The following is a 102558-nucleotide window of genomic DNA, read 5'->3' on the forward strand; positions in this document are numbered from 1 at the left end:
CCGCACGGACACTGGAAGACCACCACCTTCGTTGCCGGCTTGCGCAACACCGGCATGCTCGCCCCCATGGTGCTCGACAGCCCGATCAATGGCTGCGCCTTCCAGGCCTATGTCGACCAGGTCCTCGTGCCGGAGCTGCGACCTGGGGACCTCGTCGTCATGGACAACCTTGGCAGCCACAAGGGCGCGGGCGTCAGGGCCTCCATCGAGGCTGCAGGCGCGAGCCTGCTCTACCTCCCGCCCTACAGTCCCGACTTCAACCCCATCGAGAACGCCTTCTCAAAGCTCAAGGCGCTGCTCCGCAAAGCCGCCGAGCGCACCGTCGATGGCGTCTGGAACACCATCGGTCGGCTCATCCCAAGCTTCACCCCAGCCGAGTGCACCAACTACTTCGCCGCAGCCGGGTATGACCCAGACTGATGGGAAAACGCTCTAGCCCATTTCGATCGCTCTCGTCGTAGCGCCTGCCAACGCCAGATAAGCGCCATGCCGGATCATCTCCATCTCACCCGCGCCGCGGCGATCAAGCACCTCGCCCAGGCTGTCCAGGGCACAGGCCGCGCCTACGCCGAAGGGCGGAACACTGATCGGGGGTCGGGAGCTGAGCCCAGCACCACGGTCCTCTCCCCCTATCTGCGCCGTCGCCTCCTATTGGAGGAGGAGGTGATCGATGCCGCCCTGACCGTTCACGGGGTGCAAGGGGCGGGCAAGTTTGTCGAGGAGGTCTTCTGGCGCTCCTACTTCAAGGGGCACCTGGAGACGCATTCCTCGGTCTGGACGGACTACCTCCGACTGGTCGAGGAAAGCCGGATCCGGCTGGCCACCCAATCTGGCATGCGACGGGTCTACGAGGACGCGGTGGCCGGGCGCACCGGCATAGACGGGTTCGACCACTGGGGGCGTGAGCTCGTCGAGAACGGCTGGCTGCACAACCACGCCCGGATGTGGTTCGCCTCGATCTGGATCTTCACGCTGCGCCTTCCCTGGGCGTTGGGGGCCGAGTTCTTCATGCGCCATCTGCTCGACGGCGACCCGGCCAGCAACACCCTGTCCTGGCGCTGGGTGGCCGGGCTGCAAACCCGCGGCAAGAACTACGTGGCGCGGGCCGAGAACATCCGGCGCTACACCGAGGGGCGCTTCTCGCCGGAAGCCCTGGACGAGAACCCGGTGCCCATAGAGGAGGAGGTGCTGCACCGGACCGTGCCGCTGCCGGCTCCCGACCCGCTGCCGAGTGGCGAGGTGGCCCTGCTGCTACACCTCGACGACCTCCAGCCTGAAACTCTGCCGCTGGGCGACGCGCGGGTCACGAAGGTGGGCGGGCTGCTGGTGCATGCACCCGGTGTCGTCGGGGCCGTGCGCCGCGCCGACGAAGCGGCGATGGCCGACGCCCTGGCCCGGGCTGCCGCGCATTTCGGATGCCCGGTCGGGAAAGCGACGGAGGGCTGGAACGACGGCCTGCCAGTGATCACCGCCTGGGCGCCCGTAGGTCCTTCAGCAGGATCGCTTCCGCGAAACTGCGCGCGCGTGCGTCGGCAATGGGACGACCTCGTCTGGCCACACGCCACACGCGGCTACTTCCAGGTTCGGAAGGCCATCCCAGCCATCCTCGAGCGGCGAGCCACGGCCTGAACGGCACCGGGATCGCGGAAGGCTAGTGGCCCGGTCTGACGTAATGAGCGAGATCATTGATGGGCGGGCACCTGGCCTGTTGAGGGAGAGCAAGCATGGGGACACGGGGAGGACGCGCGAGGAGCATCGGTGTTGGTTCCACGAGCGCGACGGCCATGGATGACGATCCCCGCCCGCGCGGGAAGCGCGGCACGGCCACGGGCAGGACGCTCAATGCTGCGAACCTCGAGGCACTCGGCACCGCCCGGCTTGCGGAACTACTCATGGCGATCAGCAAGGGCAATGCCGCCGCGCAGCGGCAGCTCCGCCTGGCCTTGGCGGGTAGCAGCGGCACCGAGGAAACGGCTCGCGCCGTTACCAAGCAGCTCGTCCGCATCGGGCGAGCAAAAACGTGGCTGGACTGGCAGAAGATCAAGCCGCTCCTGGCCGAGTTGGAAGTCCAGCGCCGCGCCATCCTCGACGTGGTCGCCCCCGTAAATCCTGCCGAGGCCTTCGAGCTCCTCTGGCGCTTGGTCGGATGCGGTGAAGGCGTACTCGCGCGCTCCGACGACGGCAGCGGCCGCCTGATCGATGCCTTTCGAACCGCGGCCCGGGACCTCGGCCCCCTCGCGCAACGGGCCGGCCTACCGCCCGAGGCACTCGCCAACCGTACCTTCCAGGCTCTGGCCGGTGACGAACACGGTGTATGGGACGAGCTCATCCCCACTCTGGCCTCTCAACTGGGCACGACTGGGCTGCAGCTCGTCAGGGACGCCGTGCAGGCGTGGCGGGCGGAGCCGGCAACGCCATCGCCAGCCAGCAAGCCGCAAGTGGTTGCCTGGTCAGGTTCCGGCCCGATCCACGCTGGTGAGGCTCAGTCCCGTCTCCGGAAGCGGACGGCCAGCCTCATGCTGCAGAGGATCGCGGACGCGCTCGGCGATGTGGACGGCTTCATCCAGCAGTTCGATGCCCCTTCGCGCACGATACCGGCCATCGCGGCCGCCATTGCGCGGCGGCTACTCGGTGCCGGACGCTTGCCCGAGGCATGGGCGGCACTGGAAGGTGTCGACGCCCGGAATCGCAAGCACGCGCCCGTCGAATGGGAGGAGGCGCGCGTCGACGTGCTCGAGGCGCTCGGGCGATCTGACGAGGCGCAGACCTTCCGGTGGGCGTGCTTCGCCGCGACACTCAACGCCACCCATCTTCGCGCCTACCTTCGCAAGCTGCCGGGCTTCGAGGATGTCGAGGCGGAGGAGAGGGCGCTGGATCATGCGCTGACCTTCAAGGATGTCCACCGTTCGCTGGAGTTCCTCGTATCCTGGCCCGACCTGCGGCGGGCCAGCGAATTGGTCCTCGGCCGGGCGCCGGCCTTGGACGGCGACCTCTACGAACTGCTGTCACCGGCTGCCGACGCGCTTGAAGGGAGATACCCGCTCGCCGCGACACTGCTGCGTCGGGCCATCATCGGCTTCACGCTCAGTGCGTCACGCTCGTCCCGCTACAAGCACGCGGCGCGGCACTTCCGCAGTTGCCGGGACACAGCGGTGTATGTGGAGAACTTTGGATCCGTACCCGATCATTCGGCTTACGAGCGGGCGCTCCGGACCACCCACGGCCGCAAGTTCGGGTTCTGGCAAGAGGTCGACAAGCTGGCCTAATCTCGCGGACGGGCTGGGGCGGTCCTATGTGGACTCTCGTCACTCCAACAACGAAGCCTCCGACTGTGCTGGATATGAGCCATCAGCAAGAAGGCCACCCTATCGATCGCGAATGGCGCCGCGATCAACACATGGCGGTGCGGCTGAGCCAGCATGAAGCAGCTGCTCTCCTGTGAGACGTCACATCCCGCTGCCGCCACTAGAGCTTCCTGGTCCGGAGCCAGGTGCGGATGACCTGGGTAAGTTCTGCCTTGCGCTCCAGCGGCAGCCAGTGCCCGGCGGGCAGGCCCGTCACGGTAAGGTCCGAGCAGGCTGCGCGCATCGGATCGCCCTGGCGGTTGCCGAGGATGGTGCAGACCTGGTCGAAGTCGCCGTTGACGAACAACACCGGCGGCGACAGGCGGCCGCCATTGGGTGACGTGCGGGCATAGGCGATGCCCGCGTCGTCGTTGAGGTACCACGCGCAGGAGGGACGGAAGCCGTGGGCCTCGAACGACTGCACCAGCACATCGAAATCCGCCGGCGGCCAGAGGGCCGGGTCGGGTCGGGTCGGCGGGGCGCGGTGCGCGGCGCCGAAGCGCCCGCCCTTGCGCGTGACCACCGCGAACGGCGCAACCTTGCCCAGGGCAGCTGGGTCGCCTGACCGGAAGATCGACGCCAGCGATGCCGCCTTGTCCGCGTCGAGGTCGGCCACCGCCGTTTCGAAATAGGACGTTTAGTACCGGTAGTAGTCCCACTGGCCGTCCGGGTACTGGTCAGCCGGATAGATCGCCCGGTCCACCAGCGGGACGAGCGTGCGCAGGGCGTGCCCGTCGGGCTGGTACGCCAGCGAGGTCAGCACGACGCCGCGGCTGCGCCCGGGCTCATGCGCGACCAACCCACCGACCACGACACAGCCCCAGTCGTGGCCGACCCAGATCGCAGGTCTGCCGCCGAGGTGGTCGTGGAGCTCCACCATGTCCGCGACGGACGCCTCGATGGTGTAGGCTGCGTCGGCACCAGGCGCGGCGGAGCCGCCGAAGCCCCGCAGATCAGGGGCGACGCAGCGCCAGCCCTCGGCGGCGAACGCGACCATCTGGGCACGCCACATCAGGCCGATACTTGGCCAGCCGTGGACAAAGATCATCAACGGCCCGTCTGCCGGCCCACATTCGATGTAATGCGTTGTGTGACGAGCCGTACTGAGGCAGCGTGAAACGAGCGCGGGTTGAAGTGGGTCTGCCATGCTCAGATGCTCCGATTGAATCCAGGACGACCGCGACCGCAAGTATTGTCTCCAGCCGCTCGCGCACTATTCGCTCGCGCCGTCCACGGCGAGGGCCGAGGTGCAGAACTTACCATCTTGGCCGCTATCCGAGTGTTCTCTTGAAGAAGCCAAGCATTTCCTTCCAGCCACGTTCGGCAGCCGCCTCGTCGTAGACGGGGAAGTCAGGCTTCATCCAGCCATGTGCTGCGGGGTAGGTCTCGGCGCGATAGCGCACCTGCGCCGCGTCCAGCGCGCGCTCGAACCGTTCGGCCATCGCGGGCGGATAGCTGCCGTCGTTCTCAGCAGCGGCGACGTACAGCTCGGCCTCCAACTGGGGCGCGTAGCGATGCGGGCTATCGCTTGCATCGGTCGCGAGGTTGCCGCCGTGGAAGCTGGCGACCGCGGCGAAACGGTCCGACCAGGTGCCCGCCGCCGCGATCGCCATGCCACCACCCATGCAGAAGCCGACCGCGCCGAACTTGCGGCCCTGCACTTCGCCACGCGTATCGAGATCGGCGAGGAACGCCCGCGTATCCTCAGCGGCCTTCGCGTTGCTCGTCGTCGCCATCAGCGGGCCGAGAACGGCGCGGAAGTCGCCGGCCAGCACCTCCTTGGGTTCCAACGGGCCATAGGCGCCGAAGCGATAGAACAGGTCGGGCAGCAGCACGACATAGCCGGCCTTCGAAAGCCGCTCGGCCATGGCGAGCTCGACCGGCCGGATACCGCCCGCATCCATGTAGAAGATGATCGCCGGGGCGTGGCGGCTGGCATCGGGCGTGAACAGGTGCGCGGGGCATTCGCCGTCGGTGGTGGCGATGGTGATCTGCTCGTGCGGCATGAAGATCCTTGCAGCCTGCGGAGATTGGCCGGAACCTGGGGTTCCGGCCCGGAGCATCTACTGGAGATGCCCCGCAGGTGAGGTGAATTCTTGCCGGGTGGCGGTGGCCTGGCCTGCAGCCATTCCCCACCCCCTCGCACAAACGGCGCGGCGCTCATGCGCTAATCTCTGAGGTCAGCAAACACCACCGCCTGGCGCCACCCGGCGGGGCTCGTCGCCATGCCCTGCCGGAACGTGTCGGCCAGCGCCTCCGCCATCCACGCCGCCTCCAGGCCTCCGAGATCCACCGCGCCCAGCCCCATCTCCGCCGCCAGCGCGGCCACCACCGCCTTTGCCTCGGCATCGTCGCCGGCGAGGAACACCTGCGCCCTCGATGCCCGGACCCGCCCGGGCTCCTCCCGCAGCAGCCGCATCACGACGGTGTTGAACCCCTTCACCACGCGCGCCCGCGGCGCCGCCGCCTCCGCCGCTCGGGCCGGGTCGCGCGACCCGAAGGCCACCTCGTGCCCCGCCCTCGCCCAGATGGTCCCGAGCGTCCGCCCGACCGGCCCGGTGCCCACGATCCCGATGCGCATCATCGCTCTCCCTCTCTCGATGTCGGGGAAGGTTACGACGCCGAGCCCCGCGGGGCAGGACAGACTGTGTTGCGACTCCTCCAACCCGATGTATCGAATGCCGCGTGGACACCCTGCGCGCCGCCGTCGTCATCCTCCGGGTCGCCGAGGCCGGCTCCTTCGCCGGGGCCGCCCGCCTCCTCGGCGTCACCCCGGCCGCCGTCGCCCGCCTCGTCGGCCGCTTCGAGGTCGGGCACGGCGCGCGGCTGTTCCGGCGCACCACCCGGACCCTCTCCCTCACGCCGGACGGCGAGCGCTTCCTCGCCGAGATCCGCGGGTCGGCCCTCGCCCTCGCCGCGGCGGCTGGCCGCCTCGGCGCACCGCTCGGGGTGGCAGGCACCATGCGCGTCACCGCCGCCGCCTCCCTCGCCCCTCCCCTGCTGCAAGCCCTGACCCCTCTCCTGGAGCGTCACCCGGCGCTCCGCGTGGAGCTCGCTCTGGACGACCACTTCGCCGACCTCGGCGGCGGCCGGTGGGATCTCGCGGTGCGGATCGCGCCCCGGATCGCCGATGCCGGCCTTCTCGCCCGGCGCCTCGCACCCCTACCGCTCGTCACCCTCGCCGCCCCCGCCTACCTCGCCCGGCACGGCGTGCCCGGGACGCCGGACGAGCTCGCGCAGCACCGGCTGATCGGCCTGCGGCTCCCGGCGACGGGGCGGATGATGCCCTGGCTGTTCCGCGGGCCCGGCGGCACGCGGCGCCTCCAGCCCGAGGTCGCGCTCGTTGTGGACAGTTCGGACGCGCTGCGCGCCGCGGCGGTGCTCGGAGCCGGGATTACGCAGGCCGGCGCGGAGGGGACGGCGGCGCTCCTCGCATCCGGCAGTCTCGTTGCCGTGCTTGGCTCCCATGCGCCCCCACCCTGGGCCGTGTGGATGCTGCGCGCACCGGGGCCCGCCGGACCGGCCCTGTCCGCGGTCATGGAGGCCTTCGTGACGGCATTCCGGCCGAGCGCCGCCGATGTCCGGTGATCATCCCGGCGGGTCCTGCACAACCCATGAGGTCCCGGGAGGCGCCGGTGTCCGGTCGCACCCCACACAGCGCTCGCGCGCCGGCTGGGGCAACTACGTCGCCGCCCGGGTTCGTGCGGTGAGCTTGTTTCCATCCGGGTCGCGAAGGTAGGCGACGAAGGCCCCGTTCGGGCGCTCCGTGGGCGGGCTCTCGATGGCGGTGCCGCCGTGCGTGGTGCCGGCCTCATGCCAGGCGAGAACGTGGTCCCGGCTCGCGGCGGCAATGCCGATCGTCCTGCCATTGGCCGCGGTCGCCGGCTGGCCGTTGATCGGCGTCGTGATCATCAGAAGCCCTCCCTCGTGCGCGTAGATCAGCCTGCCCCTGGCATCCATCTCGCCGGGCCCGCCTCCCAGCGCGGCGAAGGTGGCGTCGTAGAAGTCCCTGGACCGCTCGAGGTCGTTGCTGCCGATCATGACGTGGGTGAACATGCTTGTTGTCCAAGAGTGGCGGTAAGGGATAGCAGATGTCCGCTCGCGGGCATTGGACCGGTTTGCACAACTCGTTTCCGGCTTGGCCGAAGAGCTACCGCCGCGGTCGACCCTGAGCGGAGATTCAGGCGGACATCGCCTGCCAGTTCTGAACAGTCGGACGCTCCCACATCCTCGCGTACCACGACACGAGCGCATCGCAGTCGACGGGCACCTGCACCTTCAGCATGGCTGCGAAGATCATGCCGCCGATGAGCGTGATGTCGGCCATCGAGAAATACTCGCCAGCGACGAAAGACTGCCCCCGCAGGACGCCATCGAAGTAGCGCATTCCTCTCACGGCCTTGTCGCGCTGGTAGAGACCCCATTCCGGGTTCTGGTAGACTTCGACATGGGGGCCGAGACCGGGCGTCGCATGGTGAAAGTAGATGCTGATTGCATCAAGCACCTCCAACTCGGCGCGCCGGCTCATCATGTGAATCACGCCCTTCTCACGGGGTCTCCTGCCCGTCAGCGTCGGCGGGCCGTTGAGAGTGTCGAGGTACTCGGTGATGGCCGTGCACTCTGCGATCAACGTCCCGTCGTCGAGTTCAAGAACGGGTAACGTGCCTGAGTAGTTCTTGGCGCGAAACTCCGCCGTCTTGTGCTCCCCCTTCCTCAGATTCACGGACACGAACTGGGCCTGGGATTGCAGGTTCTTCTCGGCCAGGGCGATGCGGACGCGCGCCGGGTAAGGACCATTGTGCCAGTCGTAAATTCTGAGCGTCATGGCCTCACTTGCCTGCTTCTCGGCCTGATCGCAGGGATCAGCTGCCGGTATCGAGGCGTTATGAACGGCCGGGCAGGTGGGAAGCGCAAGAGCTTCCATCCACTCCAAGCGGCTATATATCAATTGAGCAGCAACTTCCGCTTCCTGCAAGGCCGCCTTGTGAAGCGAACGGCTGGATTGGACGCAACGCGGCAGTCCGCTTAGTTGAACCCTCTTTTCCCCGGCGCAGCCACCAGGCCCCGGCCTGTGATCAGGAAGCGCGCCCTTAAGCGCGCCCGTCCGTCCAGGTCCGAGCCGACGCTGGGAGTTCCCCCGATCCCGAGGGGCTCCCGATGACCCATCTCCATCCTGCAGCCTCCGGTAGGCTGCGCGAGCGCTTCGTCGCCGACATGACCGTGCGCGGACTCACTGAGAAGACCCGCAGGAACTATCACCGCACCGTCTAGAGATTTGCCGCCTTCCTGGAATGCTCGCCCGGTACGGCTACGGCCGAGGACATCCGCCGATTCCAGATCCGGCAGTCCGAGTAGGGCCTGCAGGCACCGTTGGGCTCAGGCCAGAGCTACGGTCTCGTTGTCCTTCTCCGAACCGAGCCGGAACCGGTATCGCCGTGCCCCGTCGATGACGCCCGCCATTCGCTCCGGCGCTGGAGGCGCACCGCCCGACACCGTTACCGACTCCCCAATCTTGCGAAGAACCGCCCCATTCCTGCTAGAGCAGGCCGGGCTGCTGGAGGTGCGTCGCGTGACGACGGACTGGGCCGTGCCGGAGGCGCTTGCCGGTCGCTGTCCTGCGGCGCAGGTCGAGCCAGATGCCATCCTCGGCGGAACTGGCTTATGCCTAGGGGCGGGTAGGTGCCCTCAGCGACCGGCCGCTTCCTGGATGAGCCCGGCGACCGCCCGAGGATGGGAGATCAGGACGACATGGCTGGACCGGAGCTTCACGGTCCGGGCGCCCATGGCGTCCCATTTTCCCCCGCTGCGAGGCGGGTGGCCGCGACCGTAGACTTACCCGAGGACATGCCACGGCTTGATTGATCGATCAGTCGCCATGTAATCTAAGGAGCAATGACGAGCCGAGGCTTTTCGCTCGGCAGCCTAGCCGTTCCTGCCAGGTCCGTCCCTGGGCCGGCCGAGCTGCCGGGTCATGAGGAGGCAGCGATCAGCACACAGGACGTAATTTTGAATGCAGCCGAGAAGATCTTCGGCGAGCACGGCTTCGACGGCGCCAGCATGCGCGAGATTGCCCAGTGCGCCGGCGTCGCCCAGGCGCTGCTGCACTACCACTTCCGCAACAAGGAGGCGTTGTACGAGGCTGTCTTCGAGCGCAGGGCGACCACCATCCGCGGCGTGCGCCGACAGCGCCTCGATGAGCTCTTCTCGAGCGGTCGCGCCGTCGCGATCGAGGAGGTGCTCGAAACCCTCTTCATGTCGCTGGAGGACCTCCTGGGCGAGCAGCGCGGCAACCTGCGGTACTACGTGCAGATGCTGGCCGAGGTGACCGTCTCGCCCGATGAGCGCTCAAGCAGAATTATGAAGCAGTTCTACGATCCGTCCGCGGAGCATTTCATCGCTGCTTTCCGCCGAGTGCTTCCGGACCTTTCCACGGAAGGCGCGGTCTGGGCCTATCTCTTTGCGATCGGCGCACGGATGCAGGCGCACTCACCGAGCGACCGGGCGGGGCGCCTCGGCGCCGGTTCCGATCCCGGGACAGCTTACCGCCTCCTAGTGCCGTTCGTGGCAGCCGGGATCCGAACCACCTGCGCGCTTTCCGCCCTGCCTGATAGCCAGACGAGGGCCGCCCCGCCCCGCCCCGCCGGCCGCCGCCAAGTCCGCTCACCCGGGTAGTTCCGGGCGCCTCGGTCCTAACAAATCGTCCTTGGCGGCCATGCGGGCAATCGCCCGCCGGGCCGCGCCGGAAATGAAATAGTCCAGCTCCCGGGCCTAACCCTCTCACGATTTTCGAGTTGACTGATCAGTCAGTCAGCAGATAGGTGTTGGCAAAGACACGGCGGGAGGGAACATGCGGCGCTACATCGATATCTCCATGTCGATCGAGAACGGGGTTCCGTCCGATCCGCCGGGCTACGAGTTCAAGGTCGACTATGTCAGCCACGCCGACACGGTTCCGATGCTGCAGGGCCGCTACCCAGGCCTACAGGCGGAGGAGCTGATCGGCGGCGAGGCTTTCGCGCTGGAGAGCGTGCACCTTTCGACCCATAACGGCACCCATGTGGACGCGCCCTGGCACTACGCCTCCACCATGTCCGACGGCAGGCCTAGCCGGACCATCGACGAGATGCCGCTGGACTGGTTCATGCGCCCGGCCGTCAGGCTGGATTTCCGCGGGTTCGAGGACGGCTACATCGTCACTCCCAGCGACATCGACCGCGAGCTGGACCGGATCGGCTATACGTTGCGCCCCTACGACATCGTCGTCGTGAACACCTCAGCAGGGGCGCGCTTCGGCACGCCTGCATACCCGCAGAGCGGCTGCGGCATCGGTCGTGAAGCGACGCTTCACCTTACCGAAAAAGGGGTGCGTGTCGTTGGCACCGATGCCTGGAGCTGGGATGCGCCCTTCCGCTACGTGGCCGAGCGGTACGCGCGGGACCGCGACGCCTCCATCATCTGGGAGGGCCACAAGGCCGGGCGAGAGGCGGAGTACTGCCAGATCGAGAAGTTGCGGCACCTCGACCAGCTTCCGCCCCACGGGTTCCAGATCGCCTGCTTCCCCGTGAAGATCCACGCTGCCTCGGCTGGCTGGACCCGGGCCGTGGCCATCCTCGATGACGACAACGGTTGAGGGCGCAAGCCATGAGCATGACCCATATCGAGCGCGCGGCGACTACCTACGACAGCTACCGCGACCGCTTCCGCACGATCGCGATGACCCGCGAGGACGGCATCCTGGAGATGCGCTTCCACACGGATGGCGGCCCCCTGCAATGGAGCCTCCTCGCGCATAATGAGTTCGAAAGCGCCTTCCTGGAGGTGGGACGCGACCGCGGCAACGAGGTGGTCATCATGACTGGCACGGGCGACGAGTTCTGCGGCCCTGCCATCAAGCCGGGCAGCCATCCCAACCGAAACACGATGACGCCGGAGACCTACGACCCGATCTTCTGGGAGAGCAAGCAGCTTCTGCCGCACCTGCTCTCGATCGAGGTGCCGGTCATCGCGGCGATCAACGGGCCGGCCGTGCGCCACGCCGAGATCCCGCTCCTCTCGGACGTGGTGCTGGCCGCGGACGACACCTACTTCCAGGATACGGCGCATTTCCCGGGCGGCATGGTCCCCGGCGACGGGATGCACATCGTCATGCCGCTGCTGATGGGCGCCAACCGCGGCCGCTACTTCCTCCTGACCGGCCAGAAGATCGACGCACCGGAAGCCCAGCGCATCGGCCTCGTTAACGAGGTGATGCCGCGCGCGGCGCTGCTGGACCGCGCGCGCGAGCTGGCGCGCGAGTTCCTCAAGCAGCCGCGGATCGTCCGCCGCTACACCCGCACAGTGATGACGGAGGACCTGAAGGGCCGAATGCACGGCCTTCTGGCCTACGGCCTTGCCCTTGAGGGCATGGCGCGGATGAAGTCGTAGAGGCGGTGCCGTGATCCTCACCCGCCGCATGGCCCTCGCGGGCGCCGCCGGCCTGGCAGGTGGCCTTGCGCCCCGCGCCGGGTCGGCGGAGGAGATGGCGGGGTTCCCCTCCCGCACCGCCTTCATCGTCGTACCTTTTCCGCCCGGCGGCGGGACCGACGTGTTCGGACGCCTCCTTGCCATGCACTTCGGCGCGGCGTGGCGGCAGAACGTGGTGGTGGAAAACCGTAGCGGCGCCGGCGGCCGTATCGGCACGCAGGCAGTCCAGCGCGCGCCGGCGGATGGTCACACCCTCCTCATTGGGACGACAGGGACGCTGCTGGCCATGGCCGGTCCTGGCGGTGACCGTCCCTTCGTGTCCCGGGACGAGCTCACGCCGATCACGCTCATCACAGCGCCGGGCTACGTCGTCACGGTCGCACCTTCCCTCGGGGTGCGCACGGTGGCGGAGCTGATCTCCGAAGGGCGGCGCCGTCCCGGCGGCCTTGCTTTCGGCAGTTCCGGCGCGGGGGCGGTAAGCCATCTCGCGGGCGAGCTCTTCGCCGCCATGGCCGGCATCCAGACGCTGCACGTGCCTTATCGCGGCACCGGCCCGGCGGTGGCGGACCTGCAGGGTGGGCGGATCCAGGTGATGTTCGCACCGCCGCAGACGGTGGCGGGCCCGGTGGCCGCAGGGCAGCTTCGCAACATCGCCATCACGTCGGAGCGGCGTTCCGCGCTGACACCGGACCTGCCAACGGTGGCCGAGTCCGGCCTGCCGGGCTACGCCGCCGTGGGATGGTTCGGGCTTTTCGGCCCGCGCGGCATGCCTGGCGCCGTCGCCTCCCGCATCCACAGGGACGCGGCCCGCGCGCTGGAGCGGCCGGAGAACCGGGAGCGCCTGGCGGCACTCGGTGCGGAGCCCGAGCCAATGGAACCGGACGCCTTCGCCAGCCACGTGGACGGCGATATCGCGCGCTGGCAGCGCCTTGTCCGGGAGCGCCGGATCCAACTCGAGTGAACCGCTGCCGGCCGTTCGTCGGCAGGCGCTGCAGCAACCTACCCGCGAATGGCCGGCACGCACCGGCCCGGGGCCATGCAGGGAGGATTCAGGATTATGTCCGCGATGATGTCCGCGCCAATGGCTCCGACCCGCCGAGCGCTCCTGGGCGCCGCAAGCCACGCTCTCGCGGCGCCTGCAATGGCGCAGGGTGGCTGGCGACCCCGCCGGCCGGTCCGGATCATCGTCCCCTTCGCGCCGGGCGGCTCGACGGACATCGTGGCGCGGCAGCTCGCAGGGCGCGTGGGCAATGCACTCGGCCAGCCCCTCGTCGTGGAGAACAGGCCGGGCGGCAACGGCATCATCGGCACCCAGGCGCTGCTAGCAGCCCCCCCGGACGGCCATGCCCTCATCATGGGCACAGCCGATACCCACACCATCCCGGCCATCGCCAACCCGCGCCTGCCCTATGACCTCGCCGCCTTCGTCCCGGTTACCGCTGTTGCCGGCACGGTCGCCGCGCTGGTGACCCGGATGGGGCTCGGCGCGACGGATGTCGCCAGGCTGGCCGCACTGGCCCGCCGGGCATCCCCAACGCTCACCTACGCCTCCTACGGCATCGGCAGCGTCTCCCATGTTGCGGGCGAGATGTTCGGGGCGGCGATCGGGGCGGAGATGACCCATGTCCCCTATCAGGGCTCGGGTCCCGCGGTGATCGCGCTGACGGCGGATCAGGTGGACCTGGCGCTGCTGCCGATGGCGGCGGTGCATCCGCAGCGCGAGCGGCTGCGGGTCCTCGCCGTCGCCTCGGCGGAGCGCTTCGGCATGACGCCCGGGCTGCCGACCCTGACGGAGTCCGGGGTGCCCGTGGTGGCGGTGGGCTGGATCGGCCTCCTTGCCGCGCCGCGCACGCCGCGCGAGGTGGCCGACAGCCTGCACGCGGCGATGCACGAGGCCCTGAGTGCGGAGGACGTGGGGCATAGGCTCAGCACCTCCGGCTTCAGTCCCATGGACTACGGCCCCGACCGGTTTGCCGGGTTCCTGCGCGCGGAGACGGAGCGCCTGACACCGGCCGTGCGGGCCGCCGGCATCACGGCCGACGGCTGACCCTTTTCGGAACGACACCAACAACAAGGACATCGAGGAACGTCATGACCGGAATGCCATACGCCAGCCGCGGCCCGGTGCGCCGCGCCCTCCTCGGCGCCGCCGCGCTCGCCCTTGCGGCCCCCGCCCTGGCGCAGGGATCCTGGCGACCCCGACGGCCGGTTCGGATCATCGTGCCGTTCTCGCCCGGTGGCGCCACCGACATCCTGGCGCGGCAGATCGCCCAGAAGGTGGGGAACGGGCTCGGCCAGCCGTTCATCGTCGAGAACCGGCCCGGCGGCAACGGCGTGGTGGGCACGCAGGTGCTACTGACCTCGCCGCCCGACGGCCACAACCTCATCATGGCCTCCGCCGATACGCACACCGTGCTGCCGTTCGCCAACCCGCGCGTGCCCTATGACGTGTCGACCTTCGTCCCGGTGAACGGCGCCGCCTATACCGTGTTCGGCCTCGTCGCGCGGTCGGGCCTGCCGGCGGCCGATGTCGGCGAGGTGGTCGCGCTGGCAAAGCGGGCCTCGCCGCCGCTTACCTACGCCTCCTACGGAATAGCTTCCACCTCCCACGTGGCGGGAGAGATGTTCAAGATGCTGGCCGGGGTGGACATGACGCATGTCCCCTACCAGGGCTCGGGTCCCGCCACGATGGCCGTCGCCGCCGGTGAGGTGGATGTCGGCCTGGTTCCGATCGCCATCGCCCACCCGCAGCGCGACCGGTTGCGGCTGCTCGGCGTCGCGACCGGGGAGCGCTTCGCCATGGTGCCGGATCTGCCGACGCTGGCCGAGCAGGGCGTGCGGCTCGTGGCGGATGCCTGGATCGGCCTGCTGGCTGCCCCGGGCACCCCGCGGGAGATCGCCGAAACCATCAACGCCGCCGTTTCCGAGGTGCTGGGCACGCCCGAGATGCGGGCCTCGCTCCAGGCCACGGGCTTCAGCGTCATGTCGCTCGGGCCGGACCGTTTCGCTGCCTTCCTGGCGGAGGAGTCCGGGCGCTGGGGCAGCGCCGTCCGCGCCGCGCACATCTCCATCGCGGGCTAGCGCGGATGGACACCGACAGGGAGGCGGCGGGGGGCTGGGTCGGACGCTCCGTCCCCCGGCTCGATGGCGGGCGCTTCGTCGCGGGGGAGGTGCGCTACGCCGCCGATCTCATTCCTCCTGATGCGCTCCATGTCGCGCTCGTCCGCTCGCCCCATGCCCGCGCGCGCATCCTCGCGGTGGAAGCGAAGGAGGCGCGCGGCATGGAGGGCGTGGTGGCGGTGGTGGACGGCGTCCAGGCGGAGTCGCTCGCTGCGCCGATGCCGATGGTCCTTCCCTTCCCCGGCCCGGGGGCGGGGCGCCCGATCCTCGGGCGGGCGCTCGCTGCCGGCCTCGTCAGCTTCGCCGGCCAGCCTGTGGCTGCCGTAGTGGCCGAGAGCCCGCATGCGGCCGATGCGGCGGCCCGGCGCGTCATCGTGCGCTACGAAGCGCTGGAGACCGTGCAGGACACCGAGGCCGCCCTCGCCGAGGGGGCGCCGGTCGTGCACGAGGGCTGGACGTCGAACCTGGTCGCCACGGACCATGTGCGGGCGGGCGAGACCGCGGCGGTGCTGCGCGGGGCGCCACATGTCGTGCGCGGGGAGCTGCACCTCCGTCCCTCCACCGCGGCGCCCATGGAGCCCCTCTGCTATATCGGCGACTGGGAATCCCGCACCGGGCGCCTGACGCTGACCGGCACCTTCCAGAACCCGCATGCGAGCCGCTGGCTGGTTGCGACGGCCCTCGGGCTCCGGGAATCCGATCTGCGCGTGGTCGCGCCGGCCATGGGCGGCACCTTCGGTTACAAGATGTCCGGGCACACGGAGGAGGCGCTGGTGGGCCTTCTCTCGCGCCTGCTCGGCCGTCCCGTTGCCTATGTCGAGAGCCGGCGCGACTGCTTCCTCGGCCATTGCCGCGAGCAGCACCACCGCTTCGAGATCGGGGCCGACGAGGAGGGCCGGATTCTCGCATTCCGCGACACCTTTGTCGCCGATGTCGGCACGATAGGGCCCGGGAACGGCTGGACCATGCCGCTCGTCGCCGCGACGGTTTTCCCCACTCTCTACGACGTCCCGAATGTCGAGGTCTCCTGCACCCTCGTTGCCACGAACAAGGCGCCATGGCAGCCGGTGCGCGGCTACGGCAAGGAGGTCGCCAACCTTGTCATGGAGCGCGCGGTGGACATGCTGGCAGCCCAGCTTCACCTTGATCCCGCCGAGCTGCGAGCGCGCAACCTTCTGCGCCGCGCGGACCTGCCACGCCGCCTGCCCTCCGGCCTCAACCTCGACAGCGGCGATTATCCGGAGGCGCTGACGAGGCTGAAGACGCTGTTCGGCTACGATGCCTGGCGTGCGCGCCAGGCGGCGGCGGCCGATGGCCGGCGCATCGGCATCGGCATCGGCTGCGAGCTGACGCCGGAGGGCGGCGCACGCCCAGGGGCTTTCCCGAGCGGGTTCGAGACGGCGAGCATCCGCATGTCGCCCACCGGCGACGTGCAGGTCGCGGTGGGCGTCACATCCCCGGGCAGCGGTAACGAGACCGGGATCGCGCAGCTCGTCGGCGAGGTGCTGGGCCTGACGCCTGCGGCAATCCGGGTGGTGCAGGGCGACACCGACGCCGTGCCGGTCGGCACCGGCAATGCCAGCAGCCGCGCCATCCTCTACGGTGGCGCCGCGGCACATCTCGCGGCAGTGGATCTCCGCGCCAAGCTCGCGGCCTGTGCGGCGAACCTGCTGCAGACGCCGGCCGGTGAGATCACCTTCGCGGAGGGGAGGGCATGCGCGCCGGGCGGTGCCAGCGTCACCCTTGCGGCGCTGGCGCTCGGGGCACACACCCATCCCTTCACCGTGGCCGATGGCGTGGAACTGCCGCTGGAGGCCACCCGGTCCTACCGCGCGCGGAACATCCGCGTGACGCCCGACGCGAACGGGCGCATCGCGACCTACTCCTCCTTTCCCTATTCCATGCATGCCGTGGCGGTCGAGCTGGACCGCGGCACGGGGCGGGTGACGGTGCTGGACGTCGCGGCGGTGCACGACTGCGGCGTGATGATCAACCCGGCCCTCGTTACGGGGCAGCTCAAGGGCGCGATCGTCATGGGCCTGGGCGCCGCGCTCTGGGAGGAGCTGACGCAGGACGGGGAGGGCCGGCTGGTGAGCGACCGGTTCAAGACCTACCTCCTGCCGCGCGCGACGGACCTGCCGACCATCCGCGTCGACCACATGGCGACACCGAGCCCGTTCCACCCGCTTGGGATGAAAGGCGCGGGGGAGTCCGGCCTGGGCGGCGCGCTGGCGGCCGCGACCAACGCGGTCGCCGATGCGCTCGGCGCCCTGTCACCGGGCCTGACCACCGTGCCGGCGACGCCGCCCCGGTTGATGGCGCTCCTTGCCAGGGGAGCTGCGCGGTGATCGGCGCCCGCTTCCGCTTCAAGCGCCCCGAGACGCTGGAGGAGGCGCTGGATCTCCTCGCCGGTGCCGGTGGGCTGGGCCGGGTGATCGGCGGCGGCTCCGTGCTCGTGCCCGCCCTGGTGGCGGGGCAGGACGCGCCGGCCCTCGTGGTGGATATCGGGCGGCTCGGACTAGGGAGCGTGCGCGAGGAGGGCAGCGACGTGGTTATCGGAGCCGCTGCAACGTATGCGACACTGCTCGCGAGCGAGGTGGTGCGCCGGCGGTTGCCGTTGCTGGCGGCCATGCTGCGCGAGGTGACCGGCGGCCCCGGGCTGTGGAACCTCGCCACGCCAGGCGGTGCCGCCTGCTACGCCAACCCTGCCTCCGACGTGCCCGGCTGTCTTGTCGCCCTCGGCGCGGCCTTCCGCTTGGCCTCAAGACGAGGGGAGCGGTTGGTCGCGGCCGAGAACTTCTTCCGTGGCGCCTTCGAGACAGAGCGGTTGCCTGACGAGATGCTCACCGCCCTCGTACTGCCGGCGCCGGAGCCAGGGCGGCACGCCTATTACAAGCTGAAGCATGCTGGGAGCTCCTGGCCCATTGTCACGGCCTCCTGCCTTTCCATAAATGGGGGAATACGCCTCTGCCTTGGTGGAGCCGCTCCGGTGCCTCTGCTCTTGGACTGGCCCACGCCGTCCACCACCGAGGCCGTCGCGGCCATGGCCGAGCAGGCACAGGCCGCCATTGCCACGGAATGGACCGATGAACTGGCCGGCCCAGGCTATCGTCGGGCCGTCGTCCCGGTCGTCGCCGCGCGCGCAATCCGCGCCGTACTGGAAGAGAGGACATCATGAGCGAGGCGGTGACCCTCCGCTGCAACGTGAACGGCAGCGACGTGGATCGCGAGGTGGACGCGCGCCTGCTTCTGGTGGAGTTCGTTCGCGATGTGCTCGGGCTGAAGGCTACACGCGTGGGCTGCCATACCGGTGACTGCGGCGCGTGCACGCTTCTCCTGGACGGCGCCGTGGTAAAGTCGTGCTTGGTCCTTGCCCTCTCGGCTGAGGAGCGAGCGGTGGTTACCATCGAGGGCTCAAACAACTTGGCCGAGATCCAAGCCGCGTTTGTGGCCGAGAACGGCTTCCAGTGCGGCTACTGCACCACGGGTATGATTCTCACGGCCGCTGAACTCCTCAACAAGAGCCCGCATCCGAGCGACATGGAAATCCGGCACGCGCTTGTAGGGAATCTCTGCCGCTGCACGGGTTACGACGCCATCATCGCAGCCATTCACCGCGCGGCAGAGCGTCGGGGATCAGTGGGGTACGCCGTCGGTAGCCGGCAGTAAGCCATGTATCGCCAGGACGCAGACTAGTGCCTGGCGACAAGTGCCACATGGATGCGATGCTCATCGCATTCGCGGGAAGCAGCACATTAGTAGGCGTGTGGTGGATCATGAGGGCAACGTGCCCACGTTTCTTGGGCCTTGTTGCATGAACCTTGCAGGTAGGCCTGCATGAGCAAGGCACTGGCACAAGGCGGACGCCCGAAGGCAGGCTACCAGACGCGGAGCTGGCGGGAGTACGGTCGGGGGCTGATCTCCCGCGGGAATCTGACGGTGTGGATCTCGCCGGACCTAGCCTGGCACGGCGCCGAGGGGTCGGGAGAGCGCGGTCGGCCGGAGGTCTTTTCACGGATGCGGCGATCCAGGCGGTGCTGACGCTGAAGGTGTTGTGAGCCGCCCCCGTTGCGGGCGGCCCAGGGCATGACGGGGAACCTGATCCGACTGGCTGGGCTGGATTGGCGCACATCTCACTACAGCACCCTCTCCCGGCGAGAGAAGGACCGCACCGTCACCCCTCCCTACCATCCCGCAGGGCAGGCCGCTGCACCTCGTGATCGACAGCACTGGGTTGGTGGTGCTCGGCGAGGGCGAGCCCTGAAAGGTAGGCACGACCGGCGGGCCGAGCGCAACGAGAACCTCCGTGCCATCAAGCGCCTCGGCTGACAGCTCTGGAAGAGGTGGAGCGGATATCACCGGCGCAGCCTGGCTGAGACGGCCATGTCACGTCCAAAACACCTGGGCGAGCGTCTCTCGGCACGTGATCCCGCTCGTCAGGTCGCCGAAGTTCAGATTCGCTGCGCTATGCTCAACACCTTCAACGCCCTTAGTATGCCCGACACCGTCACCCGCGTCTAATCAGGACATCGAAGACCTAGCCGCGCCCTCAAGCCGATTTCCACAACAGAGTTCCCGCAAACGGCCGGTGAATCACTTACGATTTTGAACGGAGAAAATTCAGTCCTGTGAGTTCACGATCGATGTCGATCGGTCCAGATGCTAGCCGATGGCACATGCAACACTGATAGTCACATGCAGTGGCGGCACCCACTTCGATCGCGACCATTACGTCCACGTTCACCTACCCTTGGTGCTTGCCTGCTGGCAGCGGCACGGGCTGGAGAGCGCCTCCGCCTTCTTCCCGCGTGACGCCAACGCGGCGGATGTTTCCGTGGGCATTTACCGGTTCCGCGACGAGGACGCGCTGCACGCGGCGCTCGCATCGGCCGAGATGGAGACCGTGATGGCCGACGTTCCCCGCTTCACGGATGCAACCGTGTCCCGGAGCATGGGCACTCCCCTCTGATCGCCCCGGGCTTTGCCTGGGCGGAGCCGAGTGAGCACGGCACTCGCCGACCAACTTCTTCTTCCCCAATCTGAGGGCAAGCGCGATGACATTCTCTGGTCGCAAGGTATTTGTCGTCGGCGGCAGCCGCGGCATCGGCGCAGCGATCGTGCGGCGCTTCGCCGCTGCCGGCGCAACGGTGGTATTCACCTATGCCGCCTCGGTCGGCGCGGCCGACCATCTCGTCGCCGAGACCGGTGCACAGGCGCTCCAGGTCGATGCAGGGGCGCGCGACGAACTAATCGCGGCAGTCCGTGACGCCGGCCCGATCGACATCTTTGTCTACAACGCCGGTCTGCTGGTGTTCGGCGACCCGCTGACGCTCAATGCCGACGATGTCGACCGCATGATCGACGTCAATGTGCGGGGTGCCTATTTCGGTAGCGTGGAGGCGTCACGCCTCATGCCGGAAGGCGGGCGCATCCTCGTCATTGGATCCGACACCGCCGACAGCATGCCGTTCCCCGGGCTCGCCGCATATGTGCTGACTAAAGCGGCGATGCAGGGTATGGCCCGCGGCTTGGCACGCGACCTGGGGCCGCGAAACATCACGATCAACGTGATCCAGCCGGGCCCTACCGATACCGACATGAACCCGGCCGATGGTCCGCGCGCAGCCGGCATGCTCGGGCCCATGGCTATCAAGCGCTACGGCACCGCCGACGAGGTCGCCGGCCTGGCGCTCTACCTCGCCGGAGCGCAGGCACGCGGCATCACGGGCGCCATGCATACGATCGACGGCGGCTTCGCCGCTTGACTTTCGGCATTCACCCGGGCGGTCAGGCAGAGAATGTGGACATGGATGACGGCATCAGCTTCCGTGTCCCCCATCAGGCATGACCGACATCTGCGTCGACAAGGGCACAGGATCCCAAAGGAGCGACCGGCGAGACGCGTGGGGCGATCTTGGATTCTCTCGGCCAATACTGTTCATTTCTGAGCCGCACCTCGTGCGGCCTCATTCGCGAGGTGGTCCGATAAGGTTGCGATAAACGCACGAAGACGTTGAAGACCCCGTAAATCCCGGTGGTATCCCATCCAGATGTCTCGCGCTGGCGGCGGCGTCGGCAGTTCCAGTCTGCGGATGCCCGAGATCTGATTGCCGACGACGCGGGGCAGGACGGCAATACCGACGCCTTGCCTGCACATGCGCCCCTGGACGTTGCGGTTGTTCGATTGCAGGACCGGCTTTGCGTTAGGGAAACTCTCGACGAGCCACGCGATGTCAGGGAAGTGGCGCTTGGATGGGGTGATCAGCCGGAAACCAGTTCCATCGCCATATTTGGGATCAGGCGCCTCCTCGGCGATGTAGACGCCGTATTCGAGCCTGAAAAGCCGACGCTGAACGACATCGGCAGTCTCGAATGGAACGGTACGAAATGCGACATCGGCTTCCCGCTGGGCGAGGCTGAACCGGCGCGTGCCGGTGAGGATTTCGACGTCGACATTGGGGTACGCGTTTGCGAAGTCCGCCAGGATGGGAGGCAGGACATAGGCCCCAAACCAGTCCGTTGTTGAAATGCGCAGACTGCCTTCGAGATTCCGCTCCTGTCCCGCAAGCCGGCGCTCCATGGCCAGCGCGCCTTCTTCCATTTGCTCGGCCAGCGCGACGATCCCGTGGCCCTCATCGGTCAGGACAAAACCGTCCGCTGTGCGCTGGAAGAGCGTGTGACCCATCGCCTGCTCAAGTGCGCGGAGACGCCTTCCAACGGTCGGATGACTCGTCTGAAGAGAGCGCGCGGCGCCGCCGAGTGTGCCGCTTCGCGCAACAGCAAGAAAGATTCTGACGTCACTCCAATCCATCGCGACCACCCAAACAGATCTGAACGGTGAGGATACAGTTATGTCTGTTGGAGAACAAATCTGAGCACCTATTCTCCCGCACATCGTTAGGAAGCGCGAGTGACCGTGACTGAACCCAAGGGCGGCTCCTCAGGACTGAGCAGAGTGACCTTCCGGATCAGGGCAGAACACGGCGGCCTGCGCCTCACTCCGAAATGAGAACTTCGATGATGATCACGATGCTGGTGACCTATGCGGGCGATGAGCAGGCGCTATTGGACCGCGACCTCCTCGTCATCGCCACCAGCCAATTCGACGAGGCGGGTCTCGGCCTGGCGATCTCCCGGCAGCCCGCGTCCGATCCCGCGCACAGCTCTCATCCGAGCAGCAGGAAATAGAACATGCAGATCGGATTTATCGGCCTCGGCAGCATGGGCTCAGCGATGGCCGTGAACTTGGTGAAGGCTGGCCATGACGTCCGAGCCTGGAACCGGAGCAAGGTCGCCCACAAAAGCGTTCCCGGAGTGACGCTGGTCAAACACGCGGCGGATGCATTCGAGGGTGATGCCGTCTTCACGATGCTGTCCGACGACCCTGCCATTCGCGAAGTGATCCTCGATGCCGGCTTACTCGCAAGCGCGCGACGAGGGCTGATCCACGTTGTCACATCCACGATCTCGGTGGCCTTCGGGCGCGAACTGGATCTGCTGCACGAAGAGGCTGGCCTTGGCTATGTGTCCGCACCGGTTCTCGGCAGACCCAACGTAGCGGCGCTTGGCCAGCTCAACATGTTGGCGGCCGGGAAGGCCGACGCAGTTGCCGCGATCGAGCCGCTGCTCGCCCCCCTCAGCAAGGAGGTCTGGAAGTTGGGGGACAACCCCGCTCGGGCCAACGCGGCAAAGCTCGCCTGCAACATGATGACCGCCATGGCCATCGAGGCAATGGCCGAGGGTGTGGTGCTGACCGAGAGCGTCGGCCTCGACCGTGCGGACTTCTTTGATCTTATCCTGGGCACCCTATTCTCTGGCCGCGTTTATGAGAGCTACAGCGCGCAAATCACGGAGCAATCATTCGAGCCCGGCTTCAAAGCCAGGCTTGCGCTCAAGGACATGCTTCTGGCGACCCAGGCCGGCGAGGAGATTGGACGCAGGCTACCGATGCTTGAGTCTGTTCGCGAGGGCCTCAGCAAAGCTGTCTCGGCAGGCTTAGGGGAGAAGGACTGGTCGATCATGGCCGATATGACGGTCCGCGGCGGCGACCGCGTGGCGTCGCCCAGAAGCGTTTCGGAGAAGAAGGCATGAAGACCTGGCTCATCACAGGCTCCTCAAGCGGATTCGGCCAGCGACTCGCGCTCGCTGCAGTACGGCGGGGCAATCAGGTCATCGCGACAGCCCGCAACGTCAAGGCGATCGAGGCAATGGCTGAGCCTTTCGTCGGGCGGATGATTACCCTGCCACTCGATGTGACCGACGCCGCAACAGCCAAGGCTGCGGTGGCGAGGGCCGTCGAGGCATTCGGCGGGTTTGACGTGCTCGTGAACAATGCGGGCTACGGACTGTACGGCGCGATTGAGGAAGGCACGCCCGAGGAATATCGGCCGATGTTTGAGGTAAACGTCTTCGGTCTGATCGAAACTACCAGAGCCGCCCTGCCCGTCCTGCGACGTTCGGGCGGAACGATCGTTAACATGTCTTCCGGCGCCGGCATCGCGGGCGGCGGCGGAGGAGGATATTACAACGCCGCCAAGTTTGCCGTGGAAGGGATTTCCGAGGCCCTCTCCGGTGAACTGGAGCCGTTCGGCATTCGCGTGCTGATCGTCGAGCCTGGGCCGTTCCGCACCGATTTCCTTGGCCGTTCGATGACGTTGGCGGCCAATGAAATGCCGGAGTATGCCGCGAGTTCGCGGAAGCGCTATCGCGAAACCAACAACGGCAACCAGGCGGGCGATCCTGAGAAGGCGGTCGCGGTCATCCTGCGAGCAGTCGACGCCGATGATGCCCCGCTTCATCTGCCGCTTGGCCCGGTAGCTCACGCGATCGCCGAGCGGAAGCTGGCTGCCTTCCGCAGCGATATCGACGCCTGGCGTAGCGTCTCGACCGCCACCGATTTCGATCAGCCCTGAGCGCTGGCCGCAAGCTCTGTCTCAACGTCAACAATCGACTGGAAGGCGACCATGACCGCAACTTTGAAGGGGTTCTCCCAGCAGCTGGTGCCGGTGAATGGCATCAAGATTAACGCTGCCACGGGAGGCTCAGGCCCGCCGATCCTTCTGCTTCACGGCTGGCCGGAAACTTGGTGGGAATGGCACCATGTGATGCCGCTGCTGGCCGAGCATTTCAGCGTGGTGGCGATCGACATGCGCGGTGCGGGATTTTCCGACTGCCCACTGGACGGCTATGACAAGGCGACGATGGCGCGTGACGCGCACGAGGTTATGGTCGCCCTTGGGCATGAACGCTACGCCGTGTGTGGGCATGATATCGGTGGAATGGTCGCCTTGCCGCAGGCCGCCATCTATCGCGAGGCTGTTACCCACCTGGCCGTCCTCGACGTTCCGCTTCCCGGTTGGACCGGATGGGAGGCGACGACCGCAAGGCTCTGGCACTTCAGCTTCCATATGAACCGGGATCTGCCCGAGCGCCTGATCCATGGTCGTGAATACGACTACGTTTCGACCTTCATGGCAGAACGGTTCTACGATCACAGCACCTTCGATCCGGCGGACATCGAGATCTACGCCAAGGCAATGGCTCTTCCGGGCCGCACGCGGGGCGGCATGGAATGGTATCGCACCCTCTCGGCCGATCACGCGGCTGCGCTCGAGTACAAGAAGCAGCCGCTCGGTATACCCGTCCTTGGCCTGGGTGGGGACCAGCGCTTCGGCGCGCAGATGGTGCCGATGCTCAGGGAGTTCGCCGCTAATGTGACAGGTGGCCCGATAGCGCGGTGCAGTCACTATGTCGCGGACGAGCGGCCGGATGAAGTCGCGGCCGCTCTGATCACATTCCTCAAGGTCAATTGAAATCCTGCGCCTGCGCCGTCTTGGGCCGGGCGGATCAACAACTTCAGAATGGAGACTATCATGACCGCACCCGTCGTCCGCGGCGTCAATCATGTCGGCATCACGGTGCCCGACATCGAAGCAGCGAAATCGTTCCTGGTGGAAGCTTTCGGCGGTCAGGTGATCTACCAGTCCTTCGGACCGCAAGATCCGCCGCGGCAGGGGCCCGAATTTGAGCGAGCCGTCGGCGCTTTCCCCGGGACCGTTGTGCGTGGGCAAGCGATGGTCAAGATCGGAACCGGACCCGATATCGAGCTGTTCGAAATGCACGGCCCCGAGCAAGCCCAACCGGTCCGGGCGAGCGACTTCGGCATCACGCATTTCGGTATTTACACCGACGACATCGACGCATCGGTTGAGCGCTTCGAAAGAGCTGGCGGCACTCCCCTCACCGCGCCACGTGCCATCCCCTATGCAACCGAGAAAGGCTCTGGAAATAAGGTCTGCTATTGCCGCATGCCCTGGGGCACGACGGTGGAGTTCATCACCACGCCGGACCGAATGGCCTATCATGACCAGACGAACCTGCGCAGGTGGCAGGACGAGGACTGAGCAGGGCGCGAAGAGGGATCCGCATTGCTCAAGTTGCGGTGACGCTGACGCGGTATGCACCGGCCCTTGCCCTGGCGACGGCTCCGGCTGTGCCGCGTTCACCGTGATCCCACGGGGCCCGAAGCCCGCGCCAGCCCGTGCGCCATCCCCAACATTGCCGACTTCGTCGTTGAGTGGACCACGATGCCGGGGTGCCCGAGGTGGCCCCCAACATTGGAGCCGATCACGGCGATCCGTCAGCCCTGGGGTATCCGGTGGGGCGCGTGGACGCTGATGCGGATGGTCCGGTCCCCCTCATCCGCATCCTGATTGAGCGGATTGCGGAGGATCGGTACGCCCGCGTTCGCCCCCCGCAGGTCTAGTGCCCCACTCTCCCGCAACCGACCGGCCACGGCGTCCTGGTCCGCGCTGTCCGACATCTCCGTCCTCGCGCCCGTTGCCCCTCTCCGGCCGCTCCACAATAGCCGCCCAGGGCGTTGTTGCGTATTTCTTGCTGGTAGCTCTGCATGAGCAAGGCACCGGCACAGGGCGGACGGCCAAAGACGCGCTACCGGACGCGGAGCTGGCGCGAGTACGACAAGGGTCTGATCTCGTGCGGCAACCTGACCGTGTGGGTTTCGCCCGAGCTTGCTTGGCACGCCGCTAAGGGGACGGGCAGGCGGGGTCGGCCGCCGGTCTTCACGGATGCGGCGATCCAGACGGTGCTCACCCTGAAGATCCTGCATCACCTGCCGCTGCGGGTAGCCCAGGGCATGGCGGGGAGCCTGATCCGGATAGCGGGGCTGAGCTGGCGTGTGCCGCATTACAGCACCCTCTCGCGGCGTCAGAAGGACCTGGTGGTCACGATCCCCTCTCGCCCGCGTGGCGGGCCACTGCACCTCGTCATCGACAGTACCGGGCTCAAGGTGCTGGGCGAGGGCGAGTGGAAGGTGAGGAAGCACGGGGCCGACAAGCGCCGGGTCTGGCGCAAGGTGCACCTCGTCATCGACGCCGACAGCCATGAGGTGCGGGCCGTGGAGATGACCGACCACTGGCACGGCGACGGTGAGATCGTACCAGGGCTGCTGGGCCAGATGCCGAAGGCCGGGCGGATCGACACCATCAGCGGTGACGGGGCTTACGACACCCGCGGCGTCTATGAGGCGTCCGCCTCTCGCAAGGCGGCCATGATCGTGCCACCGCGCCGCAACGGCAAGCCATGGAAGGTGATGACAACCGGCGCTGAGGCTCGCAACGTGAGCTTGCGTGCCATCAAGCGTCTTGGCCGACGGCTCTGGAAGACTTGGAGTGGCTACCGCCGACGCAGCCTCGCCGGGACGGCCATGTCGCGTCTCAAGCGCCTCGGTGAGCGCCTCGCGGCCCGCGACCCCGCCCGTCAGGTCGCCGAAGTCCAGATCCGCTGCGCCATCCTCAACACCTTCAACGCCCTTGGTATGCCCGATACCGACGCTCGCGCCTGATCAGAACATTAGAAAACAATCCACGCCCTTGCACTGATTTACGCAACTGTGAGTGTACGGTTGTGGCCTGGAGGGCCTGACCCTTTATGCAATTGACCCGGTGTCATGGCGTTGATGTGTCGGCCCTCCAGGCTGCACCTGCCGGTCGAGCGGCTCGTGACTTCATAGGAGCTCCTGGGCACCCATCCCGTCACAATTCTGTCCGCCCGCTCGGCTGTCAGGCCCTCTGTTCGGCCTGGAGCCTCACACCATGAGCGACACTGTATCTGACGCCGACATCATCATCGGCGTCGACACCCACAAGTCCACGCATGCCGCGGTCGCGATCAGCGGGCTTGGTGTCCACCTCGGCAGCCTGTCCATCCCCGCCAGTAGCCGCGGCTATGAGGCTCTGCTCGACTGGGCACGATCCCTCGGCCCGGTCCGCGCCTTTGGCATCGAGGGTACTGGATCCTACGGTGCTGGCCTGTCCCGGTTCCTGAACGACCACGGTCACCCCGTCCTCGAGGTCAACCGCCCCAGCCGTCAACTCCGGTACCAGAGAGGCAAGGACGACACCCTCGACGCCGAGAGTGCCGCCCGCAGCGTTTTGGCTGGCCAGGTCACGGCACGGCCGAAGTCCGGGACGAGCACGGTCGAGATGATCCGTCATCTCAAGGTGGCCCGCGACGCTGCCGTCAAGGCGCGGAGCCAAGCCATGCAGGCGCTCAAGGCCATCATCGTCAGCGCGCCCTCGGCACTGCGCGAGGGGCTCGACCGCCTGCACGGCAAGATGGCGCTGCTCCGGCATCTCGCCGCCCTGCGCCCAGGCCCTCTCACCTCGACGATGGCCTCCGCCAAGGCCAGCTTGCGGGCGATCGCTCGCCGCTGGCTGGCCCTCGATGCCGAAGTCCGGGACCATGATGCCAGCCTCGGGCAGCTGACCCAGAGCCTCGCACCCGCGCTGCTGCAGGCGCACGGCATGGGCACGGGCACCGCGGCCGAAATGCTCATCCTCGTCGGCGACAACCCCGAGCGCATCCACTCGAAGCGGCCCTGGCCAAGCTCTGCGGCGCCTGCCCGGTCCCAGCATCCAGTGGGAAGACAAGCCGCCACCGCCTGAACCGAGGGGGCAACCGCCAGGCGAATGCAGCCCTCTACCGCGTGGTCATCGTCCGCATGCGGGCCCACCAGCCCACCCTTGACTACGTCCGGCGCCGCACCGCCGAGGGGAAAAGTAAGCCGGAGATCATCCGCTGCCTCAAGCGCTACGTGGCACGCGAGATTTTTGGGTACCTCTGCCGCCCGGCCCATCCACCCCAGACAGCTACAGCGACCCCTTGACCGCTATAGGAGCTTCAGCGCCTTTTGTTTCCCAAATGAGCAACCGGGACATTTGTATCCCGGCCGGTCTCGCTTGCCGTGCCCTTTGCAGCTCAAGTCCCGAGGTCTGGTCGATGGTGTGCATGGCCCCGGGCACGAAAGTCGCCTTGGCCTCCACTAACAGAGCTACTATCCCGACGATATCCTCCGATCGCTCCGCGTCGGGCCGGAACCGGCCTCAGCGTTCGTTGCCAAGGTTTTGGCCGTTCAGGGCCAACGGCCAGAACCTTGGCGCCGTTCCGGAGCGTTGAAGCGAGGACTGGGGCGCTCATGGGCGGATGAGTGCGACCTGGGTCCGGAGATGACGCAGGAGATCCTGGGCTGCCGGAGAGAGGCGCCTTCCCCGCCTGGTCACAAGATGAGCTTCCGATCCCTCCAGGAACGGCTCGCCCGCCTCCAGCGCCACAAGCCTGCCCTCTCGCAACTCCTGGTTCACCGCGAATTCGGTCGTGATGATCACACCGTCCCACTCCTCCGCGAACCGCAGTAAGGCGCGCGACGAATTCGTGGTCAGCCGGGGGACAAGCCGCACGCGGTGGCGATGCTCGGCCGAGAGCAGGACCTGCCGAACCCCGTAGCTGCTCGGAAGCAGGCCGAGCGCGTGATGCCGCAGGTCCTCCACCTCGATCGGCCGTCCCAGTCGACGCAGTGGATGGGCGGGGTTCACGATGATCCGCATCGCGTGCCGGCGCGAGGCGTGGGACTGCAGCTTGGGCTCCGGTGACAAGTTGTAGAGCAGTGCCATCTGCACCGTGTCGTCGAGAAGCCGCGCCACGAGGTGGTCCGTGCTGCCCACCTGCACGTCCAGGCGGAGATCCGGATGCGCCAGGGCGAAGGCGCGGAGCGGCGGGCTCATGACCGCCCCCAGGAAGCCTTCTCCCATCCCCACCGAGACCTGCCCTCCACGCGCCTCCGTCAGCTCCTGTAGCTGCGCGATGACGCCGTCCAGCCTTGCCCGCTGGTCGGTGAAGTAACTGTCCAGGAGGTCCCCAGCCTCGGTTGGCCGGACACCGCGACCGTGCCGCTCCAGCAGCGCGATGCCGAGATCGGCTTCCATCTTTGCGATCTGCCGGCTGAGCGCGGAGGGGCTGACCCCGAGCCGCTCCGCCCCGCCCCGGACTGATCCCGCCGATGCCGCCTCGTGCAGGTAGAGCAGCCTTCGCTGGTCCAACCCTGCGATTCGATTGGCGAGGGAGAGGCGCTGCTTCTCGGAGAGGATGCTGCGGCGCGCGCCGGTCATGGGAGTCGGCTCATGCGGACCAGGGCCGTTGCCTGTTTGGCAACACTTAAGCCGAAATTCGGCACGCTGTCCCGTCTCCAATCTGACACAGTTTCAGCCGGAGGCCGGCCGGGGATGGCCGCCGCAGGAGCACCCGATGACCGACGAGCCCACCGTCCTCTACGAGGTGCAGGACAAGGTCTGCACGATCACGCTGAACCGCCCGCGCGTGCTGAACGCGATCAGCCGCGCCATGAAGACGGAGTTCGTGGAGGCCTTCGACCGGGCGGAGGCCGACCCGGAGGTGAGCGTGATCCTACTGCGCGGTGCGGGCCGCGCCTTCTGCGCCGGGGTGGACCTGAAGGAGGCGGCGGCCAACCCGTGGGAGAACAGCGTCACGGGCTGGCGCTGGCACCTCACCTCGCTGCTGGCGATGTGCCTGCGGATGTGGAACTCCTCCAAGCCCGTCATCGCCGCCGTGCGCGGCCACGCACTGGGCTCGGGCTGCGACCTGGCCCTGTCCGCAGACCTCACCGTCGCCGCCTCGGACGCGAACTTCGGGGAGCCGGAAATCCGCGGCATCTCCGGCCCGCCGGGGCTGATGATGCCCTGGGTGGTGGGCCTGAAGCGCGCGAAGGAGCTGCTGCTGTTCGGCGACAGCGTGAACGCGGAGCAGGCGGAGCGCTACGGCATGTGCACGCGGGTCTTCCCGGTCGAGACCTTCGACGAGGAGGTGGACCGTTACGCGCGCCGTTTGGCCGCCATCCCCGCCGTCGCGCTCTCGCTCAACAAGCGCTCCATCAACAAGACCTTCGAGATGATGGGGCTGCGTAACGCGCTGGACTTCAACACGGAGATGATGATCTCCACCAACATGTCCAAGCCCGCCGAGCAGCGCGAGGCGCGGCGCGCGCAGATCGCGGCCGGCGGGTTGAAGCAGATGCTGGCGAAGCGGGACGAAGGCCTTGCCTGACGCCGCCTTCCCACCCCCGGTCGCCGACCTCTCCGCCTTCCTGGAGCCCGCATCCGTCGCCATTATCGGCGCCTCGGGCGACCCGGGAAAGATCGGCGCGCGCCCGCTGCGGTACCTTCGCAAATTCGGCTTCGCCGGCGCCATCTACCCCGTGAACCCGCGGGGGGGTGAGATCGATGGGCTGGCCTGCCACCAGGACATGGCCGACATCCCCGGCCCGGTGGACCTCGCCATCGTCGTCACCGCCGCCGAGCACGTCATGGCCGCGCTCCGCGCCTGCGCCTTGAAGGGCGTGCGCGGCGCCGTGGTGATCAGCGCGGGCTTCGGCGAGACGGGCGAGGCGGGGCGCGCGGCGGAGGCCGAGATGGCGAGCTTCGCCGCGCGAGGGATGCGCGTGCTCGGCCCCAACAACCAGGGCACGGTGAACCTCATCACCGGCGCCGTGATGGGGTTCAACCCGCTGCTGGAATGGGTGGAGCGCTTCCGCCCCGGCCGGATCGGGCTGGTGAGCCAGAGCTCTGGCATTGGCTTCGGCCTGCTCGGGCTGGGGCTGGAGCGCGGCATGGGCTTCGCGCACCTCGTCACCACCGGGAACGAGGCCGACCTCTCCTTCGCGGACAGCGCACTGGCCCTGCTGGAACGGGAGGAGGTGCGCGTGGTCGCGGGCGCCCTGGAGGGGGTGAAGGACGTCGCCGCTCTGCGCCGCCTCGCCGAGCGCTCCCATGCGCTGGGCAAGCCGGTGGTGGTGATGAAGGGCGCGACCAGCCGGGCCGGGGGCCGGGCCGCCGCCTCCCATACCGGGTCGCTGGCCGGCGGCGGCGCGGTCTTCTCCGGCTTCTGCCGCCAGCACGGGCTGGTGGAGGCGCCGGGGATGGACGAGCTGCTGGACCTCGCCCAGGCCTTCTCCGGCCCGCGCCTCCCGCGCCCCGGCCGCCGCGTGGCCATCGCCACGGGCACGGGCGGCACGGCGGTGCTGATGGCGGACGCGCTGGAGCGGGCGGGCTTCGAGATGCCCGGCCCCTCGGCGGAGACGGAGGCAGCGCTGCGGCGGACCCTGCCGGCCATCGCGAGCTTCGGCAACCCGATCGATATGACCACCGCGAATCTCGGCAACCGCAGCCTTTTCCTGGAGACGGCGCGCATCCTCGGCGCGGATGGCGGCTACGACTCCCTAGTCACCGTCGTCGGCCCGGCGGTGACGAAGAGTGGCGTGGACTACGCCCGGCAGATCGTCGCGGCCGCCGAGGACGTGCCCGCTATGTTCGTCTCCTGGACCGCGCCGGACGGCGAGGGGCAAGCGATGCTGCGCGAGGCCGGCATCCCCGTCGTGCCCTCCCCGCAGCGCCTGGCACCGCTGATGGCCTTGGCCGCCGCGCGCGCGGCCTTCGGGGACCGTGGCCCCGCCGCCCGCCCCGCGCTGCCCGGGCGGGAGGTGCGGCTGGAGAAGGCCCGCGCCATCCTGGCCGGGGCGCGCGGCCTGCAACTGGCCGAACACCAAGCCAAGGCCCTCTGCGCGCTCTGGGACCTGCCGGTGACGCGGGAGGTCCTGGCCCCCGATGCACCGGCCGCGGTCGCCGCGGCGGAACGGCTCGGCTACCCCGTGGCCCTGAAGCTGCAATCCGCGGAGATCGGGCACAAGACCGAGATCGGCGGCGTCCTGCTGAACCTGGCCGACGCCACCGCGGTTGCGGAGGGCACCGCCCGGCTGATGGAGGCCGCGCGCCGGCACGCGCCGGGCGCGGTGATCGACGGCGTCCTCGTGCAGGAGATGGTGCGCGGCGCCGGGGAGGCGATCGTGGGGGTGGTGGACGATCCCTCGCTCGGCCCCGCCGTCATGGCGGGCCCGGGCGGCATCCTGGCCGAGATCGTGGAGGACGTTGCCTTCCGCCTCGTCCCCTTCGACGCGGCCGAGGCGGCCCGGCTGCGCGAGGAAACCCGGCTCTCCCGCATGGTCGGCGGCGTTCGCGGCGGCCCGGCCTGGGACGCGGAGGCGCTCGATGCCCTGCTCGCCCGCGTCTCCGTGATGGCGGACGAGCTGCGGGACCTGGTGAGCGAGATCGACCTGAACCCCGTGATCATCCGCCCGCAGGGCGAGGGCGCGGTCATCGTCGACGCCCTGCTGGTCAGGAAGAGCTGAGGCGCGACGCGCGCGAGGGCCGGACCGGCGGAAAGCCGGCCGGGAGACGGGGAACGGAGTGCACGGCCGACATGAAAGGACAGTCCTATGATCGTCTCCCGCCGTAGCACCCTCCTCGCCGCGCCGGCGCTGCTGGCGCCCCTGGCCGCCCGCGCCCAGGGGCCCTACCCGGACCGGCCGATCCGCTTCATCATCCCCTTCGCCGCGGGCGGCGGCACCTCCGTCATCGCGCGCATCGTGACGGAGCCGATGGCGGCGAACCTCGGCAAGAGCTTCGTCATCGACAACCGACCTGGCGCCGGCGGTAACGTGGCGGCCGAGGTCGTCGCCAAGTCCCCGCCGGACGGCTACACGCTGTTCTACGGCTCGCTCGGCATCCTCGCGATCAACCCCTCCCTCTACCGCGCCGTGCCCTTCGACCCGATCCGCGACTTCGCGCCGATCTCGCGCATGACGACGGCGCCGAACGTGCTGGTGGTCCACCCCGACGTACCGGCCACTAACCTGCAGGAATTCCTGGCGCTGGCCCGCGCGAAGCCAGGGGGGATCAACTACGGCTCCGGCGGCAGCGGCACCACCACGCACCTGTCCGGCGAAATGCTGAAGGCGATGACGGGGGTGGAGATCACCCATGTGCCCTACCGCGGCGACGGCCCGGCCGTGGTGGACCTACTGGCGAACCGCGTGCAGTGCATGTTCGGCAACCTGAACGGCATGGCCGCCCTGATCCGCCAGAACCAGGTGCGCCCCATCGCCATCACCAGCCTCGGCCGCTGGCCCGCCACGCCGGGCATCCCGACCTTCGACGAGCAGGGGGTGAAGGGTTACGAGATCTCCGGCTGGAGCGGCATGGTGGCGCCAGCCGGGACTCCGCCCGCCATCATTGGGCGGCTGCGCGATTCCATGGTGGCGGCGCTGAAGGTGCCGGCCACGCGGGCGCGGCTGGAGGAGCTCGGCCTGGAGCCCATCGGCGACACGCCCGAGGAGTTCGCCGCCGTGCTGCGGCAGGACCTGGCGAAGTGGCGCGAGGTGGTCCGCGCCTCCGGCGCCACGGCCGATTGAACACCGATCAAAGGAGCCGCCCAGGATGATCGAGACAGGACTGACGCACGAGATGACGGTCGCGGTAACGGAGGGGCTCACCGCGGAGCACTACGGCAATCCCGGCTTTCCCGTCCTCGCCACGCCCGCGCTCTGCGGGCTGGCGGAGCGCTGCTGCATCGCGGCGCTGGCCCTGCATCTGGAGCCCGGCCAGGGCTCGGTGGGCACCTACCTCGCCATCGAGCACCTGGCGGCCACGCCGCCGGGCTTCACCGTCACCCTGCGTTGCACTCTTATGTCGGTGGAGCGCAGCGCCCTAGAATTCTCCGTGGAGGCGACGGACGGCATGGACACCATCGCGCGCATCACGCACCGCCGCGCGGTGGTGGGAATCGAGCGGTTCCGCCAGCGGGTGGAGGCCAAGGCGGCGCAGGCCGCGGCCTGACCGCCGGCCCGGCCTCCATCCCCTTCCGGTAAGGACTCCATGATGCATCGGCGCCACCTGGTCACCCTGCCGCTCCTCGCGGCCTCCGGCGCCGCGCGGGCGCAGGCCTGGCCCGCCCGCCCGATCACCGTGGTGGTTCCCTACCTGGCCGGCGGCCCCTCCGATGTCTTCGGGCGGGTGGTGGCCGCGCCGATGCTCCAGCGCCTCGGCCAGCCCGGCGTGGTGGAGAACCGCGCGGGCGCGAATGGCGGGATCGCCGCCGGCCTCGTCGCGCGGGCGGCGGCGGACGGGCACACGCTGCTTGTCGTCGCGGGCGGCATCATGACCATCAACCCGCTGCTAACGCCGAACCTGAGCTACGACCCGGTGCGGGACTTCGCCCCGGTCACCATCGGCATCCGCGCGCCGAACGTGCTGGTCGTGCCGGCCACATTGCCCGCCACAAGCCTGGACGCCTTCCTCGATGCCGCGAAGTCGGGCGGCGTGACCTACGGCACGCCCGGCATCGGCTCCTCCGAGCACCTGACCATGGCCATGCTGGCCCAGCGCGCCGGGGTGGAGATGACCCATGTCCCCTATCCCGGCGTCGCCCAGACGATCACGGACCTGCTGGGCGGCACGCTGCAATCCGGCTTCCTCGGCCTCGGCGCGACGCTGGCCCATATCCGCGCCGGGCGGCTCCGCCCGCTGGCGGTCTCCTCCGCCGAGCGCAGCCCCGCGCTGCCCGAGGTGCCGGCGGCGGCGGAACGCTACCCGGGCTTCCTGGCCCATAGCTGGCAGGGGCTGGTGGCGCCCCGCGCCACGCCGGAGCCCGTGCTGGAGCGGCTGCACGCCCTGACGGCCGAGGCCCTCGCCGCCCCCGAGGCCTGGGCGCGACTGGAGGCGCTGGGCTTCACGGTCGTGGCCAGCGGCCGGGCCGAGATGGCGGAGGTGGTCGCAGGCGAGACGGAGCGCTGGCGCGGGGTGATCCGGGACGCCCGGATCACCCTGGGCTGACCACGACAGGAGGAAAAGGCATGACCCATCCGCTTCGCATCGGGATCTGGGCGCTGGTGCACGGCAACCGCGCCGCGCTGAACGACCCGGAGGAGCCCTACGACGCCTCCTGGCGGCGCAACCGCGGGCTGGTGCTGGAGGCGGAATCGCTGGGCTACGACTGCGTGCTGGTGGCGCAGCACACGATGAACCCGCACCGCACGGATCTCGGCCAGCTGGAGGCCTGGACCGCCTCCGCCGCGCTCGCGGCGGAGACGCGCCGGATCGAGATCATCGCGGCCATCAAGCCCATGCTCTACCACCCCGTCGTACTCGCGAAGATGGCGCTGCAGATCGAGGAGATCAGCGGCGGGCGCTTCGCCATCAACCTCGTCAATGCCTGGAACCGCAAGGAGATCGAGGATGCCGGCCTGATCTTCCGCGAGCACGACGAGCGCTACGCCTACGGCGCCGAGTGGCTGGCGGTGGTGGAGCGCCTGATGCGCGGCGAGGAGGTGCAGCACCAGGGCCGCTACTTCCAGGTGAAGGACTACATCCTGCGCCCCGCCGCGCGCGGGCGGGCGCGGCCGCGCATCTATGTCGGCGGCGAATCCCCGCCGGCGCGGGACCTGGTGGCGGCCCAGGCCGATGTCTGGTTCATCAACGGCCAGCCGCTGGAGGACGTGCGGGCGCTGATCGCCGACGTCCGCGCCCGGCCCCGGTCCGGTGACCCCGTGCGCTTCGGCCTCTCCACCTTCGTCATCGCGCGGGACACGGAGGAGGAGGCGCAGGCGGAATACCAGCGGCTGCTGGGGCTCGCCGCGCAGGACGCGGAGATCAAGGCCTACGTGAAGGCCAATACCGATCCCGCCGTGGCCATGCGCAAGACCCAGGCGAAATTCCAGAGCGTCGGCACCAATGGCGGCACCGCCGCCGGCACGGTGGGCAGCTACGCCCAGGTGGCGGAGCGGCTCGCGGCCTTCCACGCGGCGGGGATCGACACGCTCCTCACCCAGTTCCAGCCCTTCGAGCGGGAGATGCGGCGCTTCGCGGAGAACGTCATGCCACGCCTCGCCCATCTGCGCGCTGCCTGAGGAGGACCCCGATGGACCATCGCCGCCGCGCCCTCCTCACCGCCGCCCTGGCCGCCCCCTTCCTTCCGGGGGCCGCGCGGGCCCAGGCCGATTGGCCGAGCCGGCCGATCCGCCTGATCGTGCCCTTCCCGCCCGGCGGCGCCTCGGACCTGCTCGGGCGGCTGATGGCGGAGGGGCTGACGGCCCGGCTGCGCCAGTCCGTGGTGGTGGAGAACCGCGGCGGCGCGGGCGGGTTGACGGCCGCCGAGTACGCCGCCAAGCAGCCCGGTGACGGCTACACCCTCCTGCTCGGCACCCAGCCCACGCAGGTCTTCAACAAGTACCTCTACGCCCACCTCTCCTACGACCCCGACCGCGACTTCACCCCCGTCAGCACCGTCGCCGCCGTGGCCTACGTGCTGGTGGTGAACCCGAACGTCCCGGCGAAGGACCTGCCGGAGCTGATCGCCTATGCCCGCGCCCATCCCGGCCGGCTGAACTACGGCTCCTCCGGCACGGGCGGCGGCATGCACCTGGCCACCCACCTCTTCGCGGAGCGCGCGGGCGGCAACATGGTCCACGTGCCCTATCGCGGCGCCGCCCCGGCCGTGACGGCCCTCGTGCAGGGCGAGGTGCAGCTGATGGTGGACCTGGTCCCGAACAGCCTGCCGCTGGTCCGCTCCGGCGCGCTGAAGGCCTTCGCCGTCGGCCTGCCGGAGCCGTCGCCGCTGCTGCCCGGCGTGCCCACCTTTAGAGAGTTCGGCATCACGGATTTCGACGTTCCCTCCTGGTTCATCCTCGTCGCCTCGGGACAGGTGCCGCCGGCGGTGGAGGAGCGGTTGCGCGCAGCGGCCGAGGCCACCGTGGCCGACCCGGCCTTCGCCGCGCGGCTGGAGGCGGTCTCAGCCCTGCCCCTGGCGGTCTCCGGCCCCGCGCTCCGGGCCTTCCTGGCCGAGCAGAGCGCGCGGTGGGAGCCCATCATCCGCAGCGCGAATGTGAGGCTCGACTGACAGGGCTGGGCGGGATGACTGGGCCCTCCTCTGCACGGCGGACTTCATGGCCGAGCCCGGCACCTTCATGCAGCCGATCGAGGCGGGTACCTTCCGTCACTCAACCGACATCACGATGCGCAGGATGCTCCGGACGAGCATCGCGCCCGTACTCCTCACGTGGCTGGTCGCAGGTCGAGCAGCACGGTCGGGATCAATTCCGAAACCGTGGGGTGGATGGGCACCGCCCAGCGCAGCGTGTCGAAGGGCTGATCGGCATTCATCATGTCCAGGATGCCGTGGATCGCCTCGTCCCCGCCGGTGCCCAGGATCGCTGCCCCCAGGATGCGCCGCGTGTCCGCATCGGCGATGACCTTCATGAAGCCTTGCGTCTCGGCCTTCTCGACGGCGCGGCCGACGCGGGTCATGGCGCGCTTCGCGTGGAGCAGCCGGCGGCCGCTCCGCGCCGCCTCTGCTTCCGTCATCCCGATCCGCCCGAGCGGAGGATCGATGTAGAGCGCGTAGCCGGTCAGCCGATGGGTGACACGGCGGTCCTCTCCGTCGAGCAGGTTGGCGGCGACGATCTCGAAGTCGTTGTAGGCCGTGTGGGTGAAAGCCCCTCGCCCGTTGCAGTCGCCGAGCGCGTAGACACCCGGCACGTTCGTCTGCAGACGGTCGTCGACCGCGATGTAGCCGCGGGCATCGACATCGATGCCGGCCGCATCGAGCCCCAGATCGTCCGTGTTGGGCCGCCGCCCGACGGCCATGAGCACGTGGCTGCCGATGGCCGGCGCGCTGTTCCCATCGCAATGCACCGACACGGAGATCTCGTCGCCGTTTCGGGCGAAGCCGATGCAGTCCGCTCCGGTGCGGACGGTGATGCCTTCGCGCTCCAGGATCGCCCGGACCTCCGCCGAGACATCCGGGTCCTCGCGCGCGATCAGCCGATCCGACCGCTCGACGATCGTGACCTCCGCGCCGAAGCGGCGGTACATCTGGGCGAATTCGAGGCCGATGTAGCTGCCGCCGACGACGACGAGGTGGCGCGGCAGGACCTCCAGGGCCACCATGTCGGTGTTGGTGAGCACCGGCACGTCGCCCAGGCCCGGCATGTCCGGCACGACGGCGCGGCCGCCGACATTGATGAAGATGCGCGGCGCGGTCAGTTGCTCGCCGGCAACCTCCACGGTGTTCGGCCCGGCAAAGCGGGCGTGGCCACGGATGAGTTCGACCCGCGCCATCCCGGCGAGCCAGGCCTCGTTGCCCGCCCGCGAGTCCAGGATCACCTTCCTGGCACGCGCCGCCACGGCCGGCATGTCGATCTGGATCGGCCCTTCGACGGCGAACCCGTAGTCTCCGCCACGCCGCGCCGTGTGGACGGCATAAGCGCTGGCGACCAGCGTCTTGGTGGGCTTGCATCCGGTGTTGACGCAGGTGCCACCGACCAGATGGCGCTCGATGATCGCCACCCTCATGCCGGCATCGTTCAGCCTCCCGGCGAGCGACGGGCCCGCCTGGCCCGCGCCGATGATGATCGCGTCGAAGGCGCGCGCGCTCATCGACAGGTGCCCGGTGCGGTAGGCGCGGTGGTGCGGCAAGGCATCATGGCGGGTCCAATCCGTTCAGGCATGCGGCCGGAGGTCGTCCGGCCTGGAAAGATGCGCTGCCACCCGGGGATGGAGCGGCAGCGCGGTTGTGGCGGCCTGACGGGGCTGGCGCAGCGGGCCGGGCGTGCTGCCCGGGACCTCCTGGTCCCTCACGTCACCCGGCGGCGCGAAGTCCGCCCCGGCGGGCATCGCCCACCGTCAGCCAGAGAGCCGATACGAGGAAGTAGAAGGCGCCGAAGGCCGCGTAGGGGGCCACCGTGGCGATGCCCACCGGTTCCGGACCACCGGCCATTCGAACGAAGAACAACCCGGCCAGGGCGGACTGGGCGCCGCTCAGGATCATCGCCCATTGGGCACCATAGGACCTCCACCGGCGGAGGGCCGTGGCGAGCTGCAGCAATCCGGCGAAGCCGGCCCAGATGCCGAACACCACGATGACGCTGTTCATGCTGACGCCGAGCGCGACGGCCACGGCAGCGGCCGTGATGGTGCTGACGATGACGTTCAGCAGATGCGTCCTGTTGCTGCCGAGACCACCATTACGCTGGGCATCGATCAGGTTGGCGACGGCGTCCCATGCCGGATAGCCGACCAGCATGATGGCCGCCAGCTGCGGCGCGCGTGTCGCGACGCTGAAGGCCGCCGCGACCCAAGCCGCCGAGAAGGCGAAGCGGGCGAAATAGTAGCGCTTGAGCCACCCCGAGGCGGGTGGAGCAGGATGGTTCATCAATTGGGTGGGCATATCCAGCCTCCGGTCTGCACGCCAACCTACTAGAAGGTAGACAAGCCGGCGTCAATGCTTTCCCTGTGCCATCGGTTCTGCTCTTGCCGGCGACTGCTTCCATAGCCTGGCGCTCAACATGGCATCCCGTGCCATGCACGTGGTAGGGACGCGCGGCCTCGTGGGAGGAGAGGTCGGGCGCGGCAGCGTCGTCCGCGATCCCGGCCACGTCGATGCTGCATCCTTCCGGATCAGGGGAAGCGAAGGCGGTGCTGTCGATCTCGCCCGCGACGTCATGCCCCTGCCGGGTCTGACCAGTCGCTTCGAGAGGGCGGCTCAACTCGTCCCAAGAGCGCCGGACGGCGCGCTCACTCCTCCAGCAGCCAGACCGAGAAGAGCCCCTCTGCATCCGTCCAGGTTGCGGCTGCCCGCCAGCCCGCCGCCCCGACCAGCTCCCGCAGGCGCTCCGGGCGGTACTTGTGGCTGCTCTCGGTGTGGATGCTCTCGCCCGCGGCGAAGCGGAACACGCGCCCGGCCAGCCGAACGGATTGTGCCGTTCGCGAGACGAGGTGCATCTCGATGCGCTCCTCCACGGCGTCCCACCGGGCCTCGTGCCGGAAGGCGCCGAGGTCGAAATCGGCGCCGGCCTCGCGGTTCAGCCGCGCCAGCAGGTTCAGGTCGAACGCGGCCGTCACGCCGGCGGCGTCGTCATAGGCCGCCTGCAGCACCGGGATGCTCTTCACCAGGTCCGCGCCTAGCAGCAGGCGCCCACCCGGACGCAGCGTGGCGCGGGCGCGGCGCAGGAAGGCCACCGCCTCCTCCGCCTCGAAGTTGCCGATCGTCGAGCCCGGGAAGAAGCCGAGATGCGTCGCGCTGCCCTCCGCCCGCCCGGCGAGATCGAAGGGCCGGGTGAAATCCGCGACCACGGGCCGGACAGGAAGCCCGGGGCAGGCCGCCCGCACCCGCGCCGCCGCCGCCTCCAGCCATTCCGGCGCGATGTCCACGGGCAGGTAGGCCGCGGGCGCCCGGAGCGCCCGCAGCAGCTGCACCGCCTTGACGCCGTCGCCCGGCCCGAACTCGACCACGGCCGCGCCCGGCCCGACCGCCCGGGCGATGTCGGGGCCGGACTCCTCCAGGATCCGCATCTCCGTGCGGGTCGGGTAGTACTCCGGCAGGCGGGTGATCGCCTCGAACAGGCGCGCGCCCTCGGCGTCGTAGAGCCACTTGCAGGGCAGCGTCTTGCGGGGCGCCGAGAGGCCCGCGACGGCGTCGGCGACCAGGGCGGCCCGCTGCAGCTCGGCGGGATCGCGGGAGATGGCGCCGCTCACGCCGCGTCCTCCGCCAGGCGGAGCCCGCTTAACTGCCAGCGCGCCCCGGGCGGGAAGAAGTTGCGGTAGCTGGCGCGCGCATGGCCCGGCGGCGTCGCCGCGGAGCCGCCGCGCAGCACCATCTGGTTGATCATGAACTTGCCGTTGTACTCGCCCACCGCGCCCGCCCAGGGGCGGAAGCCCGGATAGGGGCGATAGGCGCTGCCCGTCCACTGCCAGGCCATGCCCTCGGCATCGCGGAAGCCGGGAAGGGCCGCGGCGGCCTCCCATTCCTGCTCCGTCGGCAGGCGCCGCCCGGCCCAGCGCGCGAAGGCGTCGGCCTCGTACCAGGAGACATGGCGCACGGGCCGTGCGGGATCGAGCGGGCGGAGGCCGCCCGGGCCGAACTCCGTCCAGCCCCCGTCCCGGCTCTCCCAGTGCAGCGGCGCCTCCCAGCCCTCGGCCTGCCGCGCGGCCCAGCCGTCGCTCATCCACAGCAGCGGGTCGCCGTAGCCGCCGTCCTCCATGAAGGCCAGCCACTCGCCGTTGGTCACCAGCCCGCTGGCGATGCGGTAGGGGGCCAGCCAGGTCGCGTGGCGCGGCGTCTCGTTGTCGAAGGCGAAGCCCCGCCCGTCATGGCCGACCTCCACCAGACCCGCCGTCCCCTCCAGCATCGTCACGGGCTCCGAGGCGGCCGGCTCCCGCCAGCCGGGATCGCAGGCCGGGCGGAGCGGGTTGAGGCTGAGGGCGTGCAGGATATCCGTCAGCAGCAGCTCCTGGTGCTGCTCCTCGTGCTGCAGCCCGAGCACGACGAGTTCCGCCGCCTCCGCCGGAGGGTTCCGCAGCAGGGCGGCCATCGCCTCATCCACGGCGGCCCGATACTCGGCGATGTCCTCGCAGGAAGGGCGCGTCAGCATCCCCCGCCGCGGCCGGGCGTGGCGCGGGCCGGCGACCTCGTAATAGGAGTTGAAGAGGAAGGCGTACTCCTCCCGCACCGGGCGGTACCCCGGCAGGTAGGGCCGGAGCAGGAAGGTCTCGAAGAACCAGGTGGTGTGGGCCCGGTGCCACTTGGTCGGGCTGGCATCCGGCATGGACTGCACGACCTGGTCCTCGGGCGAGAGCGGGGCGGCCAGGGCCTCCGTCCGGGACCGCACGGCGCGGTACCGCGCGAGGAGGTCCTGCGCCAGGGCGCCCGCCGGGCCGGCGCCCGCGAGGCCGGGTTGGATCACGTTCATGCGTCATTCACCCTCTGCGCGCCGCGCCGATATCCGGACGATAAGCGCGCCGGCCCGCGTTCACAGCCACCATGCGCGCCTGCCAGCCATGTCCGATCAGCCGCCGTACCAACAGGCCGAGCACCGATCCAATCAGCCGTGCGGTGCCGCCTTCCCGCACCACCCGGCGCGCAATTGGTCCTGCGGGCCGACACCGGCGGCAGGGCGCTTCGGCCGCCGGCGGGTCCGGAAAGCGGGACGCCGCGCGGGCGCACCGGACCGGTGGCGGTCATGCGGACGCCCTCAACGGGCGGCCGCGTCAAGGATCAGCCCGGCGATCTCCTGGGGATGAGAGATCAGGGCCAAATGGCTCGCCCGGACTTCTACCGTGCGGGCCGCCATGCGGGCTGCCATGTAGCGTTGCAGGTCCGGGTTGATGGTCCTGTCCTCCGTTGAGACGGCGTAGAAGCTGGGCCTGGATCGCCACGCGGCCTGGCTGGGACGCCCGGTCAGGAGTGCTCTCCGGAAGGGCTGCTGCACCGCGTAGAGCACGCGAGCCTGTTCCGCCGGCAGGTCGCCGGCGAAGTCCCGCAGGAAAGCTTCCTCGGTGAGCCGGCCCTCATCCCCATCATAGACGATTCCCGCCGATGCGGGCGGGGCAGGGAAGCGGGCGGCCAGGGCCGCATAGTCCTCGCCGGCATCTGCCGCCCGGGCCGCCACGTAGACGAGCGCCAAGACCTTCGGGTGCGTGCCAGCCTCCGTCACGATGGTGCCGCCGAAGGAGTGTCCGGCCAGCACCGTCGGTCCGTCCTGCCGGTCCAGGACCTTGCGGCAGGCAGCGACGGCTTCCTCCAGCGTCGTCAGGGGGTTCTGGACGGAGGTCACCTCGAGGCCCCTTGCCTGAAGGAGCGGAATGACCTCCGACCAACTCGACCCATCGGCAAACAGGCCGTGCACGAGAACGACGTTCTTCGCCGGCTGCGACGAAGCCGTTCCCTGAGCTCTCGTCTCCCCCGGGAGAACCGTTGCTGTGACGCCTGCTAAGAAGAAGCGCGCAAGGGACCTTCTGTTCATCACGACGCCATTCTCCTAAATGGGGGTTCCTCGGGCCGTGCAGTCAGGTCACGGCGCCAGGTCCGTCGGGATGGTTGCCGGCGCATCTCAGGGCGGGGCGACGGTCCGCAGGACGGCGCTCCGCGCTGATATGTCTCCTGAGCATAGGGCATCACCCGTTGAATTTCGACGCGGTGAGGAGTGGAGACGAGCCGGACCGAGCCTCCTGGCCGAGGTCGCGATCCAAGCTTGCAACCGGGCCGACTCCGCCTATAACAACCTACCAGAAGGTAGGTAAGGCGGGTGCGATCGTGAGCGAGACGGCGGGCAAGCTGGTCGGCGGTGCCGCCCAGCTGATCATGCGGGGGGGATACAACGGGTTCAGCTATGCCGACCTCGCGGAGCGCTTCGCTATCCGCAAGGCCAGCATCCACCACCACTTCCCCTCGAAGGTCGATCTCGTGGTCGCCGTGGTGGAGCGGGGACGCACGGCCATCCAGGCGCAGATCGCCGCGCTCGAGGCCGGCTCGCCCGTGGCGATGGACCAGTTGCTCATGTACACGGACTATTGGAGGAGGTGCATCAAGGACCAGACGGCGCCCTTCTGCCTTGCCGCTGTCCTGGCCGCAGAGCTTCCCAGCCTGCCATCCGAGGTCGCGCTCGCCGTCCGCGGGCATTTTACCGACCTCGCGAGATGGCTGGAGCGGGTTCTGTCGCTCGGCGTGAAGCAGGGTACGATGCGGCTCGAAGCATCCCCCGCGCTCGAGGCGGAGGCCTTCATGGCCGCGGTCTACGGGGCAATGCTCGCCGCGCGCGCCTTTGACGATCCTGGGCGTTTCGACACCATCGTCGAGAGCTCTATCCAGCGTATCCGCGCCTGAGACCCTGCCGGCCACCGTGGGGAGAACACCATGTCGCAGAAGGTCATCGGCCTCATCGGCGGGATGAGCTGGGAAAGCTCGGCTGAGTACTACCGGATCATCCACCAGGCCGTGCGTGCCCGGCTCGGCGGCCTTCACTCGGCCCGATGCCTGATATGGTCCTTCGATTTCGGAGAGATCGAGGCGCTGCAGCACGCCGGCCGGTGGGATGACGCGACCACCGAGATGATCGACGCCGCCTCGCGCCTGGAGCGGGGCGGGGCGGATTTTGTGGTGATTTGCACAAACACGATGCACCGCCTGGCGGAGCAGGTCGAGGCGGCCATTGGCGTGCCGCTGCTGCACATCGCCGACCCGACGGCGGAGCGCATCCGGTCGGCCGGGCTGCGGCGGGTGGCGCTGATCGGCACGGCCTTCACTATGGAACAAGAGTTCTACAAGGGACGGCTCGCCGACCGGCATGGGCTGCAGGTGCAGGTGCTGGTGCTGGTGCTGGTGCCCAGTGACGAGGATCGCGCCCTCGTGCACCGGGTGATTTACGAGGAACTGGTCCAGGGGCGCGTCGAGGCTGCCTCGCGGCAGGCCTATCGTGAGGTGATCGCGCGCTTGGTGGAGCGCGGCGCCGAGGCGGTAATCCTGGGCTGCACGGAGATCATGCTGCTGGTGCGGCCGGAGGACAGCAGCGTTCCCCTTTTCGACACCACGACCATTCATGCCGAAGCCGCTGTGGACTCGGCCCTGTCGGGCTAAAGGGGTTGTTCGGGATGCTGGTAGCGCAGTGGATTCACCGCGTCGCACGCACCTCGCGCTCCCGCATGGCGATGTCATGTCTGGACAACTATGAATTGGCCGGCGTTGTTCACCATTAGGATCCGCTGAACCAGTTGTAGCCCTGATCCTCCCAGTAGCCGTCGGGATTGTCGTTGGTCACGGTGATGGCCGCGATGTGCTTGGGGTTCTTAAAGCCGAGCTTCGTGGGGACGCGCAGCTTTAGGGGGAACCCGTTGGCCACCGGCAGGGGCGATCCGGCGAAGTCCAGCGCCAGGATGGTCTGCGGATGCAGCGCCGTCGCCATGTCCAGGCTGCTGGTGTAGCGGTCGGCGCACTTGAACCCGACATAGCGCGCCCTGGTGTCCGCGCCGATCCGTTCCAGAAAGTGGCGGAACGGCACGCCGCCCCACTGGCCGATGGCGCTCCACCCCTCGATGCAGATATGGCGCGTGATCTGGCTCACCTGCGGCAGCGCGCGCAGCCGTGCGAGCGGCCAGGGCGAGCGGTCCTGCACCAACCCCGATACCTCCAGTGCGTAGTCGCTTGCGTCCACCTCCGGCGCGTCGTCCAGCGGGTAGAAGGCGTTGAAGGGGAACGGATCGGTGATGTCGGCCTCAGTGTATTCCGGCGCCAAGCGATGGGGGTTGAACAGCGCCGCCTGCACCTTGTCGTTCCAGCGCGACATGGCCCAGAGCACCTTGTCCACCAGGTCCCCGTCCTGCAGGTTGCAGCCGGTGAGCATGGTCAGCGATCCGAGCGACAGGCCGCCGCGCAGCAGCATCCGGCGGTCCAGCCGGCGCAGGGCGGGGCCGTGGTCACGAAGGTCGGGACGGTTCTTCATGGGGCCTCCTCGGGCAGCGCGCCGCCGGTGATCATGCCCGGCAAGGTGCGGGGAACCAGCGCCACCATGACCAGGTGCAGAAGGGTGAAGCCGACGATCCCCGCCATGGCCAGGAAATGGACCCGCCGCGCGGCCTCGTAGCCACCCAGCAGCCCGGCCAGCCCGTGCAGCTGCACCGGCTTCCACAGCGCCAAGCCAGAGGCGAGGATCAGGATGCCCAGCAGCAGCACGCCGACATAGGTCGCCCGCTGCACGGCATTGTAGGTTCCTGCCCGATGCGCCAAGCGCAGGCGGAGGGCGGCGACGATGTCGGCCAGCATCTCGCGAGGCCGCAAGGGCAGCAGCCGCCGGCGGAAGTGCCCGCCGAGAGCGCCGTAGAGCCCGTAGACAAGGCCGTTGCCGACCAGCAGCCACATGACGGCCAGGTGCCAGGCGATGCTGCCGCCGAGCCAGCCGCCCAGCGTCGCCCATTGCGGAAAGCGGAAGCCGAAGAGAGGCGACGCGTTGTAGATGCCCCAGCCGCTCATGATCATGCAGACCATAGCGAAGGCGTTGATCCAGTGGGTGATCCGCACCAGCAGCGGATGTCGCATTCGGCGATCTCCTTCGGCCCGGCCACGGAGGGGCCAGGACCGAACAGGTCCGTTCTTCGTGTGGAGGAGGCGGGTTGCCCCCCGGGTTGCCGGGTTGTCCGGCAACCCGGGGGTGACGCCGATCACATCGGCGGCGTCAGGCCGTCCTTGCCGACCAGGATGGTGGCGGCGGTCACCGCGCCGCCGACATCGCGCTGGCCGTTCACCACGATCTTTGCGCCCGGCTTCAGCGCGGCACGGTCCGCAGGCTCGACGCTGACGATGGGCACGTCGTCCGGGATCACGATGCGCTTCTCGCCGCTGCCGTAGTTCACCACCATGGTCCGGCCGCTAGTGCCGACGAGGCTGCCGACCGTCCCGTTCGTCATGCTGCTGCCCTCACCCAGATCCCAGGCGAAGTGGCCCTGGCCGGTGCCGCGCATCTCCGGCGGGAAGACGGAGACCTCCAGCGCCCTGAGGGAGCCGTCCGGCTGCGGTGCGGTGGCCGCGGTGCCGATGTAGCTGTTGGGCTGGATGTCCTCGATCTTCGCGGCCACGACCAGCGCCACGCGCAGCTGCGGCGACAGCGCGACGGTCACGTGGGCGCCAGCGCGGGTGGTCATGGTGATGCCCGTCTCCGTCACGCCCTCGAGCGTGCCGCGCAGCCGGGCCGGACCGGCGGCCGCGCGGGGGGAGCTCTGCGCCTGGGCGGTGGCACCGGCCAGCGCGCCGCCGACCAGCATGGCGCAGGCCGCCGCCATCAGCATCCGTCGTTGCATAGATCTATCCTCGATCAGTGTGTCGCCGGGCCCATGCACGCCGCCGCGAGCACTTTATTCCCACTTTCTTCCGACGCACCGCCGGAATAAGAAGGCAGCCCCTGCGTTGATGCGGCCATGAGGGGTTTGCCACACCGGATGTCGACGCTGGCCGAGATCGAAGCCCAAGTGCCGGCGCTGCGGCGCTACGCTTGGAGCCTCGTGCGCCACGACCAGGATGCCGATGACCTCGTACAGGACTGCCTTGTCCGCGCCCTGGCTAGTCTTCCCGAGATCGAGGGCAACGGGATCACACCGCTCCGTCCCTGGCTGTTCACCATCCTGCACAACTTGGCGGTGAGCCGCTGGCGGAGCCTTCGTCGGCGCGGTCAGACAGTGGAGCCCGAGAGCGCCAACCTGACCGTGGCCCCCAGCCAGGAATGGACGAGTTCCGCGCGCGAGATGGTGGACGCGCTCGCGCGGCTGCCGCCCGACCAGCGCCAGGTGCTGATGCTGGTGAGCGTGGAAGGGTTCGAGTACCGCGAGGCGGCCGGCATCCTGGGTATCCCCATGGGAACCGTCATGTCGCGGCTGAGCCGCGCGCGGGATGCCCTGCGCGCGCAGATGGAAGGACGCAGGCGCCTGGCGCTGCGGCTGGTGCAATGACAGAGTCTTCGATCCCGGACGAGATGCTGCACGCCTATGTCGATGACCGCCTTGATGCCGGGCAGCGCGCCAAGATGGAGCGCCGGCTGGCGGCCGACCCCGAGCTGCGCCGGCGCGTGAACGACTGGCAGGCCCAGGATGCCGTGCTGCGCGACGCCCTGTCCTTCAAGCTACGGGAGCCGGTTCCGCCATCGCTGAGTGTCGCTGCCCTGGCCGAAGCGCGGATGCGAACGACCACGCGCCCCGTCGCGCGCTGGCGTATGGCCGCCGGCTTTGTGCTGGCACTCGGGCTGGGCGCCGCCGGCGGCTGGTTCGGCCATCGGATGATGCCGTTCGACGAGATCGCGCTGCTGGGGATGGAATCCGCCTCAGCCTATCGCGTTTTCGCCAACGACCCGGCACGCGCCATCGAGGTCAGCTCGTCCAACAGGGCTGAAATGGCAGCTTGGATGACCCAGAAGCTGGGCCGGCGCGTGGTACTGCCCGACCTGTCGTCGGTGGGTTACAGCCTGCTGGGCGGGCGGGTTCTGTCGACCCTGTCCGGGGCCGCAGCAATGCTGATCTACGAGAGCGCGGGCGGCGATCGGCTGACCGTCTATGTCCGCCCGATGGGAATCGGGCGCGAGGCGGAGATGCAGCTGCTCGACGTGAAGGCGCTGGAAGGCTACGGCTGGATCAACCGGCAGATCGGCTACAGCGTGATGTCCGACGGTGATCGCGAGCTGCTGCGGCCCGTGGCGCACCTCATCCGGGATGAATTGAAGCTGTGATTGGCCGCATGCCGAGGGGAGCAGGTCATCTCAAATCCCTTCCCGCGAGGAACCGGTCGACAGCGGCGTGGTGCTCTGGGGTCTAATGCTCGATGGCCTGGAGCGCAGCTTTCAGGTCCAGGCTGCTCCTCAGGTCCGATCCCTCGCTCCGGCGCAGGAGACGCTTGCAGAACCGGAGAGCAGGTTCGGGGTGCCCGGCGATCTCCTCGACGATCTTGAGGGCGCGGGCCATCAGCCGGTCGGCTACCAGGACTTCCGACACCAGGCCGTCTTCCAGGGCCTGGCCCGCGTTGAACACCCTGGCCGTGAAGCTGATCTCGGCGGCGCGCGACGTCCCGACCACCCGGGGGAGCTGAGGGGGGCGATGCCGAGCCGGGCTTTCGGTTGCGGAGGCCGGCTTGGCCGGCCCGCTGTCTCAAGGGCGTCTTAACCCGGCGGGACCCCTCCATGAATGTCCGCCTCCCACTCACCCCACGCTAGCTGCCGGTCTGGAAGGTTAGTGCCGCACCTTACCCACACCGAGCGTCGCAATCAGCAGGCCACCGCTGATGTTCAGTGTGGCCAGGGCTCGGTCGCCTTCAAGCTTGCCGTTTGATGGCGGTGCACTTGACCTCGACCAGCAGGCTTGGCCGTGCCAGCTCCGAGACGCCGATCACTGTCCAGGCACATGTGCCGCGCGGGAAGACGCGATCCTTCACGGCGCGGAAGATATCGAAGTGTTGGCCGAGGCTGACATGGTACGTTGTCATATCCACCACGTCCTCGAAGCTGCAGCCAGCTTCCTCAAGCACCAGCCTTAAATTCTTTCAGCAGGCGATGAACTGCGCTTCGGGGTCTGCTATGACGTTCAGATGCTCGTCCCTGCCAACCTGTCCGGCGCAGAAGATGAAGGCTCCGACCTGAACGGCAGGCACGTAGCCCGCGGTCTTGACGATGCATTCCATCTGCCGGGGAACGATAAGCGTGCGGTCGGTCATGCGGGCTGCCTTTATCCTACCTGCTCCAACTAGTCAGCTTCCCATCGACAGCTATGGCACTCGACTCCACCCCGAGCGACGGAAGTCTGCTATCCACCCAACACGGGTAAAGGCTGCCCAGGCAATCACGTCCGCTCTCGAGAACGCGACCACGCCACGCGAAGTGCCGAGATGAGCGCTTAGCGGAAGTCCGCTTGGCTAAACCCTATTTTCCCCGGCGCAGCCACAAGGACGCGGCCTGTGATCAGGAAGCGCGCCGTAAGGCGCGCCGTTCCGTCAAGCGTCCACCCAGGAGATTGACCCTACCTACTCCCCACCAGAGCGGCGACCGGCAGAGCCGCCGGGTGGCGCCGAGCTCGGATGCGGGATGGACATCACCGACGAGGACGTTGCCTCGAAGTGCCTAGCGAAAACAGGGCATGTTTGCCGACCCGCCACCTCTCTGACTGACTTTGTTGCCCAGGCACGTCTACGACTGGTTTACCGTGAAAAACATGGACAGTATCCTGAGCGCGCTCGACGAGGCGATCGTCGTCGCGGTCCGGCAGTCCGTGCGCGACCTGCGGGCCTAGCCGCTCCAGGATCAGGCGCACGGACGCAAGGACAGGACGTTCATCCACGTCTTCCGGCTCCGCAGCGGGAGGGTCATTCGCTTCCACATCCAAGACAACATTCCGCGGGATGTCGATGATGCGGCCATACCGATCTCCTGACTTACGGCACGGGCTTGACCACTCGGGTCACCCAGGCAGATGACCGCTGCGCCCGCCACCCTTCCCATCCGGCCCGGCGAACCCGTGCGCGGCACTCACCGTCGCCGCGGTGGCCGAGAGGTTGTGCAGCGTCTCCGACTTGCTCCCATCGCGATAGGCAAGACCAAGCACGGCCCGCAGCCCGCTCCCCGCCAGGACGAGGTAGCGCACAGCGTCGGGACGTAGGTGCTGCATGCAGGCCGGCACGACCGCCACACCCATCCCGGCCGCGACGAAGTTAATAGCGGCTGTCAGCTCCGGCGCGTCCTGCCCGATCCGTGGCGAGAAGCCGAGCCGCATGCACTCCGAGACGATCTGGTCCGAGAGGCCGGAACCGCCCCGGCGCGGGTAGAGAATGAAGGAATCGTCCCGCAGGGCCTCCAGGCGGACGGAGCGACGCCTCACCGCGGGATGGCCGGAGGGCACCGCGGCCACCATCGGCTCTTCCAGCAGCCAGCGCACCTCGACCACCGGGTCCGGAGCGAGCGGAGGACGGACGAAGGCGGCGTCGAGGTCATCCGCCTTCAGGGCCGCGGTGAGCAGCGCGGTGCGCCGCTCCACCAGGCCGATCTCCACCTCGGGCCACCTCGCCCGGTAGGTCTTCAGAACTTCCGTGACAAAGGGGCTGAAAGAGGCGGAAGCAGTGAAGCCGACGCGCAGCTTGCCGATCTCGCCGCGCTCCGCCCGACGGGCCAGCACGGCCGCCCGTTCGGCGCGGTGGAGGATGGCGCGGGCCTCCTCGAGGAACACGGTCCCGGCAGCCGTGAGCTCGATGCGCCGACCCACGCGATGGAAGAGCCGGACGTCCAGCTCAGCTTCCAGCGACTTGATCTGCTGCGTGAGCGGCGGCTGGGCAATCCCGAGAAGGGCTGCGGCGCGGGTGACGTTCAGCTCCTCCGCCACCGCGCGGAAGTAACGGAGGTGCCTGAGTTCCATTCCATATCCTGCGCGTATGGGTTTCGGACGAGCAATATATTGGACCGGCAGTACGGCATCCTCCTAGCCTCATCGGCATCGAATGCCTGCCGAGGAGACGTCGCCCATGAGCGGAGAACCGCCTGTCCTGCTCCAGCACGCCACGCGCGACCTGGCGCGCTTCGCTGCCGGGCTGCGCTACGAGGACCTGCCACCCGAGGTGGTGGAGCGCGCTAAGCTGTGCCTGCTCGACGGGCTCGGCGTCTGCCTGCATGGCGCGCTGCTGCCCTGGACGCGCATGGTGCAGGAGGTCGTGGAGGCCGAGGGCGGAGTTCCCGCGGCGTCCCTGTGGGGGACCGGGCTGCGGGGCTCGCTCTCCCAGGCGGTGCTCGTAAACAGCACGGCCGGGCACGGCTTCGAGATGGACGACATCCACAAGGAGTCCATCCTCCACCCGAACTCGCTCACGACACCGATCGCGCTGGGCTGGGCCGAGGCGGAGGGCGCCGTCAGCGGGCGCGAGCTGCTCGCGGCCATCGTCGCGGGCTACGAGGTCGGGACCCGCGTCGGCAACGCCGCCACCATGGCGCTGTTCCTGGACGGCTTCCATCCCCAGGGCACCAGCGGAACCTTCGTGGCGGCCGCGACCGCGGGGCGGCTGCGCGGGCTGGACGCAGGGCGGATGCAGCACGCCCTTGGGATCGCGGGCTCCATGGCGGCGGGCCTCATGGCCGCGCAGGAAGGGGCCATGGTGAAGCGCCTCCACGCTGGCCGGGCCGCACAGTCTGGGGTGCTCGCGGCCGCGCTGGCGGCGCGCGGCTTCACCGGCATCACCGAGATTCTGGAGGCGGGCTACGGCGGCTATCTTAGCTCCTTCTCCAGCCGCCCCGTGCCGGAGAAGCTGACGGCGGGCCTCGGCGAGAGTTGGGAGACGCTTAACGTCGGCTTCAAGATGTACCCGACCGTTACCAGCATCCACACCGCCCTGGACGCGCTGCGCCAGCTGATGTCGGCCCACGGCTTCCCGCACGGGGACATCGTCCGCGTGGATGTCGGCATGGGGCACATGACCTACGTGCACACGGCCTGGCCCTATCGCCCGGCCGGCATCACGGCCGCCCAGATGAACCTGTCCTTCGGGCTGGCCGTGACCGCCCTCGGCGGCACCGTCACGGCGGGTGACTTCACGGAGGAGCGGCTGCGCGACCCCGGGCTGCTGGACTTCATCACCCGGGTGCACCCCCACGAGGATTCGGGGATTGAGGCCATGGGGGCACCCTTCCGGCACGCCTGCCGGATGACGGTAACCCTGCGGGACGGCACGACCCACAGCCACGAGGAGCTGAACCGGCGCGGCAGCCCGGAGAACCCGGTGAGTTTCGCGGAGATTGAGGCGAAGTTCCGGGGCAACGTGTCGGGCATCCTGAGTGACCGTGAGGCGGACCAGGTCGTCCGCCACGTCAGCAACTTCGAGAGGCTGACGGATTGCGGGGAGCTGCTGGCCATCCTCTCCGCGGACCGGCGCTCCTTCGCGCTCACCGAGGAGGTGCGCTGATGTCCGTCACCCGTCGCCACCTGATGCGCGGCGTGACCACCGTGCCGCTGCTCGCGCGGGGCGCCACGGCCCAGCCCCAGGCCGTCACCATGGTCGTGCCCTACGCCCCCGGGGGCGGCACCGACATCGTCGGGCGCAGCTTCGCGCAGCTCTTCTCGCGGGAGCTGGACCGCACCGTGGTGGTGGAGAACCGCAGCGGCGCGGCCGGGCACATCGGCACCACCTCCGTCGCGCGGGCCCGGCCGGACGGCAACACGCTTCTCTACGCCGTCAGCACCCATATCGTGGTCAACCCGCACCTGCAACGCGGGGCCGGGACGGAACTCGTGGCCGCGATGGTGCCGGTCGTGCAGGCCACGTCCTACCAGTACGTGCTCGCCGCCGATCCCGACCTCGGCGTCTCCAGCGTGGCGGAGCTGGTCGCCCTGGCCAAGTCGAGGGCTGCCGGCAGCATGGCCTATTCGTCAGCGGGTGTCGGCAGCAACAACCACCTGGCGGCGGTCGTCTTCTGCGATGCCGCCGGCATTCAGATGGAGCACGTGCCCTACCGCGGCAGCCTGCCGGCCCTGCTGGACGTGGTGGCGCACCGCGTGGCGCTGATCTTCAGCTCGCCGGCCCCGGCCATCCCCCTGGTGAGGGAGGGAAAGCTGCGGGCCCTGGCCGTGACGGGAGACCACCGCATGGACGCGCTGCCGGAGGTGCCCACGCTGTCCGAGGCGGGCCTGACCGGCGTGACCATCACCGGCTGGCACGGCGTCTTCGCCCCCGGCGGCACCCCGGCCGAGCTGATGGGCCAGTACGGGGCGGCAGCGCGGCGGGCGGTGGCGACGGAGGAGTTCCGGAGGCGCATCGCCCTGGAGGGGATGGAGCCAGCCCCGGACCGGCCCATCGGGGCGTTCGCGGCCTCGGTGCGGGAGGAGACGGCGTACTGGGGCCGCAAGCTCGCGGAGATGCGGATCCGGATGGAGTAGAGCCGCCAACGATCCCTTCTTGCGCCCGGGCCGCGGCTCCGGCGCGGTCGGCCCGGCCCGGCCATGTCCCGTTCGGGGCGGGCGGGCCCGATGCCCCGGGACTGCGCCCGCTTGCTTTGCGCCGCGCGTCAGAAGGTGATCCGCGTATCCGCCACGATCTGGCGGATGAGCGCGCGTTCGCGCTCCAGCTGCGCGCCGAAGGCGGCGCGGTTCATGCTGCCGGGCTCGCTGCCGATGCGGCGCAGGGCATCGCCGGTCTGCGGGTCCTCCAGCGCGGTGCGAAGGGCCTGCTCCAGGCGTTCCAGCACCGGCTCCGGCGTTCCGCTGCGCGCGAAGAGGGCGTTCCATCCGGCGAGGTCGACGTCGGGGTAGCCGGAGGAGGCGATCGGCGGGACCTGGGGCAGCAGGGGGCTTCGCCCCCGGCTGGTCAGACCGATGGCCCGCGCCTTCCCCGTCGGCAGCAGGGGTTCCAGCGAGGAGGCGCTGATGACCGCCGCCTCCAGGTTGCCCGCGAGCAGGTCCGCGGCGGCTTCCGCCCCACCGCGATAGGTCACGTGCTCCATGGTGATCCCGGCCGCGTGGCCGAGCAGCGCGCCCGCGAGGTGGCCGATGCTGCCGACCCCGGGCGAGCCGTAGCTGATCGGCTTCCCTCGCCCGTAGCGCACGAAGCCCGCAAGGTCCCCGGCGGGGAGGGACGCGGTCACCGCCAGCACATAGGGCTGCGTGGTGGCGAGCCCGACCGGCGCAAAGGCGCGCTCGTGGTCGAAGGGCAGGTTCGGGATGGCCAGCGGGACGATCAGGAAGGATGCGGCGTCGAAGAGCAGCGTGTAGCCATCGGCGGGCGCATTGGCGACGAGCCCGGCTCCGATGGAGCCGCCCGCACCGCTGCGGTTCTCAATGACGACCGGCTGGCCCAGGGCCGCGGCGAGGCGCGGCTGGATCAGGCGGGCCACCGTGTCCGTCTGGCCCCCTGGCGCATAGGGCACGATGACGCGGAGCGGGCGCGTCGGCCATGAGGCGTGGGGGCGCTCCGTCTGGGCGTGCGCGATCAGGGGCGTGCTGGCAGCCGCCAGCACCAGCCCTCGCCTGGTAGGCATTTGGACCTTCCTCTTTCTCTCGTTGGCTGTGTGAAGCGCGACGGCAGGTGGCCCCCTCACCCGCCGTGCCGGTCAGGGCAGGTCCAGGACGGGCTTGCCGACGACCCGGCGCTCCTCCAGCGCCGCATGGGCCTCCTCGACGTTCTCGAGCGAGTACCGCCCGGCGATCTCGATGGAGAGGTCTCCCTCTTGCAGGCCGCCGAAGATCTCGGCCGCCCTGCGCCGGATCGTCGGCCCGTCCGGCAGGTGATCCGCCAGACGCGGCCGTGTCAGGAACAGCGACCCGGCTTCGCCGAGCTCGATGGGATCAAGGTCCCGCACCGGCCCGCCGACCGCCCCGAAGTTCACGACCAACCCGCGCTTGCGGGCGGCGCGGAAGCTGTCGCGCAGCGTCGGCTTCCCGATCGGGTCGAAGACGACGTCCACCCCCTGGCCGCCGGTCAGGTCCCGGACGGCATCGGCGAAGCGACCCTCGTCGTAGAGCAGGGCCGCCGCAGCCCCCCGCTGGCGCGCGACCTCCGCCTTCGCCTTCGTGCTCGTCGTGGCGTAGACAGTGGCGCCCATGCGTGTGCCGAGCTGGACCAGGAGCTGCCCGATCCCGCCGGAGGCGGAGTGGACGAGGCAGGTCATGCCCGGGCCCAGCCGCCCGACATCGTCCGCGAGGTAGTGCGCGGTCAGGCCGTGGAACATGGCGGCGGCGGCACGGTCGAGCGGCAGGGCGTCCGGCACCGGCACGACGCGCCAGGCCGGGACCACGGCGTATTCCGCGTAGCTGCCCCAGGTGAGGCAGTAGGCGACGCGGTTTCCGATCCCGAGCCCACTTACGTCCGGCCCGAGTGCTTCCACATGGCCCGCGCCCTCTATGCCGAGGGTGGTCGGGACCGAGACCGGGTAGGTCCGGGATTCCGCGTACTTCCCCTGCCGGGTGTGCACGTCCATGAAGTTGATGCCGGAATGGCGGAGGCGGATGAGCACCTCGCCCGGGCCGGGCGTTGGCACCGGGATGTCGCGGCGGAGGATGACCTCCGGCCCGCCGTAGCGGTCGATCTGGATGGCTCTCACGGCTTCCTCCGGGGCACCGGCGCTGTCGGGCGCGGGGCCGCGCTCACAATGTCAGGCCGCATCGCCGTAGCGACGGTCCTGCTCGTCGAACCAGGGCTTGCGGACCAGGGCCTGCCGCTCGGCAAAGCTCGCCGTCAGGCCGCTCGCCTCGTCCAGCCGCCCGTCCCGTTGCAGGGCCTCCAGCGCTACCCTCATGCCCTGAACCGCACCTTGCAGCGCCACGTTGGCGTAGAGCAGCAACCCGAAGCCCATTTCCGCCGCCTCGGCCTGGCCGACCATCGGCGTCATTCCGCCGACGACGAGGTTCAGCATCTGCGGCCGGGGGAGAAGGCGGGGGATGCGGCGCAGCTCGTCATCACCTGTCGGCGCCTCGACAAAGAGGATGTCGGCGCCGGCCTCGGCGTACAGGCCGGCGCGGTCAATCGCGGCCTCGAAGCCCTCGACCGCGATGGCATCGGTGCGGGCCACGATCAGGACGCCGTCGCGGCGCCCATCGGCCGCCGCGCGGATCTTCCCGGACATCTCCCCGGCCGATACCAGCGCCTTGCCAGCGAAGTGGCCGCAGCGCTTGGGGCTCAGCTGGTCCTCGATCTGGATCGCGCTCGCTCCGGCGCGTTCCAGGAGGCGGACGGCGTGGCCGACGTTCAGCGCGTTGCCGAAGCCGGTGTCCGCGTCCACGACCACCGGCAGTTCGGTCGCCTCGCGGATCGCCAGCAGGTGCTGGGCGAGCTGAGTCAGGTCCATGAAGCCGAGGTCGGGCAGGCCCAGGAAGGTGTTCGTCAGCCCCGCCCCGGTGAGGTAGGCCGCCTCGAAGCCCAGTGTCTCGACCACCCGTGCCGTGAGGGCGTTCGCGACCCCGGGCGTGAGCACGGCGCGCCGCTCGGCGAGAAGCTGGATCAGGCGGCTGACGTGGGAGGCGGGCAAGGGCTGCGTTCCGTAACGGGAGCCCCAAGATCGCCGCGGCGGGCACCTCCCGTCCAACATCTTGATCGTCTGAAACCGATACGTTGTACTTATCGGATGGAACTTCGTCACCTCCGCTACTTCTGCGCCGTCGCTGAGGACGGCCACATGACGCGAGCGGCAGAGAGGGTCGGTATCGCCCAGCCCGCCCTCAGCCAGCAGATACGCGGCCTCGAGGAGGAGCTCGGCGTGCAGCTCTTCGACCGCATCGGTCGCGGCCTCGTCCTCAACGAGGCCGGCCGCCTGTTCCTGGACGAGGCGCACGACTTGCTACGCCGGGTGGAGCGGGCCGCCACGACGGCGCGGGAAGCGGGCCGGGGGGAAGTCGGGCGCCTCCGGGTCGGGTTCACCGCCTCCACCTGCTTCAACCCGGCCGTTACCCGCGTGCTGAAGAGCTTCTGTGAGGCCTGGCCGCGGGTGGAACTGGTGTTGGAGGAGGGCCGCTCCAGCCTGCTCCAGGCCGCGCTGGAGGGGGGACGGCTGGACGCGGCCTTTCTAAGGCCGCCCCTGAGCTCGACGGACAACCTCGACTTCGTCCTTGTCGCGACCGAACCGATGGTGGTGGCTCTGCCGGCCGGGCACCGGCTGGACGGGCGCAGGAGCCTCGCCCTTGAGGAGCTTCGCGATGAGGCCTTCATCCTCTACCCCCGCGCAACCGGGCCAGGACTTTCGGAGAACGTTGTCGCGGCCTGTCAGAAGGCCGGGTTCGCGCCCCGCGTCGCCCAGCAGACACCCCAGCTCGCGACCACCGTGAACCTTGTCGCGGCCGCGATGGGCATCGCGATCGTGCCGGACTGCATGCGCCAGCTTCGTCCGAACAGCGTTCGCTACGTGCCGCTCCGGGACGGGTCGCTGCAGGCAGAGTTCGGCCTTGCCTGGAAGCGGCAGGACCAGTCGAGAGCGGTCCATCACCTGATCCGCACGGCATCGCCGTCTTCCTGAGAGCGTCCCGGAAGGAGGCTGATGGTTTGCGGACCATCGCGGATGCGGAACGCTGCCCCGCACATTTATCGCCTCACCTTCCCTCCACCTCAGAAGCCGCAGGGGGTCAGGGATCGGCGGACGCGCGGTCAGCCGTTGGCCGCTGGAGCACGCCGGCGAGGATGCTTTCCGCTGGGGTGCTGACTCCCCCCATCCAGCCAGTACTTGTGCAGCTCGTGCAGGTAGCGTTCGACCACCTGCAGCGCCTCTTCGGAGTCCCTACGGCGAAGACATTCCAGGAGTGCACGGCGGGCGCGGATCACCCGGTCGTCGGAGACGGATCCGATCCGCGTCACCCAGTCCCGCAACATGCCGACCAAGGCATCTGCCAGCGCGACAAGGACGCGGTTTCCGCTTGCCTCGGCCAAGAGGTGGTAGAACTGGATCATCAGCTCGGACCGCTGACCCGGATCATCCTTCAGGGCCTCGGCACGATCGACATTCGCCTCCATGGCGGCGAGGTCTGCCTCGGTACAGGCGGGCAGCGCCTCCTGTAGCAGCATGATCGTCACCGCGCGGATCGCGTTGGTGAGATCCGCCACGGAGAAGTCCGTCAGGGCGAGAGGACCCATCCGTTGATCGCCGGAGGCCTGCTCGCCGCGCTCCGCCACGAATGATCCGCCGCGCGCTCCCTTCCGGAGGCTCAGGGTACCCGTGATCTCCAGCATCCGCAGGGCCTCGCGAAGCGTGTTGCGGCTGACCTCGAGCTGGGCCGCCAGGATACGCTCCGCAGGCAGCTTGTCGCCGGGCTGAAGCGCGCCGTCGGCAATCATCCGCTGGATCTGGCTGGTGATCTCCTCGATGGCCCGGCGCGGACGGGCCGGCGAGAAGCGGGGGCCCTTCCGCTCCTCGGGCTGGGGCGATGGGCGCTGAAGATGGGTCATCACGCGGTCCTCATGACCTTCGTCTGGCAAGGCGCGGCGCGGCGATCAAGGGCCAAGGGGCACATGGCGCTTGACCCTGCTGAACTCGGAGACTAATGGTCCTACCAATGAACAGGAGGACAGCGTGCAGGACGGGTTCAAACCTGGTGCCGGTACGGTGGTGGTAACGGGGGCCGCCAGCGGAATCGGCCGCGCGATCGCCCGGCGGCTCTCCTTGGCCGGTGCGCCGCGCACTGTTCTCCTGGACCGCGACGGGGCCGGGGCGGCGCGTGCCGCTGAGGCGATCGGCCCCCATGCGCGGGCTATGGGAGTGGATGTCCGCGATCCAGCGGCCATCGAGGCGGCGGTCACGCGCATCGAGGAGGAGGACGGGCCGATCTCGCTCTGGTGCTCCAACGCGGGCGTCCACCGCGGGCAGGGCCTGGGCAACGCGAGCGACTGGGACGCCTCGCTCGCCGTCAACCTGCACGCCCACCTGCATTCGGCCCGCGCCGTCCTGCCCCGCATGGCCCGGCGGGGAACCGGCCATTTCGTCATCACCGCCTCCGCCGCCGGCCTGCTGACAGATCCGCGCTGCGCGCCCTATTCGGTCAGCAAGCACGCGGCCGTCGCCCTGGCCGAGTGGCTCGCCATCGCCCATGGGGATGACGGTGTAACCGTCGCCTGCCTCTGCCCGGAGGGCGTGCGCACCGCCATGACGGCCGCGGACAGCGCGGTCCTGGGCGCCGAGGTCCTGGAGCCCGAGGCGGTGGCCGGCTCGCTGCTGGAAGGCCTTGCCGAGGGCCGCTTCCTAATCCTCCCCCACACCCGGACCGCCGAGTACGAGCGCCGCCGCGCAGCGGACCGGGACCGCTGGATCGCTGGGATGCGCCGCGCGCGCCGGCGCGCCGCGAGCGCAGCTCCTCTTTACGCCGCAGGATGACCCCGATGGCCCTGGACCTAGCCGAACTCTCCTATCCCATGCAGCGGAGCTGTCCCTTCCACCCGCCGGAGGCTTACGCGCCGCTGCGGGAGAACCAGCCCTTCGCTCGGGTGCGGCTCTGGGACGGCTCCCACCCCTACCTGCTGACCCGGTATGAGGACATCCGGGCGGTGCTGGCCGAGCCGCGCTTCTCCTGCGAGCCCGTGCGGGAGGGATTCCCGCACGTCTATGAGGGCCGGATGGTGGCCGACAAGGCCGACCGTTCCTTCCTGCGCCTGGACAATCCGGAGCACGACCGGCTCCGCCGCATGGTGACGAAGGAGTTCACTGTGAAGAAGGTGCAGGCGCTGCGCCCCTACATCCAGGCCACGGTGGACCGGCTGATCGACAACTACGCCGCCATGCCGCAGGGCAGCGACTTCGTCGAGCACTTTGCCGCACCGCTGCCGACCGACATCATCACGTTGCTGCTCGGCATTCCCTACGAGGATCATGAGATCTTCCACCGGGCGACGCGGATCCAATTCGGGTCGAGATCCACCCCGGCAGAGGTACGGGAATCCCTGGCCGAGCTGTTCGGCTACCTGGATGCCCTGATCACCCGCAAGGAGGCCGAGCCGGCGGACGATGTCGTCTCCCGCCTCGTGCACGACCAGTACCGGCCCGGTCACATCGACCGGATCACCCTCATCAACATCGTCCGCCTCCTGCTCAGCGCCGGACACCAGACCACCCAGAACATGACCGCACTGGGCGTGCTGACGCTGCTGCAGCACCCGGACCAGCTCGCCCTCATCCGTGCGGACGCCTCCCTCATCCCGGGGGCGGTGGAGGAGCTGCTGCGCTTCTCCAGCATCCTCCACACCGGTGCCCGCCGCGTGGCGCTGGAGGACATCGACGTGAACGGCCATCTCGTTCGGGCGGGAGAGGGGGTGATCTGCTCCATCCCGGCCGCCAACCGTGACGGGGAGCTCTTCCCCGATCCCGACCGCTTCGACGTGACCCGCGATGCCGGCCCGCACGTCGCCTTCGGCTTCGGCGTGCACCAGTGCCTGGGGCAGGTGCTCGCGCGGGCGGAGCTGCAGATCGTCTACGAGACGCTTTTCCGCCGGCTGCCGGAGCTACGCCTGGCCGTGCCGTTCGAGAGCCTGCGCTTCCGGCACGACATGTTCGTCTACGGTGTGCACGAGCTGCCGCTGGCCTGGTGAGGAGGGAACCATGCGCGTCACCATCGACAAGAGCCGCTGCATCGCCGCGGGCCAGTGCGTCCTCAACGCCCCCTTCGTCTTCGACCAGGGCGAAGAGGACGGGATCGTCATCCTGCTGAAGGAGAACCCGGCGCCGGAGCAGGAGGAGCACACGCGGCGCGCGGCGCGGCTCTGCCCCGCCGAGGCGATCAAGCTCCACGACTGAGGCCGCGCGAAGAGCGGTCCGAGAGAGCGGCAAGGGAGGACGGCGTGGAAACTGGGGTGATGGAGCGGGCGGCGGAGCGGCCGGCCGCGGCGGGGGGGCTGGCGCTCGCCGGCATCAAGGTGCTCGACCTGACGCAGTGGGAGGCCGGGTCGGTCGCGGCGCAGACCCTCGCCTTCCTGGGCGCGGACGTGATGAAGATTGAGCGGCCGAAGGGGGGCGACCCCGCGCGCATCGCCTCCGCGGATTCGGCGGACGCGGATTCGCTCTACTTCCTGGTGCTGAACGCCAACAAGCGCGGCGTGACGCTGGATCTCGGGAAGCCCGAGGGGAAGGAGCTGCTTCGGCGCCTGATCGAGCGGAGCGACGTGCTGCTGGAGAACTTCGCCCCCGGCACCATCGAGCGGCTCGGCTTCGGCTACGAGGCGGTGAGCGCCATCAACCCGCGTATCGTCTACGGCTCCGTCCGCGGCTTCAGTGACGAGAGCGAGTACCGGGATTTCCGCTGCTTCGACGCGATCGCGCAGAGCATGGGCGGCGCCGTCTCCATCAGCGGGGAGCCGGGCGGCGGCCCCGTGAAGCCGGGGCCGACCTTCGCCGACACCGGCACGGCGATGCACCTGGCGGTCGGCATCGTGGCGGCGCTGCACCAGCGCCACGCCACGGGGCGCGGGCAGCACGTGAAGGTGGCGATGCAGGAGGTGGTGGTGAACTTCTGCCGCATGGGCTTCGCCCGGCAGCAGATCACGGGCCGCGCCGCGGAGCGCGTGGGCAACGGCTCCCCCAGCTCCTCCTCCGCGCCGTCCGGCATCTTTGCCTGCGCGGGCGGCGGGCCGAACGACCACTGCTTCATCTACACGGCACGCGACTCCATTACGGGCAACCGCCAGTGGAACACGCTGCTCCGGGTGATCGGACGGGAGGAGCTGATCGGCGACCCCCGCTACGACGAGCCGCAGAAGCGCTTCGCCCGCCAGGAGGAGGTGGACGCGATCATCGCGCCCTGGATGCTCCGGCACGACAAGCGGGAGGCGATGGCGCTGCTGAACGGCGCCGGAGTCCCGGCCGGTGCCGTGATGGACACCTCCGACCTCATCGACGAGCCCTCCTTCCGCGCCACCGGCATGCTGACCGCCGTGCAGCACCCGAAGCGCGGGGAGATCGTGCTGCCGGGCTGGCCGGTGAGGATGAGCGAATCTCCGACGCCGCCGACGACCTGCCCGCCCCTGCTGGGCGAGCACACGGAGGTCGTTCTCGGCGAGATGCTGGACCTGCCGCCGGAGGAGATGCGGCGGCTGAAGGCGGAGGGCGTGATCTGATGGATGGCGCGGACACCATCGACCTGTCCCGCGAGGGCCCGGTCGCCGTCATCACCCTGAACCGCCCGCAGGTGCGGAACGCGATCGACCTGGCCGCGGCCCATCGCCTCGCGGCGGCCGTGGACGCGGTGGAGGCGGACCCGGCGATTCGCATCGCGATCATCACCGGTGCGGGCGAGGTGGCCTTCAGCGCGGGGGCCGACCTGCGGGCCCGGGCGCGCGGCGAGGGACGCGCGGTGATCGCGCCGCACGGCTTCGCGGGCTTCGTGCGCCGCCCCCGCCGCAAGCCCTTCATCGCCGCGGTAAACGGCTTCGCGGTGGGCGGGGGGCTGGAAATCGCCCTTGCCTGCGAGCTGGTGGTGGCCGCGCCGCATGCGAGCTTCTCCCTGCCGGAGCCCATGCGCGGGCTGATTGCCGGCGGCGACTGCCTGCCCCTGGCCTTCCGCCGCCTGCCGCCCGCCCTGGCCTGGGAGGTGGCGCTGGCGGGGCGGCGCCTGATGGCCGAGGAGGCCCTGGCGGCGGGCATGGTCAACCGCGTCGCGCCGGACGTGCTGGGCACCGCGCGGGAGATGGCGCGCGCCGTGATGGCGGGCGCCCCGCGCGCGATCGAGGGCACAATCGCGCTGGCGCGGCGGCTAATGGCCGCGGCCCCGCCCGACTACGACGCGCTGGCGGAGCGGACGCAGGCCACCCTGATGGCGACCGCCGATGCGGCGGAGGCGGCGCGCGCCTTCGCGGAGAAGCGCGCGCCAGTCTGGGCTGACGCGTAAGGGGAGAGCGGCATGACGCGCGTGGTGATCGTCGGGGCGTCCGTCGCCGGGGTGGGTGTGGCCAATGAGCTGCGGCGCCTCGGCCATGCGGGCGAGGTCCTGCTGGTCGATGGCCAGGACCACCTGCCCTACGACCGTCCGCCCCTCTCCAAGGCGGTGCTGCTGGGCGAGGAGGCGGATGCAGGCCTGCCCTTCCACGAGGCCGCGCACTACGCCGGGATCGGCGTCGAGCTGGTGCTGGGCCGGGCTGCCGTGTCGCTGGACGCCGCCACGCGGACCATCACCCTGGCCGACGGGACGCGGCTGCGGGGCGATGCGGTCGTCATCGCCTCCGGCGCGCGGGCCCGGCACTTTCCCGCGGGGCTTGCCGAGGGCCCGGTCTGGACCATCCGCGACCTAGCCGACGCCCACGCGCTGCGGCGCCAGCTTCGCCCGGGGATGCGGCTGGCCGTCGTCGGCGGCGGCTTCGTGGGCGCGGAGGTCGCGTCCAGCGCGCGCAAGCTGGGCCTGGAGGTGACGATCTTTGAGGCCGCGCCGCTGCCCTTCCTGCGTATCCTCGGCCCCGCGGTGGCGACGGAGCTGGCGGCGCTGCACGAAGGGGCGGGCGTGGCCCTCCGCTGCGGGGTCACGGTGGATCGCATCTCCCGGCACGGGGCGGCGCAGCACCTGCACCTCTCGGACGGGGGAACCGAGGAGGCGGACCTCGTCGTGGCAGGGCTGGGTTGCCTGCCGAACGTCGAGTGGCTGGAGGGATCGGGCGTGCCCCTTCTCAACGGCATCCTCTGCGACGCCTCTGGCCGGACGGGGCTGGACGGCATCTTTGCGGCCGGTGACGCGGCGGCCTGGTTCAGCCCTCTCGCGGGCCGGCACGAGAGGCACGAGCACTGGACGGCGGCGCGGGAGCAGGCGCGGATCGTCGCCGCCGGTATCGCGGGCACGGAGGCGACCGCCTGGGAGGCCTTCGCGCCCTACTTCTGGTCCGACCTGCACGGGCGCCGGGTCCAGGTGCTGGGCGACACGGCGGGGGCCGAGGAGGTCCTCTTCGCGCACCGCGACGAGGCGCGCGGCGCCTTTCTGGCCGAGTACCGGCACGGGGGGCGCCTGGTCGGCGTGGTCGGCTGCAATGCGGGGGCGCGGACCATGCGCTACCTCGCGCGGCTCGCCCCTTCCGCGACCGTGGCGGCCTGAGAGGCGCGCCGCTATGCCCGCCTACATGGTCGCCGAGGTGGAGTTCATCCCCGGCCCCGCGCTGGACCGCTACCGCGCTCTCGCCGGCGCCGCCATCGCTGCGCATGGCGGCACCTTCCTCGTGCGAGGGCAGGAGAAGGCGCTGACGGAGGGCGAGCACCGCTTCCGCCGCGTCATCATCGTCGCCTTTCCCTCGCTGGATGCGGCGGAGCGCTGGTACCGATCGGCGGAGTACGCCGAGGCGCTGCGCGCGAGCGGGGAGGCGATGCACCGCACGCTCTACCTCGTCGATGGCGTGCCGCCGTGAGCTGAGGCGGCGCGGAACACGACCGGTGGGCAACGACCTGCCGGCGAATGGGGACGTCCAGGGAGGAAGAAGCATGTTCAAGTGGATCGCCGCGGCCATCGGGGTACTCGGTGCCTGGGCCGCCCAGGCGCAGCCTCCGGGCCAGGACTGGCCCAACCGGACCATCCGCGTGATCTCTCCCTATGCGCCTGGCGGCGCGGCGGACGCCACCGCGCGGCTGGCAGGGCAGGAACTGCAGCGCATCCTCGGCCAGACCGTGGTGGTGGAGAACCGCTCTGGCGCCAGCGGCACGATCGGAGGGGAGGTGGTGCGGCAGGCGGCGCCGGACGGCTACACGCTGCTCGCCTCGCCCAGTTCGCATATCCTGGCGCGCCACGTGCTGCGCGCCGCGCCCTACGACCCCCAGGCGGATTTCACCCCGGTCGCGCGGTTCGCAGAGGGGCCGATGCTGGTGCTGGTGAACCCAGCCATGCCGGCGGGCACCATCGCGGAGGCGCTGCCGCTCGTGCGGGCGAACCCCTCCCGCTTCACCTTCGGCCTGGGCGGGCTGGGTGCCGCGAGCCACCTGGCGGTGCTGCAGTTCCTGCGGCAGGCCGGGGTGGACCTCGCCATGGTGGCCTATCGTGGCTCGGCGCCGGCGCTGACCGACCTTGTCTCCGGCAACATCCAACTCATGATCGATCCCGGCGGCTTCCCGCTGGTGCAGGACGGCCGTCTGAAGGCGCTGGCGATCACGGGCTCCCGCCGTCATCCCCTCCTGCCGGGCGTGCCCACCGCCGCCGAGAGCGGCATGCCGGGGCTGGAGATGGTGGGGTGGTACGGGCTGTGGGGTCCGAAGGACCTGCCCGTGCCGATCGTAGCGAGGCTGAACGCGGCCATGGTGCAGGCCGTCCAGCAGCCGGCCGTGGTGCAGCGCCTCTACGCGCTGGGCCTCGTGCCGGCCTCCAGCACGCCGGCGGCCCTCGTCCAGTACATCCAGGAGGATCTGGCGCGCAGTGCCACCCTCCTGCAGGAGGCGCACTACCAGCCCGAGTGAGCGGCGAGGCGGCCTAGCGGAAGGGGTGGAGCGCCAGCCCTTCCGCGCCGACATTGAGCGCGAGGACCTGCCCGCGCCCCGACGCCGTGACGATCAGCACGCCTCCCATGAAGCAGAGGTTCGTCGTCATCGTGCCCTCGCCCAGCTCGATGCGGCGGAGAGGCGCGCCGGAGGGATCGAACACCTCCACCCCACCGGAACCCGGCGTGCAGGCCCAGATGTTCCCTTCCACATCGATGGCGAGCCCATCCGGCCTTGCCTTTGCGGTGGTGCAGAGAACGCCATTGGAGGAGGGGATGCCCGCTGGGCCGAGCGAGAGGCGCTCGATCGCGCGGTCATGCGTGCAGGCCAGGTAGAGATGGGCGCCAGTGGCGTCGAAGGCCAGGCCGTTTGGGAAGTGGCGGCCCTCGATCATCACCTCGCATCGTCCGGTCTCCGGGTCGCACGCGACGACGCGGCCCTCGACCGGCTCGTGCAGCGCCCGGTCGGTCAGGGGGTCCGTGACCCAGAGGCGGCCATCGGGACCGAAGGCGAGGTCGTTGGGCGCCTCGAAGGGATAGTCGAAGGCGTATTCCACGCGACCGTCGCGGATCCGCTGCACGCCGGGCCGCGCGGCCCCCGAGGCCCCGAAAATGCCGCCGTTCTGCGCGACGTAGAGCGCATCCCCGGACCAGGCCAGCCCGTTCGGCCCGCCGCCCGTCGCATGGCTTTCCAGCAGGCGGCCGGAGGCATCGAGAACGTGGACAAGGCCCGCGCTGATGGAGGCGATTGCCAGGCGCCCATCCGGGTGCACCGCCGGTCCCTCGATGAAGCCGAGGCCCTCCGCCAGGAGGCGGGGCTGCAGGTCCACGCTCAGCCCTCCTCCGTGCGGTGCAGCCCCAAGGCCTGCAGCACGGGGATGTCGTTCACCTGGAAGAGGATGGCGGGCTCGGCACCGTCATTCGCGTGGCTATGCAGGGCCCAGGGCGGCAGGGCAATGAAGTCGCCAGCACCCCATTCGAAGACCTGCCCTTCCACCCGCATCCGTCCCGCGCCGCGCACGGCGTGGTAGACGACGCTGCCGGTGTGCCGATGCGCCCGCGTGCGCGCCCCGGGGCGCAGCATCTGCAGCGCGGTGCCGAGCGTCGGCAGGGCGGGGCCGCCCGTCAGCGGGTTCTGGTACTCGAGGATGACGTCGTCGAAGGGATCGGGATCCAGCCCCGCCGCCCCCTCCAGCGCCGCCAGCGCACGGTCCCACGAATAGGCGAGGATCGGGCTGGCACGGCCCGCATGGCCCGCGCCCGGCGGCCGCATGATGCCGCTGCCGAACTGGCGGAAGGACCGGTCCTGCACGCGGGAGACGGGCTGGCGCGGCGCCTCCGACCCCTCGAAGGAGACCGCGTGCAGCGTGCGGACGAGGGAGATGTCCAGCACGTCCAGCCAGACCATGGGCCGGTCGCCCTTGTTCTCGTGGTCGTGCCAGGTGCCGCTGGGGGTGAGGACGAGGTCGCCCTCGTTCATCTCGTAGAGTTCGCCATCCACCACCGTGTCCGAGCCGCGCCCCCTCATGATGAAGCGCAGGGCCGTGGCCGCGTGGCGGTGGGCGGTCGCGACCTCGCCGGGCAGGATGTACTGGATGGAGGCCCAGAAGGTCGGGGTGGTGCCGTAGGGCAGGCCGGGATTGGCCAGCCGCAGCGTGCGCCGCTGCCCGCCCGCCTCCAGCTTCAGGCTGGCGCCGATCTTCTCCAGCAGGGCGGCCAGTTCCTCCGCCCGCCAGTGCCAGGGAACCATGCTGCTGCTGGGTGTGCGGGTGAAGAGCGGCGGGTCGCCCGGCTGGGCAACGGCGATGTTGTGCGCCGCCAGCTCCGCGGCCAGCTCCGCGCGGGCCCTCGCATCCGTCATGACGGCCTCGGCCATGCGGGTCCTCCCTTGTCGCCGCGCAGGATCGGCCCGGCTTTACCGAGGAGGTGGGCCGCGCGGACCGCCCCTGTCCAATACGAAATCCACGCCCTTTCCATACGAACGAGACGTAGTGCTTTTCCCGGAACACCGGGTGCAAGGTATTGCCGAAGCCGCCACGAAAAGGGCCGGCACGGAGGAGACGGGCATGCCGAGACAGGGGGCGCCGCGTGACCTGGCTGGCCGGGAGGCGGGGGCCCAGAGGGCCGTGCGGGCACCGGGGCGTGAGAGCTACCCGGCCGTGTTCATGCGCGGTGGCACCAGCCGCGCCCTGTTCTTCCACCGGCGCGACCTGCCGACGGGGAACCCCGGCGACGACACGGCAGATTGGGACCGCATCTTCTGCGCCGCGCTCGGCACGCCGGACCCGAACGGGCGCCAGCTGGACGGCATGGGCGGTGGCATCTCCTCGCTCTCCAAGATCGCGGTGATCGGCCCGCCGAGCCGGGCGGATGCCGACGTGGACTACACCTTCGCGCAGGTGGCGATCGGCGAGCGCTTGGTCGGCTACCGCGGCAATTGCGGCAACATCTCCTCCGCCGTCGGCCCCTTTGCGGTGGAGGAAGGGCTCGTCCCCGCCCCCGCGGACGGTGAGGCGGTGGTCCGCATCCACAACACCAACACCGGCAAGATCATCGAGAGCCGCTTCGCGATGCGGGACGGCCTGCCTGAGGAGGCGGGCGGGATGGAGCTTCAGGGCGTCGGGGCGGGCGCACCGATCCGCCTGGCCTTCCGTGATCCCGGCGGCGCGGCGACCGGGCGGCTGCTGCCCACCGGGCGCGCGGTGGAGGGGCTGGATATCGAGGGCCTGGGCAGGGTCGAGGTCTCGCTGGTGGATGCCGCCAATCCCGTCGTCTTCGTCGGTGCCGCCTCCATCGGGCTGCGCGGGGATGAGACCCCGGGCGAGCTGGACGCCTGGCCCGGCCGGCCGCTCTTCGAGGCGATCCGCGTGCGGGCCGCCGTGGCCATGGGCCTGGCGGGCGAGGAGGAGGCGCGGCAGAGCCTGAAGAACCTGCCGCTCGTCTCCCTCGTTGCCGCCCCGCGCGGGACGGTCGCGGCCGTCGCCACGCGGATGATCTCCTCCGGCCAGCCGCACAAGGCGACGCCGCTGACAGGCGCCATGTGCCTGGCCATCGCCGCGCGCCTGCCCGGCAGCGTGGTGCAGCGGGCCCTGCGCCCGGGTGCGGTGGAGGAGGGCGACTTCGTCGTCGAGCACGCCTCCGGAACCCTCGCGGTCGCCGCAGTGGTGGAGCAGGGCGAGGTGGGACCGGTGGCGCGAGAGGCCGTGGTGTACCGCACCGCGCGCCGGCTGATGGAAGGGCGGGTCTACCTCCGCTCCTGAGACAGACTCGCTGGAAGAACGACGCCTCGAGGAGGCGCATGGAGGATGGATCCAATGCTCATCGAACAGGGTGGAGACGGTGCAGCGGCCGCGCCGCCGTCGCCGGAGCGGCTGGCGGCCGCCGCGAGCCTGCCGGAACTCTACGGGCTGCTGGAGCCCCTTTCCGTCGGGCCGGGCTGGGCCAAGCCGACACCGTCGATCTGGCCCTCGCCGAAGGAGACCTTCCGGCCGGCGCACTGGGACTATGCGCGCGCGAAGGCGGCGCTCGACGCCGCCGGGCATTTGGTGGACACGAAGCTGGCCGAGCGGCGCAACCTCATCCTCGCCAACCCGGTCGAGGGCAACACCTACGCCACCGCGCGCACCCTGGTGGCCGCCTATCAGATGATCCTGCCGGGCGAGCAGGCGCGCTCGCACCGCCACACGCCGAATGCGCTACGCCTCATCGTGGATGCGGAGCCCGGCACCTACACGGTGGTGGATGGTGAGCGCCTGCCCATGCTGCCCGGCGACGTGCTGCTGACGCCGAACTGGCGCTGGCACGGCCACGGCAACGACAGCACCGCCCCTGCCTACTGGATCGACGTGCTGGACGCGCCGTTGGTGCAGCTGCTGGAGCCCATGTTCCTGGAGCACCACCCGGAGGTGTACGAGCCGGTGCGCGCGAACGCCGAGGCCTCGCCCATGTGGTTTCCCTGGGCCGAGACGCAGAGGCGCCTGGATGCGGCCGCGCCGACGCCGGAGGGCCCCTGGGGCACGGCCGTGGCCCTCGGCGATCCGGCCATGGAGACGATCGGGCTGGCCATGATCCGCCTCTCGCCCGGCATCGCCACCGCTCCCCACCGCACGACCGCCAACAATGTCTTCGCCGTGGTCCAGGGGGAGGGCGAGAGCAGCGTGGACGGGGAGAGCATCCCCTGGCGCCGCGGCGATGTCTTCGTGGTGCCGGCCTGGAGGCCCCAGTCGCACAGGTCGGATGATGGTGCCGTCCTGCTGCGCGTCACCGACGAGCCCGCCATGGCGCGGCTTGGCTTCCTTCGTGAGACGGCCGGTCAAGGAGAGATCGCATGAAACTCGCCGTCTTTGACGACAACCGGCTGGCGGTCGTGGAGGGGGACAGCCTCTACGACGTGACGGACGCCGTCCCGAGCCATGGGGCCGCCTGGCCGCCCGTGTTCATGCAGCACGTCATCTCCGATTGGGCCGCAACGGCGCCCCGCCTCTCGGAGGCGCGCCAGGGCGCCCCGGCCATCCCGCGGGGCTCGGTGACGCTGCGCTCGCCCATCCCCTTCACCGGCAACATCGTCGCGGCACCCGCCAACTACACCAAGCACGTGGGCGAGCTGGGCGATCGCGGCGTCACCGCGAAGGGGAACTCCGCCCGCGACGTGGGCTTCTTCCTGAAGGCCACCTCCTCCCTCTCCGGCGCGGACGAACCCATCGTGCTGCCGGTGAACTCCGGCCGGCGCTTCGACCACGAGACGGAGCTGGGCGTCATCATCGGCCGCACCTGCCGGAACGTCCGGCGCGATCAGGCCCTGGACTACGTCTTCGGTTATGCCTGCCTGATCGACCTGAGCATGCGCATCGAACCCGGCCGGCCGGCGGAGGAGCGCTGCACGCGCAAGTCCTTCGACAGCTTCACCCCGCTCGGCCCCTGGATCGTCACTGCGGACGAGGTGCCCGACCCGCAATCCCTCTTCAACCGCCTCTGGGTCAACGGCGAGCTGCGGCAGGAGGCGAACACGAGCGAGATGACGGTCGGCGTCGCCGAGTTGATCGAGCTGATCTCCTCCGTGATGACGCTGCGCCCGGGCGACGTGATCGCCTCCGGTACGCCGCAGGGCGTAGGGCCGGTGGTGCCCGGGGACCAGGTGACGATCGAGATCGAGCGCGTGGGCCGCATGACGCTGAACGTGGTCGCCGCGGCCGAGGCCGCGCCGCGCATCTTCTAGGGGAAGGAAACGACATGCGCAGAAGAGCGCTTCTCGCCGCACCGGTGCTGGCGTTCGCGGCGCGGGCCGCGCGGGCACAGTCCTGGCCCGCGCGTCCGGTCCGGGTCATCATCCCCTTCCCGCCGGGCGGGGGCATCGACATCCTGGTCCGCGCCGTCGGGGCGGAGCTGTCGTCGCGCTGGGGACAGCCCGTGGTGGTGGAGAGCCGCGCCGGCGCCTCCGGCATCATCGGCGCCGAGGCCGCGGCGCGCTCCGCGCCCGATGGCTACACATTGCTGGGCACGGTGAACCAGACCTTCACCACCAACCGCTTCCTCTTCCGCACGCTGCCCTACGACCCGGACAAGGGCTTCACCCCGGTCAGCCTGATGGTGCAGAGCGACCACATGCTGCTGGCCCATCCCTCGGTGGAGGCCGACGACGTGGCCGGGCTGATCCGCCTGGCGAAAGGCAAGCCCGGCAGCCTGACCTACGGCTCCTTCGGCAGCGGAACCCAGCCGCAGCTCGTCTACGAGGCGATGAACCAGCATGAGAAGCTGGACATCCTGCACGTGCCCTACAACGGCATCGCGCCCCTCATGCTCGCCACAACGCGCGGCGAGGTGATGCTGGCCACGGGCAGCGCGAGCGTGGCCGGGGAGCTGATCCGCACGGGGAAGATCAAGGCCCTGGGCACCGCCGGCAGCCGGCGCATCGGCCAGTTCCCGCAGGTGCCGACGACGGGCGAGCAGGGCTTTCCCTACATCCGTGCCTCCATCTGGTACGGCCTCTTCGCCCCGGCCGGGACGCCGGACGAGGTGGTGCAGCGGATCGGGAACGACGTGCGCGAGGTCCTCAACACGCCGGCCTTCACCCAGGCGCAGGTGACCAACCGCGGCCTGGACTTGGTGGCGAGCGACGGCCCCGCGCTGGCGCGCGAGATCCGGGACGAGACCGCCTCCGTCGGCGAGATCATCCGTGCGGCGCGGATCGAGCCGCAATGAGCAGTCCAGGACAGGAGGGAGCGGTGATGGACGGGACGCAGCAGGTGCTCGTAGTGGGGGGCGGCCCGGTGGGGCTGGCCCTGGCGGGCGAGCTGGGCTGGCGTGGCATCCGCTGCACGCTGATCGAGAAGGGCGACGGGCGCGTCGTCCAGCCGAAGATGGACTTCGTCGGCGTCCGGACGATGGAATTCTGCCGTCGCTGGGGCATCGTGCCCTGGGTCCACGAAGCAGGCTACAACCGCGCCTATCCGCAGGACTGCGCCTGGGTCTCCTCCCTCAACGGCTACGAGTTCGGGCGGGAGGTCTTCGCGCCCCTGAAGGACGAACCGAGGTTGCCGCAGAGCACCTACTCCCGCGGCGAGCGCTGCCCGCAGAACTTCTTCGATCCCGTTCTCTCCCGCTTCGCGAGCAGCTTCCCCACGGTGGCGATCCGGCGCGAGACCGAGCTGCTGGGCTTCGAGGATGACGGCACCCGCGTGACCGCCCGGCTCAAGGATCTTCGCAGCGGGGCCGAGGACACAGTCGAGGCCGCATACCTCGTCGGCTGCGACGGCGGGGCCAGCACGGTCCGGGAAGCGCTGGGCATCCCCATGCAGGGCTCGCCCGTCCTCACCTACACGACGAACTGCATCTTCCGCTGCGAGAAGCTGGAGGCACTGCACGACAAGAAGCCGGGCTACCGCTTCATCTTCATCGGGCCCGAGGGGACCTGGGCCACGATGGTGGCCATCAACGGCCGCGATCAGTGGCGCTTCTCCCTCGTCGGGGACGACACGCGGCGCCAGCCGGACGAGGCGGAGATGCGGGCTGCCATCGTCAAGGCCGTGGGGCGGGAATTCAACTTCGAGATCCTCTCCATCATGCCCTGGGTCCGCCGGCAGCTCGTGGCCGACGAGTACGGCAAGGGCCGCGTCTTCATCGCCGGCGATGCGGCGCACCTCACCTCGCCCACGGGGGGGTTCGGGATGAACATGGGCATCCAAGACTCCGTAGATCTCGGCTGGAAGCTGGAAGCCGTGCTGAAGGGCTGGGGTGGTCCCGAGCTACTGCAGTCCTACGAGGTGGAACGACGGCCTGTAGCCATTCGCAACGTCAACGAGGCAACGGGTAATCTCAAGCGCATGCTCGCCCCGCGCGACGCAAAGCCTTCCCCTGCTGTATTCGAGCCGGGGCCTGAGGGCGACCATGCCCGCAAGGAGTTCGGCGACCGCTACACGGAAATGATGAAGCGGGAGTGGTACACCCCTGGCATCCATCTCGGCTTCGTCTACGAGGGCTCACCGATTATCGTTCCCGATGGCACGCCGCCCCCGCCGGATGAGGTCAGCACCTATACCCAGACCGCCCGGCCCGGGTCGCGCGCCCCGCATGTCTGGCTGGCCGAGGACAGGTCCACGCTGGACCTGTTCGGGCGCGGCTTCGTTCTGCTGGTCTTCGGAGAGGGCGACGCGCCGGCCCTGGCCGAGGCCGCGGAGGAGGTGGGCCTGCCTCTGAATGTCCACCACATCGACCACCGGGGGGCAGCGGAGCTATATGCCCGCCGCTTCGTGCTGGTGCGGCCCGACGGGCATGTGGCCTGGCGGTCCGACCGAGCGCCGGACGCCTCGGAGGCGGCGCGGATCGTCTCCGTGGCGCGGGGCTGCGGGGCCGGGGCCATGCGACAGGCCGCGGCCTAGGCCGGGGACTGGCCGTGCTCGTCCAGCCGCGCCTCCTCGCTGAGCGCGGCGACGAGCACGGGCAGGAGCGGCGAGGCATCGCCTCGCCGCCAGGCGATGCTGGTGACCATCCGGGCGCTGACTGCACGGAGCGGCCGGAAGGCGACGTGCGGCGGCTGGAGGGCGGTGACGGAGGCCGGCACGATAGCCACGCCGATGCCGGCCGCTACCAGTCCGATAAGGGTGTGCATGTCCTTCACTTCCTGGACGATCTGCGGCGTGCGACCCGTTTGGAGGAACACGTCAGCGATCCGCGCGGCATAGTCGGAGCCGGGGCGCTGGGTGACCACGATGAAGGGCTGCGGAAGCAGGATCTCGGGATCGAGCACCTGCTCGTTCACAAGCGGATTGTCCGCCGGTAGCGCCACAACGAAGGGCTCCTCCTGTATGACCCGGATCTCCAACTCGGGGTCGGTCACGGAACCCCGGAGCACGCCGACATCAATCTCCTCCGCCGTGAGGGCGTGCACCTGCTGCGCGACGGTCATCTCCTCGACCCGCACCGTGATTCCGGGATGGGTCTGGGCCAGGCGGCGGAGCACTCGGGGGATGAGCGCGTAGATGGTGGCGTAGACCGCGCCGATACCGATCACGCCCTGGCGGCCATCCCGGATAGCACGGACCTCGTCCGCCGCGCGGGCCGCCTGCTGCAGGATGTGCCGGGCGTGACGAACCATGGCCTCGCCCGCTGGAGTGAGTGAGACACGGCGCTTGTCGCGCAGGAACAGGGATGTGCCTAGCTCCTCCTCCAAGGCGCGGATCTGAGCGCTGAGGGGTGGCTGGGCAATTCCGACCCGAAGCGCGGCACGCGTAAAGTTAAGCTCCTCCGCCACGGCCAGGAAATAGCGGAGCTGTCGGAAGTCCAAGGCGCTGTCCCTCCTGTTTTCGAAGCCGGACTGACAGATTGGGTTGCCGGCGAGGGCAGGTAACGCGGGATAAGTTATGTTGTGGCCGCGCGAACTCGTCCAGGCATTACGGTGGTAAGCAACGCTCAGGCTGGCGCTGGTGTTGATTTGGTCCGGAATTGACATCTGCGGATGTCCGCTCTGCCGCAAATGCCGTCGGCCTATCCTAGGCGCTCGGCCACCTTCCCACGATCCGGCCCCTCGACACCCCTCCCGCACTTGCTAAGCTGGTAGGCACCACCTCGGGGGCGCGCCGCCTACCCCTGATGGGCTGGAGCACCACGATATGACCGATGCAAGCCGCCTGGCCGCCTTCGACGCCGTGCCGGTAATCGACATCGCCTCGGCGGAGGATCCGGCGCAGCGGCCCGCGCTGGCCCGCCGCATGACCCGCGCGGCGGAGGAGGTCGGGTTCATCTATATCACCGGCCACGCCAACAGCCCGCAGCAGCTCGACGCCGTGTTCGACCAGGGCCGCGCCTTCTTCGACCTGCCGGACGATGAGAAGCGTCGGGTGGACCTACGCAAGTCGCCCCATTTCCGCGGCTATCTCGGGCTGCTGGAGCGGGGGAACGACCCGACCTTCAAGGGCAACTATCTGGAGGCCTTCCACGTCGCCCAAGACCTGCCGCCGGACCACCCGGACGTGGGCGCCAGGATGCCGCTGCGCGGTCCCAACCTCTGGCCCGCCGAACCGGTGGGGTTCCGCCAGGTGGTCTACAGCTACTTTCTGAACACCTACGGCGTAGGCATCACGCTGCTGGAGCTGTTCGCCGAGGGAATGGGGCTGCCGACGGACTTCTTCACCCGCCACTACGCGCGCAGCATCGCCCAGCTGCGCCTGCTGCGCTACCCGCAGCAGGACGACCCATCTGTGGAGCTGCTGGCCCGCGCGCACCGCGACACCGGCGTGATCACCCTGCTCTACCAGGACGACACGGGCGGGCTGGAGGTGGAGAACAAGGCCGGCGAGTGGATCGCTGCGCCGCCGATGCGGGGCGCCTACATCATCAACATCGGGAACACGCTGCAGTTCTGGAGCGGCGGACGCCTGACCTCCACCAACCACCGCGTCCGCAACCGGGGCAGCGGGGCGCCGCGCTATTCCCTGCCCTTCTTCATGACGCCGGACTACGACACGGCGGTGCGGGCCATCGGGACGGAAGGGGACGCGGACGCGCCCAGCTTCCATGTCGGCGACCAGATGCTGCGGACCTATCGCCGGATCTGGCCCTCGGTGGCCTGATCCTCAGCCCAGCACGGCGGAGAGAAAGTTCCGCGTCCTCTCCTCCTGCGGGCTGGTCAGGAGCGCCTGGGATGGGCCGCTCTCCACCACGCGGCCGGCATCCATGAAGACGATGCGGTTGCCCACCTCCCGGGCGAAACCCAGTTCATGCGTAACCACCAGCATAGTGCTGCCGCTGCGCGCCAGGTCGCGCATGGCGCCCAGCACCTCGCCCACCAGTTCCGGGTCCAGGGCCGATGTCGGCTCGTCAAAGAGCATCAGCTCCGGCCGCATCGCCAGCGCCCGCGCGATGGCCACGCGCTGCTGCTGCCCGCCCGAGAGCGCCGCCGGGTAGTAGTCCTGCCGATTGAACAGGCCCACGCGGTCCAGCAGGCGCCGCGCTTCGGCCACCGCCTCGGCTCGCGGGCGGCGCAGGGCGCGGATCGGGCCCTCGATGACGTTCTCCAGCGCCGTCATGTGCGGAAACAGGTTGAAGCGCTGGAACACCATGCCCGTGCTGCGGCGCTGGCGGGCGATCTCCCGCTCCGGCAGCGGGTGCAGGCGGCCTCCGGCCTCGCGGAAGCCCAGCAACTCGCCGCCGATCCAGAGGCCGCCGGCATCGTAGCGCTCCAGCTGGTTCACGCAGCGCAGGAAGGTGGTCTTGCCGGAGCCGGAAGGGCCGATGAGGCAGACCACCTCACCCCGCGCCACCTCCAGCGTCACGTCCTCCAGCGCCCGGTGGGTGCCGAAGGACTTGCCGACCCTCCAGGCCCGGAGGAGCGGGGGCGCGCTCAACGCCGCCCCGCCGGGCGCGCCACGCCGCGGGAGACGCGCCGCTCCAGCAGCATCTGGCCGAGGGAGAGGGCGCTGACGAGCACCAGGTACCAGAAGGTGGCCACCAGCAGCAGCTCCATCACCCGGTTGTTGGCGTAGTAGATGTCCTCCGCGCTGTGCAGCAGCTCCGAGTAGCGGATGACGCTGGCGAGCGAGGTGGTCTTGATGAGGCCGATGAACTCGTTCCCGAGCGGCGGGACGATGACGCGCATGGCCTGGGGCAGGACGATGCGCCACAGGGACTGGCCGTAGGTGAGTCCGATGGACTTCGCCGCCTCGTACTGCCCTGCATCGACGGAGAGCATGCCGGCGCGCACCACCTCCGAGGTATAGGCGCCCTGGTTCAGGCCGAGGCCGAGAAGCGCGGCCAGGAAAGGCGTCATCACGTCCACCGTGCGCGCTTCCCATAGGCCGGGAATGCCCAGGGTGGGGAAGATCAGGGCGAGGTTGAACCACAGCAGCAGCTGCAGGATCACCGGCGTGCCGCGGAACAGCCAGGCGTAGAACTGCGCGGCGGAGCGGAGCACGGGGTTGGGCGAGGAGCGCGCAACGGCGGCCAGCACGCCCAGCACCACCCCCACCGCCATGGCCGCCACCGCCATCAGCACGGTGTTGAGCAGCCCTTCCAGGATGGTGCGCCAGGTCAGGTACTGCGCCACCACGGGCCAGGCGATCTGGCCCCTCGCGAAGGCACGCACGAGCAGGGCCAGGAGGAGGAGGAGCGCGGCCGCCGTGACGATGCGGCCCCAATGGACTGGGCGCACATGCGGCAGCCGCGCGATGTCGATCTCGGGCCGTAGCGCGGCGCCTGCCGGGCCGGCAGGCACGCCGCTCATCGGATCGGTTCGCCGTTCACCAGCACCCCCGGCGCGGCCGAGGCCTCCAGCTTCCACTTGGCGATCAGCGCGGCGTAGGTGCCGTCGTTGAACAGGGCCTGCAGCGCTCCGGCGAAGGCGTTGCGCAGGGCCGTGTCGGCCTTCAGGAACATGATCCCCTGGCGGAGGGTGGTGAAGGGCTCCATCACCGGGCGGAAGGTATTGGGGTTGTTGTCCATCAGGGTCGGGATCGTCTCGCTGCCCTGCACGCCGGCGTCCACGCGGCCCTGCTGCATCTCCAGCAGGATCAGCGGCGCGCGGTCCACGCCCACCACGGTGACGGCCGGGCGGCCGGCCTTCACGCAGTTCTCGTTGCTCCACTCCTCGATCGCGGCGGGGTAGGAGGTGCTGCGCACCGTGGCCACGCGCCGGCCGCAGAGGTCCTGCGGCGCGCGGATCGCGGTGTTGGAGACCATGGTGTAGAACTGCGCGCCGGACTTCAGGTAGTTGACGAAGTCGAAGGTCTCGCGGCGGGCCGGCAGGTCGCTGATGCCGCTGAGCACCATGTCGATGCGCCCGCTCTGCATTCCTGGCATGAGCTGGGGAAAGCCGCTCTCCTGCCAGTCCAGCCGCAAGCCGAGTTGCTTGGCCAGCGCCTCGCCGAGGTCGATGTCGAAGCCGACGAGGCGGCCCGTCGCGGGGTCCTTGCTCTCGAGCGGCGGGTAGGTGCCGGAGACGCCGACGCGGACCACCTTGGACTCGGCGATGCGCTGCGGCAGGGCCTGGGCGTGCGCAGCGGCCATCCCCGCGGCGAGCAGCGGCAGGGCGAGGGCCAGCCCGGCCAGCCGGGAGCGCAGGGGTCGAAAGCGCATCGTGTTCCTCGGTTCCGTGAGAAGGCGTCCGCAGGTTGTTAGCAAGAAGGATGCCTGACATTCTCGCGGTATCCGGAGTGAGAGCATGACCTTTTCCGTCGCGGCCGTCTGCCCTCGCACGGGCTCGATCGGGCAGGCACTGACCACATCCAGCATGGCGGCCACGGCGCGCGCGATGTTCATGGCGCCCGGGTGCGGGGCGATCTTCGCGCAGGCGCGGTCCGACCCGCGGCTGGGCGCGATAGGGGTGGAACGCCTCATGGCGGGGGACGATGCCGCCGCCGCACTGGCCGCCATGCGGGCGGCGGCGGGGGAGGAACGGGTCTGGCGGCAGCTTGCCGTGCTGGACGCGGCCGGCGGCACGGCGCACGAGACGGGGGAGCGATGCATCGCCTCCAAGGGCGGGCTCGTCGCGCCGGGCGTCCTCGTCGTCGGCAACGGGCTGTCGAATGACGGGGTGATCCCGGCGATCCTGGCGGGCTTCCAGGGATCGTCCCCCTCCTTGCCCCTGGTGGACCGACTGCTGGCGGCGCTGGAGGCCGGGGAGGCGGCCGGGGGCGAGCCCTGGCCGCTGCGCTCCGCCGGCGTCCGCGTGGCGCGGCCGGGCGTGCCCTTTCCCGTGCTCGACCTTCGCGTGGAACTGGACGACGCGCCGCTGGCGAAGCTGCGCTACCTCTGCGCCATGTACCGGCCACTGGAGGAGGGCTACCTACGGCGCACGCTCGATCCCGATAATGCACCTCCTGCGGCGGAGATCGAGGCGCACATCCACTAGGCTCAGGACGCACCGATTTCATTTGGCGGGGCAGCTGATGTCCGCTTTCAGGATCACGCAGGGAGAACATCGATGACCGCTGACGGCGCATAACGGCTGTCCGTTTGCTTGAACCTCCTATTTTCCCCGGCGCAGCCATGAGGCGGCGGCCTGTGATAAGCAGCGCGCCGCCGGGCGCGCCGGTCCATCAAGCCTCCACCCAGGAAATCGACCTTACCTACCCCCTCCACCCATGAACGGCGGCGGCCAGAGCCGCCAAGCGGTGATGAACTCGGATGCAGGTTGGGCATCACCGGCGAGGACCGTGCCTTAGGCGTGCGCGTGGAAAACAAGACGAGCTTGCCGGGCCTTGTCCTTTCCAAAGTAGAACACCTCGGGCGCTACTCCTCGGCACCATTCGGGTTGAGGACCGGCATTGCCCGGCATCGGAGTAGGTTCGGCGGTTCGCTAGTCACTCAGCAGAATGGCAGAGGCTGGCCGTTAGCGGAATGGCGGCTCCGTGGCGATTATGGAGCCGAAGCTGACATTGCGGGGGGCATGTCATTCGGTAGCTCGCGACCGAGATCATCGGAAGATGTTCGGGTTCTCATGGGCGGCGGTTATCCGACTGGAAAGGCTATAACTGCACCGGACTACATCGCACATGGCTCCAAGCTGCGGCAGAAGGTCTCAACTTGACCGCTTTGATGGGGCTCAGGCAACCAAGCCGTCCGACCGGCGCAGCTTGTCGATGAGCGCTCCCACCTCGGCTGCTGGAACGGGACGGCTGAAAAGGTAGCCCTGGGCATCCTGGCAACCTAGCTGACGCAGGGCGTCCAGCTGTTCGGCAGTCTCGACACCCTCGGCAGTGACAGAGAGGCCGAGGCTTCGGCTCATGCTGACCACGGCGCGGATGACGGCCTTCGCCTCCTTCCTTGCAGGCAGGCCCGTGACAAAGGAACGATCGATCTTGATCTTGTCGAAGGGGAAGCGGAGCAGATAGGCGAGCGAGGAGAAGCCCGTCCCGAAGTCGTCGAGGGCAATCCGCACTCCCAGTCGGCTCAGCTCGCGCAGGATGGTGAGGTTGGACTGATCCTCCTGCAGCAGGATGGACTCCGTGATCTCCAGCTCGAGCCGTCCCGTCGCCAGTCCCGAATCCGCGAGGGCACCAGCCACCACCTGCACCAGGCCGGGGTTCCGGAACTGGACCGGGGAGAGGTTCACAGCCACGCGGACGGCGTCGGGCCAGCGAGACGCCTCCCAGCAAGCGGTACGAAGGGCCCATTCGCCCATCCGCATGATCTGGCCGGCTTCCTCGGCCACAGGGATGAACTCTGCCGGCGAGATCATGCCCCAATCCGGATGCCGCCAGCGTAGCAATGCTTCGAGGCAGGTCACCTCACCCGTCCGGATCTCCACCAGGGGCTGGAAGTGCAGATCCAGCTCGCCCCGATCAAGGGCCGTGCGAAGGCCGACTCTCAACCTCTGCTTCCGGTGGACCGCCTCGTCCATCGCGCGTTCGAAGAAGCGGAAGGTGCCGCGTCCCTCCGCCTTCGCGCGGTAGAGGGCGATATCCGCATTCCTGACGACCTCCGCGGAACTAGCGCCCTGACCAGTGGAGACCAGGGCAATACCGATGCTCGCTCCCCCCACGGCTGACTGATCTTCGATCCGATAGTTCTCGTCCAGAACCGCATTCATCCGACGCGCAAGGGCTGCCGCATCGTCCGGTCCCCGTATCGAGGTCTGGATGATCGCGAACTCATCACCGGCTATGCGGGCCACCAAGCTGCTTTCAGGCACGCAATCGCGGAGGCGATCAGCCGCCTGCTGTAGCAACGTGTCACCCGCGGCATGGCCGAGCGTGTCGTTGACGCCTTTGAAATGGTCCAGATCGATACAGTGGAGAGCCAGGCACTCGCCTTGGTGAACGCGTGTGAGTGCCTTGTCCAGCTCCAGATAGAACAATCGGCGGTTGGCCAGATCCGTCAGTGGATCATGGTAGGCCATGAAGGCGATCTGCTGCTCGGCCAACTTGCGCTCGTGGACATCCTCGGCCGTGCCGTACCAGCGGATTATTTGGCCAGCCTTGTCACGCCGTGCGGCCGCGCGGGAGCGGAGCCAGCGGTAGCTTCCGTCCTCCAGGCGAAACCGACCCTCTACGTCGAGCGGCTGACCGGATGACACGCTCTGCATCCAACTGCTCTTGAAGTGGTGCACGTCGTCGGGATGGAGGACAGTGGCCCAGCCCATCCCGAGCGTCTCCTCAGGCCTCATGCCCGTGATCTGTTCCCAGCGCGGGCTCGTTACTATGACCTGACCGTCACCATCGGCCACCCAGGGGATCTGCGGGCTTAGTTCGATGGTGTATCGGTAGTTCTCCTCGCTCTCCCGCAGCGCCTCCTCGGCGTGCACCCGGTCGGTGACGTCCCAGGCGGTGACCAGCACGGCAGGTCGCTCGGCAAACTCAATCACGTAGGAAATCGCATCGACTAGGCGGTCGCGCCCGGACGCGTCGAGATGCCGCCATGGCCCGGACACTTTTCGCGCGGACCGGGGCTCCATGGCGGAGCGGCGCACCAGCTCGTGGTCCTGGGCCGGGCGGATATCGAGGATTGTCATGCCCAGGAAATCTTCTCGGGACCAGCCATAGACCTGGATGGCGGCGTCGTTCACCTCTAGGAAGCGCAGCGTCTCCCGGTCATAGACCCACATCGGGGCGGGGTTGCTCTGGAACAGCAGCCGGAAAGCAGCCTCCCTTTCAGCCAGCGCCGCCTCGGCGAGCTTGTGCTCGTGCACGTCCTCGACAGTGCCGTACCAGCGGGTGATCCGGCCCTGTGCGTCCCGACGCGGAGCCGCGCGGGAGCGAACCCAGCAGTAATTCCCGTCGGCCAAGCGCAGGCGGTATTCGAAGTCATAGGGTTCGCCGGATTTCAGCGAGCGGGACCACGCTGCCGAGGCGCCCGCTAGGTCGTCCGGGTGCACTGAATTCGCCCAGCCCTCGCCGCCAGGCTCGGTGGAGCCGGTGAGCGCCAGCCATCTGGAACTGGCCTCGACGGTTACGCCATCCGGTTCGGCGGTCCAGGGGATGTGCGGGCTGAGCTCGACCACGTGCCGGTAGTGGTCCTCGCTCTCGCGAAGCGCCGTTTCGGCGCGCTTTGCGTCCGTGACGTCCTGAACGATGGCAACCGCCACCTGCGGGTGGCCGGACGTGTCACGCGTTGCTGACACGTAGTTGCTCACCCACACGGACGAGCCGTCAGGTCTGACGTAGCGCTTCTCGATCGAGAAAGGCTCACCCGTCTCCACCAGGCGCCTGAAGAGGGCAATGTTCTGTGGCCGCGCATCCGTGTGGGTGATGTCCTGCATCAGGCGGCCCAGGAGCGCCTTCCGATCCCGGCCGACGATCTCGCAGAAGCGGTCGTTGACGAGCAGAAATCGCCCTTCCAGGTCGGTTTGGGCGATGCCGATCGCAGCCTGCCCGACAAGGTTGGACAGTTGCTCTCGGTGTTCCCGCAAGGCCTCCTCGGCCCGCTTGCGCTCAGTAATGTCGAGAGCGGAACATAAAGCTCCGACGATTTCCCCCTTCTTGTCGCGTGCGGGCTCAAGGGACACGAGATAGACCCGCCCCTCGCAGACCCCACCAATCTGCGTGCCCTGCAGTTCAAGATCGGCTACTGACTCGCCCTGCAGTGCCCGCCGTAGATGTGGCTCGAGTTGCACGGCAACACTCGGCACGACCTCGCCCAGTGTTCGGCCGATATCCACCTCGGCGGGCCGCCCCGTCATTTCGGCCAGCCGCCGGTTGATGCTGACGAAACACAGGTTCTTGTTAATCAGGCAGAGGCCGACTGGTATGGCATCGTATACCGTAGGAAGGATTGCGAGCTGCGGGCTAGGTTCCTGAAAGACGGTCGGGTTCGGGCTGCTACTTACAAGACGTTCATTCATCGGCCCCGGCCCCCAGGAAGCAGCTGACGCTACTTACGGAACGATCTTCAGCTATGGCGGATGACGTTGCACAACCGATGGTTGTGCCGCAAGGGCCCTGCCGGTTGGAAACGGCAGGTTCTCCAGGAAACCAAGGTCTCCCTTCTACCTGAGCGGATATCTGCTCGGTCGATCTCTCGTCTGCTTCTGGGGAGCACGTGGGGCCGCCCGAATGGGCGAGGTGGGCGCCGAGCCGACGGGCGAAGCTGGCCGATAGCAGCATGCCGCTTTCGAGAGCGTGGCCGAGGCAAGCGGGCTTCGAGACATCTTCCGACCTCGAGCGGGACCGGGCCTCGAATCCGCGATACCCGGAGCAGAGGTCCGGCGCATCTCTCGCCGGCGTGGCGTGAGTAGCCGGCCCGCGGACTGCGATCTCGCCGGTTCGGATGAGAGAGGGGCAGCATCGGAAGGGCTAGGTTCGGCAGCCATATTTACATGCGCTACCGCGGTGCCTCGACTTCCGGTGTATGGGAGCGGGACAGCCGATCTCCGCCCGAGAGGAACTCGCAGCATGGAGACCTTCCTGCCGAGCGCTCTGGACCTAGCGCGCTTCCAGTTCGCCTTCGTCGTGGTCTGGCACTTCCTTTTCCCTGCCTTCACCATCGGGCTGGCGAGCTACCTTGCCGTGCTGGAGGCACTCTGGCTCTGGACCGGGCGCGCCGTCTTTCTCGACACCTATCGCTACTGGCTGAAGATCTTCGCCGTGGCCTTCGCCATGGGCGTCGTTTCCGGGCTGGTCATGTCCTATCAGTTTGGCACCAACTGGTCCGTGCTGTCGGAGCGGGCGGGGCCGGTCATCGGTCCCCTGATGGCCTATGAGGTGCTGACGGCCTTCTTCCTGGAGGCCGGTTTCCTCGGCGTGATGCTCTTCGGCATGGAGCGGGTTGGCAAGGGCCTGCACATGCTGGCCACGGCGCTGGTGGCCACGGGAACCTTCTTCTCCGCTTTCTGGATCCTCTCCGCGAATTCCTGGCTGCACACGCCGGCCGGCTTCGAGCTGCTGTCGGATGGCCGCTTCGTGCCCGCGGACTGGTGGGCCATTATCTTCAACCCCTCCTTCCCCTTCCGCCTCGCCCACACCGTCACGGGCGCCTATCTGACGACGGCGCTGATCGTCGGCGCAGTCGGGGCCTGGCATCTGCTGCGGGAAAGGCAGGGCCGGCGGGAGAGGCACGACGCGGGAATGGAGAGCGTGGCGGATCCTGGGTGGCCGGGGCGAAGCATCCTGGAGCCCGGCACAGGCCAGCCCGCCGCGGCGCAGTCTCGTCCCGGCAGCGCCCCCACGGAGCGCGGTGAGGAGGAGAGCGAAGCCGGGCCCAACCCGCGGGCACGGCTGATGTTCTCCATGGCCATGTGGATGCTGCTGGTGGTGGCCCCGGTACAGGCCGTGCTGGGCGACCTGCACGGCACCAACACCTTCCAGCACCAGCCCGCCAAGGTAGCTGCCATGGAGGGGCATTTCGAGACTGAGCGTGGCGCGCCCTCCATCCTCTTCGGCATCCCGGACGCGGCGGAGGAGCGGACGCGGATGCAGGTCGCTATCCCCCGCCTCGCCAGCCTCTACCTGACGCATTCCTGGAACGGCGAGGTGCGCGGGCTGAAGGACATCCCGCGCGACCACTGGCCGACGAACCTTCCCCTCGTCTTCTTCGCCTTCCGCGTGATGGTGGGGCTGGGACTGCTGATGATCGCGCTCGGCCTGGCGGGCGGGGTGATGCGGTGGCGCGGGCGGCTCTACGACACGCCCTGGATGCTGCGCTGGGCCACGCTGATGGGCCCCGCGGGGCTGGTGGCAGTGACGGCGGGATGGATCGTGACGGAGGCGGGGCGGCAGCCCTTCACGGTCTACGACCATCTCCGCACGGCCGACAGCGTGTCCCCGGTCGCCGCGCCAGCCGTCGCCACCTCGCTCGCCGCCTTCATCGTCGTCTACTTCGTCGTCTTCGGGGCGGGCATCTGGTACCTGCTGAAGCTCTTCCGCCAAACGCCAAAGCCGCATGAGGGCACGCCACCCAAGGACCAGCCCATCCGAACGGCCGGCATCACCCCCGCACCATCGGTGCAGGCCGGGAGCAACCCCGGCCCCCAGCCGGCGGAGTAGAGGAGATGCCGACGGATCTTTCGGGCTGGGCGCTCTGGCTGCCTCTGGTCTGGGCCGCGCTGATCGCCCTGGCCGTCCTCCTCTATGTCTGCATGGACGGGTTCGATCTCGGCATCGGCATCCTCTTCCCCTTCATGCGGGAGAAGGCGGATCGCGACGTGGCGGTGAACTCCGTGGCGCCCGTCTGGGACGGGAACGAGACCTGGCTCGTCATGGGCGGGGGCGGGCTGCTGGCGGTCTTCCCGCTCGCCTATGCCGTGGTGTTGCCGGCCCTGTACATGCCGCTGATCCTCATGCTCCTCGCCCTGGTGTTCCGTGGCGTCGCCTTCGAGATGCGCTTCCGGGCGGAGGGGCACAGGGGGCAGCGCTGGTGGGATCGGGCCTTCTCCTGGGGCTCCATGACGGCCGCCTTCATGCAGGGCATCGCCCTCGGCGCCTTCGTGCAGGGGATCGAGGTGCAGGGCCGCGCCTATGCAGGCGGATGGTGGGATTGGCTGACGCCCTTCTCCGTCCTGACGGGTGTCGCGCTGGTGATCGGCTACGGGATGCTCGGCGCCTGCTGGCTGCTGTGGAAGACCCAGGGACCGCTGCACCGGCGAGCCGCCGCCCTGGCCCGGCCCTTCGCCCTGGGGACGGTGGCGGCCATCATCCTCGTCTCGGCTATCATGCCCTTCCTGCAGCCAGCCTTCGCGGAGCGCTGGCTCACCGTGCCCAACATCTTCTACGCCGCCCCGGTGCCGCTGCTGGTGGCGATCTTCGTCTGGCGCTTCTTCCATGCCCTGGCGCAGGATACGGGGCAGGGCGGGATCGCGGATGCGCGGCCCTTCCTGCTGGCGCTCGGGCTCTTTGTGCTGTCCTATGTCGGGCTCGGGATCTCGCTCTGGCCGATGATCGTGCCGCCGGCTTTCACCATCTGGCAGGCCGCGGCACCGCCGGCATCCCAGAAATTCGTGCTCGTGGGGGCGGCGGTGCTGATCCCGGTGATCCTGACCTATACCGGCTACGTCTACTGGCTCTTCCGAGGCAAGGTCACGACCGAGACCGGCTACCACTGATGGCGCGCCGCATTCTCTGGTTCGTCGGCCTCTGGGCCGCGAGCATTCTCGCCCTCGGCGCCGTCGCCATGCTGCTGCGCACGGTACTGCGGCACATTTAACCAAGCGTGACATCTCTTCCGGCCCGTCGCCCGGTGCGCGGTTGTGGGTGGAGATGGGGGCAACACGCCCCTCCACCAACGGCCGGCGCTCTCGTTGTTCCCTGGCGCTGCTACGCAGCCCCAGGGGCAGGGTTGGGCCGAAACCGGCAGGTTAGCCTCCGGTCGGGCCCTCCCGGGAAGCGGCCGCGAACCAGAGACGTTCGCCGCTGCTTGCAGCCCGAGGCGATCGCTAACGGAGATTGCTCAGCTGCTCAGAGCTCCGGTGGGGCAGACCCCACGTGCAACGTCAGCCGCATTGCCGTCGCTCCGGCTCGCCGCACCGATACCCGCCAGCCGGATCGATCTGGTCCATGTGGTACGCCATCGCCGGGGCGAGCCCAGCGATGAGCGGATCCCAGCAGCTGCGTAAAGAGATGTAAGCCTCTTCGCCCGCATTCTCATCCGCTGTGACCTCGATCCCTGCCCGGCGCAGACGCTGCAGAGCGGACCGATAACGTCGACGCCAACGGTCCGGCGTCTCGCCCGGCAACCTCGGCTGCTCGCGCGCATCACCGCGGTGGAGAGCTTCCTCCAAAGTCGAGACCAGGATGAGGGAGGCCCGCCAGAGCTGTTCAACCGCCGCCGAATCCTTCAGCCAGCCGTGGCGCTGGTCATCCAGCGCGGTCCGTATCAGCGTCACGGCATCAAGGGCCACGAGCGCCGAACGGGAGACGGAGTAGAAGGGTTGCTGGAAGCGGAAGTAGAACAGCAAGGGGTAGAAGTGATGGGCCTCCTTCGTCTGGGCCATTCCGGAGCCAATGTCCGCCAAGTCGGAGTAGCCCGCGCTGAACTGGCCATACGGCCCGAGGCGAGCCACGAGTTCGGCTGCGTCGCCCGTTTCGGCAGTCAAGAGGTGCAACTTCAGACCCAGCGCGTTCCGCCGTTGCAGCGCGGCATAGACTTGCATGATGTAGGTCAAAGTCAGCGACACCACGGACATGCCGATCAACGAGTTGGTGAGATAGAGGATCCGGCTCCAGCTGGTCTGCGGTGCGAAGTCGCTGGAACCGACGATGGCCATGCTGCTGCCACCGGCGTACATGGCCGCCACGAAGTCGGCCGGCGTGCTGCCGCCCTGTGCCGTGATCGCGGTGCCGAGAAGTGGGTGCATGACGAGCGCCGCCCCCAGGGTGAGCGCCAAAGCCCAGACAGCCACCAGGAGCACCAGGATCGCGGGGCCGCAGAAGGTGAGGGCGCGGTCGCCCCAGAGGCCGCACGCCCCCGCTCCGGCACGGAACGCGGCCCAGGTTGCGCGCGCCAGGCGGATCGCGAATATGCCGGCGCCGGCACGCGCATAGAGCACGGTCAGGAACACGTCGCAGAGCGTGACCAGGACCAGGACGGTGCCAAGGGCCTGCTCGAACCAATCCGGCATTCAGGCGTCCCCCGCCCGGTTCACGGCAGCAGTTTGGACGGGCGGGAACACCTCCTCAGTGCGCCCGCTGCCCCACCTGGCCGGGATGCGCGCGACCGAACAGGCCGACCATCTCCCGATTGAACGCGGGTATGTCGTCCGGCTTGCGGCTGGAGACGAGATTTCCGTCCACCACGGCTGCCTGGTCGACCCAATCGGCGCCGGCATTCTCCAGATCCGTCTGCAGGGACGGCCAGGCGGCGAGCCGACGCCCCCTCAGCTTCCCGGTCTCGGTCAGGGTCCAGGGGCCGTGGCAGATCGTCGCCACCGGCTTCCCGCCATCGAGAAACGACTGGGCAAAGAGGACGGCACTCTCGTTCATCCGTAACGTGTCGGGGTTGATGACCCCGCCTGGCAGCAGGATGGCGTCGAAGTCCTCAGGACGCGCCTGGGCCAGAGGCACATCCACTGGGAACTCGTCTCCCCATTCGGTGAGGTTCCAGGCCCTGACGCGTCCATCCTTGGGCGAGACGATGCTGGTCCTCGCCCCGGCCGCGTCGAGCGCCTTGCGCGGCTCGGTCATTTCGACCTGCTCGAAGCCGTCGGTGACGAGGATCGCAACCTTCAGCCCGTCCAGACTGTCATTGGCCATGTCGTGGTCTCCTCTCGTGCGATGCGCCGGTCAGGGCGTGAACACGGCCCGGACGCAGCCCTCCTTCTTGTTCTTGAACAGGTCGTAGCCACGAGGCCCCTCCTCGAGCGGAAGTGGATGCGTCAACAGGTGCGACGGGTCCATTTCACCACGCTCAATATGACCGAACAGCCGTTCGACGTAGCGCTGCCCGTGCTGCTGGCCGGAGCGGATGGTGAGCGCCTTGTTCACGATGGCGCCCATCGGGAACTTGTCCACGAAGGCCCCGTACACGCCCATGACCGAGACGGTGCCGCCCTTGCGGCAGCAGTGGATCGCCTCGCGCAGCGCAACGATACGCTCCGTGAGCAGCGCCTGCTGCTTCGCCAAATCGTAGAGGTAGCCGAGGCCCGTGCCGTGGGCCTCCATGCCGACACAGTCGATGCAGCGGTCGGGGCCGCGGCCGCCGGTCATCTCGGTCAGCGCCTCGGGGATGTCCACCTCCTCGTAGTTCAGCAGTTCGGCGCCGCAGCGCTCGGCGGCCATCTGCAGCCGCTCGGGGAAACGGTCGATGGCGATCACCCGCTCGGCGCCCAGGATGCGGGCGCTTTGCATCGCCATCTGGCCGACACCGCCACAGCCCCAGACCGCGACGATGTCGCCCGGCTGGATGCCGGCAAGGTCGGCGCCCATGAAGCCGGTCGGGCAGGCGTCGGAGACGAAGAGCGCCTTCTCGTCAGGGATGCCTTCCGGGACCTTGAAGACGTTAACGTCGGCGAAGGGCACACGGATGTAGTTGGCGTGGCTTCCGGCCCAGCCGCCGAGGGCGTGGCTATAGCCGATGATGCCGGCCGGGCTGTGGCCCCAGACAGCCTCCGCCATGAGCGGCTTCGGGTTGGTGTTGTCGCAGCAGGAGAAGTCCGTGCGCCGGCAGTGCTCGCATTGGCCACAGCCGAGAATCGAGATGACGATCACCCGGTCGCCCTTCCGCACCTTGCCGACTTCGCGGCCGGTTTCCACCACCTCGCCCATGAACTCGTGTCCGATGATGTCGCCGGGCTTCATGGCGGGGATGTACCCGCCAAGCAGGTGCAGGTCGGAGCCACAGACCGAAGACATCGTCACCCGCACGATCGCGTCCTGCGGGCTGACGATCTCCGGGTCGGGCACGGTTTCCACCCGCAGGTCGTTGACACCGTTCCAGATCATGGCGCGCATGGCTGCTCTCCTCAGGCGGCGTCGGGCATGGCGGCATCGGCGTCCGCGCGGCGCAGGGCGGGGGTGGGAACCTCGCCGGTTTCCAGCACCTGCTTCAGGCGGCGCAGGTCGTCATGCGCCTGCTTGCCCGGCTCCTCACCCCAGAGCTGCGCCACCAGGCGGCCGAGCTGCCCGGCCAGCGGCTCGTAGGCTATGGCGGCACGCACCTCCGTTCCGCGGCCGCCGGGCGCCGGACGGAACTCGATCCAGCCGATGTTGCGCACCTGCGCACCCGCATCGGAGCGCCAGCCGATCCGCTCGTTCGGCCGGTCCTCAGTGATGGTGGCGTCCCACTCGACGGTGCGGCCCAACGGCGCCCGGACGACCCAGTGCGAACGCGTCTCGTCGATCACCGTCACGCTCTCCACGTGGCGCATGAAGCGGGGCAGGTTCGCCACGTCGCGGAAGAAGCGGTAGACATCCTCCACCGGTTTTGCGATGGTCACGCTACTCGCCGCCGCTGCCGCACTCCGCCAGCCCTGCTTTCGGGCGATCTGGCGTTCAGCGGGCTTTGCGCTCAGCGTCTCGGTCACAGGGCAGTAGCCGCTGGTACCCCGGGCGATCATCGCGGCACCCGCAAGCGTCGCGAGCCCGCCCGCCAGGCCACCGCGCCGGATAGCCCAGAGGGCGACCACGGCGCCGAGTGCACCGGAGACCAGGCGTTCGGCATCGCCGAGGTTACGCGGCGGTAAGGCGTTACGCACCGCGGAGTCGACGGACTGTCCTTGTATCAGGGCCATGGTGATCTTCCTTGATCCCGCGCCGCGGCCGGGATGACCGGCGGGACTGTCTCTGCGCGGGGCTGGGCGGAGGCGCCGGCGCCCCTGCCTGCCATCACGCGACGCCGGGTGCGATCGCCGGTGGCGCTTGCGTATCGGACGCTGTCTGGAAGTCCCGCCGAGCCGCGCCCCGTGCCCTCTCCGCCCCCTGCGGGAAGCCACTTCGATCCGAGTAGCTGCGCCAGCCGGTCGGCGGGCGGCGGTGGCGCGCGGAGACGCCCTGGGCGGCGAGGACATCCAGCACCGTCACACCGAGCAGCATGATGAGAGCCAGTTCGGCATTGCCATGCTTCCGGTTGGCCGGGCTGAGGGCCGGCAGGACCGCGACGATGTCCAGGACGTCGCCGGCAACCCGGCTCCAAAGGCCGGCTTGCTTGTCCACCGACAGGGACAGCACGCCATGCCCGAGCTCGCGGACGCCGAAGGCACGGACCAGACCCTCCCGGCCCCGCAGGCCAACGGCCCGCGTGATGAGGCGCGGCGCCAGCAGCTCCGTGAGGCCGAGGCCGATGCTGAACCAGCCGAGCCCGCGGGCCAGGCGATCGGCTCCGCCGAGCGAGCTCGGGCCAGTGCGGAGAACCTTGGGATCGCCTTTGGAGCGCGCGATGCCCGAGAGCCTCGAGAATGCGATCATGGTTGCCTCCAGCGTCCTCAGGGCTTCAGGACGACCTTGACGCAGCTGTCCTGCTTGTCGCGGAACACCTTGTACATCTCGGGTCCGTCCTCGAGACGGACCGTGTGGGTGATGACGAAGGAGGGGTCGATCTGCCCCTCCTCGATTCGCCGCAGTAGGTCATCGGTCCAACGGTTCACATGAGTCTGCCCCATGCGGAAGGTCAGGCCCTTGTTCATCGCTAGCCCCATCGGGAACTTGTCCACCAGCCCTCCATAGACACCCGGAATGGAGATCGTGCCCGCTGTGCGGCACACATAGATCATCTCCCGGAGGACGTGTGGACGGTCACTCTCCAGCATGACCATCTGCTTCGCGCGATCGAGCAACGTATCGGGCTGGGTGGGTGTGACATGTGCCTCCAGGCCAATCGCGTCGATGCACTTCTCCGGCCCCTTGCCGGAGGTCAGGTCGTTGAGGCGGCCGACGACGCTCTCCTCCTCGAAGTTGATGGTGATCGCACCACCAGCCTCCGCCATGGATAGCCTCTCGGGAATGCAGTCGATCGCCACCACCTGCTTCGCACCGAGCAGGACGGCGCTGCGGATCGCCATCTGGCCGACCGGGCCGCAGCCCCAGATCGCCACGGTATCCGTGGGCTCGATGTCGCACTGGACGGCCGCCTGCCATCCCGTCGGGAAGATGTCCCCGAGGAAGAGGACCTGCTCGTCCTTCAGGCTATCCGGCACCTTGATGTGGGTGGCATCGGCGAAGGGCACGCGCAGGTACTCGGCCTGGCCACCTGGATAGCCGCCGGTGAGGTGCGTGTAGCCGAACAGCCCGGCCGTGGGGTGGCCAAAGACCTTGCTGGCCAACTCCTTCTTACGGTTCGTTCGCTCGCAGACGGAGAAGTTGCCGCGTTTGCACTGGTCGCATTCGCCGCAGATAATCGTGAAGGGCACGACGATGCGGTCGCCCACCTTCAGCTTGCCCTTTGCGGCAGAGCCTACCTCCATCACCTCGCCCATCATTTCGTGCCCCATGATGTCGCCGGGCAGCATCGCGGGAATGAAGTTGTGGAAGAGATGAAGGTCCGAGCCGCAAATCGCGCAACTCGTCACCTTGACGATGGCGTCCCGCGGATCCTCGATCTCCGGGTCCGAGACCTGGTCACAGCGGATGTCTTCCTTGCCATGCCAAACCAATGCTTTCACGGCGGCATGCCTCCTCTGGCCTGAGGGTGCTTCGCGCAATCCGCGTTCGCCGTCGACAAAGTAGGTTAAACGTCGAGGTCGGCGGGGAGTAGGACGGCGTTTGTGGGCGGCGGAAGTTTCGCGCCATTAAGCCAAACTCCCGCCGGAGCGCGGAGTTGCGGAGGTGGTCCGATTACACGGTGCGAATGCAATTCGCTGCGGGTCTGGCTACCGCCTAAATGGTCATCCAGCGCGGATCTGGAGGATGGTCCACTGGCCAACTGCCTGCGCCTTCCGACCTGACGGCTTGCTGACGAGGCGCTGAGACGCAAACCCGCCTGTCGGCGGCGCGTTGCTGGCCGTGCCGTCCAGAGAAGATGCTGATGCCTCACGCTGCGCCGCCCGACCGCACTGCCGGGACCTCGCCAGGGCGCGTCGTCCGGGGCCTGGACGCCCTCAACTTCTTCGTGGCCGATGTGCGGGACGGGCTCGGCCCCTACCTCGCCATCTACCTCCTCGCGGTGCGGGGGCCGGAGCAGGGGTGGAACGAGGCCACGATCGGGCTGGTCATCACCATCGCCGCGATCGCGGGGCTCATCGCGCAGACCCCGGCCGGCGCGCTGATCGACCGCACCCGGCACAAGCGCGCGGTCGTCATCGCAGCGGCTCTGGCCGTGACGCTGAGCTGCGTGGTGCTGCCCTTCATCTCCGGCTTCTACGCAGTGGCAGCCACGCAGTCCCTCGCGGGCATCGCGGGGGCGATCTTCCCGCCGGCGCTGGCCGCGATCACGCTCGGCGTGGTCGGGCCGAGGGCCTTTTCCCGCCGCATCGGGCGGAACGAGGCCTTCAACCACGGCGGCAACGCGGCCTCGGCCGCGCTGGCCGCGGTCACGGCCTATGCCTTCGGGCCGGTGGTGGTGTTCTGGATTATGGCCGGGCTGGCCGCGGCGAGCATCGGGGCGATGCTGCTCATCCCCGCCCGGGCCATCAACGACGACGTGGCGCGGGGGCTGGATGAGGAAGGCGGTGGGGATGACCGGCATGAGGAGCCATCGGCGTGGAAGGCCCTCCTCACCTGCCGGCCGCTGCTGATCTTCGCGGGGCTGATGGCCACCTTCCACCTGGCGAATGCGGCGATGCTGCCGACGGTGGGGCAGAAGCTCACGCTGGTGGTGGGCAAGGACTACGCGACCTCCCTGATCGCCGCCTGTATCGTGGCGGCCCAGTGCGTGATGGTGCCGGTCGCGATGCTGGTCGGCGCGCGGGCGGATCGCTGGGGGCGCAAGCCGATCTTCCTGGCGGCCTTCGGCGTGCTGGCCCTGCGCGGGCTGCTCTTTCCGCTCTCGGACCACCCCGCCTGGCTGCTGGGGGTCCAGATGCTGGACGGGGTGGGGGCCGGGATCTTCGGCGCGCTCTTCCCCGTGGTGGTGGCGGACCTCACGCGCGGGACGGGGCGGTTCAACGTCAGCCAGGGCGCGGTCGCGACGGCCCAGGGCCTCGGCGCCGCGCTGAGCGCGAGCCTTGCCGGGGGCGTGATCGTCTGGGCCGGGTACTCGCCCGCCTTCCTCGTGCTGGGCGCGATCGCGGCGGCCGGGTTCCTCGGCTACCTTACCCTGATGCCGGAGACGCTTCCGGGCCAGGCCGGGGCCGGTGGATCAAGGCCGCCCAGGGGTGCGGCGCTCCAGCCCTCAGCTTAGGCCGCGGCTATGTCCGGAATGGAGGGGCCCGCGCTCGCGGTCTGGCTGATCGCCGGGCTGGCCACGGCGGGTGTCATCCTGCGCCCCTTCCGCTGGCCCGAGGCGATCTGGGCCGTAGCAGGCGCGTCGGCGCTGGTGCTGATCGGCTTGCTGCCGGCCGCAGCGGCATGGCGGGGCTTGCTGCGCGGAACCGACGTCTACCTCTTCCTGCTGGGGATGATGCTGCTGGCGGAGGTGGCGCGCCGCGAGGGGCTGTTCGACTGGCTGGCAGTCTTCGCAGTGCGGGCCGCAGCTGGCTCGGGGACGCGCCTGCTGGCCGTGGTGTACGGCGTGGGCGTCCTGACCACCGCCTTCTTGAGCAACGACGCGACAGCGGTGGTGCTGACGCCGGCCGTGCTGACGGCGGCGCGGGCGGCGCGCGCGAACCCGATGCCGCACCTCTACGCCTGCGCCTTCGTGGCCAATGCCGCGTCCTTCGTGCTGCCGATCTCGAACCCGGCGAACCTCGTCGTGTTCGGCGCGCATCTGCCGTCTCTCGAGGCATGGCTACTGCGCTTCACCCTGCCCTCTGCCGCGGCAATCGGCGCGACCTACCTAGCCCTGTGGCTGACCCAGCGGGACACCCTGGCCGAACCTATTGCCCCGATGGTCCCACCGGTGCGGCTGCAGCGGGGTGGCATAGTCGCGGGGATCGGGACCGGTGCAACCATCCTCGTAGTGCTGGTCGCCTCGGCCATTGGGGCCGATCTGGGCTGGCCAATCTTCCTGGCGGGAAGCGGGACGGCGCTGGCCGTGGCCCTGGCCACGCGCCAGGGGATCGGGCCGCTTCTGGGCGGGATCTCATGGGGCGTCCTGCCGCTGGTGGCCGGGCTCTTCGTGCTGGTACAGGCGCTGGAGGCCACGAGCGCGGTACGGGCGTTGGCCGGACTGCTCCGGGATGGTGGCGCCGGCACGGCGCTGGTGGCCGGGGCGGCTGTCGCCTTCGGAACCAACGTCACGAACAATCTGCCGGCCGGGCTCCTGGCGGGGGCGGTTGTCCAAACCGCGGGCGCTGGAGGGCTGTTGCCGGGCGCGGTCCTAATCGGGATCGACCTCGGGCCGAACCTCTCCGTCACCGGATCCCTGGCGACCATCCTGTGGATGTCGGCCATCCGGCGCGAAGGCCTGGCCGTCACCGACTGGCAGTTTCTCCGCCTCGGCGCTCTGATCATGCCGCCGGCCCTGCTGCTGGCGCTGGGGGCGCTCGCGCTGCAGCCCTGATCTCGGTGCTGGCTGGCGCGTCACGGTCGTTGTGGGCGGGGCGGTAGGCCGAAGGCGTACCGTCGGTGGGGGCCGAAGATCGCGGTGGGCACGGCCTGACGGTGCGAAGTTCCGCTTACGGAGCGGACGAGGCGCCGCAGCTTCAATCGCTGAGCCGACGGGCGAAGCTGGCCGAAAGCGGCAGTTCCGCTCTGGAGAAACCGACGTAGACAAGCGGACGTCAGTCCGTCTGCCTGATGCTCCGCGGGGATCAATGCTGCGCAGACTACCGCGAGGTCGGTGATGGCGATCGTGACCTTTGGATAGAACAGGGATTCTGGAAGCCAAAATCCTGTCCTCAGAACGGCCAAGCTGCATCGCAACGCATCGCGGGGCCGTTCAACTCGCATCGGGCTGCATACGCCCCCCTATGGCCCGCCGACCGGACGAAGTCGGCTCGGCTGCGATCCCGGCCAGTAGCGCGCGGAACCAAGTATGCCCCGGGTCGGTGACCATGCGCCGGTGCCAGACCAGCTGAACCACTGTCGTGGAGCCGGCATAGGGCAGCGGAAGGACGAGAAGGCCTGCCCGGCGGAACAGGGGGGACAACAGTTCGGGTACGATGGCCACCATATCCGTGCCGGCGATCACAGGCGGTAGGGCGAGGGAGTGCGGCGTCACCACCCGGAACCGCGGGACCGCCCCCACCGTGGCCAGGGCGGCTGTCAGCGCCTCGCGGTCGAAGGCGTCCGATTGCCGGGCCAGGCCGCGCTCCAGGATGTAGCCTCCCACGGCGCCGGCCTCCGGGCCGCCCAGCGACACAACACCCAACGAGTGGTGTGCCAACACCGGCAATGTCAGCCCATCGGCGGCCGGATGGCCCTGACGGACTGCGGCGACATCGCCCACCCGGCAGGCGACCTCCGCGTGGAACCTCGCCGGCACGTCCGAGAACACGCCGAGGGCCACGTCGATCAGCCCCATGTCGATCTGCTCGGCCAGGTCGATGCGGGTGGAGGGGCGGATCACGAGGTCGAGCCCCGGCGCCGTGTCCGCCAGCACCTGCATGAGCCGCGCGCCCACGGTCGCCGTCATCATGTCGTTGGCCGCCAACACGAAGCGGCGCTGCGCCGTCGCAGGGTCGAAGCCGTTGGCGCCGAACGCCGCCTCGACCTGCCGGATCGCTTCGCGCAGCCGTTCACTGACCTCCATCGCCCGGGCCGTCGGCATCATGCCGGCACGGGTCCGGACAAACAGCTCGTCCTTCAGGTGGTGCCGGAGCCGGTTGAGGGCGTGGCTGATGGCGGACTGCGTCAGCCCCAGCCGGAGCCCGGCGCGGTTGACGTTGCGCTCCTCCATGAGCGCGTCGAACACCCGGATGAGGTTGAGGTCCAGCGTCCTTGGATTCGCCACGGCGCCACCATCATGAATCGCGTTCATTCTGTCATTGGCGAGCTTTCGTTTCCAGTCCGATCGGGCGGCACGCATCCTCGGCGGCGGCAAGCCCGGCCGGTTGCCCTGGGCGAGGGAGACGTGCCTGGATGGACGACACGCCGCCACCGCCGTTGGGACACGAGGCCGTCGAGGCTGCGCTGCTCAGCCGCCGCAGCGTGCGCGCCTTCCTGCCACGCCCCGTACCGGCCGAGCTGCTTGCCCGACTGCTGACCCTGGCCGCCCGGGCGCCCAGCAACTCCAATACCCAGCCCTGGCACGTCCATGTCCTGACCGGGGAGCCCAAGCGGCGCTTGGCCGAGGCGATCGTGCGCGAGCTGGAGGCCAACGGGCGAGCAGCCGAGACCGAGTACCCCTACCAGCCCGGTGAGTGGCAGGAGCCGTTCCTGTCACGCCGGCGCTCCTTCGGCCAGTCTCTCTACCTCGACCAGCTCGGCATCCCTCCAGGGGACGCCGCTGGCCGCCACGCCCACCACATCCGCAACTACGATTTCTTCGGCGCTCCCGTCGGTCTGATCGTGACCGTCGGCCGCAATCCACTGGCGGGCGCGCTGATCGATGCCGGGCTGTTCCTCCAGGGCCTGGCTACCGCCGCGCGGGCGCATGGCCTCGACACCTGCCTGCAGGCCTCGTTCATCGACTTCCACCCGATCATCCGGCGGCACCTCCGCATCCCCGATGACCGCTTCACCGTGTGCGGCGTGTCGCTGGGCTACGCCGATCGGGAGCACTGCCTGGACCTGCTGCGAACGGAGCGGGAGCCGCTGTCGGCCTTCGTCACCTTCCACACCGATGACTCACCCACTCAACCCTGACAGGACACCATCATCGCCATGGATCATCGCCAGGAACTGATCGAGCGCAGCATCCCCTTCCTCCAGGAGGTCCGCAACAAGACGCCGGGCAAGGAGCTGGAAGGCTGGCTGAACGCCACCTATGGGCCCGGCAGCGCGCTGTACGAGGACCTGTCCCGCCTCATCAGGTTGGGCGTGGAGGAGGGCTGGGCCGCCAATGAGGAGGTGGGCGGCCCGAAATACCGCCGCAGCCGCATCCTGAACCCGCAGGCCGAGACGTCCTACTTCAGCATCACCGCCGTCTACATGGACAGCACGGACCCCCAGGCCTTCCCGGACCCGGATGGCGACGACGTGTTGCAGGGCGACTTCCACGGCCATCCGTATGGCGAACTGAACCTGGTGGTGCCGCTCGACGAGGGCGCGCAGCTGATGGGCCTGCAGGGATGGCAGGGTGCTGGCTGGACCGCGCCGGACCCCGGCAGCGCCCACTACCCGGAGGTGAAGGGCGGCCGGCTGATCGCGCTGTTTTACCTCCCCGCCGGCCGCATCTCCTACGACGTCGAGGCCACCACGCCGAAGCGGGGAGGCTGAGCCATGACGACGCCCACCATCGACGTGCAGAACTTCCTCGACGAGAGCCCGCTGACGCGCTTCCAGATCCTGGTCATCCTCCTGTGCTTCCTCACCGTCGCGGCGGACGGGTTCGATACGGCCGCCATAGGGTTCATCGCGCCGACATTGCGGGTTCAGTGGCAGCTGCAACCCGCGCAGCTGGCACCCCTCTTCGCCTCCGGCCTGTTCGGCCTGATGGCGGGGGCGCTCGTGTTCGGGCCCCTGGCCGATCGAGTAGGCCGGAAATGGGTGCTGGTGCTCACCACTCTGGGCTTCGGCATCGCCAGCATCGCCTCCGCGAAAGCGGCAAGCGTGGAATCCCTGACGGTGTGGCGCTTTGTCACCGGCATCGGCCTGGGCGGTGCCATGCCCACCGCGATCACGCTCACCTCCGAGTTCTGTCCGTCCCGCAAGCGCTCGCTGCTGGTCACGATGATGTTCTGCGGCTTCGCAATCGGATCGGCGGTGGGCGGGCTGGCCGCGGCCGGCATCATCGCGAGCCATGGCTGGCAGGGCGTACTGGTGCTGGGCGGCGTGCTGCCGGTGCTGCTGTCGGCCGTCCTGGCGGGACTGCTGTCGGAATCCGTCCGCTACCTCGCGCTGCGCGGCGGGCAGGATGAACGGATCGCCGCGATCCTCAGCCGCGTCAGGCCGGACCCGGCTCTGGCGGGCGCGCGCTTCACCGGGGCCCGGAAAGCGGCGGGCTCGCCGGTGCGGCAGCTGTTCGCACCCGGGCTGGCGGTTGGGACGATCCTGCTGTGGATCTGCTTCTTCATCATCCTGCTCATCTTCTACCTCCTGACGAGCTGGCTTCCGACGCTGCTGAACGGGTCCGGGCGGACGGCACAAGAAGCCACCCTGATCTCCCTGATGTTCCCGGTGGGGAGCACGGTGGGTGCAGTGGCCGTCGGGGCGCTGATGGATCGGCTGAACCCCTACGCGGTGCTGGTCGGCAGCTATCTCCTCGCGGCATGCCTGATCGCGTCGCTCGGCGCTGCGACGGGCTCGCCTTCTTTGTTCGTGCTCGCTGTGTTCGGGGCAGGCGTCGGCACGGGCGGGTCGCTGGTCGGCGTCAACGCTCTTGCCGCCTCCTTCTACCCGACCGCCAGTCGGGCCACGGGTGTCAGCTGGGCCAACGCACTGGGCCGGGCCGGATCGATCGTCGGATCCCTGATCGGAGGCACGCTGCTCAGCATGGGCTGGCCGCTGTCGGCCGTCTTCGCGGTGGCTGCGGCGCCGGCCGTGGTCGCCGCCGCATCGCTCTCCATGATGGCGATGATGGCGAGGCGACAAGCACCCGTGCTCGCCATGGTCGGAGAGCAGGCCCCGACGTAGGTCTTGCCTGCGCCGGGTCATTGGGAACGGTGGCTGGCCTGATCGAAGCGCCCGGGATCAACGGGACGTTGGCAGGTGGCTCGGTTAGCCTGGCGAGGGGCGCCGTGACATGTTGAAGGCTTCGCTGGTGGCTGTGTAGGGACGACCGGTGGGGACGATAGCCGCTGGTGCGTCCTGCCCGGCGACGGCGGTCCGTTCCGGGCAAGTGGACCGAGCGCGATCCGCCTGGCCACGCTGGCGCGGGAGGCGAACTCGGTCGCACCCACTCCAGTCGGAGGGAAGGCCGATCGGCAGGGATGGAGGCGCATGCGCCTCTAATCCTGGGCGCCAGCGAGTGGACCGACAACAACACCCGCGAGCAGATCCAGGCCGAGCTGGAGGGGGCGGGGATTCATGGCTCGTCTGATCGAGGAGGGTGCAGGTGCCCTGCCGATGGACGCCTGTGCACTTTCCATCAGCGGCTGTGAGAAAGTCGCCAATTTCATGAGGAGAGCGACCTTCCTAGATCTCGGCAACAGACGTTTACGAAGGACGCTCCAGCATGTCGGACATCAAGAAGGTTGCAATCGTCACCGGCGCTTCGCAGGGCCTTGGTGATGGCATCGTGAAGGGGTTCCGTGCCCGAGGCTACGGCATCATCGCCACGTCGCGCTCGATCCAGCCCTCGAGCGATCCGAACCTGGTGACCGTCGCCGGCGATATCGGAGACCCCGAGACGGGCAAGCGGCTGGTCGCCACGGCGCTCGAGAGGTTCGGCCGCGTGGACACGCTGGTGAACAATGCCGGCATTTTCATTGGCAAGCCGTTCACCGAGTACACTGAGGAAGACTACCGGCTGAAGCTGAGGACAAATCTCGACGGCTTCTTTTTCACCACTCAGCAGGTCATCCCGGTCATGCTGGAGCAGGGTAGCGGCCACGTCGTTCAGATCACGGCATCGACGGCGGAATTCGCGAGTTCGCGCTCTCCTGCGTTCATCGCCATGCTCACGAAAGGGGGGATGAACTCCGCCACCAAGAGCCTGGCGATCGAGTACGCCAGACGCGGTATCCGCGTGAACGCGGTCGCCCCCGGTGTCATCAGGACGCCGATGCACTCGCCGCAGAACTTCGAGGCTCTGGCCGCCTTCCATCCCATGAACAAGATGGGCGAGGTCGAGGACATCGTTCGCGCTGTACTCTACCTCGAGGATGCCGCCTTCACCACCGGCGAGATCCTCCACGTCGACGGTGGCCTGATCGCCGGCCGCTGACCCATCCAGGGGAGGGTGCAGCATGCGCTCTCCCGTCTCTCCTGGAGAGCCACATGCCCATCGTGACCATCCTTGTCACCCGGGAAGGCACCACCCCGGGTGCGGACCGCACCACTGGGGAGCAGAAGGCGGCGATCTACAAAGGGATTGCCGACCTGCTCTACGACGTCATGGGCAAGCCCCGAGAAGACACAACGGTCATTCTCCACGAACACGAGATCGAAGACCTGGGACAGGGCGGTCTTCCCCTGCGCGACTACCGCAAGGCCAGGGCATAGATACCAGCGGGACGTCTTGATCCATGTCCGACATCAGCATGAAGGGAACTGAGAACCGATGAGCACGGCCCACGTCGATGCCTACTTTCTGGCCTTGAGCAACAAGGACAGCTTGGGAATTGTTCCGCATCTCTCCGAGCGTGTCGTCCTTCTCGGTCCCATTTTCCCCGAGCCGACCGAAGGGAAAGAGGCCGTTGTGGAAGTTCTCTCCGGCTTCGTTCGGACCATCGACACCCTGGAGGTTAACCTGAGGCTTGCGTCGAGCCAGGACGTTGCCGTGTTCTTCACCTTCACCTGCAATGGGATCAGCGTGAAGGGCAATGAGCATCTTCACCTGGATGAAAACGGCCTCATCGACAGCATCGAGGTGGCGTGGCGGCCGCTCCCATCCGCGGTTCTCATCCAGGAGATATTCGCTGCCAGACTGGGCTTCCAGCCGATGCGTCTCGTTCCAGCATAGGATAGATTGCCGCAAGAAGATCGAGGATCACGGAAAGAGATCGCGGGCTCGCTCGAATATCTGTGCCACCTCATCGGCGACAGGGCGGACGGACGGATTCGTCCTGTCGCGTCTTCGGGTCAGCAAGAACACCTCCTTGTCCGGAGGTGTGGATCCGAGATCGCAGATCCTCAACAGCGGGTCGCTGCGACCAATGTAATGAGGGAGGAGCGCAAGTCCGGCGCCGGATCGTGCCGCGACGGACTGGGCAAACTGGTCGTTTGTGCGGAAGGCGACACGGACCCGCGAGAAGTGTCGCGCCACCCAAATTGCCTCGGGCAGATGGGCATTTGCCTCGTCGAACCCGATGAGCACTGGATCGGCGCCCGACCCGACCAATTGGCAGGCGTCCTCGGTTCCATAGAAACCATACCCGACGGTGACGAGCGGACGCGCGACCACATCGCCATCTGGAGGTCGCCCAAAGCGGATGGCGATGTCCGCCTCGTGCCGCTCCAGGCTGATCGAGCTGTGATTGGGTGCCAAATCGATGTCGAGGCTTGGATAACGCGATGCCAACCTCGCGAGAGGCGATACGAGAAAGCCGTTCGCCAGCGCGGGTGGCGCACTGATCCGCACCAAGCCGCTGGGCGCTCCATCCATGAGGCCGCGACCCAGCATCTGGGCCGCGTGGTCCATGTCGCCCGCCGCCTCGAGCGCATACATTCCAGCTCGCGTCAGGACATAGCCGTCGGGGCGCCGCTCAACGAGCCTCTCGCCGAGATGCTCCTCCAAGGAGCGGAGCCTACGTGAGATCGTCGCATGATTCACAGAGAGCGTCCGAGCAGCAGCAGACAGGCTGCCGTGCCGCGCGAGCGCCAGGAAGATCCGGACGTCTTGCCAGTCGATCTCTGTGCGCTTCTGATTGGCCACTGGATGACGATAGCGAAATGCCCGTTCGGCGGAAGCACCCTATATGCGGGCCAGCATACCATGTCCGCTTCCGGGAAGCCGCCCGCAGTCGCTGAACAGCCGATATGGGCGCATAGCCGCCCTTCAAGGACCAAGGGACTATGACCGCTTTCCACCCAACCCGGCCATCATCCGCTCGGAAAGCCCCATGCTCTTCTGAGCAGGCAGCAGCGTGGCCCGGCTGGCCGAGATGAGTGCAACCAGCTCACCGGACGTTCGAAGCCGAGCATTCGCATTCACTCCCTGGTGCTGGCCAGTGGTCGGGAACGGAGGGATATTCCGGCATGACCCCGCCCGATCTGTCCCGAGCCGCCACCGAAGCAGGCGCGATTGCTGCGGCCTGGGCAGCAGAGGGCGGACCTGGCGGCGCCCTGGTCGTCTTCGACACCGCGGGGCCGCGCGAGGTCGTGGCAGGCGGGCTTGCCAGCCTGGAGCACGGCCTGCCCTTCACCCCCGCCACCCCGACTCGCTGGGCCTCGATCAGCAAGCAGTTCTGTGCCACGACGGCCCTGCTGGCCGGCTTCCGCCCGGAGGATCGCCTCGCCGCGCTCGTTCCCGGCCTGGCCCCCGCGATTGGCGCCCTCCCGTTGGCGCGCGCCATGGACATGACCGGCGCCATCCCCGACCTGATGGAGACGCTCTGGCTGCTTGGCCTGCCCTTCAGCGCCAGCCTGTCCGAGGCGGAGCTGCTCGAGCTCTGCCGCCGCCTACCCGGCACGGGCGGGGCGCCCGGGGAGGAGATGGCCTACTCCAACACGGG

The 102558-nt window shown here is 69.0% G+C and carries 103 protein-coding genes and 1 pseudogene; 65 read left to right on the plus strand and 39 right to left on the minus strand.

Features of this window, described 5'->3' with window-relative positions:
• The 3 genes from NRP21_RS22565 to NRP21_RS22575 form a co-directional block, all read left to right on the plus strand.
• On the plus strand, nucleotides 1-420 hold a 420-nt coding region (locus NRP21_RS22565), incomplete at its 5' end, for a transposase (RefSeq protein ID WP_257718500.1).
• Between the two features lie 66 nt (nucleotides 421-486).
• On the plus strand, nucleotides 487-1629 hold the full coding sequence (locus tag NRP21_RS22570) for an FAD-binding domain-containing protein (protein WP_257718501.1): 1143 nt from the start codon (nucleotides 487-489) through the stop codon (nucleotides 1627-1629).
• A 155-nt stretch (nucleotides 1630-1784) separates the two neighbouring features.
• A complete protein-coding gene (locus tag NRP21_RS22575) occupies nucleotides 1785-3266 on the plus strand; it encodes a DUF6880 family protein (RefSeq protein WP_257718502.1) in 1482 nt (493 codons plus the stop codon).
• Nucleotides 3267-3465: 199 nt separating this feature from the next.
• Here NRP21_RS22575 and NRP21_RS22580 read toward each other — a convergent pair whose 3' ends face one another.
• The 4 genes from NRP21_RS22580 to NRP21_RS22595 form a co-directional block, all read right to left on the minus strand.
• Nucleotides 3466-3960, minus strand: a complete 495-nt coding sequence (locus NRP21_RS22580; protein ID WP_257718503.1) for an alpha/beta fold hydrolase — start codon at nucleotides 3958-3960, stop codon at nucleotides 3466-3468.
• Nucleotides 3961-3981: 21 nt separating this feature from the next.
• Entirely contained in the window at nucleotides 3982-4392 is a 411-nt protein-coding gene (locus NRP21_RS22585; protein ID WP_257718599.1) for an alpha/beta fold hydrolase, read from the minus strand.
• Between the two features lie 223 nt (nucleotides 4393-4615).
• Entirely contained in the window at nucleotides 4616-5350 is a 735-nt protein-coding gene (locus tag NRP21_RS22590) for a dienelactone hydrolase family protein (protein ID WP_257718504.1), read from the minus strand.
• A 161-nt stretch (nucleotides 5351-5511) separates the two neighbouring features.
• On the minus strand, nucleotides 5512-5928 hold the full coding sequence (locus NRP21_RS22595; protein ID WP_257718505.1) for an NAD(P)-binding domain-containing protein: 417 nt from the start codon (nucleotides 5926-5928) through the stop codon (nucleotides 5512-5514).
• A 101-nt stretch (nucleotides 5929-6029) separates the two neighbouring features.
• Here NRP21_RS22595 and NRP21_RS22600 point away from each other — a divergent pair, with 101 nt between their 5' ends.
• A complete protein-coding gene (locus NRP21_RS22600) occupies nucleotides 6030-6932 on the plus strand; it encodes a LysR family transcriptional regulator (protein WP_257718506.1) in 903 nt (300 codons plus the stop codon).
• A 93-nt stretch (nucleotides 6933-7025) separates the two neighbouring features.
• On the opposite strand, the gene NRP21_RS22605 is transcribed toward NRP21_RS22600, so the two are convergent.
• Together NRP21_RS22605 and NRP21_RS22610 are read right to left on the minus strand one after the other, a co-directional pair.
• A complete protein-coding gene (locus NRP21_RS22605) occupies nucleotides 7026-7400 on the minus strand; it encodes a VOC family protein (protein WP_257718507.1) in 375 nt (124 codons plus the stop codon).
• Between the two features lie 124 nt (nucleotides 7401-7524).
• On the minus strand, nucleotides 7525-8268 hold the full coding sequence (locus NRP21_RS22610) for a glutathione S-transferase (RefSeq protein ID WP_257718508.1): 744 nt from the start codon (nucleotides 8266-8268) through the stop codon (nucleotides 7525-7527).
• Nucleotides 8269-9350: 1082 nt separating this feature from the next.
• Between NRP21_RS22610 and NRP21_RS22615 the strand changes: the two genes are divergently transcribed.
• The 12 genes and pseudogenes from NRP21_RS22615 (at nucleotide 9351) to bdcA (ending at nucleotide 20692) form a co-directional block, all read left to right on the plus strand.
• Nucleotides 9351-10016 carry a TetR/AcrR family transcriptional regulator gene (locus NRP21_RS22615; RefSeq protein ID WP_257718509.1) on the plus strand — a complete coding sequence of 222 codons (666 nt, stop codon included), beginning with the start codon at nucleotides 9351-9353 and terminating at the stop codon, nucleotides 10014-10016.
• 175 nt (nucleotides 10017-10191) lie between these two features.
• Complete coding sequence (locus NRP21_RS22620) at nucleotides 10192-10974, plus strand: cyclase family protein (RefSeq protein WP_257718510.1); 783 nt, start codon at nucleotides 10192-10194, stop codon at nucleotides 10972-10974.
• Nucleotides 10975-10985: 11 nt separating this feature from the next.
• On the plus strand, nucleotides 10986-11768 hold the full coding sequence (locus tag NRP21_RS22625) for an enoyl-CoA hydratase/isomerase family protein (protein WP_209375849.1): 783 nt from the start codon (nucleotides 10986-10988) through the stop codon (nucleotides 11766-11768).
• Between the two features lie 10 nt (nucleotides 11769-11778).
• Entirely contained in the window at nucleotides 11779-12768 is a 990-nt protein-coding gene (locus NRP21_RS22630; protein WP_257718511.1) for a Bug family tripartite tricarboxylate transporter substrate binding protein, read from the plus strand.
• A 120-nt stretch (nucleotides 12769-12888) separates the two neighbouring features.
• Complete coding sequence (locus NRP21_RS22635) at nucleotides 12889-13854, plus strand: Bug family tripartite tricarboxylate transporter substrate binding protein (RefSeq protein ID WP_257718512.1); 966 nt, start codon at nucleotides 12889-12891, stop codon at nucleotides 13852-13854.
• Nucleotides 13855-13898: 44 nt separating this feature from the next.
• Nucleotides 13899-14888 carry a tripartite tricarboxylate transporter substrate binding protein gene (locus NRP21_RS22640; RefSeq protein WP_257718513.1) on the plus strand — a complete coding sequence of 330 codons (990 nt, stop codon included), beginning with the start codon at nucleotides 13899-13901 and terminating at the stop codon, nucleotides 14886-14888.
• A 5-nt stretch (nucleotides 14889-14893) separates the two neighbouring features.
• Nucleotides 14894-17275 (plus strand): xanthine dehydrogenase family protein molybdopterin-binding subunit, encoded by a 2382-nt coding sequence (locus tag NRP21_RS22645; RefSeq protein WP_257718514.1) that lies wholly within the window; start codon nucleotides 14894-14896, stop codon nucleotides 17273-17275.
• On the plus strand, nucleotides 17272-18105 hold the full coding sequence (locus NRP21_RS22650; RefSeq protein WP_257718515.1) for an FAD binding domain-containing protein: 834 nt from the start codon (nucleotides 17272-17274) through the stop codon (nucleotides 18103-18105). The genes NRP21_RS22645 and NRP21_RS22650 overlap by 4 nt, the downstream gene beginning before the upstream one ends.
• Nucleotides 18102-18596: a (2Fe-2S)-binding protein gene (locus NRP21_RS22655; protein ID WP_257718516.1), complete on the plus strand. Its 495-nt coding sequence runs from the start codon at nucleotides 18102-18104 to the stop codon at nucleotides 18594-18596. Before NRP21_RS22650 ends, NRP21_RS22655 begins: the two co-directional genes overlap by 4 nt.
• Nucleotides 18597-18764: 168 nt before the next feature.
• Nucleotides 18765-19448: pseudogene (locus NRP21_RS28075) on the plus strand (transposase).
• A 229-nt stretch (nucleotides 19449-19677) separates the two neighbouring features.
• Nucleotides 19678-19896 carry an EthD family reductase gene (locus NRP21_RS22670; protein WP_257718517.1) on the plus strand — a complete coding sequence of 73 codons (219 nt, stop codon included), beginning with the start codon at nucleotides 19678-19680 and terminating at the stop codon, nucleotides 19894-19896.
• Between the two features lie 85 nt (nucleotides 19897-19981).
• The gene (gene bdcA, locus NRP21_RS22675) at nucleotides 19982-20692 is read left to right on the plus strand and encodes an SDR family oxidoreductase (RefSeq protein WP_257718518.1); all 711 of its coding nucleotides are present in this window, start codon (nucleotides 19982-19984) and stop codon (nucleotides 20690-20692) included.
• A gap of 173 nt (nucleotides 20693-20865) precedes the next feature.
• Here bdcA and NRP21_RS22680 read toward each other — a convergent pair whose 3' ends face one another.
• Nucleotides 20866-21822 (minus strand): LysR family transcriptional regulator, encoded by a 957-nt coding sequence (locus NRP21_RS22680; RefSeq protein WP_456300246.1) that lies wholly within the window; start codon nucleotides 21820-21822, stop codon nucleotides 20866-20868.
• Between the two features lie 122 nt (nucleotides 21823-21944).
• On the opposite strand from NRP21_RS22680, the gene NRP21_RS22685 reads away from it, so the two are divergent.
• The 8 genes from NRP21_RS22685 to NRP21_RS28080 all read left to right on the plus strand — a co-directional run bounded on the left by NRP21_RS22685 (nucleotide 21945) and on the right by NRP21_RS28080 (nucleotide 28113).
• Entirely contained in the window at nucleotides 21945-22115 is a 171-nt protein-coding gene (locus NRP21_RS22685) for a hypothetical protein (RefSeq protein ID WP_257718520.1), read from the plus strand.
• Nucleotides 22116-22118: 3 nt separating this feature from the next.
• Entirely contained in the window at nucleotides 22119-23018 is a 900-nt protein-coding gene (locus tag NRP21_RS22690; protein WP_257718521.1) for an NAD(P)-dependent oxidoreductase, read from the plus strand.
• Complete coding sequence (locus NRP21_RS22695; RefSeq protein ID WP_257718522.1) at nucleotides 23015-23839, plus strand: oxidoreductase; 825 nt, start codon at nucleotides 23015-23017, stop codon at nucleotides 23837-23839. The genes NRP21_RS22690 and NRP21_RS22695 overlap by 4 nt, the downstream gene beginning before the upstream one ends.
• Nucleotides 23840-23890: 51 nt before the next feature.
• Complete coding sequence (locus NRP21_RS22700) at nucleotides 23891-24739, plus strand: alpha/beta fold hydrolase (RefSeq protein WP_257718523.1); 849 nt, start codon at nucleotides 23891-23893, stop codon at nucleotides 24737-24739.
• Nucleotides 24740-24799: 60 nt separating this feature from the next.
• Nucleotides 24800-25330: a VOC family protein gene (locus NRP21_RS22705; protein WP_257718524.1), complete on the plus strand. Its 531-nt coding sequence runs from the start codon at nucleotides 24800-24802 to the stop codon at nucleotides 25328-25330.
• 506 nt (nucleotides 25331-25836) lie between these two features.
• Nucleotides 25837-26790: an IS5 family transposase gene (locus tag NRP21_RS22710; RefSeq protein ID WP_257718525.1), complete on the plus strand. Its 954-nt coding sequence runs from the start codon at nucleotides 25837-25839 to the stop codon at nucleotides 26788-26790.
• A 250-nt stretch (nucleotides 26791-27040) separates the two neighbouring features.
• On the plus strand, nucleotides 27041-27892 hold the full coding sequence (locus tag NRP21_RS22715; protein ID WP_257718526.1) for an IS110 family transposase: 852 nt from the start codon (nucleotides 27041-27043) through the stop codon (nucleotides 27890-27892).
• On the plus strand, nucleotides 27826-28113 hold the full coding sequence (locus NRP21_RS28080) for a transposase (protein ID WP_408639652.1): 288 nt from the start codon (nucleotides 27826-27828) through the stop codon (nucleotides 28111-28113). The genes NRP21_RS22715 and NRP21_RS28080 overlap by 67 nt, the downstream gene beginning before the upstream one ends.
• 307 nt (nucleotides 28114-28420) lie before the next feature.
• Here NRP21_RS28080 and NRP21_RS22720 read toward each other — a convergent pair whose 3' ends face one another.
• Nucleotides 28421-29392 (minus strand): LysR family transcriptional regulator, encoded by a 972-nt coding sequence (locus NRP21_RS22720; protein ID WP_257718527.1) that lies wholly within the window; start codon nucleotides 29390-29392, stop codon nucleotides 28421-28423.
• A 136-nt stretch (nucleotides 29393-29528) separates the two neighbouring features.
• Between NRP21_RS22720 and NRP21_RS22725 the strand changes: the two genes are divergently transcribed.
• From NRP21_RS22725 to NRP21_RS22755, 7 genes are all read left to right on the plus strand, one after another.
• A complete protein-coding gene (locus NRP21_RS22725; protein WP_257718528.1) occupies nucleotides 29529-30344 on the plus strand; it encodes an enoyl-CoA hydratase/isomerase family protein in 816 nt (271 codons plus the stop codon).
• Entirely contained in the window at nucleotides 30337-32481 is a 2145-nt protein-coding gene (locus NRP21_RS22730) for an acetate--CoA ligase family protein (protein WP_257718529.1), read from the plus strand. The genes NRP21_RS22725 and NRP21_RS22730 overlap by 8 nt, the downstream gene beginning before the upstream one ends.
• A gap of 87 nt (nucleotides 32482-32568) precedes the next feature.
• Entirely contained in the window at nucleotides 32569-33543 is a 975-nt protein-coding gene (locus tag NRP21_RS22735; protein ID WP_257718530.1) for a Bug family tripartite tricarboxylate transporter substrate binding protein, read from the plus strand.
• 25 nt (nucleotides 33544-33568) lie between these two features.
• Nucleotides 33569-33967, plus strand: coding sequence for a thioesterase family protein (locus NRP21_RS22740; protein WP_257718531.1), 399 nt, complete (start codon nucleotides 33569-33571; stop codon nucleotides 33965-33967).
• A gap of 39 nt (nucleotides 33968-34006) precedes the next feature.
• Nucleotides 34007-34963, plus strand: a complete 957-nt coding sequence (locus NRP21_RS22745) for a Bug family tripartite tricarboxylate transporter substrate binding protein (RefSeq protein WP_257718532.1) — start codon at nucleotides 34007-34009, stop codon at nucleotides 34961-34963.
• Nucleotides 34964-34983: 20 nt separating this feature from the next.
• Nucleotides 34984-36036 carry an LLM class flavin-dependent oxidoreductase gene (locus NRP21_RS22750; protein ID WP_257718533.1) on the plus strand — a complete coding sequence of 351 codons (1053 nt, stop codon included), beginning with the start codon at nucleotides 34984-34986 and terminating at the stop codon, nucleotides 36034-36036.
• Nucleotides 36037-36047: 11 nt separating this feature from the next.
• Nucleotides 36048-37025 (plus strand): Bug family tripartite tricarboxylate transporter substrate binding protein, encoded by a 978-nt coding sequence (locus NRP21_RS22755; RefSeq protein WP_257718534.1) that lies wholly within the window; start codon nucleotides 36048-36050, stop codon nucleotides 37023-37025.
• A 155-nt stretch (nucleotides 37026-37180) separates the two neighbouring features.
• Here the strand turns inward: NRP21_RS22755 and NRP21_RS22760 are convergent, their stop codons facing one another.
• The 5 genes from NRP21_RS22760 to NRP21_RS22780 form a co-directional block, all read right to left on the minus strand.
• Complete coding sequence (locus NRP21_RS22760) at nucleotides 37181-38602, minus strand: FAD-containing oxidoreductase (RefSeq protein ID WP_257718535.1); 1422 nt, start codon at nucleotides 38600-38602, stop codon at nucleotides 37181-37183.
• 163 nt (nucleotides 38603-38765) lie between these two features.
• On the minus strand, nucleotides 38766-39338 hold the full coding sequence (locus tag NRP21_RS22765) for a DUF308 domain-containing protein (protein WP_257718536.1): 573 nt from the start codon (nucleotides 39336-39338) through the stop codon (nucleotides 38766-38768).
• 362 nt (nucleotides 39339-39700) lie between these two features.
• A complete protein-coding gene (gene egtD, locus NRP21_RS22770; RefSeq protein WP_257718537.1) occupies nucleotides 39701-40660 on the minus strand; it encodes an L-histidine N(alpha)-methyltransferase in 960 nt (319 codons plus the stop codon).
• Nucleotides 40657-41874, minus strand: a complete 1218-nt coding sequence (egtB, locus tag NRP21_RS22775; protein WP_257718538.1) for an ergothioneine biosynthesis protein EgtB — start codon at nucleotides 41872-41874, stop codon at nucleotides 40657-40659. The genes egtD and egtB overlap by 4 nt, the downstream gene beginning before the upstream one ends.
• A gap of 282 nt (nucleotides 41875-42156) precedes the next feature.
• A complete protein-coding gene (locus NRP21_RS22780) occupies nucleotides 42157-42927 on the minus strand; it encodes an alpha/beta fold hydrolase (protein WP_257718539.1) in 771 nt (256 codons plus the stop codon).
• Between the two features lie 290 nt (nucleotides 42928-43217).
• On the opposite strand from NRP21_RS22780, the gene NRP21_RS22785 reads away from it, so the two are divergent.
• Together NRP21_RS22785 and NRP21_RS22790 are read left to right on the plus strand one after the other, a co-directional pair.
• On the plus strand, nucleotides 43218-43787 hold the full coding sequence (locus NRP21_RS22785; RefSeq protein WP_257718540.1) for a TetR/AcrR family transcriptional regulator: 570 nt from the start codon (nucleotides 43218-43220) through the stop codon (nucleotides 43785-43787).
• A 30-nt stretch (nucleotides 43788-43817) separates the two neighbouring features.
• A complete protein-coding gene (locus NRP21_RS22790; RefSeq protein WP_257718541.1) occupies nucleotides 43818-44537 on the plus strand; it encodes an aspartate/glutamate racemase family protein in 720 nt (239 codons plus the stop codon).
• 115 nt (nucleotides 44538-44652) lie between these two features.
• On the opposite strand, the gene NRP21_RS22795 is transcribed toward NRP21_RS22790, so the two are convergent.
• From NRP21_RS22795 to NRP21_RS22805, 3 genes are all read right to left on the minus strand, one after another.
• Nucleotides 44653-45399, minus strand: coding sequence for a molybdopterin-dependent oxidoreductase (locus tag NRP21_RS22795; protein WP_257718542.1), 747 nt, complete (start codon nucleotides 45397-45399; stop codon nucleotides 44653-44655).
• A complete protein-coding gene (locus NRP21_RS22800; RefSeq protein WP_209375878.1) occupies nucleotides 45396-45992 on the minus strand; it encodes a cytochrome b/b6 domain-containing protein in 597 nt (198 codons plus the stop codon). Before NRP21_RS22800 ends, NRP21_RS22795 begins: the two co-directional genes overlap by 4 nt.
• A 122-nt stretch (nucleotides 45993-46114) precedes the next feature.
• Nucleotides 46115-46750: a hypothetical protein gene (locus NRP21_RS22805; protein WP_257718543.1), complete on the minus strand. Its 636-nt coding sequence runs from the start codon at nucleotides 46748-46750 to the stop codon at nucleotides 46115-46117.
• A gap of 138 nt (nucleotides 46751-46888) precedes the next feature.
• Here NRP21_RS22805 and NRP21_RS22810 point away from each other — a divergent pair, with 138 nt between their 5' ends.
• Nucleotides 46889-47395 (plus strand): RNA polymerase sigma factor, encoded by a 507-nt coding sequence (locus NRP21_RS22810; RefSeq protein ID WP_257718544.1) that lies wholly within the window; start codon nucleotides 46889-46891, stop codon nucleotides 47393-47395.
• A 23-nt stretch (nucleotides 47396-47418) separates the two neighbouring features.
• On the plus strand, nucleotides 47419-48165 hold the full coding sequence (locus tag NRP21_RS22815; RefSeq protein WP_257718545.1) for an anti-sigma factor family protein: 747 nt from the start codon (nucleotides 47419-47421) through the stop codon (nucleotides 48163-48165).
• Nucleotides 48166-48247: 82 nt separating this feature from the next.
• On the opposite strand, the gene NRP21_RS22820 is transcribed toward NRP21_RS22815, so the two are convergent.
• The 4 genes from NRP21_RS22820 to NRP21_RS22835 all read right to left on the minus strand — a co-directional run bounded on the left by NRP21_RS22820 (nucleotide 48248) and on the right by NRP21_RS22835 (nucleotide 50830).
• Nucleotides 48248-48508: an enoyl-CoA hydratase-related protein gene (locus NRP21_RS22820; protein WP_257718546.1), complete on the minus strand. Its 261-nt coding sequence runs from the start codon at nucleotides 48506-48508 to the stop codon at nucleotides 48248-48250.
• A 235-nt stretch (nucleotides 48509-48743) separates the two neighbouring features.
• Nucleotides 48744-48959 carry a Rid family hydrolase gene (locus tag NRP21_RS22825; RefSeq protein WP_308219928.1) on the minus strand — a complete coding sequence of 72 codons (216 nt, stop codon included), beginning with the start codon at nucleotides 48957-48959 and terminating at the stop codon, nucleotides 48744-48746.
• Nucleotides 48960-48971: 12 nt separating this feature from the next.
• Nucleotides 48972-49142: a RidA family protein gene (locus NRP21_RS22830; RefSeq protein ID WP_257718548.1), complete on the minus strand. Its 171-nt coding sequence runs from the start codon at nucleotides 49140-49142 to the stop codon at nucleotides 48972-48974.
• A 740-nt stretch (nucleotides 49143-49882) separates the two neighbouring features.
• A complete protein-coding gene (locus NRP21_RS22835; protein WP_257718549.1) occupies nucleotides 49883-50830 on the minus strand; it encodes a LysR family transcriptional regulator in 948 nt (315 codons plus the stop codon).
• Nucleotides 50831-50936: 106 nt separating this feature from the next.
• Between NRP21_RS22835 and NRP21_RS22840 the strand changes: the two genes are divergently transcribed.
• The gene (locus NRP21_RS22840; RefSeq protein WP_257718550.1) at nucleotides 50937-52364 is read left to right on the plus strand and encodes an MmgE/PrpD family protein; all 1428 of its coding nucleotides are present in this window, start codon (nucleotides 50937-50939) and stop codon (nucleotides 52362-52364) included.
• Complete coding sequence (locus NRP21_RS22845) at nucleotides 52364-53335, plus strand: Bug family tripartite tricarboxylate transporter substrate binding protein (RefSeq protein ID WP_257718551.1); 972 nt, start codon at nucleotides 52364-52366, stop codon at nucleotides 53333-53335. The genes NRP21_RS22840 and NRP21_RS22845 overlap by 1 nt, the downstream gene beginning before the upstream one ends.
• A gap of 128 nt (nucleotides 53336-53463) precedes the next feature.
• Here NRP21_RS22845 and NRP21_RS22850 read toward each other — a convergent pair whose 3' ends face one another.
• The 3 genes from NRP21_RS22850 to NRP21_RS22860 all read right to left on the minus strand — a co-directional run bounded on the left by NRP21_RS22850 (nucleotide 53464) and on the right by NRP21_RS22860 (nucleotide 56418).
• A complete protein-coding gene (locus NRP21_RS22850) occupies nucleotides 53464-54432 on the minus strand; it encodes a Bug family tripartite tricarboxylate transporter substrate binding protein (RefSeq protein ID WP_257718552.1) in 969 nt (322 codons plus the stop codon).
• A 72-nt stretch (nucleotides 54433-54504) separates the two neighbouring features.
• Nucleotides 54505-55494, minus strand: a complete 990-nt coding sequence (locus NRP21_RS22855; protein WP_257718553.1) for a quinone oxidoreductase family protein — start codon at nucleotides 55492-55494, stop codon at nucleotides 54505-54507.
• Between the two features lie 51 nt (nucleotides 55495-55545).
• Nucleotides 55546-56418, minus strand: a complete 873-nt coding sequence (locus NRP21_RS22860) for an isocitrate lyase/PEP mutase family protein (protein ID WP_257718554.1) — start codon at nucleotides 56416-56418, stop codon at nucleotides 55546-55548.
• Nucleotides 56419-56514: 96 nt separating this feature from the next.
• On the opposite strand from NRP21_RS22860, the gene NRP21_RS22865 reads away from it, so the two are divergent.
• Nucleotides 56515-57399 carry a LysR family transcriptional regulator gene (locus NRP21_RS22865; protein ID WP_257718555.1) on the plus strand — a complete coding sequence of 295 codons (885 nt, stop codon included), beginning with the start codon at nucleotides 56515-56517 and terminating at the stop codon, nucleotides 57397-57399.
• Between the two features lie 128 nt (nucleotides 57400-57527).
• Here the strand turns inward: NRP21_RS22865 and NRP21_RS22870 are convergent, their stop codons facing one another.
• Entirely contained in the window at nucleotides 57528-58322 is a 795-nt protein-coding gene (locus tag NRP21_RS22870) for a FadR/GntR family transcriptional regulator (RefSeq protein WP_257718556.1), read from the minus strand.
• Between the two features lie 124 nt (nucleotides 58323-58446).
• On the opposite strand from NRP21_RS22870, the gene NRP21_RS22875 reads away from it, so the two are divergent.
• The 8 genes from NRP21_RS22875 (at nucleotide 58447) to NRP21_RS22910 (ending at nucleotide 65274) form a co-directional block, all read left to right on the plus strand.
• A complete protein-coding gene (locus NRP21_RS22875) occupies nucleotides 58447-59244 on the plus strand; it encodes an SDR family NAD(P)-dependent oxidoreductase (RefSeq protein ID WP_257718557.1) in 798 nt (265 codons plus the stop codon).
• 5 nt (nucleotides 59245-59249) lie between these two features.
• On the plus strand, nucleotides 59250-60452 hold the full coding sequence (locus NRP21_RS22880; RefSeq protein WP_257718558.1) for a cytochrome P450: 1203 nt from the start codon (nucleotides 59250-59252) through the stop codon (nucleotides 60450-60452).
• 10 nt (nucleotides 60453-60462) lie between these two features.
• Nucleotides 60463-60657, plus strand: a complete 195-nt coding sequence (locus NRP21_RS22885) for a ferredoxin (protein ID WP_257718559.1) — start codon at nucleotides 60463-60465, stop codon at nucleotides 60655-60657.
• A gap of 44 nt (nucleotides 60658-60701) precedes the next feature.
• Nucleotides 60702-61973 carry a CaiB/BaiF CoA transferase family protein gene (locus NRP21_RS22890; RefSeq protein ID WP_257718560.1) on the plus strand — a complete coding sequence of 424 codons (1272 nt, stop codon included), beginning with the start codon at nucleotides 60702-60704 and terminating at the stop codon, nucleotides 61971-61973.
• The gene (locus NRP21_RS22895; protein WP_257718561.1) at nucleotides 61973-62743 is read left to right on the plus strand and encodes an enoyl-CoA hydratase-related protein; all 771 of its coding nucleotides are present in this window, start codon (nucleotides 61973-61975) and stop codon (nucleotides 62741-62743) included. The genes NRP21_RS22890 and NRP21_RS22895 overlap by 1 nt, the downstream gene beginning before the upstream one ends.
• Nucleotides 62744-62755: 12 nt before the next feature.
• Nucleotides 62756-63931, plus strand: a complete 1176-nt coding sequence (locus NRP21_RS22900) for an NAD(P)/FAD-dependent oxidoreductase (protein WP_257718562.1) — start codon at nucleotides 62756-62758, stop codon at nucleotides 63929-63931.
• 13 nt (nucleotides 63932-63944) lie between these two features.
• Nucleotides 63945-64238 carry a DUF1330 domain-containing protein gene (locus NRP21_RS22905; RefSeq protein WP_257718563.1) on the plus strand — a complete coding sequence of 98 codons (294 nt, stop codon included), beginning with the start codon at nucleotides 63945-63947 and terminating at the stop codon, nucleotides 64236-64238.
• A 73-nt stretch (nucleotides 64239-64311) separates the two neighbouring features.
• Nucleotides 64312-65274, plus strand: a complete 963-nt coding sequence (locus NRP21_RS22910) for a Bug family tripartite tricarboxylate transporter substrate binding protein (RefSeq protein WP_257718564.1) — start codon at nucleotides 64312-64314, stop codon at nucleotides 65272-65274.
• Nucleotides 65275-65287: 13 nt separating this feature from the next.
• Here NRP21_RS22910 and NRP21_RS22915 read toward each other — a convergent pair whose 3' ends face one another.
• The gene (locus NRP21_RS22915) at nucleotides 65288-66124 is read right to left on the minus strand and encodes an SMP-30/gluconolactonase/LRE family protein (protein WP_257718565.1); all 837 of its coding nucleotides are present in this window, start codon (nucleotides 66122-66124) and stop codon (nucleotides 65288-65290) included.
• A gap of 2 nt (nucleotides 66125-66126) precedes the next feature.
• On the minus strand, nucleotides 66127-67170 hold the full coding sequence (locus NRP21_RS22920) for a cupin domain-containing protein (RefSeq protein WP_257718566.1): 1044 nt from the start codon (nucleotides 67168-67170) through the stop codon (nucleotides 66127-66129).
• 190 nt (nucleotides 67171-67360) lie between these two features.
• On the opposite strand from NRP21_RS22920, the gene NRP21_RS22925 reads away from it, so the two are divergent.
• From NRP21_RS22925 to NRP21_RS22945, 5 genes are read left to right on the plus strand one after another with little or no spacing between them, the layout of a single operon-like run.
• A complete protein-coding gene (locus NRP21_RS22925) occupies nucleotides 67361-68554 on the plus strand; it encodes a 2-methylaconitate cis-trans isomerase PrpF family protein (RefSeq protein WP_257718567.1) in 1194 nt (397 codons plus the stop codon).
• A 54-nt stretch (nucleotides 68555-68608) separates the two neighbouring features.
• Entirely contained in the window at nucleotides 68609-69625 is a 1017-nt protein-coding gene (locus NRP21_RS22930; protein ID WP_257718568.1) for a cupin domain-containing protein, read from the plus strand.
• The gene (locus NRP21_RS22935; RefSeq protein WP_257718569.1) at nucleotides 69622-70509 is read left to right on the plus strand and encodes a fumarylacetoacetate hydrolase family protein; all 888 of its coding nucleotides are present in this window, start codon (nucleotides 69622-69624) and stop codon (nucleotides 70507-70509) included. Before NRP21_RS22930 ends, NRP21_RS22935 begins: the two co-directional genes overlap by 4 nt.
• Before the next feature lie 14 nt (nucleotides 70510-70523).
• Nucleotides 70524-71492, plus strand: a complete 969-nt coding sequence (locus tag NRP21_RS22940; protein WP_257718570.1) for a Bug family tripartite tricarboxylate transporter substrate binding protein — start codon at nucleotides 70524-70526, stop codon at nucleotides 71490-71492.
• Between the two features lie 26 nt (nucleotides 71493-71518).
• Nucleotides 71519-73168 (plus strand): FAD-dependent monooxygenase, encoded by a 1650-nt coding sequence (locus NRP21_RS22945; protein WP_257718571.1) that lies wholly within the window; start codon nucleotides 71519-71521, stop codon nucleotides 73166-73168.
• On the opposite strand, the gene NRP21_RS22950 is transcribed toward NRP21_RS22945, so the two are convergent.
• Nucleotides 73165-74073 carry a LysR substrate-binding domain-containing protein gene (locus NRP21_RS22950; RefSeq protein WP_257718572.1) on the minus strand — a complete coding sequence of 303 codons (909 nt, stop codon included), beginning with the start codon at nucleotides 74071-74073 and terminating at the stop codon, nucleotides 73165-73167. The genes NRP21_RS22945 and NRP21_RS22950 overlap by 4 nt on opposite strands.
• 325 nt (nucleotides 74074-74398) lie before the next feature.
• Here NRP21_RS22950 and NRP21_RS22955 point away from each other — a divergent pair, with 325 nt between their 5' ends.
• Nucleotides 74399-75358: an isopenicillin N synthase family dioxygenase gene (locus tag NRP21_RS22955; RefSeq protein WP_257718573.1), complete on the plus strand. Its 960-nt coding sequence runs from the start codon at nucleotides 74399-74401 to the stop codon at nucleotides 75356-75358.
• Between the two features lie 3 nt (nucleotides 75359-75361).
• On the opposite strand, the gene NRP21_RS22960 is transcribed toward NRP21_RS22955, so the two are convergent.
• Genes NRP21_RS22960 through NRP21_RS22970 form a run of 3 tightly spaced genes read right to left on the minus strand, consistent with a single transcriptional unit; the run spans nucleotide 75362 to nucleotide 77858 of the window.
• Nucleotides 75362-76132: an amino acid ABC transporter ATP-binding protein gene (locus NRP21_RS22960; protein WP_257718574.1), complete on the minus strand. Its 771-nt coding sequence runs from the start codon at nucleotides 76130-76132 to the stop codon at nucleotides 75362-75364.
• Nucleotides 76129-77007 carry an amino acid ABC transporter permease gene (locus NRP21_RS22965; protein WP_257718575.1) on the minus strand — a complete coding sequence of 293 codons (879 nt, stop codon included), beginning with the start codon at nucleotides 77005-77007 and terminating at the stop codon, nucleotides 76129-76131. The genes NRP21_RS22960 and NRP21_RS22965 overlap by 4 nt, the downstream gene beginning before the upstream one ends.
• Nucleotides 77004-77858: an ABC transporter substrate-binding protein gene (locus NRP21_RS22970; protein WP_257718576.1), complete on the minus strand. Its 855-nt coding sequence runs from the start codon at nucleotides 77856-77858 to the stop codon at nucleotides 77004-77006. Before NRP21_RS22970 ends, NRP21_RS22965 begins: the two co-directional genes overlap by 4 nt.
• Nucleotides 77859-77943: 85 nt before the next feature.
• Between NRP21_RS22970 and NRP21_RS22975 the strand changes: the two genes are divergently transcribed.
• Nucleotides 77944-78633 (plus strand): DUF1028 domain-containing protein, encoded by a 690-nt coding sequence (locus NRP21_RS22975; RefSeq protein WP_257718577.1) that lies wholly within the window; start codon nucleotides 77944-77946, stop codon nucleotides 78631-78633.
• Nucleotides 78634-79326: 693 nt separating this feature from the next.
• Here the strand turns inward: NRP21_RS22975 and NRP21_RS22980 are convergent.
• A complete protein-coding gene (locus tag NRP21_RS22980; protein ID WP_257718578.1) occupies nucleotides 79327-82563 on the minus strand; it encodes a PAS domain S-box protein in 3237 nt (1078 codons plus the stop codon).
• Nucleotides 82564-83113: 550 nt separating this feature from the next.
• Here NRP21_RS22980 and NRP21_RS22985 point away from each other — a divergent pair.
• From NRP21_RS22985 to NRP21_RS22995, 3 genes are read left to right on the plus strand one after another with little or no spacing between them, the layout of a single operon-like run.
• The gene (locus NRP21_RS22985; protein WP_257718579.1) at nucleotides 83114-84703 is read left to right on the plus strand and encodes a cytochrome ubiquinol oxidase subunit I; all 1590 of its coding nucleotides are present in this window, start codon (nucleotides 83114-83116) and stop codon (nucleotides 84701-84703) included.
• A gap of 5 nt (nucleotides 84704-84708) precedes the next feature.
• Nucleotides 84709-85758, plus strand: coding sequence for a cytochrome d ubiquinol oxidase subunit II (gene cydB / locus NRP21_RS22990; RefSeq protein ID WP_257718580.1), 1050 nt, complete (start codon nucleotides 84709-84711; stop codon nucleotides 85756-85758).
• Nucleotides 85758-85859, plus strand: a complete 102-nt coding sequence (locus NRP21_RS22995; protein WP_257718581.1) for a DUF2474 family protein — start codon at nucleotides 85758-85760, stop codon at nucleotides 85857-85859. The genes cydB and NRP21_RS22995 overlap by 1 nt, the downstream gene beginning before the upstream one ends.
• Nucleotides 85860-86145: 286 nt before the next feature.
• Here the strand turns inward: NRP21_RS22995 and NRP21_RS23000 are convergent, their stop codons facing one another.
• From NRP21_RS23000 to NRP21_RS23025, 6 genes are all read right to left on the minus strand, one after another.
• Nucleotides 86146-87273, minus strand: coding sequence for a two pore domain potassium channel family protein (locus NRP21_RS23000; RefSeq protein ID WP_257718582.1), 1128 nt, complete (start codon nucleotides 87271-87273; stop codon nucleotides 86146-86148).
• Nucleotides 87274-87328: 55 nt separating this feature from the next.
• Nucleotides 87329-87904, minus strand: a complete 576-nt coding sequence (locus NRP21_RS23005; protein WP_257718583.1) for a type 1 glutamine amidotransferase domain-containing protein — start codon at nucleotides 87902-87904, stop codon at nucleotides 87329-87331.
• Nucleotides 87905-87934: 30 nt separating this feature from the next.
• Nucleotides 87935-89101 (minus strand): zinc-dependent alcohol dehydrogenase, encoded by a 1167-nt coding sequence (locus tag NRP21_RS23010; protein ID WP_257718584.1) that lies wholly within the window; start codon nucleotides 89099-89101, stop codon nucleotides 87935-87937.
• An 11-nt stretch (nucleotides 89102-89112) separates the two neighbouring features.
• On the minus strand, nucleotides 89113-89880 hold the full coding sequence (locus NRP21_RS23015) for an SRPBCC family protein (protein WP_257718585.1): 768 nt from the start codon (nucleotides 89878-89880) through the stop codon (nucleotides 89113-89115).
• Between the two features lie 94 nt (nucleotides 89881-89974).
• Nucleotides 89975-90553: a hypothetical protein gene (locus NRP21_RS23020; RefSeq protein ID WP_257718586.1), complete on the minus strand. Its 579-nt coding sequence runs from the start codon at nucleotides 90551-90553 to the stop codon at nucleotides 89975-89977.
• A 17-nt stretch (nucleotides 90554-90570) separates the two neighbouring features.
• Nucleotides 90571-91746 (minus strand): zinc-dependent alcohol dehydrogenase, encoded by a 1176-nt coding sequence (locus NRP21_RS23025; protein ID WP_257718587.1) that lies wholly within the window; start codon nucleotides 91744-91746, stop codon nucleotides 90571-90573.
• 362 nt (nucleotides 91747-92108) lie between these two features.
• On the opposite strand from NRP21_RS23025, the gene NRP21_RS23030 reads away from it, so the two are divergent.
• Together NRP21_RS23030 and NRP21_RS23035 are read left to right on the plus strand one after the other, a co-directional pair.
• Nucleotides 92109-93422: an MFS transporter gene (locus NRP21_RS23030; RefSeq protein WP_257718588.1), complete on the plus strand. Its 1314-nt coding sequence runs from the start codon at nucleotides 92109-92111 to the stop codon at nucleotides 93420-93422.
• A gap of 18 nt (nucleotides 93423-93440) precedes the next feature.
• On the plus strand, nucleotides 93441-94682 hold the full coding sequence (locus tag NRP21_RS23035) for an arsenic transporter (RefSeq protein ID WP_257718589.1): 1242 nt from the start codon (nucleotides 93441-93443) through the stop codon (nucleotides 94680-94682).
• A gap of 378 nt (nucleotides 94683-95060) precedes the next feature.
• On the opposite strand, the gene NRP21_RS23040 is transcribed toward NRP21_RS23035, so the two are convergent.
• Nucleotides 95061-96101: a LysR family transcriptional regulator gene (locus tag NRP21_RS23040; protein ID WP_257718590.1), complete on the minus strand. Its 1041-nt coding sequence runs from the start codon at nucleotides 96099-96101 to the stop codon at nucleotides 95061-95063.
• Nucleotides 96102-96202: 101 nt separating this feature from the next.
• Between NRP21_RS23040 and NRP21_RS23045 the strand changes: the two genes are divergently transcribed.
• From NRP21_RS23045 to NRP21_RS23070, 6 genes are all read left to right on the plus strand, one after another.
• Complete coding sequence (locus tag NRP21_RS23045; protein ID WP_257718591.1) at nucleotides 96203-96928, plus strand: nitroreductase; 726 nt, start codon at nucleotides 96203-96205, stop codon at nucleotides 96926-96928.
• A gap of 18 nt (nucleotides 96929-96946) precedes the next feature.
• Nucleotides 96947-97501 carry a DUF4863 family protein gene (locus NRP21_RS23050; protein WP_257718592.1) on the plus strand — a complete coding sequence of 185 codons (555 nt, stop codon included), beginning with the start codon at nucleotides 96947-96949 and terminating at the stop codon, nucleotides 97499-97501.
• 3 nt (nucleotides 97502-97504) lie between these two features.
• Entirely contained in the window at nucleotides 97505-98857 is a 1353-nt protein-coding gene (locus NRP21_RS23055) for an MFS transporter (RefSeq protein WP_257718593.1), read from the plus strand.
• A 541-nt stretch (nucleotides 98858-99398) separates the two neighbouring features.
• Nucleotides 99399-100109 carry an SDR family NAD(P)-dependent oxidoreductase gene (locus NRP21_RS23060; protein ID WP_257718594.1) on the plus strand — a complete coding sequence of 237 codons (711 nt, stop codon included), beginning with the start codon at nucleotides 99399-99401 and terminating at the stop codon, nucleotides 100107-100109.
• A 53-nt stretch (nucleotides 100110-100162) separates the two neighbouring features.
• Nucleotides 100163-100387, plus strand: a complete 225-nt coding sequence (locus NRP21_RS23065; protein WP_257718595.1) for a tautomerase family protein — start codon at nucleotides 100163-100165, stop codon at nucleotides 100385-100387.
• Nucleotides 100388-100445: 58 nt separating this feature from the next.
• Nucleotides 100446-100847 (plus strand): nuclear transport factor 2 family protein, encoded by a 402-nt coding sequence (locus NRP21_RS23070; RefSeq protein ID WP_257718596.1) that lies wholly within the window; start codon nucleotides 100446-100448, stop codon nucleotides 100845-100847.
• A gap of 27 nt (nucleotides 100848-100874) precedes the next feature.
• Here NRP21_RS23070 and NRP21_RS23075 read toward each other — a convergent pair whose 3' ends face one another.
• The gene (locus NRP21_RS23075) at nucleotides 100875-101759 is read right to left on the minus strand and encodes a LysR family transcriptional regulator (RefSeq protein ID WP_257718597.1); all 885 of its coding nucleotides are present in this window, start codon (nucleotides 101757-101759) and stop codon (nucleotides 100875-100877) included.
• A 323-nt stretch (nucleotides 101760-102082) separates the two neighbouring features.
• Between NRP21_RS23075 and NRP21_RS23080 the strand changes: the two genes are divergently transcribed.
• Nucleotides 102083-102558, plus strand: a 476-nt coding sequence (locus NRP21_RS23080) for a serine hydrolase (protein WP_257718598.1), incomplete at its 3' end; no start/stop codon positions are given.

It is taken from the genome of Roseomonas populi, from assembly GCF_024594815.1.
GTDB classification, from domain to species: Bacteria; Pseudomonadota; Alphaproteobacteria; order Acetobacterales; family Acetobacteraceae; genus Roseomonas; species Roseomonas populi.

Excerpts from the sequence above, each read along its gene's own strand:
- NRP21_RS22570 (WP_257718501.1), top strand. The coding sequence starts at position 487 with ATGCCGGATCATCTCCATCTCACCCGCGCCGCGGCGATCAAGCACCTC.
- NRP21_RS22575 (WP_257718502.1), top strand. The coding sequence starts at position 1,785 with ATGGATGACGATCCCCGCCCGCGCGGGAAGCGCGGCACGGCCACGGGC.
- NRP21_RS22585 (WP_257718599.1), bottom strand. The coding sequence starts at position 4,392 with ATGATCTTTGTCCACGGCTGGCCAAGTATCGGCCTGATGTGGCGTGCC.
- NRP21_RS22590 (WP_257718504.1), bottom strand. The coding sequence starts at position 5,350 with ATGCCGCACGAGCAGATCACCATCGCCACCACCGACGGCGAATGCCCC.
- NRP21_RS22595 (WP_257718505.1), bottom strand. The coding sequence starts at position 5,928 with ATGATGCGCATCGGGATCGTGGGCACCGGGCCGGTCGGGCGGACGCTC.
- NRP21_RS22605 (WP_257718507.1), bottom strand. The coding sequence starts at position 7,400 with ATGTTCACCCACGTCATGATCGGCAGCAACGACCTCGAGCGGTCCAGG.
- NRP21_RS22610 (WP_257718508.1), bottom strand. The coding sequence starts at position 8,268 with ATGGAAGCTCTTGCGCTTCCCACCTGCCCGGCCGTTCATAACGCCTCG.
- NRP21_RS22620 (WP_257718510.1), top strand. The coding sequence starts at position 10,192 with ATGCGGCGCTACATCGATATCTCCATGTCGATCGAGAACGGGGTTCCG.
- NRP21_RS22625 (WP_209375849.1), top strand. The coding sequence starts at position 10,986 with ATGAGCATGACCCATATCGAGCGCGCGGCGACTACCTACGACAGCTAC.
- NRP21_RS22635 (WP_257718512.1), top strand. The coding sequence starts at position 12,889 with ATGGCTCCGACCCGCCGAGCGCTCCTGGGCGCCGCAAGCCACGCTCTC.
- NRP21_RS22640 (WP_257718513.1), top strand. The coding sequence starts at position 13,899 with ATGACCGGAATGCCATACGCCAGCCGCGGCCCGGTGCGCCGCGCCCTC.
- NRP21_RS22645 (WP_257718514.1), top strand. The coding sequence starts at position 14,894 with ATGGACACCGACAGGGAGGCGGCGGGGGGCTGGGTCGGACGCTCCGTC.
- NRP21_RS22655 (WP_257718516.1), top strand. The coding sequence starts at position 18,102 with ATGAGCGAGGCGGTGACCCTCCGCTGCAACGTGAACGGCAGCGACGTG.
- bdcA (WP_257718518.1), top strand. The coding sequence starts at position 19,982 with ATGACATTCTCTGGTCGCAAGGTATTTGTCGTCGGCGGCAGCCGCGGC.
- NRP21_RS22680 (WP_456300246.1), bottom strand. The coding sequence starts at position 21,822 with ATGTGCGGGAGAATAGGTGCTCAGATTTGTTCTCCAACAGACATAACT.
- NRP21_RS22685 (WP_257718520.1), top strand. The coding sequence starts at position 21,945 with ATGATGATCACGATGCTGGTGACCTATGCGGGCGATGAGCAGGCGCTA.
- NRP21_RS22690 (WP_257718521.1), top strand. The coding sequence starts at position 22,119 with ATGCAGATCGGATTTATCGGCCTCGGCAGCATGGGCTCAGCGATGGCC.
- NRP21_RS22695 (WP_257718522.1), top strand. The coding sequence starts at position 23,015 with ATGAAGACCTGGCTCATCACAGGCTCCTCAAGCGGATTCGGCCAGCGA.
- NRP21_RS22700 (WP_257718523.1), top strand. The coding sequence starts at position 23,891 with ATGACCGCAACTTTGAAGGGGTTCTCCCAGCAGCTGGTGCCGGTGAAT.
- NRP21_RS22705 (WP_257718524.1), top strand. The coding sequence starts at position 24,800 with ATGACCGCACCCGTCGTCCGCGGCGTCAATCATGTCGGCATCACGGTG.
- NRP21_RS22710 (WP_257718525.1), top strand. The coding sequence starts at position 25,837 with ATGAGCAAGGCACCGGCACAGGGCGGACGGCCAAAGACGCGCTACCGG.
- NRP21_RS22715 (WP_257718526.1), top strand. The coding sequence starts at position 27,041 with ATGAGCGACACTGTATCTGACGCCGACATCATCATCGGCGTCGACACC.
- NRP21_RS22720 (WP_257718527.1), bottom strand. The coding sequence starts at position 29,392 with ATGACCGGCGCGCGCCGCAGCATCCTCTCCGAGAAGCAGCGCCTCTCC.
- NRP21_RS22725 (WP_257718528.1), top strand. The coding sequence starts at position 29,529 with ATGACCGACGAGCCCACCGTCCTCTACGAGGTGCAGGACAAGGTCTGC.
- NRP21_RS22735 (WP_257718530.1), top strand. The coding sequence starts at position 32,569 with ATGATCGTCTCCCGCCGTAGCACCCTCCTCGCCGCGCCGGCGCTGCTG.
- NRP21_RS22740 (WP_257718531.1), top strand. The coding sequence starts at position 33,569 with ATGATCGAGACAGGACTGACGCACGAGATGACGGTCGCGGTAACGGAG.
- NRP21_RS22745 (WP_257718532.1), top strand. The coding sequence starts at position 34,007 with ATGATGCATCGGCGCCACCTGGTCACCCTGCCGCTCCTCGCGGCCTCC.
- NRP21_RS22750 (WP_257718533.1), top strand. The coding sequence starts at position 34,984 with ATGACCCATCCGCTTCGCATCGGGATCTGGGCGCTGGTGCACGGCAAC.
- NRP21_RS22755 (WP_257718534.1), top strand. The coding sequence starts at position 36,048 with ATGGACCATCGCCGCCGCGCCCTCCTCACCGCCGCCCTGGCCGCCCCC.
- NRP21_RS22765 (WP_257718536.1), bottom strand. The coding sequence starts at position 39,338 with ATGAACCATCCTGCTCCACCCGCCTCGGGGTGGCTCAAGCGCTACTAT.
- egtB (WP_257718538.1), bottom strand. The coding sequence starts at position 41,874 with ATGAACGTGATCCAACCCGGCCTCGCGGGCGCCGGCCCGGCGGGCGCC.
- NRP21_RS22780 (WP_257718539.1), bottom strand. The coding sequence starts at position 42,927 with ATGAACAGAAGGTCCCTTGCGCGCTTCTTCTTAGCAGGCGTCACAGCA.
- NRP21_RS22790 (WP_257718541.1), top strand. The coding sequence starts at position 43,818 with ATGTCGCAGAAGGTCATCGGCCTCATCGGCGGGATGAGCTGGGAAAGC.
- NRP21_RS22795 (WP_257718542.1), bottom strand. The coding sequence starts at position 45,399 with ATGAAGAACCGTCCCGACCTTCGTGACCACGGCCCCGCCCTGCGCCGG.
- NRP21_RS22800 (WP_209375878.1), bottom strand. The coding sequence starts at position 45,992 with ATGCGACATCCGCTGCTGGTGCGGATCACCCACTGGATCAACGCCTTC.
- NRP21_RS22805 (WP_257718543.1), bottom strand. The coding sequence starts at position 46,750 with ATGCAACGACGGATGCTGATGGCGGCGGCCTGCGCCATGCTGGTCGGC.
- NRP21_RS22810 (WP_257718544.1), top strand. The coding sequence starts at position 46,889 with ATGTCGACGCTGGCCGAGATCGAAGCCCAAGTGCCGGCGCTGCGGCGC.
- NRP21_RS22815 (WP_257718545.1), top strand. The coding sequence starts at position 47,419 with ATGCTGCACGCCTATGTCGATGACCGCCTTGATGCCGGGCAGCGCGCC.
- NRP21_RS22830 (WP_257718548.1), bottom strand. The coding sequence starts at position 49,142 with ATGACCGACCGCACGCTTATCGTTCCCCGGCAGATGGAATGCATCGTC.
- NRP21_RS22835 (WP_257718549.1), bottom strand. The coding sequence starts at position 50,830 with ATGGAACTCAGGCACCTCCGTTACTTCCGCGCGGTGGCGGAGGAGCTG.
- NRP21_RS22840 (WP_257718550.1), top strand. The coding sequence starts at position 50,937 with ATGAGCGGAGAACCGCCTGTCCTGCTCCAGCACGCCACGCGCGACCTG.
- NRP21_RS22845 (WP_257718551.1), top strand. The coding sequence starts at position 52,364 with ATGTCCGTCACCCGTCGCCACCTGATGCGCGGCGTGACCACCGTGCCG.
- NRP21_RS22850 (WP_257718552.1), bottom strand. The coding sequence starts at position 54,432 with ATGCCTACCAGGCGAGGGCTGGTGCTGGCGGCTGCCAGCACGCCCCTG.
- NRP21_RS22865 (WP_257718555.1), top strand. The coding sequence starts at position 56,515 with ATGGAACTTCGTCACCTCCGCTACTTCTGCGCCGTCGCTGAGGACGGC.
- NRP21_RS22870 (WP_257718556.1), bottom strand. The coding sequence starts at position 58,322 with ATGACCCATCTTCAGCGCCCATCGCCCCAGCCCGAGGAGCGGAAGGGC.
- NRP21_RS22880 (WP_257718558.1), top strand. The coding sequence starts at position 59,250 with ATGGCCCTGGACCTAGCCGAACTCTCCTATCCCATGCAGCGGAGCTGT.
- NRP21_RS22885 (WP_257718559.1), top strand. The coding sequence starts at position 60,463 with ATGCGCGTCACCATCGACAAGAGCCGCTGCATCGCCGCGGGCCAGTGC.
- NRP21_RS22895 (WP_257718561.1), top strand. The coding sequence starts at position 61,973 with ATGGATGGCGCGGACACCATCGACCTGTCCCGCGAGGGCCCGGTCGCC.
- NRP21_RS22900 (WP_257718562.1), top strand. The coding sequence starts at position 62,756 with ATGACGCGCGTGGTGATCGTCGGGGCGTCCGTCGCCGGGGTGGGTGTG.
- NRP21_RS22905 (WP_257718563.1), top strand. The coding sequence starts at position 63,945 with ATGCCCGCCTACATGGTCGCCGAGGTGGAGTTCATCCCCGGCCCCGCG.
- NRP21_RS22910 (WP_257718564.1), top strand. The coding sequence starts at position 64,312 with ATGTTCAAGTGGATCGCCGCGGCCATCGGGGTACTCGGTGCCTGGGCC.
- NRP21_RS22920 (WP_257718566.1), bottom strand. The coding sequence starts at position 67,170 with ATGGCCGAGGCCGTCATGACGGATGCGAGGGCCCGCGCGGAGCTGGCC.
- NRP21_RS22925 (WP_257718567.1), top strand. The coding sequence starts at position 67,361 with ATGCCGAGACAGGGGGCGCCGCGTGACCTGGCTGGCCGGGAGGCGGGG.
- NRP21_RS22930 (WP_257718568.1), top strand. The coding sequence starts at position 68,609 with ATGCTCATCGAACAGGGTGGAGACGGTGCAGCGGCCGCGCCGCCGTCG.
- NRP21_RS22935 (WP_257718569.1), top strand. The coding sequence starts at position 69,622 with ATGAAACTCGCCGTCTTTGACGACAACCGGCTGGCGGTCGTGGAGGGG.
- NRP21_RS22940 (WP_257718570.1), top strand. The coding sequence starts at position 70,524 with ATGCGCAGAAGAGCGCTTCTCGCCGCACCGGTGCTGGCGTTCGCGGCG.
- NRP21_RS22945 (WP_257718571.1), top strand. The coding sequence starts at position 71,519 with ATGGACGGGACGCAGCAGGTGCTCGTAGTGGGGGGCGGCCCGGTGGGG.
- NRP21_RS22955 (WP_257718573.1), top strand. The coding sequence starts at position 74,399 with ATGACCGATGCAAGCCGCCTGGCCGCCTTCGACGCCGTGCCGGTAATC.
- NRP21_RS22965 (WP_257718575.1), bottom strand. The coding sequence starts at position 77,007 with ATGAGCGGCGTGCCTGCCGGCCCGGCAGGCGCCGCGCTACGGCCCGAG.
- NRP21_RS22970 (WP_257718576.1), bottom strand. The coding sequence starts at position 77,858 with ATGCGCTTTCGACCCCTGCGCTCCCGGCTGGCCGGGCTGGCCCTCGCC.
- NRP21_RS22975 (WP_257718577.1), top strand. The coding sequence starts at position 77,944 with ATGACCTTTTCCGTCGCGGCCGTCTGCCCTCGCACGGGCTCGATCGGG.
- NRP21_RS22980 (WP_257718578.1), bottom strand. The coding sequence starts at position 82,563 with ATGAATGAACGTCTTGTAAGTAGCAGCCCGAACCCGACCGTCTTTCAG.
- NRP21_RS22985 (WP_257718579.1), top strand. The coding sequence starts at position 83,114 with ATGGAGACCTTCCTGCCGAGCGCTCTGGACCTAGCGCGCTTCCAGTTC.
- cydB (WP_257718580.1), top strand. The coding sequence starts at position 84,709 with ATGCCGACGGATCTTTCGGGCTGGGCGCTCTGGCTGCCTCTGGTCTGG.
- NRP21_RS22995 (WP_257718581.1), top strand. The coding sequence starts at position 85,758 with ATGGCGCGCCGCATTCTCTGGTTCGTCGGCCTCTGGGCCGCGAGCATT.
- NRP21_RS23000 (WP_257718582.1), bottom strand. The coding sequence starts at position 87,273 with ATGCCGGATTGGTTCGAGCAGGCCCTTGGCACCGTCCTGGTCCTGGTC.
- NRP21_RS23005 (WP_257718583.1), bottom strand. The coding sequence starts at position 87,904 with ATGGCCAATGACAGTCTGGACGGGCTGAAGGTTGCGATCCTCGTCACC.
- NRP21_RS23010 (WP_257718584.1), bottom strand. The coding sequence starts at position 89,101 with ATGCGCGCCATGATCTGGAACGGTGTCAACGACCTGCGGGTGGAAACC.
- NRP21_RS23015 (WP_257718585.1), bottom strand. The coding sequence starts at position 89,880 with ATGGCCCTGATACAAGGACAGTCCGTCGACTCCGCGGTGCGTAACGCC.
- NRP21_RS23020 (WP_257718586.1), bottom strand. The coding sequence starts at position 90,553 with ATGATCGCATTCTCGAGGCTCTCGGGCATCGCGCGCTCCAAAGGCGAT.
- NRP21_RS23030 (WP_257718588.1), top strand. The coding sequence starts at position 92,109 with ATGCCTCACGCTGCGCCGCCCGACCGCACTGCCGGGACCTCGCCAGGG.
- NRP21_RS23035 (WP_257718589.1), top strand. The coding sequence starts at position 93,441 with ATGGAGGGGCCCGCGCTCGCGGTCTGGCTGATCGCCGGGCTGGCCACG.
- NRP21_RS23040 (WP_257718590.1), bottom strand. The coding sequence starts at position 96,101 with ATGAACGCGATTCATGATGGTGGCGCCGTGGCGAATCCAAGGACGCTG.
- NRP21_RS23045 (WP_257718591.1), top strand. The coding sequence starts at position 96,203 with ATGGACGACACGCCGCCACCGCCGTTGGGACACGAGGCCGTCGAGGCT.
- NRP21_RS23050 (WP_257718592.1), top strand. The coding sequence starts at position 96,947 with ATGGATCATCGCCAGGAACTGATCGAGCGCAGCATCCCCTTCCTCCAG.
- NRP21_RS23055 (WP_257718593.1), top strand. The coding sequence starts at position 97,505 with ATGACGACGCCCACCATCGACGTGCAGAACTTCCTCGACGAGAGCCCG.
- NRP21_RS23060 (WP_257718594.1), top strand. The coding sequence starts at position 99,399 with ATGTCGGACATCAAGAAGGTTGCAATCGTCACCGGCGCTTCGCAGGGC.
- NRP21_RS23065 (WP_257718595.1), top strand. The coding sequence starts at position 100,163 with ATGCCCATCGTGACCATCCTTGTCACCCGGGAAGGCACCACCCCGGGT.
- NRP21_RS23070 (WP_257718596.1), top strand. The coding sequence starts at position 100,446 with ATGAGCACGGCCCACGTCGATGCCTACTTTCTGGCCTTGAGCAACAAG.